The organism is Pseudomonas poae (genome assembly GCA_028869255.1).
Classification (GTDB): Bacteria; Pseudomonadota; Gammaproteobacteria; order Pseudomonadales; family Pseudomonadaceae; genus Aquipseudomonas; species Aquipseudomonas poae_C.
In genome coordinates this window covers 4,662,288-4,777,630 of sequence record CP110972.1, presented here as the reverse complement: position 1 = coordinate 4,777,630, position 115,343 = coordinate 4,662,288, and the positions used below count along the sequence as shown (strand labels likewise).

Sequence of the window (115,343 nt, the reverse complement as noted above, 5' to 3'; positions counted from 1 at the left end):
GCCAGACGATTCGAGTCGGCTATAGCCGCGAATTACCAACTGCGTGACTACAGTCTCTGTGTCAATTAGTGTGCCGCCGTGAACAACGAACTTTACAGGAACGTTTATGGATGCTGCAAAGCTCTTACTGATCCGCGAAACCTTCCCCGTCGGCCCGTTGCAGTGCAACTGCACCATCATCGGCGACCCCATCACCAAAAAAGCCATCGTGGTCGACCCGGGCGGCAACCATGAGCTGATCCTGGCCCGCCTCGATGCGCTGGGCCTGAAGGTGGTGAGCATCATCCACACCCACGCCCATCTTGATCATTTCCTGGCGTCTGGCCAGTTGAAAGAAAAAACCGGCGCCACCCTGCACCTGCACAAGGAAGATCAGTTCCTCTGGGACAATCTGGAAATGCAGTGCCAGATGTTTCGCGTGCCTTATACGCCGGTGCCGTCGCCGGATCGCTGGCTGGAACATGACGAGGAGTTGGCCTGCGGTTGCGGGGTGGCGTTGCACACGCCGGGCCATACGCCGGGCTCGATGAGCTTCTGGTTTGCCGATGCCAAGCTGCTGATCGCCGGGGATACGCTGTTTCGCCGTGGCGTGGGCCGTACGGATTTGTGGGGTGGGGATCAGGCGACCATCGTGCGTTCGATCAGGCAGCGGCTGTACACGCTGGACGAAGGCGCGACCGTGGTGGCAGGGCACGGGCCGGATACGCGGCTGGGGGATGAGATGCGCGAGAACCCGTTTGTCCGCGCATGATGGGGCGCCCGGCAACGGGTCTTGAAGGAGACGTGTTGTAGCAAAAAACACAGGTCGCATTCAGGATCTGTCTGCTACGGTTTGTGTAGCGGCGAAGCTGGCCAATGTTTTGTTACAGCTCACAACGCCGCCATGGAATTTTTGCCGTTTGTCGCGTTCCAAGCTCGGCACAGGTCCATTGCCAATGTCCTTTGCACCACAGAATGCAAATGTAGGAGCTACCCTAATGTTCACTTCGCGTCGTCTGCTTGTTGTCGCTACAGTCGTGGCCCTGTTATCCGGCTGCGCTTCACCTAATCCTTATGACGGCAGCAGCCAGGGGCAGGCGAGTAATGAATCCGGCGGGATGAGCAAGACCGCCAAGTACGGTGGCCTGGGTGCCCTGGCCGGTGCATTGGCAGGTGCGGCCATCGACCATAACAACCGTGGCAAAGGCGCGCTGATCGGTGCTGTGGTTGCCGGTGCAGGCGCAGCAGGTTACGGCTACTACGCCGACCAGCAGGAAAAGAAACTGCGCGAAAGCATGGCCAATACCGGGGTTGAAGTTCAGCGCCAGGGCGACCAGATCAAGCTGATCATGCCCGGCAACATCACCTTCGCGACCAACTCGGACGCGATCTCCAGCAGCTTCTACACGCCGCTGAACAACCTGGCCAACTCGCTCAAGCAATTCAACCAGAACACCATCCAGATCGTGGGTTACACCGACAGCACCGGCAGCCGCCAGCTGAACATGGACCTGTCCCAGCGTCGTGCACAGAGCGTGGCCAATTACCTGACCTCCCAGGGCGTCAGCGCTGCCAACCTGAGTGCTCGTGGTGCCGGCCCGGATAACCCGATCGCCAGCAACGCCGACGTCAACGGCCGCGCCCAGAACCGTCGCGTAGAAGTGAACCTCGGCCCGATCCCTGGCCAGCAGTACGGCCAGCCAGGCGCCCAGCAACAGGCGCCACAGCAGAACAACCAGTTCCAGGGCAACCCGTACTCGCAATACCAGTAATCGCTGGTAAATAAAAGGGCGCCGTGCAGTCAATGCACGGCGCCCTTTTTTGCGGCTCGGTGTTTTACAGGCGGAAACGACTGACAAGGGTGTTGAACGAGATCGCCAGCTTCGACAGCTCCTGGGTCGATGCATTGGTTTGATGTGCGCCGGCGGCTGTTTGTGTCGACAGGTCCTGGATATTCACCAGGTTGCGGTCGACCTCGCGTGCCACATGGGCCTGTTCTTCCGAAGCGGTGGCGATCACCAGATTGCGCTCGTTGATCTGGGAAATGCCGTCGGCGATCTGTTCCAGCGCCTTCGCCGGTGGCCTGGGCGAGGGTCTGAGTGTCATTGACCAGTGCCTGGCTCTTGCCCATGGCGCCCACGGCCTGGTCGGCGCTGGTTTGCACGCCGTTGATCATGCCTTCGATCTCCCCGGTCGACGCCTGGGTGCGGGCGGCGAGGGCGCGCACTTCGTCGGCAACCACGGCAAAACCGCGGCCCTGCTCACCGGCCCTCGCGGCCTCGATGGCGGCGTTGAGTGCCAGCAGGTTGGTCTGCTCGGCAATGCCGCGGATCACGTCGAGCACTTTGCCGATATCGCGTACCTGGCCGGCAAGGTCCTTGACCATGGTGGTCGATGAGTCGATTTCGCTGGTGGCATGGTTGATCGCCGTGACCGCCTTGCGCGCCTGGTCGCGGCCATTGGTGGCTTGCTGGCTGGTGGCGTGCGAAGCCTCGGAGGTGGACACCGCATTGCGCGCCACTTCCTCCACCGCTGATGTCATCTCGGTGACCGCCGTTGCGGCCTGTTGAATCTCATCGTTCTGGCGAACCAGGCTACGGCTGCCGTTCTCGGTGACCGCCGTCAGCTCTTCCGCCGCGGAGGCGAGTTGGTCTGATGCGCTGGCAATTTGCTGGATGGTTTGTTTCAAGCTCGACTGCATATCGCCCAAGGCGCTCAGCAGTTGGCCGGTTTCGTCGCGGCCGCTGCTCACGATGGCTTGGGTCAGATCGCCATCGGCAATGCGCCGTGCGCTGGTCATGGCGGTAGCGATCGGGCGACTGATCAGGCGGCTGATAAACAGGCCCAACAGAATCGCTGCAACAAACGCCAGGACGATGCCCGAGTACAGCGTGTTCTTGGCCGAAGCCTCCTGGGCGGTGGCGTCCTTGGCGCTTTCTGCAACCTGGCGGTCATTGGAGTCGACCATGATCGTCAGCTCATCCATCACCGTGCGGTAGCTTTTTTGCAGGTCGCCGAACAACAGTGCGCGGGCTTTTTCCAGGTCGTGGGCCTGCAACAGGGCAACGTATTGCTGGAGCATTGCCTGATACGCAGGCCAGTCGCGCTCCATTTTATCGCCGGCCACACGCTCGTCATCGGCAAGCGGTCTCTGGCGATAAAGGGCAAATGCCTGCTCACTGGCCAGCCGGTTGGCATTCATGGAGGCGATGAATTCGTCTTTGACGTTCTGCGGCGCGTCGCTGGCATACGCAGCGTAGAGCCGGTAGAGGTCGCGGCTCTGGCCTACGGCTTTGGTCTTGGTCTGGGCGGTGTTCGAGACGGCGACCAGGTTATTGGTGAACACCAGCCTCAGGCTTTCCGACAGCGCAGACACCCCCCGGCTTCCCAGCACGCCGACGCCCAAGGTGATCAGGGCACAGAGTGAGAAGGAGGTGATCAGTTTGGTCGAGAGTTTTGCGTCGTTAAGCCAGCTCATCGGTTCATCCTGGAAAGATGCTGATTGAATTCATCAACGAAGTGAGGGCCGACACCGGGGTGGATGGCGGCAGTTGTCGTACTTCTATCGACAGCTGCGTCCAGGACTGAAGGGTTACTGGATATTTCGAGTGGTTTAAACGCTCTAAAACGGGGGTTTTGGAGGGTTTTACGGGGTTTTAACGCATTGAATTCACTGCGCCCCTATGAACCGCCAATGAAGATTCGAGAGGATTTTTAATAACAAAAAACCTTATTTATCAAATAGATAATTGATATTTGTAGCCTTTTCAGTTTTTCCAGAAAACTGGAGATGACAGCACATGCGTCCAAGCATGCTGAAAATTTACCAAAATCCGCCCTGTTTCTGCAAAAAACTCATTAGTGTTGCCCTGGCCAATACTCATATCGCGCCGAGAAGGCTGATCTAGACGCTTCTCTCAAAAGCACAGATTGATGGCTAATGGCCTTTTAATCTGTTGCCAAATATTGCTTGGCATGAAATATTCGCGCCTTCTCGTCATATGACGTCTGATAACAACATGAATTATTCGATAAGCCGCTAGAGCTTACGAATCCGTGAAAGCCATGAGTGCAGTTGCGTAGGGTAAACAGACATGCCGCGTAAAACGGTTGGGCAAAAAGGCATCAGGCATGCCTTGGCGGGCGTCTTGACGCTTGTCGTATGGGGGGCCGGGAGTGCGTCTGGTCAAGCACTGGAGGCCACGGCGTCAGCCGGCAAGCGCCTGGCGGTTGCAGCGGATTGCGTGGCATGCCACACCGCGCCAGGCGGGCAGCCCTTTGCCGGTGGCTACCCGCTCAGCTCGCCGATGGGGGTGATTTATTCGACCAACATCACGCCCTCCAAAACAGCGGGTATCGGTGGCTACACCGCCGAGCAGTTTGCCCGTGCGGTCAGAGATGGGGTGACGCCGGACGGCACCCATCTCTACCCGGCCATGCCGTACACCTCCTACGCGAAGATGACCGACACCGATGTGGCGGACCTCTACCAGTACTTCATGCACGAAGTGCAGCCCGTCGACGCGACGGCTCCCAAGACCGACCTCGACTTCCCGTTCAATATCCGCGCCTCCATGCTCGGCTGGAACGCCTTGTTTCACAGCCAGAAACGCTTCACGCCGGACCCCGCAAAATCCGCTCAGGTGAACCGGGGCGACTACTCTGGTCAATGCCCTGGCCCACTGCGACACCTGCCACACCCCGCGCAATGTGCTGATGGCTGCCGATAACAGCAAGCCCCTCGCCGGCGGCGCGTTAGGCAGCTGGTATGCACCCAATATCACCGCTGACAAAACCAGTGGCATCGGCGCGTGGTCCAGCGATGAGCTGGTGGCGTACCTGCGTACTGGCCATGTTGAAGGCAAGGCGCAAGCCGCCGGGCCGATGGCCGAGGCGGTCGAACACAGCCTGCAACACCTGGACGATGTCGACCTTATGGCCATCGCTGCCTACCTGCTGCAGACCCAGCCGATCAACACCGGCGAGTCCAAGGCACGCCATGCGTTCGGCCAGGCTTCCAGTGATGAGCTGACCCTGCGTGGCGGCAAACCGGAAGATAATCCGGGCTGGCATATCTTCAGCGGCACCTGCGCCAACTGCCATCAGGCAAACGGCCAAGGCACGCGGGAGTACCCGTCGCTGTTCCACAACACGGCCACCAGCCGCAGCGACAACCTGATCGCGGCGATCGTCTACGGCGTACACCGCGAAGTCGACGGTGTCGCCATCGATATGCCGGCCTTCGGCCCGGATGCGCTGTTCACCGACCGCCTCAACGACCAGCAGATCGCCGATGTGAGCAACTATGTGCTTTCCCGATACGGCAATGACGCGCTGACGGTCACCGCAGCCGATGTGGCCCAGGTTCGCGAAGGTGGGCCCAAGGCGCCGTTGGCGGTGATGGCCACGTTCACGGTCCCGGCCATCGTCATCGCCTGCATCCTGATTGCCTTGGCGGCGATCGTTATTGTCCGTCGGCGACGTCGGGAGGTTTGAATCATGGACTCATCAATCAATGCACTGGCGCTTTCTCGTCGCAGCCTGCTGCGCGGTTCGGTCACCCTGGGGCTGACCGCCCTGGTCGGCGGTTTGATGCCATGGCAATCGGCCCTGGCTGCCGCCCAAACGGACGCGGATTTCGCGGCCTTGTCGCAGTTTCTGGTCAGCCGCCCGGTCAGCTCGGTTCTGGCCGCACGCTACTACGCAGCGCTGGACAAACGTGCGCCAAATTTCTCGACCAATGTGATCGCCCTCAAGCAACTGGTCGCCGAGCGTGGCCTCAAGCACGTCGATGACTACCTGGCGCTGGCCGACGCGGACCCCTCGTTGAAGGCGACGGCCACCAGCATCATTTCGGCCTGGTATTTGGGCATTGTCGGCGAGCCGGTCGACGCCGAGCTGATCAGCTACAGCGAAGCGCTGATGTACCGGCCGACCCACGGCACCCTCATCATCCCTACTTACGGTGGCGGCCCGGATTCATGGGGTCCCAAACCTAAAGCGCCACAGGATTTCAAACTATGAGCAACGCTGATTTCGATGCCGACGTAGTCATCATCGGTTCCGGTGTGATGGGCGGGCTGATTGCGACCGGACTGGCCAAGGCCAATAAATCGGTGATCGTTCTTGAGGCTGGCCCCCGGGTCAATCGCCGGGACGTCGTGGAAACCTTCCGCAATGCACCGGTCAAGCTGTCGCTGGCCAACGCCAAACTGCAGGGCGCGGGCTCGCCGTACCCGAGCCTGCCGCATGCGCCGTCGACCTATGGCGATTACTTGCAGCAGGTCGGGCCGGTCAAATACAACACGTCGTACCTGCGGGTGGTGGGCGGTACCACGTGGCACTTCGGTTCATCGTTGTGGCGTATGCTGCCGAACGATTTTCGCTTGAAGTCGTTGTATGGTCGCGGCCGTGACTGGCCGATCAGCTACGACGAGCTTGAGCCGTTCTATGCACGTGCCGAAACCGAATTGGGCGTCTCCGGCGTCGATGGCCAGGACGAAAGCGGGCAGGGCGGTGATGCTTTCCCGCCGCGTTCGATTCCGTACCCCATGGAAGGGCTCAAGCCCAGCTATATGTTCACCCGGCTTTCGGAGATGCTCGGCAAGGGCGGCTATAACCCGATCCTTGAGCCCAATGGTCGCGCCACCCGCCCTTACGGCAAGCGACCGCCGTGCGCCGGCAATAACAATTGCAACCCGGTGTGCCCGATTGCCGCCAAGTACGACGGCTCGATGCATATCGACGAGGCGGAGCGTCATGGCGCCAAGGTCCTGGAAAACTCGGTGGTGTACAAAATCGAGGCGGGGGACGACGGCAAGATCACCGCAATCTGGTACATGCGCCCTGACAAATCGACCCACAAGCTGACGGCGCGTTATTTTGTGCTGGCCGCCTACGGCATCGAGTCGCCCAAGCTGCTGCTGATGTCCACGTCCGACAAATACCCCAACGGCATTGCCAACTCGTCGGACCAGGTCGGTCGAAACCTGATGGACCACACCGGCATCAGCATGAACGTCATGACCAAGGAAGACATGTGGCCGGGCGAAGGCCCCACGCAACTGCTGGTGTACCTGAACAGCCGCGACGGCGCATTCCGCAAGGACTACCCGGGCTACAAGATCAAGGTGCGCAACACGGTCCCGACGTCGCAGATTACCTCCAACCTGATTGCCAAGGGGGTGCTGGGTTCCAAGCTGGATGAGCAGATCCGCTTGCAGTCGGCGCGCTCGCTGAACTGGGCGGTGGACTTCGAAACCCTGCCGCTGCCGGAAAACCGCGTAACGCCGAGCAAAACCAAGTTTGACGCGATTGGCCTGCCGGTGCCGGAGATCTACTACAGCGTTCCTGACTACTGGCATGCCGGTAAAGAGAAGGCGCTGGAGGACTTCAAGCGGTTCGCCACGCTGCTGGATGCGGACATCCTCAGCACCGATGTCGGATTCCAGAACCGTCAGCACATCATGGGCACGACCATCATGGGCGATGATCCCAAGGACTCGGTGGTGGACCGCGATTGCCGCAGCCATGACCACGCCAACCTGTTTATTGCGGGCACGAGCGTGATGCCGTCCTCGTCCTGCGTGAACCCGACGCTCACCGGTGCAGCCTTGAGTATTCGCATTGCCGATGTGTTGGTGAGCGAAGTCTGAGGCGTCAATCGACGCACAAAAAAAGCCCCCTGGCGCCTGAGGCGCAGGGGGCTTTTTCGTAGGGCTTTACATCAGTCGATGTACTCGAACACTTTTACAATTTTCTGCACGCCCGACACACCCTGTACCAGGTTGGCGGCGCGGGTGGCTTCGGCCTGGGTCAGCAGGCCCATCAGGTACACAATGCCGTTGTCGGTGACGACTTTGATGCGCGAGCCAGGGATCGCGTTGTCGGTCAGCATCTGCGCCTTGATCTTGGTGGTCAGCAGTGCGTCATTGCTGATGGCCAGCAATGTGATCGGGTCCATCACCTGCAATTCGTTATGCACTTTCTTGACCCGCTGCACGGCCGCGGCGGCTTGTTCGGCCTGGGCCTTGAGGTCGGCACGTGGGGTTTGGCCGGCGAGCAGCACTACGCCATTGAAGCTGGTCACGACGATGCGCGATGCGCCATTGCCCAGGTCCGTGGCGGCCTTGGCAACATTCACTTCTACTTTGGTTTCGATCAGCGAGTCATCAATCTTGCTGCCGAAGGTGCGGGTACCCTTGTCGTCCTGGATGGGGGTGTCACGTGTCGCGGTGATGGCCGTGCTGCAACCGCTGAGGCCGAGGCACAGCGCAATAGCCAATAGGCTGAGACGTTTAACGGTCATTCTTCACTCCCGAACAGTTGGCTGTCGATCAGATCGCACAGGCAGTGGATCGTCAGCAGGTGGACTTCCTGAATACGTGCGGTGACATTGGCCGGGACGCGAATTTCCACGTCCTCGGGCAGCAGCAGCGAGGCCATGCCGCCGCCATCGCGTCCGGTCAATGCTACGACAATCATTTCGCGATCATGTGCGGCCTGGATCGCTTGAATAATGTTCGCCGAGTTGCCGCTGGTGGAAATTGCCAGCAACACATCACCCGGTTGGCCCAGGGCGCGGATCTGTTTGGAAAAGATTTCGTTGTAGCTGTAGTCGTTGGCGATCGAGGTGATCGTCGACGAATCGGTGGTCAACGCGATGGCCGGCAGGCTCGGGCGCTCACGTTCGAAGCGGTTGAGCAGCTCGGACGAGAAATGCTGAGCATCGCCGGCCGAACCGCCGTTGCCGCACGAAAGCATTTTGCCCTCGTTGAGCAATGCGTTGACCATGACCTGACTGGCTTGCTCGATGTGCGGTGCAAGTACGTCCATCGCCTGTTGCTTGGTGTCGATGCTGGCCTGGAAAAGCTGGCGAATTCGGGATTGCATGTCCATCTGTGTGACCTTAAGTAGCGCGGCTGTTTGGCACAGGAATGTGCAGCCCGCAAAGCAAAGAGCAAAAGTGTGTGGTGAAAATGTCCGGTGAATCAGCTGTCGAAGGCATCTTTGAGCCAGTTCAGATCAGCCTGACCAGACGGTGTGCTTTCTATGGCAACCACATCGAAACGGCAGGGGGCGTCGGCCCAGCGATGCTCTTTTTGCAGGTAGTACTGCGCAGCGAGTATCAGCTTCTGACGCTTGCGCCCGTCGATACTGGCGAGCGCGCCACCCCATTGTGCGTGTTTTCTGTAGCGGACTTCGACGAATACTACTGTATCGCCGTCAAGCATGACCAGATCAAGCTCGCCGCGTTTACACAACCAGTTCTGCGCCAGAAGGCGCAGACCCTGTTGTTGCAGGTATTTCAAAGCTTGAAGTTCGGCATCCTTGCCGCTTTGTGCGCTGGACCGCTCGGGCATCAGCGCGGGGTGTCCGGCAGGCGCTGGATATCGCCGCCGACAAACTTGGCCCATGGCATCTGGCGATCAACGCGCTGGTTGGCGCTGATCCCCAGGCTGCCCGAAAGGCCGTCAACCCGTGTATCCGGCAGCGCCTTGAGTTGGCCCAGGCGGGGTGCCAGGCGGTAGGCGTCGACACCCATCGCGTACAGGCGGCCGAGGCTGCCATTGGCTTGCGGCCATTGTGCGGCAACCTGGTTGCGCAGCGGGTCGGTGGTGTTGAGCAGCCAAGGGGTTTCACAGAACATCACGTTGGTCATGTCCAGGTACTGGTTCTTGTCACCGCTGGCGCTGAACACGTGGGACGTCGCGTACACAGGCACATCACCGGCGTACTGGAAGTTCAGGGTCGGCTTGATCTGCTGGGCCAATTGCGGGGTCACGGCCAGGAAGATGAACTCGATGTCCTGGCGACGCGAAGGCTGCGCGGCGACGTCGGTACCGACGGTGCTTTGCAGGCTCTTGGCGCGGCCTTCGCTTTTACGCAGCTGGAACAGGTCGGCAATCTGCTGGGCGAGGGCAACCGGCTGGTCGACATACTCCACACCTACCACCGTGCCGCCATTGGCTTCCCAGTCCTGGCGGAACGCTTTGTAGACACGCTCACCCCATTCGCCACGCGGCACCATCGCTGCAGCACGATGCAGGCCATCGGCGCGGGCGCGGCGCGACACTTCGCGGGCTTCGTCTTCAGCGGCCAGGCCGAATTGGAACAACTGCGCCGGGCTACGATCAGTCTCGCTGTAGTTGAGCGCAAGGGTGGTAATCGGCAATTGCGGGCGGGCGCTGAGCTGTTTGACCAGCGGTTTTTCCAACGGGCCGACCACCAGTTGCACGCCGGCAGCCTGGGCCTTGGCGTAGAACTCGTCGATTGAGGTAAGGCGCGAGCTGTCATAGAACTCGATGACCGGCGGCTTCTGCCCGGCTTGTTCAGCCTGGTAGTGGGCGGCCATGAAACCTTCGCGCAGCGCCTTGCCGACGGAAGCCAGCGGGCCGTCCTGGGGCAGCAGCAGGGCGATCTTGTTCAGGGGCTGGCTGGCCAGTTCCTTGAGCTTGGTCAGCGGCGTCGGCAGTTGCACGGCCGCCGGGTGGCCGGGGTTCTGCGCACGCCAGGTGTCGATGGCAGCTTGCTGTTGCTCAAGCGTGCCGGCGCCCTTGACCGATTGGGCCAGGGTGATCCAGCCGTCCAGCACCGGGTTGCCGCTGGCTTGCAGCTGTTCGGCCGGCAGGGCGGCAATCAATGCCCAGATGGCTTCGTGGTTGCTGTTGGCGGCGTCGCCGGTCAGCAGGGGGGCCATGGCGACCCGCTCACGGGCGGCGGCCAGGGTCTGGCCATCGGCTTCGTAAGCACGGGCATGCACGGTGCCGGTCCGGATCTGCTGTTCAGGCGGCAGGTCCTTCAGGCTTTGCAGGCTTGGATGGTTCAAGACGGTCAGCGCGGCCTTGGGCTGGTTGCGCGCCATGGCCAGTTCGGCGGCCAGGGTGCTGGCGAACACTTGCGCCGCCGGCTTGAGCACGTCCAGGGGCACTTGCGCCAGGATCTGCGAGGAGCGACCAGGGTTGTTCTGTTTGTAGGCCAGGTCAGCCGCACTCAGGCGCAGTAGCGCGGCCTTTTCTGGCGTATTGGCGGTTGTGGCCTGTTCGAGCAGTTGCTCGATACTGGCGTCCGGGGTCCGTGGAAGGTCGCCAAGGCTGGACGAGGGCGAGCTGGCACACGCGGCCAGCAAGGCAGCGAGGCAGAGGGCGGAGAGCAGCCGCAGGCAAGCGATCATGTAAGTGTTCCTGATACCGATCAAATTAGCGTGGAATTGTACCCAAGCACTGGCCCAGGCGCGATGTTACTGGTGTGAAACCGTCGATTTAGGTCGTGCAAATGTTGCTATCCGCTATCAACGGCTGAAACGGCATCGGCCTTGATGGCATATTTTCGAAGCGCCTACGCGCTACAATGTGGCTTTTGCCAACCATCGAGGTGTGCGTTTTGACTGCTCCAGGTCCTTTGAATTCCACTGCAGGCTCGCTTTTTGTCGTGGCGACGCCCATTGGCAACCTGGACGACATCAGTGCCCGGGCGCTTAAAGTGTTGCGCGAGGTTAAATTGATCGCGGCCGAAGATACGCGGCACTCCCAGCGATTGATGCAGCATTTTGGTATCAGTACGCCACTGGCGGCCTGTCACGAGCACAACGAGCGCGAAGAAGGCAGCCGTTTTATCGTGCGTTTGCTGGCAGGCGACGATGTGGCGCTGATCTCCGATGCGGGCACACCGCTGATTTCCGACCCTGGCTATCACTTGGTTCGCCAGGCGCGGGCCGCTGGTATCAATGTAGTGCCTGTTCCGGGAGCGTGCGCGCTGATCGCTGCTTTGTCGGCGGCAGGCCTGCCGTCGGACCGGTTTATTTTTGAAGGTTTTCTGCCGGCCAAGGCCGTCGGGCGGCGTGCGCGCCTCCAGGCGTTAAAGGAGGAGCCGCGCACGCTGATCTTCTACGAGGCCCCGCACCGCATTCTTGAATGCCTGCAGGATATGGAGCTGGTCTTCGGTGGTGAGCGCCTGGCGTTGCTGGCCCGCGAGCTGACCAAGACCTTCGAAACCCTCAAGGGCCTGCCGTTGGAAGAGCTGCGCGCGTTCGTCGAAGGCGACAGCAATCAACAGCGTGGCGAGTGCGTGGTGCTGGTGGCAGGCTGGACTGCACCGGAGAGTGAAGACGCCGTGGGCAGCGAGGCGATGCGCATTCTGGACCTGCTGCTCAAGGAAATGCCCCTCAAGCGAGCCGCGGCCCTGGCAGCGGAAATTACCGGCGTGCGCAAGAACCTTTTGTATCAGGCGGCGCTGGATAAACAGAAAGACGAATAGTTCCGGGGTTAAATCTGTATTTCGTCCGAACGTGATGGCATTGCTGCACTTTTAATACTTGTCCTGAGGCCGCCGTGCCGTTAACCTGCGCGGCGGAGAGTCGATTGGACAGTCGCTGCCTTCTATGAAAATTAGGGGGGGAGGAAAGTCCGGGCTCCATAGGGCGAAGTGCCAGGTAATGCCTGGGAGGCGTGAGCCTACGGAAAGTGCCACAGAAAATAACCGCCTAAGCACTTCGGTGCCGGTAAGGGTGAAAAGGTGCGGTAAGAGCGCACCGCACGTCTGGCAACAGTTCGTGGCTAGGTAAACCCCACTTGGAGCAAGACCAAATAGGGTCCCAAGGCGTGGCCCGCGCTGGGACCGGGTAGGTTGCTAAAGATGTCCAGTGATGGCCATCGTAGACGAATGACTGTTCAAGACAGAACCCGGCTTACAGATCGACTCTCCACCTTTTTTCCTTTTGTCCGAATCTCGGGCAGAAACCCGGTAATAACGCAAGAATCCCTCCCTGCCGAATCATTGGCAGATGCATCTTCGTAATACCAAAAAAATCTTACTCTTAATAAATCACTTTAACTTTAAGCCATAGCTCTTTGAGCTATTTGTGCTTACTGGGTCAAAAACATCGCTGAACTCTGGTTTCTCCTCCTTTTACGCTCCTAAATCTCCGTTCTGTAAGGCTTTTCCTTGAATCCGTGCCTTGACGGTGTGGTGGGCGCATTCCTATAGTGTGCGCAAGTGGCGGAAAGTGGCACAAAGTGGGTTTTTTGAACGTAAAACGCTAAAATTTGGAGAAACGCATCTGTGTTTCGCGGAGCTAACGCTATCAGTCTCGATGCAAAAGGCCGTCTCGCTATGCCGAGCCGGTATCGTGACGAGCTGATTTCGCGAAGTTCCGGGCAGTTAATCATCACCATTGATGCCGTTGATCCTTGTTTGTGTGTTTACCCCCTCGATGAGTGGGAGTTGATTGAAACCAAGTTGCGCGCTCTGCCTTCATTGCGTGAAGAAAACCGCCGCCTCCAGCGTTTGCTGATTGGTAATGCCGTCGACCTCGAGCTCGATGGCAGTGGTCGTTTCCTGGTGCCGCCGCGTTTGCGCGAGTACGCCAAGCTGGACAAGCGCGCAATGCTGGTGGGCCAGCTGAACAAGTTCCAATTGTGGGACGAAGATGCCTGGGATGCTGTTTCTGCAGCTGACCTGGCTGCTATTCAACAACCGGGCGCCATGCCTGATGAACTGCGTGATTTGATCCTGTGACTATTGATAGCGGCTTTAACCACATCACCGTACTGCTTGACGAAGCCGTTGAGGCTCTCGCCGTACGCGCGGATGGCTGCTATTTGGATGGCACGTTCGGCAGGGGCGGGCATAGCCGGTTGATACTCAGCCAGCTCGGGTCCGACGGTAAGCTCCTCGGGTTCGACAAAGACCCTCAAGCGATTGCCACCGGGCAAGCGCTAGCGGCCGAAGACGGCCGCTTTGTCGTTGTACAGCGCAGCTTTGCCGAGCTGGGTGCCGAAGTGGCCGAGCGCGGTATGGCGGGCAAGGTGGCCGGGGTTTTGCTTGACCTGGGCGTGTCTTCGCCGCAGCTCGACGACCCGGAGCGTGGCTTCAGCTTCATGAACGACGGCCCGCTCGACATGCGCATGGACCCGACCCGTGGCGTGAGCGCCGCGCAGTTCATCGCCACCGCGCCGGTGGAAGAAATCGCCCGCGTGTTCAAGGAATACGGTGAAGAACGCTTCGCCGGCCGCATGGCGCGTGCCGTGGTCGAGCGCCGTGAAATCCAGCCGTTCGAACGCACCGCCGACCTGGCCGAAGTGCTGAAAGTCGCCAACCCCGCGTGGGAAAAAGGCAAGAACCCGGCTACCCGTGCGTTCCAGGGCCTGCGCATTCACGTCAACAACGAATTGGGCGACCTGGAGGCTGGCCTGGAGGCCGCCCTCGAGGCGCTGGAAGTGGGGGGTCGCCTGGTGGTGATCAGCTTCCACTCGCTGGAAGACCGCATCGTCAAACTGTTCATGCGTCGTCTGGTCAAGGGCGAGTCCGACAACCTGCCGCGCAACCTGCCGGTACGTTTCGAAGCCTTTGTGCCGAAAATCAAAATCCATGGCAAAGCGCAGTTCGCTTCCGAAGCCGAACTCAAGGCCAACCCACGTTCGCGCAGCGCCGTCATGCGCGTCGCGGAGAAGTTGCGGTGAGCAAGCTTTTCGCCAAGCCCCTCCCGGGCGGCAGCTTCTTTATGCTGCTGCTGTTTGTGGGCGTGCTGATTTCCGCGATTGCGGTGTCCTACAGCGCCCACTACAACCGCCAACTACTCAATACCCTGTACGGGGAACTGAGCGTGCGCGACAAAGCGCAGGCGGAGTGGGGCCGGCTAATTCTGGAACAAAGCACCTGGACGGCCCATAGCCGTATCGAAGTGCTGGCCACCGAACAGCTGAAAATGCACATCCCGGGCGCGGCCGAAGTTCGCATGGTGGCGCCATGATGAAACTCGAAGGCGCACTCTACCCATGGCGTTTCCGCCTGATGCTCGGCTTGCTGGCATTGATGGTGGGGGCGATCGCCTGGCGGATCATCGACCTGCAAGTGGTCGATCGTGACTTCCTGATCGGCCAGGGTGATGCCCGCAGCCTGCGTCATATCCCTATTCCTGCACACCGCGGCCTGATCACCGACCGTAACGGCGAGCCGCTGGCCGTGAGTACACCGGTGACCACCCTGTGGGCCAACGCCAAGGAATTGCAGGTCGCCAAGGACAAGTGGCCGGAGCTGGCCGCCGCCCTGGGCCAGGACCCGAAAGCCCTGGCTGAGCGCCTTGAAGCTCAGGCCAATAAAGAATTCATCTACCTGGTGCGCGGCCTGACCCCCGAGCAGGGCCAGCAGGTGCTCGACCTTAAAGTCCCCGGTGTCTACGGTATCGAGGAATTCCGCCGTTTCTACCCGGCGGGCGAAACGACCGCACATATGGTGGGCTTCACCGACATTGACGACCACGGCCGTGAAGGTGTGGAACTCGCCTACGATGAATGGCTCGCCGGGGTTCCCGGCAAACGACAAGTCATCAAGGATCGGCGCGGCAGACTGATCAAGGATGTCCAAGTCACCAAAAACGCCAAGGCCGGTAAGCCCTTGGCGTTGTCGATTGACCTGCGCCTGCAATACCTGGCCAACCGCGAGCTGCGTAACGCGATCATCGAGAACGGTGCCAAGGCCGGCAGCCTGGTGATCATGGACGTCAAGACCGGCGAGATCCTCGCCATGGTCAACCAGCCGACCTATAACCCGAACAACCGCCGCAACCTGCAGCCGGCGATGATGCGCAACCGCGCCATGATCGACGTGTTCGAGCCGGGTTCGACCATGAAAGCCATCTCCATGAGTGCTGCCCTGGAAACCGGGCGCTGGAAGCCGAGCGACAAGGTCGAGGTGTATCCGGGTACGTTGCAACTGGGCAAATACACCATTCGTGACGTGTCCCGCACCGAAGGTCCGGTGCTGGATTTGACAGGTATTCTGATCAACTCCAGTAACGTGGGCATGAGTAAGGTCGCCTTCGATATCGGCGGTGAAACCATCTACCACCTGGCGCAAAAGATCGGCCTGGGTCAACCCACCGGCCTGGATTTTCCGGGCGAGCGCGTAGGCAACCTGCCGAACTACCGCGACTGGAAAAAAGCCGAGACCGCCACGCTTTCCTATGGCTACGGCCTGTCGGTGACAGCGATCCAGCTTGCCCACGCTTTCTCTGTATTGGCCAATAATGGCCGGATGGTTCCGCTGAGCCTGATCCATGTCGACGAAGCGCCGAAAGCCACCCAGGTGATCCCGGAAAACGTCGCCAAGACCATGCAGGGCATGTTGCAACAAGTGATCGAAGCACCGCGGGGCGTGTTCCGCGCCCAGGTGCCGGCGTATCACGTGGCCGGCAAGTCCGGTACCGCACGTAAAACCTCGGTGGGCACCAAGGGTTATGCGGAAAATTCCTATCGCTCGCTGTTCGCCGGTTTCGGCCCGATGAGCGACCCGCGCTACGCAATCGTGGTGGTGATCGATGAGCCAAGCAAAGCCGGTTACTTCGGCGGCCTGGTATCGGCGCCGGTGTTCAGCAAAGTGATGTCCGGCACCCTGCGCCTGATGAACATCACGCCGGACAACCTGCCGCCGACTCAACAAGCGAACGCCGGACCACCGGCCGCTGCTGTAAAAGCCAATGGAGGGCGCGGCTGATGTCCCTTAGCCTGAACAAGATTTTTGCCCACGCCGGCCGCGATCTGCTGATTCGCGAGTTGACCCTGGACAGCCGTAATGTACGCGCCGGTGACCTGTTCCTGGCGGTACCGGGCGGCAAGTACGATGGCCGTGCGCACATCGCCGATGCCCTGCAACGCGGTGCGGCGGCCGTGGCCTATGAAGTGGAAGGCGCCACCGTGCTGCCGATCACCGATGTGCCATTGATTCCGGTCAAAGGCTTGGCCAAGCAACTGTCGGACATTGCCGGGCGCTTTTATGGCGACCCGAGCCGCCACCTCAACCTGGTAGGCGTGACCGGCACCAACGGCAAGACCAGCGTGACCCAGCTTGTCGCGCAAGCGCTTGACCTGTTGGGCCAGCACTGCGGCATCGTCGGCACCCTGGGTACCGGTTTTTATGGCGCGCTGCAAAGCGGCCTGCACACCACGCCGAACCCCATCGCCGTGCAAGCGACCCTGGCCGACCTGAAAAAGGCCGGTGCCAAGGCGGTTGCCATGGAAGTCTCGTCCCACGGCCTCGACCAGGGCCGCGTCACCGCCCTGGCCTTCGATGTGGCGGTGATGACCAACCTGTCCCGCGATCACCTCGATTACCACGGCACCATGGAGGCCTACGCTGCCGCCAAGGCCAAGCTGTTTGCCTGGAATGACTTGAAGTGCCGGGTGGTGAACCTGGACGATGCATTCGGCCGCCAACTGGCAGGCGAAGACAGCGAAGCGCGCCTGATCAGCTACAGCCTGCAAGATTCCAGCGCGTACCTGTACTGCCGCGATGCCCAATTCAATGACGAAGGCGTGCGCGCCACACTGGTCACGCCGCAGGGCGAACACCATTTGCGCAGCACCTTGCTCGGTCGCTTCAACCTGAGCAACGTGCTGGCCGCCATTGGCGCGCTGCTCGGCCTGGATTACGCCCTCGACGAAATCCTGCGTGTGCTGCCCAAATTGGAAGGCCCGGCCGGTCGCATGCAACGCCTGGGTGGCGGCACGCAGCCGCTGGTGGTGGTCGATTACGCCCACACCCCGGATGCCTTGGAAAAAGTCCTCGAAGCCCTGCGCCCTCACGCCAAGGGCAAGTTGCTGTGCCTGTTCGGCTGTGGCGGTGACCGCGATCGCGGCAAGCGCCCGCTGATGGCCGAGATTGTCGAGCGTCTGGCCGATGGCGTGCTCGTCACCGACGACAACCCACGCAGCGAAGACCCGAGTCAGATTTTCGACGATATCCGCGCAGGCTTTAAAGACGCGTCCAAGGCCACCTTCGTTGCCGGCCGCGGTGCCGCCATCGCGCAATTGATCGCCGGTGCGAGTGCGGACGACGTAGTGGTGCTGGCCGGTAAAGGTCACGAGGATTACCAGGAAATCAAAGGCGAACGCCATGCCTTCTCCGATCTGGTCGAGGCCGATCACGCCTTGACCGCCTGGGAGGTCGCTCATGCTTAAGGCGATGACGTTCAGCGAACTGGCCCAGGCCCTGTCGGCCCGCGTGCTGTCGAGTGATTGCAGCTTCGACGGCGTCAGTATCGACAGTCGCAACATCAAGCCGGGGCAACTCTTTGTTGCGCTGACCGGTCCGCGTTTCGACGGCCACGACTACCTGAATGACGTCGCTGCCAAAGGCGCCGTGGGTGCCTTGGTGCAACGTGAAGTGGCAGACTCCACCTTGCCACAGTTGCTGGTAGCCGATACCCGCCTGGCGCTGGGCCAGCTGGGGGCGCTGAACCGCGCCGCCTTCACCCAGCCGGTGGCGGCCATCACCGGTTCCAGCGGCAAAACCACGGTCAAGGAGCTGCTCGCCGGGGTCCTGCGCACACGCGGGCCGGTACTCGCCACCCGTGGCAACCTGAACAATGATTTCGGCGCTCCGCTGACCCTGCTTGAACTGGCCCCGGAGCACACGGCGGCGGTGATTGAACTGGGGGCTTCGCGCATCGGCGAAATCGCCTACACCGTGGCGCTGACCAAGCCCCACGTTGCGATTATCAACAACGCCGGTACCGCCCATGTCGGTGAATTCGGCGGCCCGGAGAAAATCGTCGAAGCCAAGGGTGAAATCCTTGAGGGCCTCGATGCCTCGGGCACAGCTGTATTGAATCTGGACGACAAAGCCTTCGAGACCTGGCGTGTACGGGCTGCCGGTCGCAAGGTGCTGACGTTTGCCGTGTTGAACGCGGCGGCCGATTTCCACGCCTCCAACATTTCGGTCGATGCCCGTGGCTGCCCGTCCTTCACCTTGCATACGCCGCAAGGCAGTGAGCACGTGCAACTGAACCTGCTGGGCAACCACAACGTCGCCAATGCCTTGGCCGCCGCTGCTGCCGCATACGCCCTGGGCGTGTCGCTGTTCGGTATCGCCACCGGTTTGGGTGCGGTGCAGCCGGTCAAGGGCCGCACGGTCGCGCAACTGGCCACCCACGGCATGCGCGTGATTGATGACACTTACAACGCCAACCCGTCCTCGATTAACGCGGCGGTTGACCTGCTGAAAACTTTTGCCGGGCGCAAGGTGCTGGTGCTGGGTGATATCGGCGAATTGGGCGACTGGGCTGAGCAAGGCCACCGTGAGGTTGGCGCCTACGCCGCCGGCAAAGTCGACGCGCTCTACGCCGTCGGCCCGAACATGGCCCACGCGGTCGCTGCGTTCGGCCCCGGTGCACGGCATTTCGCCAGCCAGGCCGAGCTGATCCAGGCGCTGGGCGTGGCAGAACACGACAAACACACAACCATTTTGATCAAGGGATCGCGCAGCGCGGTGATGGAAAACGTCGTCGCGGCCTTGTGTGGCTCAAGTACGGAGAAACATTAATGCTGCTGCTGCTGGCTGAGTATCTGCAACAGTTCCACAAAGGCTTCGCGGTCTTTCAGTACCTGACCCTGCGCGGGATTCTGGGTGTGCTGACCGCGCTGTCTCTGTCGCTGTTCCTGGGGCCGTGGATGATCCGCACCCTGCAGAACCTGCAAATTGGTCAATCGGTTCGTAATGACGGCCCGCAGTCGCACCTGTCCAAGTCCGGCACTCCGACCATGGGCGGCGCGCTGATCCTGTCGTCCATCGGCATCAGCACCTTGCTCTGGGCCGACCTGCATAACCGCTACGTCTGGACTGTGCTGCTGGTGACCCTGTTGTTTGGCGCCATCGGCTGGGTCGACGACTACCGCAAAGTGATCGAGAAGAACTCCAAGGGGCTGCCAAGCCGCTGGAAGTATTTCTGGCAGTCGGTGTTTGGTTTGGGCGCAGCGATTTTCCTGTTCATGACCGCGCCAAGTGCGGTGGAAACCACCTTGATCATCCCGATGCTCAAGGATGCGAGCATTCCGCTGGGCATCGGTTTTGTGGTGTTGACCTACTTCGTGATCGTCGGCTCCAGCAACGCGGTGAACCTCACCGACGGCCTCGACGGCCTGGCGATCATGCCGACGGTGATGGTGGGCGGCGCGCTCGGCATCTTCTGCTACCTGTCGGGTAACGTGAAATTCGCCGAATACCTGCTCATCCCTTATGTACCGGGCGCGGGTGAGCTGATTGTGTTCTGCGGCGCGTTGATCGGTGCCGGCCTGGGCTTCCTGTGGTTCAACACCTACCCGGCACAAGTCTTCATGGGCGACGTCGGCGCACTGGCGCTGGGCGCAGCCCTGGGCACCATCGCGGTGATCGTTCGTCAGGAAATCGTGTTGTTCATCATGGGCGGTGTGTTCGTGATGGAAACCCTGTCGGTGGTCATCCAGGTGGCTTCCTTCAAATTGACCGGGCGCCGCGTGTTTCGCATGGCGCCGATTCACCACCACTTTGAACTCAAGGGCTGGCCTGAGCCACGCGTGATCGTCCGTTTCTGGATCATCACCGTGATTCTGGTACTGGTCGGCCTTGCCACCCTGAAACTGAGGTAGAAACGAGTGTCCCTGATCGCTTCAGACCACTTCCGCATCGTTGTCGGCCTCGGCAAGAGCGGCATGTCCCTGGTTCGCTTCCTGGCGAACCGGGGCACGTCGTTTGCCGTGGCCGATACGCGGGAAAATCCACCGGAGCTGGTCACGCTGCGCCGTGACTACCCGCACGTGGAAGTGCGCTGTGGCGAGCTGGATGTCGAATTTCTGTGCCGCGCCGACGAGCTCTACGTGAGCCCGGGCCTGGCCCTGGCGACACCGGCCCTGCAAGCTGCAGCGGCGCGTGGCGTGAAGCTGTCCGGCGATATCGACCTGTTCGCGCGTAACGCGAAGGCGCCGATCATTGCGATCAGTGGTTCCAACGCGAAAAGCACCGTGACTACCCTGGTCGGCGAGATGGCGGCTGCGGCCGGCAAGCGCGTGGCCGTGGGCGGCAACCTTGGCACCCCGGCGCTGGACCTGCTTAGCGACGACGTCGAGCTGTACGTGATGGAGCTGTCGAGCTTCCAGCTGGAAACCACTCACGACCTGGGCGCCGAAGTGGCCACCGTGCTGAACGTCAGCGAAGACCACATGGACCGCTACAGCGGCCTGCCGGCCTACCACCTGGCCAAGCATCGGATCTTCCGTGGTGCCAAGCAATTTGTGGTCAACCGCCAGGATGCGCTGAGCCGTCCACTGATGGGCGAAGGCATGCCTTGCTGGACCTTCGGCCTGGGCAAACCTGATTTCAAGGCCTTCGGTATTCGTGAAGAGAACGGCGAGAAATACCTGGCCTTCGAATTCCAGAACCTGATGCCGGTGCGCGAACTGAAAATCCGTGGCGCGCATAACCAGTCCAATGCCCTGGCGGCGTTGGCGCTTGGGCATGCCGTGGGCTTGCCGTTCGACGCCATGCTGTCGAGCCTGCGCACCTTCGGCGGCCTTGAGCATCGCTGCCAATGGGTACGCGACCTGAATGGCGTCAGCTATTACAACGACTCCAAGGCCACCAACGTCGGTGCTGCGTTGGCTGCCATCGAAGGCCTGGGTGCCGATATCGACGGCAAGCTGGTGCTGATCGCCGGTGGCGACGGCAAAGGCGCCGACTTCAAGGACCTCAAAGGCCCGGTGGCTGCGCATTGCCGCGCCGTGGTGCTGATGGGCCGCGACGCCGATGTGATCGCCGCCGCCCTCGGTGACGCCGTGCCGCAAGTACGCGCCACCTCGCTGGACAACGCCATCGCCCAGTGCAAAGCCCTGGCCCAGCCGGGCGATGCGGTGCTGCTGTCGCCGGCGTGCGCCAGTTTCGACATGTTCAAGAACTACGAAGAGCGCGGCCAGCTGTTCGCCCGCGCCGTGGAGGGCTTGGCATGAACCTCAATTTCAGAAACATCATCAAGCCGTATCCGTCGCCGATTATCACCGGGCGCGGTATCGACCTTGATTTTCCGATGCTCGCCGGTTGCCTGGCACTGCTGGGCCTGGGCCTGGTGATGATCACGTCAGCGTCTTCCGAAGTGGCCGCCGTGCAGTCGGGCAACACGCTGTACATGATGATCCGCCACTTGGTCTACCTGGTGATCGGCCTGGGCGCCTGCATCGTGACCATGATGATCCCCATCGCCACCTGGCAACGCCTGGGCTGGCTGATGCTGATCGGGGCGTTCGGCTTGCTGATCATGGTGATCCTGCCCGGCATCGGCCGCGAGGTGAACGGTTCGATGCGCTGGATCGGCTTCGGCGCGTTCAACGTGCAGCCGTCGGAAATCGCCAAGGTGTTCGTGGTGATCTACCTCGCGGGCTACCTGGTGCGGCGCCAGAAAGAAGTGCGCGAGAGCTGGATGGGCTTCTTCAAGCCATTCATCGTATTGCTGCCGATGGCCGGCCTGCTGCTGATGGAACCGGACTTCGGTGCCACCGTGGTCATGATGGGCGCGGCGGCGGCGATGCTGTTCCTCGGCGGCGTCGGCCTGTTCCGCTTCACCCTGATGGTGGTGCTGGCGGTGGCCGCAGTGACCATCCTGGTGCAGGCGCAACCCTACCGGATGGCACGTCTGATTACCTTTACCGACCCCTGGTCCGATCAGTTCGGCTCCGGCTACCAGTTGACCCAGGCGTTGATCGCCTTTGGTCGCGGCGAGTGGCTGGGCGTGGGCCTGGGCAACAGCGTGCAGAAGCAATTCTACCTGCCGGAAGCGCACACCGACTTCGTGTTCTCGGTGCTTGCCGAAGAGCTGGGCGTGGTCGGTTCGTTGTGCACCGTCGCGCTGTTCGTGTTTGTGTGCGTGCGCGGCATGTACATCGGCTTGTGGGCCGAGAAGGCCAAACAGTATTTCGCCGCCTACGTGGCGTATGGCTTGTCGTTCCTGTGGATCGGCCAGTTCCTGATCAACATTGGTGTGAACGTCGGCCTGCTGCCGACCAAGGGCCTGACCTTGCCGTTCCTCAGTTACGGCGGCAGTTCGTTGGTGATTTGCTGCGCATGCCTGGGCTTGTTGCTGCGCATCGAGTGGGAGAGCCGAACCCACCTGGGCAGCGAAGAGATGGAGTTCAGCGAAAGCGACTTCGCCGAGGAGCCAGCCCATGGGCGCTAACGTGCTGATCATGGCGGGCGGCACCGGGGGCCACGTGTTCCCGGCCCTGGCCTGTGCGCGGGAATTCCAGAACCGTGGCTATACCGTGCACTGGCTGGGCACGCCGCGTGGGATCGAAAATGAATTGGTGCCGAATGCCGGCTTGCCGCTGCATTTGATCAACGTCAGCGGCCTGCGTGGCAAGGGCAAGCTGTCCCTGCTCAAGGCGCCGTTCGTGTTGCTTAAAGCGGTGTGGCAGGCGCGCAAGGTCATCCGTGAATTGAAGCCGGTGTGTGTGCTCGGTTTTGGCGGTTATGTGACCGGCCCCGGCGGCGTTGCCGCCAGGCTCGCCGGTGTGCCGGTGATCGTGCACGAGCAGAACGCCGTCGCCGGTACCGCCAACCGCCTGCTGGTGCCCTTGGCGGCGCGAGTGTGCGAGGCGTTCCCGAACACCTTCAGTGCCTCGGGCAAACGCCGCACTACCGGCAATCCGGTGCGCACCGAACTGTTTATGGGCATCGCACGTCAGGCCCTGGCCGGGCGCAAGGCACATCTGCTGATCCTGGGCGGAAGCCTGGGCGCCGAACCGCTGAATAAATTGCTGCCTGAAGCGCTGGCGCAACTGCCTGTGCAATTGCGCCCGGAGATCTTCCACCAGGCCGGCAAGAACCACGATGAAATCACCGCCACCCGCTATCGCGAGGCTGGTGTCGAGGCGAATGTACAGCCCTTCATCAAAGACATGGCCCATGCCTATGGCTGGGCCGACCTGGTGGTCTGTCGCGCTGGTGCGCTGACCGTCAGTGAACTGGCCGCCGCCGGTCTGCCGTCCTTGCTGGTGCCTTTGCCCCACGCCATCGACGATCACCAGACCCGCAACGCCGAATATTTGGCCGGGGAGGGCGCTGCCTTCCTGCTGCCGCAAAGAACGACTGGCGCCGCCGATTTGGCCGCACGCCTGACCGAGGTTTTGATGCAACCGGAACGACTCAACAGCATGGCGAGCACCGCAAGCCGCCTGGCCAAACCTGACGCAACCCGCACCGTGGTCGATATCTGCCTGGAGGTGGCCCATGGTTGAGAATCAGAAAGCCATGCCGCACCCGGAGATGCGCCGCATCCGTCGCATCCACTTCGTCGGTATCGGCGGCGTGGGCATGTGCGGTATTGCCGAAGTGTTGCTGAACCTGGGTTACCAAGTGTCCGGCTCCGACTTGAAAGAGTCGCCGGTCACCGAGCGCCTGAAGTCCTTTGGCGCGCAGATTTTTATCGGCCACCGCGCCGAGAACGCCGCCGAGGCCGACGTTCTGGTGGTGTCCAGCGCCGTGAACACCTCCAACCCGGAAGTGGCCACCGCCCTTGAGCGCCGCATTCCTGTGGTGCCACGTGCCGAGATGCTGGCCGAGCTGATGCGCTATCGCCACGGCATCGCCGTTGCCGGTACGCACGGCAAGACCACCACCACCAGCCTGATTGCCTCGGTGTTCGCCGCCGGTGGCCTGGACCCGACCTTCGTGATCGGTGGCCGCCTGAATGCAGCCGGCACCAATGCGCAACTCGGTACCAGCCGCTACCTGATCGCCGAAGCCGATGAAAGCGATGCGAGCTTCCTGCACCTGCAACCGCTGGTCGCCGTGGTCACCAACATCGACGAAGACCACATGGCGACCTACGACGGTGACTTCAACAAGTTGAAGAAAACCTTCGTCGAGTTCCTGCACAACCTGCCGTTCTACGGTTTGGCCGTGGTGTGCCTGGACGACCCGGTAGTGCGCGAAATTCTGCCGCTGGTCAAGCGTCCGACCGTGACCTATGGCTTCAGCGAAGACGCTGACGTGCGCGCCATCAATGTGCGCCAGGAAGGCATGCAAACCTTCTTCACCGTGCTGCGCCCCGACCGCGAGCCGCTGGACGTTTCGGTGAACATGCCGGGCAATCACAACGTGCTCAACTCCCTGGCGACCATCTGCATCGCATCCGATGAAGGCGTCAGCGATGAAGCCATCGTTGAAGGTCTGTCGCGTTTTGCCGGTGTCGGCCGTCGCTTCCAAGTCTACGGCCAACTGCCGGTAGACGGCGGCGATGTGATGCTGGTGGACGACTACGGCCACCACCCAACCGAAGTTGCAGCGGTGATCAAAGCCGTACGTGGAGGCTGGCCGGAGCGCCGCCTGGTGATGATCTACCAGCCGCACCGCTACAGCCGCACCCGCGACCTGTACGACGATTTCGTCAATGTATTGGCCGATGCCAACGTGCTGCTGCTGATGGAAGTTTACCCGGCCGGTGAAGAACCGATCCCGGGCGCCGACAGCCGCAAGCTGTGCAACAGCATCCGCCAGCGCGGCCAGTTGGACCCGATCTACATCGAGCGCGGTGTAGACCTGGCCCCTATCGTCAAGCCGCTGCTGCGCGCCGGTGACATCCTGCTGTGCCAGGGTGCCGGTGATATCGGTGGCCTTGCGCCTAAATTGCTGGCGAGCCCGCTGTTTGCAGCGGCCAAGGGGAAGTCGAAATGATCAACGACTACGGCTCCCTGTTCTCGACAATCGCACCTGCCGACTTCGGCCGCGTGGCGGTGCTGTTCGGCGGTAAAAGTGCCGAGCGCGAAGTGTCGCTCAAGTCCGGCAATGCCGTGCTCGAGGCGCTGCAAAGCGCCGGCGTGAATGCATTCGGTATCGACGTGGGCGATGACTTCCTCGCCCGTCTGCAGGCCGAGAAAATCGACCGTGCCTTCATCATTCTGCACGGCCGTGGCGGTGAAGACGGCAGCATGCAGGGCTTGCTGGAGTGCGCCGGCATCCCTTACACCGGCAGCGGCATCCTCGCTTCGGCGCTGGCCATGGACAAGTTGCGCACCAAGCAGGTGTGGCACAGCCTGGGTATTCCAACCCCGCGTCACAGCGTGTTGTGCAGTGAAGACGATTGTATTTCTGCAGCCAAGGAACTGGGCCTGCCTTTGATCGTCAAACCAGCCCATGAAGGCTCCAGTATCGGCATGGCTAAAGTGAACTCGGCCGCCGAATTGATCGACGCATGGAAAGCGGCAAGTACCTACGATTCGCAAGTGTTGGTGGAACAGTGGATTCAAGGCCCTGAGTACACCATCGCCACCCTGCGTGGCCAGGTATTGCCGCCTATCGCATTGGGCACGCCCCACACCTTTTACGACTACGACGCCAAGTACGTGGCTTCCGATACCCAGTACCGGATCCCGTGCGGCCTCGACGCAACCAAGGAACAGCAATTGATGGACCTCACGGCGAAAGCCTGTGAGGCGCTGGGTATCGCCGGGTGGGCACGGGCAGACGTGATGCAGGATGACCAAGGGAATTTCTGGTTCCTGGAAGTCAACACTGCACCGGGCATGACCGATCACAGCCTGGTACCTATGGCAGCCCGTGCTGCCGGCCTGGATTTCCAGCAGTTGGTGCTGGCGATCCTCGCCGAAAGCATTGAGCCAAGAGGCTAAGGACATGAAAGGCGCATCGCTTCGTCATCAGCCCCCACAAGCACCGAGCCGCAAGCCGGTGCCTCGGGGTGCCAGCCGAATGGTGGCTAAAGAGCCGATGTCGGCGCGCCTGCCGAAAGCCAACTTTGGTTTCCTCAAGGCGCTTTTCTGGCCGGTAATGCTGGTGGTGTTGGGCTTCGGCACTTACGAGGGCGCGCAGCGTCTATTGCCGTATGCCGACCGGCCGATCACCAAGATCAGCGTGCAAGGCGACCTGAGCTACATCAGCCAGCAAGCGGTGCAGCAGCGCATTGGCCCGTACCTGGCGGCGAGCTTCTTTACCATCGACCTGGCCGGTATGCGCTCGGAGCTGGAACAGATGCCGTGGATCGCCCACGCCGAAGTCCGCCGTGTATGGCCGGACCAGGTGACGATCCGCCTGGAAGAGCAACTGCCCGTGGCCCGCTGGGGTGACGAAGCGCTGTTGAACAACCAGGGCCAGGCGTTCACCCCGCGTGAGCTGGCCAACTACGAGCACCTGCCGCAGCTGTTCGGGCCGCAGCGGGCGCAACAGCAAGTGATGCAGCAGTACCAGGCCCTGAGCCAGATGCTGCGGCCACTGGGCTTCTCCATTGCACGCCTGGAACTGCGTGAACGGGGCAGCTGGTTTTTGACGACCGGGGCAGGCAGTTCCGGCCCGGGCATCCAGTTGTTGCTGGGACGCGACCGCTTGGTGGAAAAGATGCGCCGTTTTATTGCCATCTACGACAAGACCTTGAAAGAACAGATTACGAACATTGCGAGCGTCGACCTGCGTTACGCCAACGGCCTGGCCGTCGGCTGGCGTGAACCGGCTGCGCCCACGGCAGCGCAACCCGCTGTCGCGAAGAATTAAGAAGAGGCAGGACCCATGGCAAACGTGCAAAGCGGCAAAATGATCGTCGGTCTCGATATCGGCACCTCCAAGGTGGTGGCGCTGGTGGGCGAGGTCGGGGAAGACGGCACGATCGAAATCGTCGGTATTGGCACGCATCCGTCCCGGGGCCTGAAGAAGGGCGTGGTGGTGAACATCGAGTCCACCGTGCAATCGATCCAGCGCGCTATCGAAGAAGCGCAGCTGATGGCCGGTTGCCGGATTCACTCGGCGTTCGTTGGCGTTGCGGGTAACCATATCCGCAGCCTGAACTCCCACGGCATCGTGGCGATCCGCGACCGCGAAGTCAGCTCGGCCGACCTTGAGCGCGTCCTCGACGCTGCCCAAGCCGTGGCGATCCCGGCTGACCAGCGCGTGCTGCATACCCTGCCGCAGGACTACGTGATCGATAACCAGGAAGGCGTTCGCGAGCCTTTGGGCATGTCCGGCGTACGTCTGGAAGCCAAGGTTCACGTGGTGACCTGCGCCGTCAACGCCGCACAGAACATTGAAAAATGCGTGCGCCGCTGCGGCCTGGAAATCGACGACATTATTCTTGAGCAGTTGGCTTCGGCCTACTCGGTACTGACCGACGACGAGAAAGAGCTGGGCGTGTGCCTGGTCGACATCGGCGGCGGCACCACCGACATCGCGATCTTCACCGAAGGTGCGATCCGTCACACCGCCGTGATCCCGATTGCCGGCGACCAGGTCACCAACGACATCGCCATGGCGCTGCGTACACCGACCCAGTACGCCGAAGAAATCAAGATCCGCTACGCCTGTGCGCTGGCCAAACTGGCCGGTGCCGGTGAAACCATCAAAGTGCCAAGCGTCGGCGACCGTCCACCGCGTGAGCTGTCGCGCCAGGCCCTGGCCGAAGTGGTCGAGCCGCGTTATGACGAGCTGTTCACCCTGATCCAGGCTGAACTGCGTCGCAGCGGCTACGAAGATTTGATCCCGGCCGGCATCGTGCTGACCGGCGGCACCTCGAAGATGGAAGGCGCGGTCGAACTGGCCGAGGAAATCTTCCACATGCCGGTCCGCCTGGGCGTGCCCCATGGCGTCAAGGGCCTGGGCGACGTGGTGCGCAACCCGATTTATTCCACCGGTGTGGGCTTGCTGTTGTACGGGCTGCAAAAGCAGACCGACGGCATTTCCCTGTCGGGCCCGAGCAACCGTGACAGCTACCGCAGCGACGACGAGGCGAAAGCCCCGTTGTTCGAGCGGCTGCAGGCTTGGGTCAAGGGCAATTTCTAAAGATTTACCGCAACACCGCAGTAAGCAGTAGGCGAAAAAACTAGAGAAAACGAAAGGAGAGGGAACATGTTCGAACTCGTAGACAACATCCCCGCCAGCCCGGTCATCAAAGTGATTGGTGTTGGTGGTGGCGGCGGCAACGCTGTCAACCATATGGTCAAGAGCAACATTGAAGGCGTTGAATTCATCTGCGCCAACACTGATGCCCAGGCGCTGAAAAGCATCGGCGCGCGGACCATCCTGCAATTGGGCACAGCCGTGACCAAGGGCCTCGGCGCCGGCGCCAACCCGGAAGTCGGCCGTCAAGCCGCTCTGGAAGACCGCGAGCGTATCGCTGAAGTGCTGCAAGGCACCAACATGGTGTTCATCACCACCGGCATGGGCGGCGGTACCGGTACCGGTGCAGCACCAATCATTGCCGAAGTGGCCAAGGAAATGGGGATTCTGACGGTTGCCGTCGTGACCCGTCCGTTCCCGTTCGAAGGCCGCAAGCGTATGCAGATCGCCGACGAAGGTATCCGTCTGCTGTCTGAAAGCGTCGACTCGTTGATCACCATTCCCAACGAGAAGCTGCTGACCATCCTGGGCAAGGACGCGAGCCTGCTGTCCGCGTTCGCCAAGGCTGACGATGTACTGGCGGGTGCCGTTCGCGGTATTTCCGACATCATCAAGCGCCCAGGCATGATCAACGTCGACTTTGCCGACGTACGTACCGTGATGAGCGAAATGGGCATGGCGATGATGGGCACTGGCTGCGCCAGCGGTCCTAACCGTGCACGTGAAGCCACCGAAGCGGCCATCCGCAACCCGTTGCTGGAAGACGTGAACCTGCAAGGCGCACGCGGCATCCTGGTGAACATCACCGCCGGTCCTGACCTGTCCCTGGGTGAGTACTCCGACGTGGGTAGCATCATCGAAGCCTTCGCTTCCGAGCACGCCATGGTCAAAGTCGGTACCGTTATCGATCCGGACATGCGCGACGAGCTGCACGTGACCGTGGTTGCGACCGGCCTGGGCGCTAAAATCGAGAAGCCTGTGAAGGTTATCGACAACACCCTGCATAACAGCCAAGCCAGCCACGCCAGCCAATCGGCTGCCGCTCCAGCGCCTTCGCGCCAGGAACTGCCGTCGGTAAACTACCGTGACCTGGACCGTCCGACCGTGATGCGCAACCAGGCTCAGGCCGGTGCTGCGGCGTCCCGTAGCCCGAATCCGCAAGATGATCTGGACTACCTGGACATCCCGGCATTCCTGCGTCGTCAGGCCGATTAATGGAATGTATCAGGGCTATGAAGGTGATTGGTGTTCAGCAAAGGTCTGGTCTGCTATTATCGCCAGCCTTTGTTGATACCAGTTCGCAATTTGCGCTGAAGCGGTCCAAGCCATGATTAAACAACGCACCCTGAAGAATATTATTCGTGCCACAGGTGTAGGTCTGCACTCCGGGGAGAAGGTATACCTGACCCTCAAGCCTGCACCTGTCGACACCGGCATCGTGTTTGTGCGTGCCGACCTGGACCCTGTGGTGCAGATTCCTGCACGCGCGGAAAACGTTGGCGAAACCACGATGTCGACCACATTGGTCAACGGTGACGTCAAGGTGGACACGGTGGAGCACTTGCTCTCGGCCATGGCCGGTTTGGGCATCGATAACGCCTACGTCGAGCTCTCCGCGTCCGAAGTCCCGATCATGGATGGCAGCGCTGGACCCTTCGTATTCTTGATTCAATCTGCCGGCCTGGAAGAACAGGACGCAGCCAAGAAGTTCATTCGCATTCTGCGGGAAGTGACAGTAGAAGACGGCGACAAGCGCGCCACCTTCGTCCCGTTCGAAGGCTTTAAAGTGAGCTTTGAGATCGATTTCGATCACCCGGTATTCCGTGACCGCACCCAAAGTGCAAGCGTGGATTTTTCCAGCACTTCGTTCGTAAAAGAAGTCAGCCGCGCCCGTACCTTTGGTTTCATGAGTGACATCGAGTACCTGCGCAAGCACAACCTCGCACTCGGCGGCAGCGTTGAAAACGCCATTGTGGTCGACGCGGATGGTGTACTGAACGAAGACGGCCTTCGCTACGAAGACGAGTTCGTGAAGCACAAGATCCTCGATGCAATCGGTGACCTCTACCTGCTGGGCAATAGCCTGATAGGCGAGTTCAAAGGCTTCAAGTCGGGCCACGCCCTTAACAACCAGCTGCTGCGCAAGTTGATTGAGCAGACAGACGCTTGGGAAGTTGTGACCTTCGAAGATGCCAGCACCGCACCGATCTCTTACATGCGTCCCGTTGCGGCGGTGTAAGTAACAACTCTCTTTCTTTAGTTTTGAAAGGCCACCTTAGGGTGGCCTTTTTTTATGCGCGTAGCGATCCGGCCTAGTGTGGCAAGCGAGCTTGTTGTGGCAAGCCCGCTCGCCACAGGGGGAGGGCTGCGCTACTTAGAGTGTCGCAGCCTCCACAATTCGATTGCGCCCGGTGTGCTTGGCTTCATACAACGCTTGATCCGCACTGAGCAGCAACGCCTCCAGGGACATGCGCCGGCTTTTATCCCAGGTACTCATACCAATGCTCACCGTGATCGGCCGCTCGCTCTGTGCCACCCGAGGCAAGTGTTCGACGCTGCTGCGGATATGCTCGGCAATGACCATCGCGCCTTTGGCATCGGTCACTGGTAACACCACCGCAAACTCCTCACCGCCATAGCGTGCCGCCAGGTCGGCCGGGCGGCGGATGTTGCTGCCGATCACTTGCGCCACCGTACGCAGCGCCAAATCACCGCCTTGATGGCCGTGGCGGTCGTTGAAGGCCTTGAAGTGGTCCACGTCGATCATCAGCACCGTCAGTGGTTCGGTGGAGCGCTGAGCGCGGTCCCATTCCAGGCGCAGGCGTTCATCCAGCACGCGCCGATTGGCCAGGCCGGTCAGGGCGTCGGTGGCTGCCAGTTCTGACAGCACGCGTTCAGCACGATAACGACGGCGCAATTCCCGGCGCAGCATCCAGGTCAGCCACAGCAGGCCAACGCAGAGAATGCCGGTAGCGCCGCTGGTCAACAGCGCGGCGCGCTTCCAGGGGGCGAATACATCCTGGCTGGACAGCGCCACCACCACAATCAGCGGCAGTTTGCCGACATTGGTGAAGGTGTACAGGCGCTCCTGGCCACTGACCGCCGAGATGGCCTGGAAGCTGCCATTGCCTTCACGCAGCATGCGCTTGAAGTTCGGTCGCTCGCTCAGGTCCTTGTCGATCATGTCGCGTTCAAGCAGTGGCTGCTGGGCCAGCAGAATACCTTTGTTGTTGAGCAGGTTGACGCTGCTGCCGTTGCCGATGGTCAGGGTGCTGAACAGCTGATCGAAATACGCCAGGCGCATGGTCGCCACCGCCACGCCGGCGAATTCACCATGGGGGCCCGACACGCGACGGCTGAATGCCATCCGCCATACCTGGTCGCAGTTGCAATGGATCTTGAACGGACGGCTGATAAACAAACCGACCTGGGCGTCCTTTGCATGTGCCTGAAAATAATCGCGGTTGGCAAAATTGCGCGGCGTAGGCTGCAGGGTCGATGAGTCTGCAATGACATTGCCGCCGGCATCCAGCAACAGCACTTCGCCCTTGAACGGTGCGGCTGTGGACAAGTCGAACTGCACCAGATGCTGGATATTCGCGGCAACCGGGGACAGGTCTTCGCGTTGCGTGGCCGCAATCAGCCCTGTGAGGGCCAAGTCATATAGCTCGACGTTTCGCAGTACGTCGGCGTTGATCAGTTGGGCAATATTGGTGGTTGAGCGTTTGGCCGCCTGCAGAGTGCTGCTGTGTTCGCGGATCAGCAGTGCTGCGACGATGATCACAATCAGGGCGACAGTCAGGCCGCTGCCGAGAATCAGCAAACGCTCCGGGTGTGCAGGTGGGGTACGAACACGGTGTTGACTCATCGCGCAGACTTCAACCGGGAAGATACTGGCAGTTTAGTTCTACGCGATGAAAATTAAATCACTGGTTCAAAAGAAAGATTCGAGTCTCAGAACACGTTGATCGGGTAGTCGACGATCACCCGGTATTCATCCACATCGCGGTCTACCGCCGAGTAGCCATTGCCGCCCCGGTTGGTCGCCCACTGCAGGCGCACGGCCAAGTCCTTGGCCTTGCCGCCTTGCACCACGTATTTGAGGTCGATATCCCGTTCCCAGTGCTTGGCGTCCTTGCCGTCGGCGCTATACCAGGCGCTGTAGCCACGGCTTTGCGGGTCAACCTTGGTCAGGTCGGTCTTGCCGCTGATGTAGGACACCGCCGAGGTCAGACCGGGCATGCCGAGGCCCGCGAAGTCGTAGGCGTACTTGAGCTTCCACGAGCGCTCGTTGGGGCCGTTGAAGTCCGAGTATTGCTGGGAGTTGTCCAGGTACACACTGTCGCCTTGGGCGATGTAGTCAAACGGTGTGTTGCCATTGACCCGCTGGTACGCGGCAGTGACGCTGTGGTTGCCCACGCCCACGGTGAAATGCAGGCTGTAGGTGTTGTTGTCGATAGTGCCGAGCAACGACTGGCCGGTGTCCTGGGTGTGGTAGTAGTGCAGGCCCGGGTTGAGGCTGACCAGGTCATTGAGCGCGTAGGTGTAGTCCAGGTCGTAGTAGTACTGGTGCCACACGTCCTTGAGTTCGGAGGCGTACAGGTTGCTGGTCAGGCCATCAATACCGCTGAACGACACACCGGCCCAGTTCATGTGCTGGCTGTCGGTGTTGGTCGGCAGGGCGCCGTAGCTGGTGCCGATGCGCCGATGGCCGCTCTGGTTGTAGAGCTTGGTGAAGCTGGCATGGCCGCCTTCGAGCATCCAGCCGTCGACGCTGTGGTTGGTCAGGCTCACGCCACGGAAGGTCTGCGGCAGCATGCGGGTCATGCCGCCGGCGATCACCGGGTTGTTGAGGAACAGGTCGCCGGCCTTCAGCTCGGTGTCGAAGGCGCGCATTTTCAGGGTGCCACCCGCGGTGGAGAACGAGCCGGGCGCTTTGCCGTTGCCGCTGCCGTACGGAAGGATGCTGGAACCGTCGGTGCCGCCACCGCCGTCGAGCTTGAGCCCGAGCATGGCGTGGGCGTCGAGGCCGAAGCCGACGGGGCCCTGGGTGTAGCCGGATTCGAACGTGCCGAGAAAGCCCTGGCCCCATTCCTTGCTGTCGTCGGTGTGGATGTCGCGGCGGTCGCGGTTCATGTAGTAGTTGCGGGTGTTGATCGTGAGGTGTGAGCCTTCGACGAAACCGTCGGCGGGTGGGGGGGCTGCTGCGTGGGCAAGGGGGATGATCGTTGCTGCAATCGCGAGGAATAACGGGGTAAGCGTTAGCGAGTTCTTCACCGGTAAGGCTCCTTTGGTCAATCGAAAACGGCCAATGTCGTGGGGGTGTGCCTGGCCTTTTTTTACGGCAAAAAAAAGCCGCTGAAGTCAGCGGCTTTAAGACAGATTCCCAGTGTAGAGCCCTGGAAATCAGTCGAGGGAAATTTGGGGGCGCGGGGAGGCTGTCTTTGCCGTTGCGCTCGTCGATGCGTCAAATTAACGCAGGGGAGCGGTGGGGTACAGAGTGTAACAAGATAATGACTGTTGCCCAAATTGCAATAGTTATGGGGTGGGGTGTATATCCGTTGCTGCGGTAACGGCTGCTTATGGTTCCGCTCTTACAGCGGGTCACTTTTGGAAAAGAGCCCCAAAAGTAACCAAAGGGCTCTTGCCCCATCACTCGGCACCTCGCCTCCGGCTCGGTGTGCCCTCACTCCGGCTTTGGAGCGTGGGCCGCCGCGATGGGCCATCCATGGCCCAGCGCGGCTAACCCGGCGTCCTGCCGGGTTGCCCACGCTCCAAAGCCTGCGTTCGGCCAGCGTGATTGACGGGGCGCCTCAGATCACAATCAAAAGCCCTAGATCAAAAGATCGCTGACTTCGTCAGCGCAAAGGATGTAAGGGCCAGATCAAAAACAAAGCAAAGCACGGCGGCCTGGCAGCCGACCTCGGTCAAATGTGGGAGCTGGCTTGCCTGCGATAGCATCAACTGAATTTGCCTGATATACCGAGGTGTCTGCATCGCAGCGATGCGGCGACCCGACAAGCCAGCTCCCACAGAAAAGCCAATCCACTGCAAGCCCGCTCTTGATCTACACCACTCAGGTCGGCTACCAGGCCGCCGTGCTCTGCTTTTGATCTTGATCTTGATCTAGGCGCCCCGTTAACCACGCTGGCCGAACGCAGGCTTGAATCCGTGGGCAACCCGGCAGGACGCCGGGTTAGCCGCGCTGGGCCATGGATGGCCCATCGCGGCGGCCCACGGATTCAAGCCGGAGTGAGGGCACACCGAGCCAGAGCGAGGTGCCGAGTGATGGGGCGAGGACCTTTTGGTTACTTTTGGGTCCTTTGTATAGACCGGACACATGGTTGACGGGTGTGCGGGGACATGGTGGACACTTTTCGGCGAGCCAATTTCGCCGGAAAGCCATCATGCCCTGGGACACGAGAGATGCCATGAGCCTGAAAGAAGAGTTTGTTGCCTTAGCAGGGCAACCCGGCAGCAACAAACGAGAACTGTGCCGACGGTTCGGTATCAGTCCGCAGACGGCCTACAAGTGGCTTAACCGCTACGCGACGCTCGGCCATTCGGGGCTGCAAGATAAATCCCGAAAACCGGCTACCAGCCCCAAGCTGACCACGCCGGCCCTGGAAGCGCAGGTCATATCGCTCAGACAAGACCATCCAGCATGGGGTGGGCGCACGATCAGCAGCCTCTTGAAAAAGCAGATTGCTCCCAGCACCGTTACCAATGTCCTGCACCGGCACGGGCTGATTCAGCCGGCTACGAAGGAGCAAGAGGCAAAGCTGAGATTTGAACACGACGCGCCCAACAATCTTTGGCAGATGGATTTCAAAGGGCATTTCCCGACGCAAGAAGGCAGATGCCATCCCCTGACTTTGCTGGACGACCATTCACGTTTCAGTTTGGCTATTCACGCTTGTGATAATGAGCGTGGAGCCACGGTGAAGGAAAGGTTGACCGAGGTATTCCAGCGCTTCGGATTACCGGCTCGCATCAACGTTGATAACGGACCGCCTTGGGGCTCTCCACGTAACCCTGGTGAAATCACAGAGCTGAGTATCTGGTTGATTCGTCTGGGTATTCGGATCAGTTTCAGCCGTCCTTACCACCCACAAACCAATGGAAAGATTGAGCGTTTCCATCGCTCACTCAAGGCCGAAGTACTTGAAGGGCGTCAGTTTTCCACGCTCAAGGAAGCTCAAGCAGCATTTGATCGGTGGCGTGATGTTTATAACCTGCAACGGCCCCATCAGGCGCTGGACTACAAGGTGCCTATGGACCGGTATAGGGCCAGCCCATGGGCTTATCCGCAACAGTTACCAACCTTTGAGTACGGACCGGACGACGTATTAGCCAAGGCTTATCACAGCCGTTTTCGTTTTCAGAAACGCTACTTCAGCATCGCCAAAGGTTTGGCTGGGCATCACATCGCAATACGGCCCAACACTGAAGGTGATGGACTGTTTGACGTGTTTTTCTGCCATCACTTCCTACGAACGATCGACGTGAGCAAACCTGACTATGGTCCATAATGTGTCAACCATGTCCCCGCACATGTGTCCACCATGTGTCCGGTCTATACAGGCTCTTTCCAAAAGTGACCCGCTGTAAGAGCGGAACCAATACCAGCCGTTACCCAAAAACCGGATATGTACCCAGCCAAAGATCACCTACACCGGCAAAGTAATCCCAAACGTATTCCCCCCACCCACACTGCGCACAAACACATCCCCCCCATGCATCAAGGCAATCGCCTTGACAATCGCCAACCCCAACCCATGATTCGCCCCACTGTTACTGCGCGACGCATCCACCCGATAAAAACGCTCAAACAACCGCGGCAAATGCTCACTGGCAATCTCATCCCCCGGATTGGTCACGCCGATGGCCACCTGATGCCCATGCACCTCAATGTTCACCTCGATCACCTGCCCCGGCGCGGTATGTTGCACCGCATTACTCAGCAAGTTGATCAGCGCACGGCGCAAGTGCGCTTTTTCGATCTGCACCAAGGCATCCCCATGCACCAGCACGTTGACCTGGGCGTCTTCCAGAATGAAATCCAGGTAATCGAGCGTGGTGGCCACTTCATCGGCCAGCGAGCTTTCGATCAGCTTGGTGGCCTTGCTGCCCTGGTCGGCACTGGCGAGGAACAACATGTCATTGATGATCGAACGCAGGCGCTCCAATTCCTCAAGATTGGACTGCAGCACCTCGAAGTAATGCTCCGCCGAACGCCCCCGCGTCAGGGCCACCTGGGTCTGGCCAATCAGGTTGGTCAGCGGCGAGCGCAGCTCATGGGCCACATCGGCGTTGAACGATTCCAGGCGTGAATAGGCCTGCTCAACGCGGTCGAGGGTGGCGTTGAACGAGTTGACGAACTGGCTCAACTCCGGCGGCAGCGGCGACAGTTGCAGGCGCCCGGAGAGTTTGGGCGGGGCGAGTTTCTGCGCTTCGTCCGAGAGCTTTATCAGCGGCTTGAGGCCCAGGCGCGACACCCAGAAGCCCAGCAACGAGGCCATCACGACCCCCACAAAGGCCAGCCCGATCAAGGCCATCAGCAGCTGGTGCTGGGTGGCCCGGAAGTTCTCGGTGTCGATGGCGATCATGAAGCGCAGCGGCGGGCGTTGGTCTTTCGCCGCAAATTGGCTCACCAGCACCTTGAACGGGTATTCACGCCCCGGCAGGCGCAGGTCGCGCTTGCCCGTGGGCCCGGCGGCAAACTCACGGATCTGTGCGTCCGGGTTACCGTACTCATAGGTCGGGTCGCTGCTCACCACCCAAAAGCGGATGCGCTTGTCTTCCTCGCCCAACAGCTTGAGCTTGGCCTGGATCTTCACCCAATGGTCCGGCGTACCGAAGCGATTCACCGAGGATTCGAGCACGCTGTAACGCGCATCCAGCTCGGCCCCCGGCAACAAGCCCAGGCCCCGGTCAACCTGCTGGTACAACGCGCCGCCGATCAACAGAAAGATCAGCAGCGCCACCAGCGTGAACATGCCGCTCAGGCGCAGTGCAATGGAGTTAGCCGACACTGCGGCTCTCCAGCACATAACCCATGCCGCGGATGGTGTGCAGCAGCTTTTGCTCGAACGGCCCGTCCAGTTTGGCGCGCAGGCGTTTGATCGCGACTTCCACCACATTGGCGTCGCTGTCGAAATTGATGTCCCAGACCATTTCCGCGATGGCGGTCTTGGACAGGATTTCACCCTGGCGCCGCGCCAATACGCTGAGCAGCGAGAACTCCTTGGCGGTCAGGTCCAGGCGCAGGCCGTTGCGGCTGGCCTTGCGGCTGATCAGGTCGATCCACAGGTCGGCCACGGTCACCTGCACCGGCTCATGGCCGCCACTGCGGCGGGTCAATGCCTGCAGGCGTGCCACCAGCTCCAGGAACGAAAACGGCTTGCCCAGATAGTCATCGGCGCCTTCGCGCAGGCCGCGAATGCGGTCCTCCACGCGCTCGCGGGCGGTAAGCATGATCACCGGTGTCTGCTTGCGTGCACGCAAGGCGCGCAACACGCCAAAGCCGTCGAGGCCGGGCAGCATCACGTCGAGCACGATCACCGCGTAATCGTTCTCCAGCGCCAGGTGCAACCCCTCGACGCCTTCGCGGGCCACATCCACGGTATAGCCTTGTTCGGTCAGGCCGCGGTGCAGGTAGTCCGCGGTTTTCTCTTCATCTTCAATAATCAGGACGCGCATGACACCGCCTCAGTGCGTGGTCGCCGGCTCGGCAGCTGGTTTGGGCCGGTGGAAAAACTTCTCAAGGTACAAGTATATGACCGGTGTGGTGAACAGCGTCAGCGCCTGGCTCACCAACAGCCCGCCGACCACCGCGATGCCCAACGGCTGGCGCATTTCTGCGCCGGGGCCGGCGCCGAGCATCAGCGGCACCGCGCCGAGCAGGGCGGCGAGGGTGGTCATGATGATCGGCCGGAACCGCGTGACGCACGCTTCATAGATCGCATCCTCCGGTGACAATCCGCGAACACGTTGTGCGTCCAGCGCAAAGTCGATCATCAGGATGCCGTTTTTCTTCACGATCCCGATCAGCAGCACCAGCCCGATCAGCGCCATGATCGAGAAGTCCTGGCCCATCAGCGACAGCATGATCAGCGCGCCCAACCCCGCCGAGGGCAAGGTGGAAATGATCGTCAGCGGGTGCACGAAGCTCTCGTACAGCACGCCGAGAATGATGTAGACCGCCACCAGCGCCGCGAGGATCAGCCACGGCTGGCTGGCCAGCGAACTCTGGAACGCCTGCGCCGCCCCCTGGAAGTTGCCGATGATGGTGGTCGGCATGCCGATTTCATTTTTCGCCTGGTTGAGCATGATCACCGCATCGCCCAACGCCACGCCGGGCGCCAGGTTGAACGACAGGTTGGCGGCCGGGAACATGCCGTCATGGCTGATGGACAAGGGCCCGACGGTGGGTGGGTCGACCTTGGCCAGCGCTGACAGCGGCACCATCTCGTTGGTCAACGGCGAGCGCAGGTAGAAGTAGTTCAGGCTCTCGGCCTTGCCGCGTTGCTGGGTGTCCAGTTCCAGCACCACCTGGTACTGGTTGATCTCGGTCTGGAACTCGTTGATCTGGCGCTGGCCGAAGGCGTCATACAGTGCCTGGTCGACATCGGTGGCCGTCAGGCCGAAACGCGCGGCGGCCTGGCGGTCGATGCTGATGTGGGTGATGCTGCCGCCCAGTTGCAGGTCGTTGGACAGGTCACGAAAAGCCGGGTTGGCGCGCAGTTTTTCGGTGAGGCGCTGGGTCCAGGTGTTGAGCGTCGGGCCGTCGTTGCTCTTGAGCACGTATTGGTACTGGGCGCGACTGGGGCCGGAGCTTAGGTTGATGTCCTGGCCGGCGCGCAGGTACAGCACGATACCCGGCACCTTCGCCAGTTTCGGGCGGATGCGGTCGATGAACTGGCTGGCCGACACGTCGCGGTCACCGCGATCTTTCAACGCGATCCAGAAGCGGCCGTTGGCGATGGTCTGGTTGCTGCCGGTAACGCCCACCGAATGGGAAAACGCCTGCACCGCCGGGTCGTCCTTGACGATCTCGGCCAGCGCCTTGTGCTTGGCCACCATGTCGGGGTACGACACATCCGCCGCCGCTTCGCTGGTGCCGAGCACAAAACCGGTGTCCTGCACTGGGAAAAAGCCCTTGGGAATAAACACGTAACCGACCACGGCCAGCGCCAGCGTCACGATAAAGATCGCCGCCATGCTGCGTTGGTGCGCCAGGGCACGCCGCAGGTTGCGTGCATAAGCGGCCAGCAGGCGTTCGCTGAAGCCGGGTTTGTCGTGGGTGTGATGGGTGGGGGCGCGCATGAACAGTGCCGCCAGGGTCGGCGCCAGGGTCAGCGACACCACCACCGAAATCAGGATGGTCGAGGTGGCGGTCAAGGCAAATTCCTTGAACAGCCGCCCGACTACGCCGCCCATGAACAGCAGCGGGATAAACGCCGCCACCAGCGAGAAGCTGATGGACACCACGGTAAAGCCGATCTCGCCGGCACCCTTGATCGCCGCTTCGCGTTTGTCCAACCCGGCTTCGAGGTGACGGTGAATGTTCTCCACTACCACGATCGCATCGTCCACCACAAAGCCCACGGCGATCACGATGGCCACCAGGGTCAAGTTGTTCAGGCTGAAGCCCATCAGGTACATCAGCGCAAAACTGGCGACCAGCGACACGCCGAGCACGCTGGACACAATCAGCGTGGCCGACAGCTGGCGCAGGAACAGCGCCATCACCGCCACCACCAGCAGGATCGCGATCAGCAGGGTCACTTCCACTTCATGCAGGGAGGCGCGGATGGTCTTGGTGCGGTCGGTCAACACGCTGACCTGCACCGACGCCGGCAGCATGGCTTGCAGGCGCGGCAGCTCGGCCTGAATGCGGTCCACCGTCTCGACGATATTCGCGCCGGGCTGACGCGAAATCACCAGGTTGACCCCCGGTGTGTCACCGGACCAGGCCTGCACGTAGGCGTTTTCCGAGCCATTGATGACTTTGGCGACATCGCGCAGTTGAACCGGGGCACCGTTCTTGTAGGACACGATCAGCTGCGCGTAGTCCTGCGGGTGAAACAGCTGGTCGTTGGTCGACAGGGTCGACACGCTGTTTTCGCCGTAGATCGCGCCCTTGGCCAGGTTCAAACTTGATTGCTGGATGGCCAGGCGGATGTCGGCCAGGGTCAGGCCGATGGCCGCGAGTTTGTCCGGGGAGGCCTGCACGCGAATCGCCGGGCGTTGCTGGCCGGTAATGTTGATCTGGCCGACGCCGTCGATCTGGCTGATCTGGCGGGCCAGCAGGGTCTCCACATAGTCGCTCAGCTCGGTGCTGGGCATGCTGTCGGAGCTGACGCTGAGGATCAGTACCGGGCTGTCGGCCGGGTTGACCTTCTTCCAGGTCGGCAGGCTCGGCATATCGCTGGGCAGCTTGCCGGACGCGGTGTTGATCGCCGCCTGCACTTCTTGCGCGGCGGTGTCGATGCTCTTGTTCAGGGTGAACTGCAGGGTCAGCAGGCTTGAGCCCAAGGCGCTGCTGGAGGTCATCTGGGTCATGCCGGGGATGGCGCTGAATTGCACCTCCAGCGGAGTAGCCACCGATGACGCCATGGTGTCCGGGCTGGCGCCGGGCAGGGTGGCCGTGACCTGGATCGTAGGAAACTCCGCTTCCGGCAGTGGGGCGATGGCCAGGCGTGGGAAGGCAATCATCCCGAGCAGTACCAGAGCAAATGTCAGCAGCAGGGTGGCGACCGGGTGGTCGACGCACCAGGCTGACGGCGAACGGCTCATGGCTGCACCTTGGCGTCGACGGTCTGGATCACCTGCGGCGGCTCCTTGAGCACCTCAACCTGGGCCCCGGCCTTGAGCCGCGACTGGCCATCGCTGACCAGCACGTCGCCGGCCTGCACGCCCTTGATGATGTTCACGTCGCTGTCCTGGTAGGTCACCTGCACCGGCACCACGTCGACCTTGTTGCCGTTGACCCGGTACACAAAATGCGAATCCAGGCCGCGTTGCACCACGGTCAGCGGCACCACCAGGGCATTTTTGTCGAGGGCGGTCTGGATCTTGATTGTCACCAGTTGCCCCGGCCACAGGCGCTGCGAGGCGTTGCTGAACTCTGCCTTGGCGCGCAGGGTGCCGGTGGTGGAGCTGATCTGGTTGTCGATCAGGCTCAAATGGCCTTCACCGAGCAAGTCGCCGGTCTGGCCGTCGGTGTCGGCGCCCATGTAGGCGTCGACGCTGGCTTTGGTGGGCGCGGCGATCAAGCCTTGCAGGGTCGGCAGCATCTGTTGCGGCAGCGAAAATTCGACGGCAATCGGGTCGATTTGCGTCACGGAAAACAGGCCCTGGGTGTCGCTCATGCGCAGGAAGTTGCCTTCATCCACGGTACGAATGCCCACGCGACCTGTTACCGGAGAGCGAATCTGGGTGTAGGAAAGCTGCACTTGGGCCGAGTCAATCGCTGCCTGGTTGCCCTGGGCGGTGGCCTTGAGCTGGTTGACCAAGGCTTGTTGCTGGTCATAGGTCTGCTTGGATACGCCGTCGTCGACGCTTAGCTCCTTGTAGCGCTTGAGGTTGACCAGCGCCACCTGCAACTGCGCCTGGCTCTCGCCCAGTTGGGCCCTGGCCTGGTCGAGGCTGGCACGGATAGAGCGGTCATCGATGGTCGCCAGCAAGTCGCCGGCCTTGACCAGTTGCCCTTCCTTGACCAGCAATTTGGTGAGAATGCCGTCGACTTGCGGGCGAATCACCACGCTGTGCAACGACAGCACCGTACCAATCCCGCTGACAAAACGCGCAATATCCTGCTGCGCCACGCTCACCACCCGCACCGGGATCGCTGTGGGCGCCGCCAGTTTGGTCTTGGCCGGGCGGGTCAAGGCCCAGGCTGCAACGGCCAGCACCACAAGGACACCCACGATCAGGGCGGTTTTGCGTCGAATTTGCATGGGGTGAGGCGCCAGGGCAAAGGATGGGAAGAGTGAAGGCCTTTATAGCTCGCCAATCCGGTCAGCAAGGTGACTGCTAACTGACAGCGCTGTCAGTAAACGTCGACCATTCGTACAGGCGGTGGTTAAAGATCCGAGATGGGCAGGTATACTGCGCGCCAGCGTGGTCCGCAACCTGGCCCCGCGTCATTTTTTGCACGTTCCGGAGCTTTCATGACTTCCCCGACACAACCCCCTGTTGAAGCGGCCGACCTCGTCGATCCGGCCAGCGCCGAAGGCGTTGAAAAAACCGAGATCCCGGCGTTCAAGTTTCCCTTCAAACCGGGTGAGCTGGCCGGGGCCAAGAATGCCGCCCAGCCCTGGTACAAGAACGGCGCCAAGAACGGCCACACCAAATCTCCGGGCATGGCCCCACCGGGTACTCGTCGTTCCATGGGTAAACGTTAAGATTAAGTGACTTAAAATTTAGCGGAAGTTGCCTACGACTTTCGCGGATGTTTCTGCTTGTAGGCATGCGCCCGTTTCTTGAAAGCTTGCACAGCCTCTGCTCTGCCCCGCGTGTTTATCCCGGGGTTGGGTGTGGTGAGGCTGGTCTTTTCGGAAAAGGACGCTTCCCGTGACCCCGATACACTTTTGTGCAGCGCTGGCCCTGTTGTTCTCGGCGGATGCCGTTGCGGCGGATGAGCCTCCCCGACGCGAAATCCGCTTCGCGGTTGCCGCGCAATTCCCGCCGTTTCAGAGCCGCAACCCGCAAGGGCAATTGGTTGGCCTGAACATCGATTTGGGCAATGCCCTGTGCCAGCAACTGAATGTGCGCTGCACCTGGGTCGATCAGGTGCTGGTCGAAGATTTCCCTGCCCTGGAAGCCAGGCAATTCGATGCGATCATGGGCATGGCTCCCACGCCTCAACGGAAGCGCTGGGCGGGTTTTACTGAGAACCTCTACCCCTTCACCACGCGTCTGGTGGCCCGCAAGGCCTCAGGCCTGATGCCGAATGCAAGGTCGCTCAAGGGCAAGCGGGTTGGCGTCTTGCTGGGCAGCAACCGCGAAGCCTTTGCCCGCTCGCAGTGGGCGTCCGAGGGCGTGATTATCAAGCCTTTCTGGCTCAATGATGAGCTGGTCCGCAGCCTGGTGGCCGGCGATATCGATGCAACCTTGCAGGGCTCTGTGGAAATCCGCATGGCCTTGCTCGACACCGAGCAGGGTCTGAATTTCGACTTCCTGGGCCCCGCCGTTTCAGCCGAATTGCTGGGCGACGGCGTGGCGATCGCGGTGCGCAAACCCGATACCGCGCTGCGCAATGACCTCAACCGGGCCCTTGAAGAGCTGATGCAGAACGGCGAACACCAGCGGCTCCTGGCACCCTATCGTCTGGATGCCCGGTGATAGCTGATTAATTGCCCGCCAACCAAGACCTTATCGACATCGGCGGTTACAGCTGTGACGAATTGCTGGCCGCGCTGGCGCGAAGATTTGCGCCAGTTGGCACACGGTCTCTGGGGGCGGCGGCAGTAGGACGCAAAGCCAGCTAAGCTGACTTTGGGAGTAATCCTACGAAATAAACAGGCGAGTCGTAGTGAGAGACCGGTTAGTGCTTGTTAGAACGTCTGCTGCGTTCGGGCTGTGAGTCACCCAGCCCGCATGCTTCACACAACTCAGGCACAGGACAGGTTTATGACTACGGCAAAACGATTGTTGGCTTTGGCGACGTATTCACTCATTTTATTGGCCGGGACGGGATGTGCTGTTGCGCCCAGTCCCGAGAACCCTTGGCGCGAGATACGCTTCGGGGTCGAAGCGGATGTACCGCCGTTTGAATACCGCAATGCGCAAGGCGAACTCGCGGGGTTGGATATCGAGCTGGGCAACGCCTTGTGTGCTGAACTCAATGCGCGTTGCGTGTGGGTCGACCAGCCTTACGCGACCAATATCGCAGCGCTTCAGGCCGGGCGTTTTGACGCCATCATGCCCATGACCGCGACCCCGGCGCGCCGTGAAATCGTCGACTTCACCCACGACCTCTATGCCCTTGAAAGCCGGTTGGTGGTGCGCAGGGGCGCCAACCTGCTGCCAAACCCGCAATCGCTCAAGGGCAAACGGATTGGCGTACTGGCGGGCACCAGCCGTGAAGCCTTTGCCAAGACGCGCTGGGCGCCGCAAGGGGTGGTGGTGCGCAGTTTTGGCCCGAATGCCGAACTGATCAAGAGCCTGCTGGCCGGTGAAATCGACGCCACGTTGCAGAACACCCTGGAAATCAACGAAGCCTTGTTGAACACCCCTCAGGGCGCGTTGTTTGCCTTTGCCGGGCCGGCGGTGGTCGATGAAATGTTGGGCGGCGGCGTCGCCATTGCGACGCGCAAGGCCAACCCTGATTTGACCGCAGCGCTGAACCGGGCACTGAAACGCTTGAAAGACAATGGCAAGTACGTTGCCATTACCGAGCCCTACCTGGGCGCGGCACCGCTTAAGCCGGTCAAGATGATTTACACGCCGTCGGAGGGTGGTTTGCCGTTCTCGGAAACCGTGCAAGTCGGGCAAACCCTGTATATCTCGGGGTTGCTGGGGCTGGATGCCAACGGCGATCTGGTGCCCGGCGGCATTCGCGCAGAAACCGCGCAGATCTTCACGACCTTGCGCGGGATTCTCAAGGCGCGCGGCATCGGGATGGACCGGGTTGCCAAATGCATGGTGATTCTTGCCGACATCAAAGACTTTGCGGCGATGAACCAAGTCTATGCCAGCAGTTTTCCGGCGGGCCGCCTGCCGACCCGCACCACCGTCGCGGCCGGGCTGTCGGCGGGTGCGCGGATCGAGATCGAGTGCATGGCCAGCCTCTGACCCTGCGCACACTGCACGCCTAGGCAGCGCGCAGTGAAATGAACGCGTAGTTGGCCGGCACCTCGGTGGCGATCTGCGCGCCGGCGTCCAACAGCTGTTCGGCGATGTCCATGCCGGACACATGGAACACCCACTCATTGGCCACGGCTGGCTGTTCCGCCGCCAGCTCGATCGCCTGGGCAAAGGCGCCCATATCCGGCAAATAGGCGGTAAACCCATCGCCCTTGAGCGCTGTGGTGCGAATCCCGAGCAAGGCGCACACCGCTTCTTTGGTCTGCACATCGTCACGGTCGGCCTGGCGTGAGCGACGGATCAGCTCGGCCAGCCCTGCATCCACCAGATCACCCCCGACGATCAGTGCCGGCCCCTGTTCCCAGGACTCCGGCGGGCAGTCCTTGGCGACGGGGTTGAGCGGGATATGCGGGTTGATCTCCATCGGATAGATCCGGCACACCAACGGGCGGCGTTCATAAATGCGGCACAGGTTGTCTTCGTCAAGATTCCGGCAGCGCCCGGCGTTGTAGGCGGCAAAGGTAATTGCCACAAACGCCTCGGTATTGCCGCTGGGCACCACCACCGAACGCCGCTCGGCGTGCTCGCGTTGTTGTTGCGGCAGGCCCAGGCCGTTGCCCAGGAAACCCTCCACCAGAACGATGACATTACCGCCGTCGGCCGCCCACATACGGGCTTCGGCGAGGGTCAAGGGGACGTGATGGTCAGTGCAGCATTTGCCGCAGCCAACGCAGGAAAAATGGGTGTTCATGGGCGGATCTGTCACCAGGCAAGGTCAGAGGGCACGCAGGAAGGGTGACGGGTTTTTACCTCTTTCCACCCCTTCAGAGACTCTGGAAGCAAGTTATGCGCCAGCGCCTGTCAGTCCTCGGCGACCACATCGCGCAGCACAAACACCATGCCCGCGCTTTCATACAATTGCCGAGCGCGCAGGTTGCTTTCCAGCACCTTGAGGTCCACATAGGGTTCACCGCGTTGCTTGAACACCCCAAACGCGTGCAGCAACAAGGCGCGGCCCAGCCCCTGGCCCTGGGCGCAGGGGTGTACGCAGAGGTTCTTGATAAAGGCGCTGGTCCAGCACTGAGCCACGCCGAGAATGCCCTCGTGGTTGCTCGCCACCAGGCACAGTGCGGGGTCGAACTCGGCATCGGTGATGAACTGGTGTCGCCAGGTTTCCAGATTGGGTACGCGGCCGCCACCCTGCTCCTGGGTCATGCGCAATACGGCGTGGATCGCCGGGGCCAAGTCGTCGCGGTAGTGATCCAGCACAGTGCCTGCCGGCCATTGCGGGGCGGGCAGGCTGCGGGTGAGGTCGCGGCGCAGCAGCTGGTAATACGCTGTCACCGATTACAGGCCCTTTTGCGCCACGGTCTGTGCGGCCACCACCAGGCACTTGGTCAGTTCTGGCGAAGAGAACTTGGTCAGCACCGCGTCGGCACCCGCCAGGCGGGCTTTTTCGCTGTTCATCGCGCTGTCCAGGGAGGTGTGCAGCAGCACGTATAGCTGCTGGAAGTCCGGGGTTTCGCGCAGGGTGCGGGTGAGGGCATAGCCGTCCATTTCCGACATTTCGATGTCGGACACCACCACGTTGATCTGCTCGACCGTGCCTTGCAGCTCCAGCAGCACATCGATGGCTTCCTTGGCACTGCGTGCGGTGTGGCAGGTCAGGCCGAGGTTGCGCAAGGTGTGTACCGACTGTTGCAGGGCCACCTGGCTGTCGTCGACCACCAGGATACGCGCGTTGCCCAGCACTTCGGCCTCTTCCATGGTCAAGTCGGTAGGCGCCGCTTCAATCGGCGCCGGCGCGATGCCGTGGATGACTTTTTCGATGTCCAGCACCTGCACCAGGCCGCCTTCCACCTGGGTGACCCCGGTGATAAACGCACGGTTACCGCCGGAGCCGTAAGGCGGCGGGCGGATGTCGGTGGTCAGGCAGTGCACGATCTTGCTCACCGCCTGCACATGCAGGCCCTGCTTGGAACGGCTGACATCGGTGACGATCAGGCAGCCACCGTCCGGGTCCGCCAGGGGCATTTCGCCCAGGGCACGGCTCAGGTCGATCACCGCCAGCGAGTTACCGCGCAGGGTGGCGATGCCTTTGACGTGGGGGTGCGACTCCGGCAGTTTGGTCAGTGGCGGGCAGGGGATGATTTCACTGACTTTCAGCAGGTTGATGGCCATCAGCTTGCCGCTACGCAAGGTAAAGAGCAGAAGCGAGAGTGAGTCTGCGCGGGCTTTGGTGGTGGACATAAAAACCTTCTGTGAATCAGGGATGACGATCTATAGAGGGTTATCGACTTGGAGCAGCCAGGCTTTAACCGCATTTTGTGTCGGGATGCGTGTGGGCGAGCCAGCTCCCACACAAGCCCATTCCACAAGGGGTATGGGTCAGCCCTTCCACACCTGCGGGTTCACCAGATCCTGCGGACGCTGGCCCAGCAAGGCGCTGCGCAGGTTCTCCAGGGCGCGGTTGGCCATGGCTTCGCGGGTTTCATGGGTGGCCGAGCCGATATGCGGCAGGGTCACGGCGTTGCTCAGTTGGAACAACGGCGACTCGGCCAGCGGCTCCTGTTCATACACATCCAGCCCGGCGCCGCGAATTTTCCCGGTTTGCAGGGCTTCGATCAGGGCGGGTTCGTCGACCACCGGGCCACGGGAAATATTGATCAGGATCGCGCCGGGCTTCATCAGCCCCAGTTCGCGGGTGCTGATCAGGTGGCGGGTCTTGTCGCTTAACGGCACCACCAGGCACACGAAGTCCGCCTCGGCGAGCAACTGGTCCAGGCTGCGGAACTGCGCGCCCAGTTCCTGCTCCAGCTGAGTCTTGCGGCTGTTGCCGCTGTACAGAATCGGCATATTGAAACCCAGCCGCCCACGCCGGGCCACGGCCGCGCCGATGTTGCCCATGCCGACGATACCCAGGGTCTTGCCATGCACATCGCAACCGAACAATGGTGCGCCGACGCTGGCTTTCCACTGGCCGGCCTTGGTCCAGGCGTCCAGCTCGGCCACGCGGCGTGCACTGCTCATCAGCAGGGCGAAGGCCAGGTCGGCGGTGCTTTCGGTGAGTACGTCGGGGGTGTTGGTGAGCATGATTCCGCGCTCGTTGAAGTACGGCACGTCATAGTTGTCGTAACCCACCGAGACGCTGGACACCACCTCCAGCCGGGTCGCGCCTTCGAGCTGTGCGCGGCCCAGCTTGCGACCTACGCCGATCAGGCCATGGGCATGGGGGAGGGCTTCGTTGAATTGCGCGTTGATGTCACCCAGCTTGGGGGTGGGCGCGATTACTTCGAAATCCTGTTGCAGGCGTTCGATCATTTCCGGGGTGACGCGGCTGAAGGCGAGGACGGTCTTTTTCATTGCAGGCGGGCTCATCGACTACGGAAGAATGGTAAGCACGCTAACATTCTTGACGGGGGGTTGTCAGGTTGGGGGGAATATCCGTTGCTGCGGTAACGGCCGCCTATGGTTCCGCCCTTACGGCGGGTCACTTTTGGAAAGAGCCCAAAAGTAACCAAAAGGCTCTTGCCCCACCACTCGGCACCTCGCCTCCGGCTCGGTGTGCCCGCACGCAGACTTGAATCCGTGGGCCGCCGCGATGGGCCATCCTTGGCCCAGCGCGGCTAACCCGGCGTCCTGCCGGGTTACCCACGGATTCAAGCCTGCGTGCGGCCAGCGTGGTTAATGGGGCGCCTAGATCAAAATCAAAATCAAAAGCAGAGCACGGCGGCCTAGTAGCCGACCTGAGTGGTGTAGATCAAGAGCGGGATCCCAGTGGATTGGCTTTTCTGTGGGAGCTGGCTTGCCTGCGATGCAGACACCTCGGTGCATCAGGCAAACCAAGTCGATGCCATCGCAGGCAAGCCAGCTCCCACATTTGAACCTAGGAAAGCTTCAATGCTCAGGTCGGCTGTCAGGCCGCCTCGCTTTGCTTTGTTTTTGCTGTGGCCCTTACATCCTTACCGCTGACGAAGTCAGCGATCTTTTGATCTAGGGCTTTTGATTGTGATCTGAGACGCCCCGTCAATCACGATGGCCGAACGCAGGCTTGAATCCGTGGGTAACCCGGCAGGACGCCGGGTTAGCCGCGCTGGGCCAAGGATGGCCCATCGCGGCGGCCCACGGATTCAAGCCGGAGTGAGGGCACACCGAGCCGGAGGCGAGGTGCCGAGTGATGGGGCAAAGCGTTTTTGGTTACTTTTGGCGCTCTTCCAAAAGTGACCCGCTGTAAGAGCGGAACCATAAGCCGCCGTCACACAAACAACGGATATACACCCAAAACCAAAGCCCCCAGCTCAATTAGCCAACCGCGCCCCACTCAGGCTACCACTCAACTCATAAGCCACCAGCTCCGCCTGATGCGCCGCCAGAATCTCCGGCAACGACCCCCTCAAGTACTCCACCCAAGTCTTGATCTTCGCATCCAGATACTGCCGCGACGGATAGATGGCATACAGGTTCAGCTCCTGCGAACGATAGTTGGGCATCACCCGCACCAGCGTTCCATTACGCAACCCCTCGATCGCCGCATACACCGGCAACAGCCCCACCCCCATCCCACTGGTAATCGCAGTCTTCATCGCATCCGCCGAATTCACCAGAAACGGCGACGTATTGATCGCCACACTTTCCTGGCCCTCAGGGCCGTTGAACGTCCATTTATCCAACTGAATCACCGGGCTCACCAACCGCAAGCACGCATGGTTAAGCAAATCCTGAGGCCGCTGCGCGCACCCCTTGGCCTTGACGTAATCCGGTGAGGCACACGCAATGCTGTAGGTGATGCCCAGCCGCTGCGAGACGAACCCCGAATCCGGCAGTTCACTGGCCAGCACAATGGACACGTCGTAGCCCTCGTCCAACAGGTCCGGCACGCGGTTGGCCAGGGTCAGGTCGAAGGTCACATCGGGGTGGGTGCGGCGGTAACGGGCGATGGCGTCGATCACGAAATGCTGGCCGATACCGGTCATGGTGTGCACTTTCAACTGCCCGGCAGGGCGGGCATGCGCGTCGCTGGCTTCGGCCTCGGCTTCCTCGACATAAGCGAGGATCTGCTCACAGCGCAGCAAATAGCGTTTGCCGGCCTCGGTCAGCGCGATGCGGCGGGTCGTGCGGTTGAGCAAGCGGGTTTGCAGATGGGCCTCAAGGTTGGAGACCGCGCGCGAGACGTTGGCAGTGGTGGTGTCCAGTTGCACGGCGGCGGCGGTGAAGCTGCCGGCTTCGGCCACGCAACTGAAGGCGCGCATGTTTTGCAAAGTGTCCATGGAGTGTTCTCAGGGGAGATAACAAATTGTGACAGAAAGTTACGCCGTCCAGTGATCCCTACCAACGGATTATCGCTTGAACGGTAACAAAGATTCACAGGAATGCCAGCTTATCGTCCTCCATGCCGCCGCCTAGAATTGCGCCACCTTCGCGCAATACCACCTCAGGAATTCGTTTGCCGTGCCGCGTCGCATCAGCAGAGAGCTAAAGACTCTCAGTGTTTGGGCCTTATCTCTAGCAATCAGCGGCTGCATCGGAACCGGAGGAATCGCCCCACAAGGCCAGTCCCTCAACGCCAATAACCTGGCTACCGACGAAGCGATCCAGCGCGCCACCCAGGACGCCCACTGGCCCGCCGCGCAGTGGTGGCAGGCCTATGGCGACCCGCAACTGACCCGCTGGGTCGACCTCGCTACCCAAAACAGCCCGAGCCTGGCCATGGCTGCCGCGCGGGTGCGTGAAGCGCGAGCGATGGCCGGGATCGCCGAGTCGGCCGAGTCGCTGCAGGTCAACAGTGACACCACGCTCAAGCGCCATAACTGGCCGAAGGATCAGTTCTACGGGCCGGGCGAGCTGAGCGGTGCCACCACCTGGGACAACAATTCGTCCCTGGGGTTGAGCTACGCCCTCGACCTGTGGGGCCGCGAAAGCAATGCCAGCGAGCGTGCCGTCGACCTGGCGCACATGAGTGCTGCTGAAGCGCGACAGGCCCAGCTTGAGCTGCAAAACAACGTGGTGCGCGCCTATATCCAACTGTCGTTGCACTACGCCAACCGCGATATCGTCGCGGCCACATTGGCCCAGCAACAACAGATTCTCGACCTGGCGAATAAACGCCTGAACGCGGGGATCGGCACCCATTTCGATGTGAGTCAGGCCGAAACCCCGCTGCCGGAAACCCATCGCCAACTGGATGCCCTGGACGAAGCAATCGCCCTGAGCCGTAACCAGTTGGCGGCGCTTGCCGGTAAGGGGCCGGGGAGGGCGCGCAGTTGCAGCGCCCCACGTTGTCCCTCGCTGCGCCGCTGAAACTGCCGTCCGCCTTGCCTGCGCAATTGCTTGGCCAGCGCCCGGACGTAGTCGCCGGCCGCTGGCAGGTGGCGGCCCAGGCCCGTGGCATCGACGTTGCGCATGCCGGCTTCTACCCCAACGTCGACCTGGTCGGCAGCCTCGGCTACATGGCCACCGGCGGCGGCATGCTGGAGTTTCTCGCCGGCAAGAAATTCAACTACACCGTTGGCCCGGCGATCACCTTGCCGATTTTCGACGGCGGCCGTTTGCGCGGGCAATTGGGCGAAGCCAGCGCCGGTTATGACATTGCGGTGGCCAGGTACAACCAGACCCTGGTCAATGCGCTCAAGGGCATCAGCGACCAGTTAATCCGCCGCGAGTCCATGGAAAAACAGGCGTCCTTCGCCGCGCAGTCGGTGGCCTCGGCGCAGAAAACCTATGACATCGCGATGATCGCCTACCAGCGCGGCCTTACGGACTACCTCAATGTGTTGAACGCCCAGACCTTGTTGTTTCGCCAGCAGCAGGTCGAGCAACAGGTGCAGGCTGCGCGCCTGAGTGCCCATGCTGAACTGGTCACCGCCCTGGGCGGCGGGCTCGGCGCAGGTAACGATGTGCCGCAACCGGCCAGGACCCTCCCGAGCAAAACCCCGGCGGCGCTTGCCGTGTTTGATCACTGAGTAGGATTTCATGACGCCCTTGCCTGCACCGCTGCGCTGGCTGCACGCCCTTGAGTGGCGCCGCGGTTTTTTCGACTGGGCACGCAGCGACGGCGTGACCTGGGTGTATATCTTCAAGGTGCTGATTGCGGCGTTCCTCACGCTGTGGCTGGCCATGCGCCTGGAGCTGCCGCAGCCGCGCACGGCGATGATCACCGTGTTTATCGTGATGCAACCGCAGAGCGGCCAGGTGTTCGCCAAGAGTTTCTATCGCTTCCTCGGCACCCTGGCGGGGTCGGCGGTGATGGTCTTCTTGATTGCCCTGTTTGCCCAGAACACTGAATTGTTCCTCGGCGCGCTGGCGATCTGGGTCGGCATCTGCACCGCCGGCGCGACGCGTAATCGTAACTTTCGCGCCTATGGGTTTGTGTTGGCCGGCTATACGGCGGCGATGGTCGGCCTGCCCGCGCTGGCCCACCCGGATGGCGCGTTTATGGCGGCCGTGTGGCGTGTGCTGGAAATCTCCCTGGGGATTCTTTGCTCGACCCTGGTCAGCGCCGCGATCCTGCCGCAAACCAGCAGCGCCGCGATGCGCAACGCGCTGTATCAGCGGTTCGGCGTGTTTGCGCTGTTCGTCACCGACGGCCTGCGGGGGCGCAGCCAGCGCGAAGGCTTCGAGGCCAGCAACGTGCGCTTTATCGCCGAAGCCGTGGGCCTGGAAGGGTTGCGCAGCATCACGGTGTTTGAAGACCCGCACATGCGTCGGCGCAATGGTCGGCTCAGCCGCCTCAACAGCGAGTTCATGAGCCTCACCACGCGCTTCAATGCCCTGCACCAGTTGCTCGAACGCCTGCGCACCGACGCGGCTGATCACGTGGTCGCGGCGATCAAACCCGGCCTGCAGGATCTGGCCGAAGTGCTCGACGGTTTCTCCGGCCGCGCGCTTACCAGCCCCGACGCGGCACGCCTGGTCAACTCGCTCAGCGCCTACAAGGACGGCCTGCCCGACAAGGTGCGCAGCCTGCGTGCGAGCTTCCAGGAAGGCAGCCCGAGCGAGGCCGAGCAGCTGGATTTTCACACCGCCTACGAGTTGCTCTACCGTTTTGTCGACGACCTGCACAACTACGCGTTGACCCACGCGTCCCTGGCCGATCACAGCCACGCGCGCGAACAGTGGGACGAAACCTTCACCCCCAAAACCAACTGGCTGGCCTGTGCTGCCTCAGGGATTCGCGCTTCGTTCATCCTGATTGTGCTCGGCAGTTACTGGGTGGCCACCGCCTGGCCGAGCGGCGCGACCATGACCCTGATCGCAGCCGCAACCGTCGGCCTGTCCGCCGCCACGCCCAACCCCAAGCGCATGGCGTTCCAGATGGCCTGCGGCACCTTGATCGGTGCGCTGGTGGGATTTGTCGAAATGTTTTTCGTGTTCCCCTGGATCGACGGCTTCCCGCTGCTGTGCGTGATGCTCGCCCCGGTGATCATCTTCGGCGCCTTCCTCGCCTCACGCCCGCACTACGCCGGAGTGGGGGTGGGCCTGCTGATCTTCTTCAGCACCGGCTCGGTGCCGGACAACCTCACGGTCTACAACCCCTACGCCTTTATTAATGACTACATCGCCATGGTCATCGGCATGCTGGTGTGCGCGGCGGCGGGGGCGATCATCCTGCCGCCCAACAGTCGCTGGCTGTGGCGCCGCCTGGAGCAGGACCTGCGCGAGCAAGTGGTGTACGCGATCAGCGGCAAGCTCAAGGGCCTGGCGTCGAGTTTTGAAAGCCGCACCCGTGACCTGCTGCACCAGGCCTACGGCCTCGCCGTCGGCCAGCCGCAAGTGCAGCGTGATTTGCTGCGCTGGATGTTTGTGGTGCTGCAGGTCGGCCACGCGATTATTGAACTGCGCAAGGAACAGGCGATTTTGCCGGTGCACCCGGCGTATGCCGAGTCCCAGCCATGGCGCCAAGCGATCCGGGTGATGGGGCGCTCGCTGGTGCGGCTGTTCCTGCAACCCAGCGCGAGCAACCTGGAGCGCGGCCTGATCGCGGTCGACCATGCGATCAGTCGCGTGCAGGCCACCGATGAACCCTTCGCCCCGCACTTCGACACCTCGGCGCTGCGCCGGGTGAAGAGCTACCTGCACTTTATCCGCACCTCGTTGCTGGACCCGCAATCGCCACTGGCGGCCCTCAAAGGAGCCCCGCATGCCTCGTGAAATCGCGTTCCACGGCCTCTACATGCCGACCATGACCCTGATGTTTTTGATCGCGGCGGGGCTGGCCTGGGCGCTTGATCGCTTTTTGGCCGGGTTCGACCTGTACCGTTTTTTCTGGCACCCGGCGTTGCTGCGCCTGAGCCTGTTCGTTTGCCTGTTCGGCGCTCTGGCGCTGACCGTCTACCGTTGAGAATGCACCGATGAAAAAGTTTTTCAGCCTGCTCGCGACCCTGCTGGTACTGGCTTTGGCGATCTGGATAGGCCGCACGCTGTGGGTGCATTACATGCAAACCCCCTGGACCCGCGACGGCCGCGTGCGTGCCGACATCATCAACGTGGCGGCCGACGTCACCGGTGAAGTGGTCGAGGTGCCGGTGCGTGACAACCAGTTGGTGAAGAAGGGCGACTTGCTGATGCAGATCGACCCCGAGCACTACCGCATCGCGGTCAAGCAGGCGCAATCGTTGGTCGCCTCGCGCAAAGCCACCTGGGAAATGCGCAAGCTCAACGCCCACCGCCGCGCCGACCTCGACGCGCTGGTGATCTCCAGGGAAAACCGCGACGACGCCAGCAACATCGCCGACTCGGCCCTGGCCGACTACCAACATGCGCTGGCGCAGCTGGAAGCCGCCGAACTCAACCTCAAACGCACCCAGGTCGTGGCGGCGGTGGACGGTTATGTCACCAACCTCAACGTGCACCGTGGTGACTACGCACGCATCGGCGAAGCCAAAATGGCCGTAGTCGATATGAACTCGTTCTGGGTCTATGGCTTCTTCGAAGAAACCAAACTGCCTCACGTCAAGGTCGGTGATAAGGCGGATATGCAGTTGATGAGCGGCGAGACGCTCAAAGGCCATGTGGAAAGCATCTCCCGTGGCATCTACGACCGCGATAACCCCGAAAGCCGCGAGCTGATCGCCGATGTGAACCCGACGTTCAACTGGGTGCGCCTGGCCCAGCGCGTGCCGGTGCGGATTCACATTGATGAAGTGCCGGAGGGCGTTTTGTTAGCGGCGGGGATCACTTGCACCGTGATCGTGAACCCAACACAAAACTAACTGTGGGAGCTGGCTTGCCTGCGATGGCGGACTGTCAGCTGACCTGTTTTCAGCTGACCCACCGCCATCGCAGGCAAGCCAGCTCCCACAGGTTTGATCGCGTCAGGCTTTGATAAAGGTTTCATGCAGGTGGCGCCACAACAACGCGCCGCTGGCTTGCTTCTCGAATACTACAGTGGCCCGTCGATCGGTCTGCGTGCCGCTGTCATCAACCTGATGTTCGCGATACGTCACGGTGGCACCCCGCGCATGTCGGTCAATCCCGGCCATTTCACTCAAGGTGATCTTCAACCCCGGACGCATGCCGCCCAGGCGCGTAAACAGCGCATTCACCCCAGCCGCATTGACCCGCGTGCCGGTGGCAGGGGCGACCATGCTGAAGTCGGGGGAGAAGCGCGCCAGCAGGTTTTGCAGTGTGCCCTCAGGGGCAACGCCGGCAAACCACTGTTCAATCTCGACATGGGTCTGGATCACTTCTTCGAAGAAGTCGCTGTAGTCGATCATTTATAAACTCCCGTTCAAACCAAAGCGTTTCTTCAACACTTTTTCCAATAATCCCTTGGGCAACCAGGCGGCCATTAACGGCAACGCTCGACTGCCATTGCCTGCGCGCAATAACCGTGGCGGGGTCGGGTGCTGCACGGCGTGCAGCACCCGGGCGGCAAATTGGCTGGCGGGTGTGGGGTTGTCCTGCGAGGCCTGAGCGCGCGCACGAATGCTTTCGCGCAGCGGCCACCACGGCGACTGTTCGTTGATCAGCAATTCGGCCTGGGTTCCGGCGTTTTTTGCAAAGCGCGTATCGATAGCCCCCGGTTGCACTTCCATCACCCGCACGCCAAACGGCGCCAGCTCCATGCGCAAGGCATCGCTCAAGGCGTGCACGGCGGCTTTGGACGCGCAGTACGCGCCGGCAAACGGCGTAACCAATACGCCGGACACACTGCCGATATTCACCACCAGCCCTCTGCCGCGCCGTAACGCGGGGAACAGCGCCTGAGTGACGCCGACGATGGAAAATACATTGGTTTCGAATTGCCGCTGCATGGCCTCGGTGCCACCGTCAAGCAATGGGCCAATGGCGCCGTAGCCGGCGTTGTTGATCAGCACATCCAGTTCGCCCCATTGTTCGGCGAGGTGTTGCAACGCGGCGCCGTCATTTACATCAAGTTGTACGGCGTTGAAGCCTGCCGCCGTGAGGGCAGTGACGTCGGCTTCACTGCGGGCGCTGGCCCACACCTCATAGCCTGCCGCTTTGAAGGCATCGGCCAAGGCGCGGCCGATGCCGCTGGAGCAACCGGTGATCAGTACGTTGGGCATGGATCATTCCTTTGTCAGTCCGAGAAACTGCCTTGCAGGTGCTCGGCGCGAAATTCCAGGGTCTGCGGGCGGTAGCCGGGGCGCAGCGGTGGGGTCGGCAGGCAATCGTCCCAGGTGGCGCCGGCCTGCAATTCGCCGGGGCCACGATAGCGCGGGGCGGCGTAGACGTTGTCGGCCAGGTTGACCGTGTCGCCCGGCGCATAGGCGGCGACGCGCCAGCGCAGTTCCATGAGGGGCACGTCGTTGCCGTTGCTCAATGTGAGTTTCAGCGGTCGGTCGGCCGGGCACTCCTGGGGCGCATAGCTGATGCGCAATTCCAGGCGTGACAACTGCGCCGCTTCGCGGTTATCCAACCACACCACCCACACGGCCACCAGGCCCAGGCCGACGGCGGCTGCGAGTGATACCGGCAAGGCCTTGGCCGGGTAGCGCAGTAACAGGATCAGCCAGGTGATGATCAGTAGAACGCCGAAGAACATCGTTACAACCTCGCGAAGGGGTGAACCATCCTACCTGTGGGCGGGCTGGGTTGACTATCTGAGTATGGCCGGTGGCGGATGGCTGTGGTTGTGGACACGTCTGCTCATAAAGCCCTTCCGCGTTTTTTGTTTGAGATGACACTCATTGGTGCCGGAATTCAGCCGGCCGAATGCCTGCTTTTGTCCTGTCGCCCTGTATGAGATTGAACCCATGATTCTGAACCCAATGAGCCCTGTCCATCAGCAACCGCTTACGCTTATTGCGCCGCCGCCGGTGCTGATTGAGCCGACAGCCAACGACACACAGGCACCCGCGGCACGTTCCGTTGCACGGGTGCCGCGCAATGTAAGCCCATTAGCCCAAGTCAGCGAGCAGCCACTGGGTACGGCGCAAGAGCGCGCCGGTAATTCGCATAACCTTGCGGCGTTGAAGATAGCCTTGGGTGAAATTCTCCGTACGGGGGCGCAGGACCCTGAGGCGGACATTCCCGCACTGTTGGAAATCGCACGATTTCGTGTTCATTCCTTGTCCACCTTTGGCAAGGCCAACCAAACCCAACCCAACGAGATGCTACCGATTGCCTGGTTTCTGCGGGAGCATTCCTTGTATGTCCCGCAAGACGTAGAGCAACTCTCCAACCTTATCGACGTGTTGGATAACCCGTTGCCTCAGCCACCCGTGCAGGGGAGTGACCGGGCTGTGTCGGCCCAACCGGCCGCTGAACAGCTTCCCAGCCCGCGTGGTGTAGTGGCCGGTTATGACCTCAATCAACCGGCCAATTGGGGGGTCAGCCCTTCGGTGGTGGTGGCGCATCTGGCGCGGCACCTGGAGGAGCAGGGTAAAGCGAGTGCCGACACGGCGCCGGCCGCTGCTCGCGCTTTGCTGGCGGGCGCTGCGCCGGCTTTTATCGTTGCGGGTATGCCCGACAACCTGGTCGTTGGGTCAGCCGCTTGGGCAAGGCTGTCGACGGCGGTCGAGGTGGGCGAGTTCTGGGAACCGGGGATGGCGGGTCGTACCGATTTCGAAGCGTTCATGCGGCGGGCCAATCAAAGCCCGATTTCGGATGCCCAGGCGATCGTCGAGGGCAAGGCTCAGTCCAATGCGCTGATTGACTGGGGTGTGGCCCAGGGCAGAATTTCCCGAAAGAGCGATGAGAACTACTCGTTGGCAGAGGTGGCGGTATTACGTGAAGCTTTTAACGAAGAACTGAGCGCGCTTAAAAAGGCGCAAGACCAACTCAGCGCACCCATGCCGAACCGCAGGGACATGGCGCTGGATGAGCTGAAAAAAGCGTACGGCGACACTGATCCGTTTGATGTGCCCAACATCAGCATTGCCAATATCGATGCCAGCGAGAGCGAGTACCACTCGTTACTTGAGATTTATATGGCTGGCAAAATGGAGCGTATTCCAAAGGGCGAGCGATACGACTTTCAGTTGGGCAACCGTTTTGTCGGCGTCAAGCCGCTACCCGATATCAATCAACAGTTCAGCAGCGAGTTTGATAGTTACCTGCGTAACCTCAAGGAGGGGGTGACAACCACAGTCGAACATCAGCTCTCGAAGCTGCCCTTGGAAGACCGGCAAACGATCGCCTCGGGCAAGGTCGAGTTTTTTTCCTTGCGCAAAGCCAGTGCGGCGCAAGCGCAGGGGGAGGAGTCGGCGGCTGAAGAGCAGGCGGCCAAGGCGCGTTATGGGCTGTTGATGCGCGTGGAAACCAAGGTCGACAAAAATGGCAGCGACCGCGACCCTAAAAATATCCGCCATGTGTATTACGAGGTTTTCCCCCTGCAAGGGGTTATCCGCCGGCGTGATGACCTGCCCAGGTATCTGCCCAACCCGGCGCCCCGGGTTGCCGACCCTGAAACCTACGTCGAACGCCAGGCACAAGGCAAAAGCCTGTGGGTCGATTACGAGGCCTATGAAAAGGGCACCCCGGCGCAGCAAGAAATATACTCTGGCGGGCTTCTGAACGAACAGCTCAGCACGCCTTACTTGCCTGAGCTGCGGCCAGGCCAGGAAGCCAATAGTGCTGTTCATGCCAACCCTCGATTCAAGACGATTGCCGGCATCGTGGCTGGCCATCTATTGCATGATCCCGATGTGATGAAGGCAGGAGCCAGAGGCAGCACCCGGGTGGAGGAAGAAGAGGCGGGTATCAAGGCTGGGCATGATTTTGTGACGGGGCTGATTCCCTTCAAGAATGCAATCGAAAACGCAGTTAACGGCAACACCGGCGCGGCGATCAGGGATTTCACGCTGGATATTTTCGGCTTTGTGCTGCCCTTCGCCAAAGGTGCAGGCCAGGCGGCGAAGGTGCTGGGCAAGGTGGGTGAAAAACTCGGTACGCGCGCCTTCAAGGCCAGCGATGCACTGCTGCGTTCTGCCTTCAACGGCCTCAACCCTGTCGATGGGCTGGGCGACCTGACACAGGCATTTGCAAAGGGCACGAAAAACGTTCTTCAGCGTACTTACCGGGAGCTGAAAGCACTCCTGCCGACGCAGAGCCTGAACCTGGCAGCCTATGGCCGGGCCGCAGGCAATCTCGAAAAATACGCCGTCAGCGGTCAAACCCTGGCGGGTCTCAGTGCAGACAGCCAGGGTATATACAGGGCGGCTGATAACCAGTTGTATGTGCGCAACGTCGATGACGCTGGTGAGGCGCGTGTTTTCCGGGTCAGGGAAGTCACAAATAATCAGGGGGCTGTGCAAGCACGGGTTGTCGACCCCAAGACCAATCGCCAGACCGAATTCCTGCTGGAGAATAATGGCACTGATCAGTGGAGCCGGCTGGGATTGCAGGGTGGGGGGAACAAACGCCCCTATGATCAAGGCGGTTCGGGTACGCAGTCATCCACTGCTCACAGGGCATCAGGCGCACAGCCTGCGTTCAAGCGGGCGAAGGTGCCTGAAGCGTTTCCTGGCGAAAAGGCCGATCTGGCCCCGCCGGTCAAAGGCGAGAATGTGTTTTATCACTACACCGGTGCCCGCAATCATGCGGGGATCGCTGCCAGCCGCAACCTCGACCCTTCGAGCTCCACCTTGAGTGGTGAAAAACTCCCTCGCGGCAAGGGACGGCATTACTTCACGGACCTGGCGCCGGGGGATAAGCCTGCCAAAGAGATTTCCGAGACTATTTTTGGTCGACGTAAATATGGCAATGCGCTGGATAAGATGACGCACTATTACGAGGTCAATACCACGGGGTTGAACGTGGTGCGCAGCACGGATAATCCGCATATCTTTTATGTGGAAACGCCTTTTTCGATTCCCTTGAAATACCGCAACGGTGGCCCTGATCTTGTCGATCGCGTCATCCGCCACGGGCCTGTTCCTGTCTAGTCAGGCAAACATGCAAAAAGCCCCTCACTCACCGCGGATAGGGGACGCGGTGAGTGAGGGGCTTCTGTTTTTTGCCGAGTTACTGCGCGATGGTTTTCACCGACACGCCACGCTCAACCGGCGTCGAGCGACCGTAGATATCTTCGAACCGCTCGATATCGTCTTCGCCCAGGTAGCTGCCCGATTGCACTTCGATGATCTCCAACGGGATCTTGCCCGGGTTGCGCAGGCGGTGCACCGACGCAATCGGGATGTAGGTGGACTGGTTTTCGCAGAGCAGGAACACGTTTTCGTCACAGGTGACTTCGGCGGTGCCGCTGACCACGATCCAGTGTTCGGCGCGGTGGTGGTGCATCTGCAGCGACAGGCACGCGCCCGGCTTGACCGAGATGTGCTTGACCTGGAAGCGCCCGCCCATGTCCACCGAGTCGTAGGAGCCCCACGGGCGATAGACTTCGCAGTGGTTCTGGGTTTCGCTGCGGCCCTGGTCGTTAAGGGTGCTGACCATTTGCTTGACGCCCTGGACCTTGTCCTTGTGGGCAATCATCATCGCGTCCTTGGTTTCCACGACCACGATGTTGTCCAGGCCGATCACCGAGACCAGCTTGCCGTTGCCGTGGATCATGCAGTTGCGGCTGTCCTGGATCACCACGTCGCCTTTGCTGACGTTACCGTTGACGTCTTTATCGTTGACCGCCCACAGCGACGCCCAGCAACCCACGTCGCTCCAACCGGCACTCAGCGGCACTACACAGGCGCGCTGGGTTTTTTCCATCACGGCGTAGTCGATGGAGTTGTCCGGGCAGCAGGCGAAGGTGGCTTCGTCGAAGGTCACGGTGTCGTTGGTCTGTTCGCTGCGTTCCAGGGTCAGCAGGCAGGTGTCGTAGATGTCCGGATCGTGCTTTTTCAGCTCTTCGAGGAAGCGGCTGGCGCGGAACAGGAACATCCCGCTGTTCCAGAAATAACCGCCGCTTTTGACGAACTCGACGGCGCGTTTTTCGTTGGGTTTTTCCACGAACTGCTCAACGCGGCTCACGCCTTCCGGCAGCAGCGAATCGTTGGTGGACTTGATGTAGCCGTAGCCGGTTTCCGGGCGGGTGGCCGGTACGCCGAACAGCACCATCTCGCCACGCTCGGCGGCCACGGTGGCCAGGGCCAGCGCACGTTGCAGGGCTTTCTGGTCGTCGATCACGTGGTCGGCGGGCAGCACCAGCATCAGGTCGTCGCGGCCTTCGTTGACCAGCATCATCGCGGTCAGGGCCACGGCCGGCGCGGTGTTGCGGCCGAACGGTTCCATCAGGATGCGTTGGCATTCGAGCTTACGGGTGCTCAGTTGCTCGTTGACGATAAAGCGGTGGTCCTTGTTGCAGACCACGATCGGGGCGTCCATGCCTTCAAACACCAGGCGTTCCAGGGTTTGCTGGAACAGCGTGTGTTCGCCGGTCAGGGCCAGGAATTGTTTCGGGAACTGTTTACGGGAAAGCGGCCAAAGACGTGAGCCGCTACCACCGGAAAGGATTACTGGGATCATGTGTTTCTCCTTGAATCAATTTGGGTCAGAGCTACGAAGGTTTGTCGTTTCACTCTTGTTTTTGTCTCGGTCCGACCAGGCTCCTCGGTCCCTGTGGGAGCCGGGCTTGCCCGCGATGCAGACGACTCGGTGTGTCTGTTACACCGAGGTGATGCCATCGCAGGCAAGCCAGCTCCCACAGGGGAATGGAGCCAGGTCGAAAATTTAATCAGCGGGTCGACACTGGGCGTTTCACCCAGACTGGCGAGATGCTCGAGCCGGAACCGGTGACGTACAGCACCGCTGCCTCACCGCGTTCCAACGCAACCGGCTTCACATCGCCGACTTTCTTGTCACCGTCATACAACGCCAGGCTCACCTTCACCGGGTTGATTTCACGTTCGCCACGGCCTTTGGCGGCCACCGACTTGACCACGTCGGTCTTGCCGTCAGCAGTTTTCAGGGTCAGGGCCTTGTCGCTGAGGTTCTGCACGCGCACCAGGGATTTCTGCTTGTTCTTGAACGGTGGTTCTTCGATCAGTTGCGGCTGGCCGCTGCTGTTGTTGACCAGGGTGTAGTAGTGGTCGGCGGCAAGTTTGACCGGCACGGTCTGGCTGCCGATCTTGGCGCTGTAGTCGCCGCCTGGCATGAAGCTGAAATCACTGCTGGCCAATGGCGCCACTTCGCTTAAGTTGGTGCTGCCGACGGTGGCGCTGACTTCCTGGTTGGAGGCGTTGTAGACACGCACGAAGCTTGAGCCTTTCGGTGCGACAGGGCCGTACAAGGCAGCGTCACCGGCGAAGGCAGACATGGATACCAAGCTCATACCGGCAGCCAGGGCCAGAGTCTTAGCGAGACGACGCGGAGTAGTAGTGAAAGTCATGTGAGTTACCTCTCTTTCAGTTTTGCGCCCGGTCGGGCGTCTCGGATTTTTGAGTTTTAACTGGAGTGTTGATTGCCATGTTTTGTTGGCGCGAACCGGCTTGTTTAAGCTGCGCAACCCACTTAGGGTCGGCGTCACCGATTTCGTTGTTTACGGGCAGATAACGTTCAGGAAACTCCCAGATCAGCACTTGTGGCGGGCTGTTCTTGAAGTCGTCACTTTTCAGGTAGCTGAGCATCGGCAGGATCGGGCCGTGGCCATCCTCGGAGTAGTTGATGACGTCGCTGCCCAGGGCTTGCTTGAGTGCACCCACGAAGTTCCAGTTGGGGTTGGCGCTGTAGCTGGTGCCCACCAGTGCTACCGGGGTTTCGCTGTCGGTGAATAGCGCGTCGTCACCACCGGCTTCGGCCAGGTGCGTAACGCGTTTTTCCAACGGCTCTTTAGGCGGCATCAGGTTTTCGAACAGCGGGTCCAGCGGCAGGAACAGACGCAGGTCGCCTTTGTGCGGCTCGGTCTTCTCAGCCTCGGTGATAAAGCGTTGCGGCTCACCGTGGAGTGGGGTCTTGGCGGCAATGGTCTTGGCCAACTGCTTGGCGGCAATTTCGGCGCCATCCGGGGTCCAGTGGGTGTCGGTGCGCAGGAACACTTGCTTGCCGCCCAGCTTGGCCTGTTGCAGCGGGCCAAGCAGGTCGGGGGCGATGATCTTGTCGGCCGCCACACGAGCGTGGAAGTCCTGGTACAGGTTGGCGTGGATGCTCGCCGGTTTCACGTCACCCAGGTGTTCCGGGTACAGGCGCACCTTGGCCGGCACAATCGCCATCACCAGTTGGATACCCTGGGCCTTGAGTTTCTGGCGCACGCCTTCGACCAGCGCGTAGTTGCCTTCAAGGTTCTGGTCTTCGTTGACGGCGGGGTTGAACTCCTCGTCGCTGTACAACCAGTGATCGCGGCCCAGCACCACGCCAGGGCGGCCTTCATTGAACAGCTTGTAGTCCAGCGCGGCCCACAGGTTGGTACCGATGCGCTTGATCGGGAATTGGTCGTCGTAATGGGTCTCGACGGCTTTGGTCCAGCGGCCGTTAAGCACGGTCGCATCAGCATTGGTGCTGAAACCGAAGAAACTGCGCATCGACCAGGCGCCCAGGGCCAGCAGCACCAGCAGGAACAGAGCGATATAGAGGACGCGGAATGAACGGGTCATGGTCGGCTCCCTCAGAATTGGAAGTAAAGGAACGGCGAGAAACTCTGCGCCGACAGTTTGAGAATCGACGCCACGAACAGCAGCAGCACCGCAGCGCGCATGGCGTAGCGTGGCCAGTCAGCGGTCCAGTAGGCCGGTTGCACGGCAGCGTCCTGGCCGACGGTGAAGCCTGGCTGATGGATGCTGCCCGGGTTGTCGCCCGGTACGGCCTTGATCAGGCTCGGGTCGGCCGGCTTGGTTTTGTCGGCAGGGCGGTTGCTGTAGAAGTCGCGCAGGCCGAAGAACGCCAGCGTTGCGTACGCCACCACCAGGGTTGCCACTTGCAGGCCGGTGAGGTTGGCGCGGTTGAGTTCCGACAGCGACCACTCACCAAAGCTGAACATCGCACCGTACATACGGCCGGCGACGTGCAGGTTTTCGGCGCGGAAGATCACCCAGCCCATCACTACCAGCAGGAAGGTGAAGGCCCAACGCACCGGGTTGAAGCTGCGCGGCGAGGTATTGAGGCCGATGGCTTTTTCAATCGCCAGCCACATGCCGTGCCAGGCGCCCCACACGATGTAGGTGATGTTCGCACCGTGCCACAGGCCACCGAGCAGCATGGTCAGGAACAGGTTGCGGTAGGTGGTCAGCGTGCCTTTACGGTTGCCGCCCAGGGTGATGTACAGGTAGTCCCGCAGCCAGGTGGACAGGCTGATGTGCCAGCGCCGCCAGAATTCGGTGATCGACTGGCTGATGTACGGCTGCTTGAAGTTTTCCATGAAGCGGAAACCCATCATCAAGCCCAGGCCGATGGCCATGTCGCTGTAGCCGGAGAAGTCGAAGTACAGCTGTGCGGTGTAAGCCAGGGCGCCCAACCAGGCATCGCCGGTGGTGGGGTTTTGCAGGGCGAAGCAATGGTCGGCCACCACCGCGAGGGTGTCGGCAATAAAGACCTTTTTGATGAAACCCTGCATGAACCGCGTGCAGCCCTCGGAGAACTTGTCGAGGGTGTGGGTGCGGTTGTTGAACTGGTCGGCCAGGTCGCGAAAACGCAACACCGGGCCGGCAATCAGGTGCGGGAAGATCGCCACGAACGCCGCAAAGTCGATCAGGTTGCGGGTGGCCGGGGTATCACCGCGGTACACGTCGATGATGTAGCTGATGGACTCGAAGATGTAGAACGAGATACCGATCGGCAACAGCACGTGGGTGAGGATAAAGGGCTCCAGGCCGGCCGACTTCATCATGACGTTGATGCTGTCGACGCCGAAGTTGGCGTACTTGAAGTAGCCGAGGATGCACAGGTCGACCGCCACGCCCAGCAGCAGCCAGCGTTGGGCCGGCTTGGTGCGTACGCCGGCTGCACCAACCTTGAGGCCGATCCAGTAGTTCCACAGCGTCACAGCGGCGAACAGCGCCAGGAAGTCCACTCGCCACCAGGCGTAGAACACGTAGCTGGCAATCAGCAGCAGCAGATTGCGATAGCGTTGCCCGCTCAAGTAGTACAAGCCGAGAAAGATCGGCAAGAACAGAAACAGGAACACATTGGACGAGAAAACCATCCCGATCTCTCCATGTTTAACAGACAGTCAAGGGCCAGAGCCCCCCCAAACCCCCCATCAAATCCGGGAGGGTGTACGCGTTTCAGTGTGGGAGCTGGCTTGTGTGGGAGCCGGGCTTGCCCGCGATTGGATCAACTCGGTGTGTATGAAGCTCCGAGGTGTCTGCATCGCAGGCAAGCCAGCTCCCACATAAAGCCAGTTCACACAGTTGGATCAGCTGCCTTTGTTGCCCTTTTCATGCGTCGGGTCGTAGACCTTGGTCAGGTCACCCCCGAGCCGGAAGGTCTTGAAAGGCTGCATCCCGTGCTTGCGCTCGATCACATCCGGGGCGCAGGTGTAGAGGCTGCAGAAGGGTTCGAGCCAGGCGAATTTCATGTCCTGCTTCAAGTCCTTCATGTCCTGCTCTTTGCCGTTCTTCTGTTCGAAGATCTCCGGGTCTTTGACCCCGGCGAGCACTTTGTCGCCCAGGCGTTTGAGCGCGCCGTTGTTTTCCTGGCGCAGGTCCACACCGTTGACCAGTGCAAAACTGGCGATCATCGACAGCGGCGGCAGGGCGTAGTTGTGGTACGACAGGGCACGCTGCTGACGCTTCAATTCGTTCGGCAAGAAGCCTTGGTCGTCGACCTGGTTGGCGCCGACCTTGTATTCCTTCACCGCCCAGTCAAACAGGTCGCGACGGTTGGTGGCGACGGACGTCGCCATCACCGACCAGGCGGCCCAGTAGGAGTGGTTGTTGGTTTTTTCCAGCGGCAGGTTGTCCCAGTCGCTCACCACCTGATCCGCCAGTTTGTTGAACCAGGCTTCGATCAGCTGCGATTCCTGCTGGTGGTTGGCCAGCGGGTGCGAGTCGGAGAACTTCAGGCGCACATAGGCCGACGCCATGCTGCCCAGCGCCCATTTGCGCATGGACTTGCCGGTGTGGTTGAAGTCCTTGGACATCAACGCATCCGCCTTGGCCCAGCTGGTCAGCCAGTTGAGGGTGCATTCCAGTTGCTCGGGCCTGCCGTCGCGCATGAACTGCATCACACGTTTGCTGGTGTCTTTTTCCAGCTTGGTGATGTCGGCGGTGCTGTCGCGAAAGGCTTTTTCGGATTGCACATTCAGCGTGGAACGGGCCTTGTCCGAACCTTCGTACTTGCTGCGAAACTGCAGCGAGCCGGTGTACGGCGCCGGCATGGCGTCGCAGTCATTCTTGAAGTCGCCGGTCTTGAACGCTTCCACCGGGGCGAAATAGCCCTGGGGTGGGCGCAGTGGCGCGGCGGCGTTGACTGAACCGGCGAACATCGCCAGGCCCAGCAGCGTTGGAATCAATAACTTCTGCATAAGTAACCTCATTGCCCCGTTGAAGCAGTCTGTTGACCGCCGGCAGGGAATACGTTGCGTGTGCAAATTTTCGCTTCGACTTTCTGCGCGGCAGCGCCCGCTTCGGGGCCCTGCACTTCAACGGCCAGCAAGTTCTGCGAGGCCCAGTCTTCATCGGTGCGCAGTTCAAAGGCGAAACGCCCGTCTGTATCGGATGTTTCGGGTTTCTCGATCTTGATGTCCTCGTGGCGCCCGTTCATGTACCAGAGGGTGGCTTGCAGGGTTTTCACCGACGGGTCGGCGAAGCGGATATCAACCTGGTGGTTGGCGTTGCGCAGGTCTTTGTTCGAACTGTTAACCAGCAATTCGTTCTTGCCGGGCTTCAATGTAGTGCTCGCGGTCATCTGCGCAGTCTTGCCTTCGCAGCCGTTGTCGAGCAGCGACATCATCTGGCGGTAGATGGTCTCCTAGTCGAGGCGGTACAGCGGCGAGAATTCCCAGATGAGGATTTTCGGCGGGGATTTCTGGAATTCATCGCTGCCCAGGTACTGGATCATCGAACCTTCCAGACCACCGCCAGGGAAGGCGACGTTGAGGATGTCGGCACCGATTTCCTGTTCCAGGAAGCCGGCGAAGTTGTAGTTCTTGCCGCTGTGGCTGGTACCCACCAGGGTGATCTGCGGGTTGCCCGAATCGCTGAACAGGTCGCCGTCGCCCGCTTCGCCCTTGGGCTCGGTGGTGAACTGGTCCATGTACTGGATCGCGTAGCTGGTGCCGCAGAGCTGCCCGGCCATGTTGTGCAGGGTACCGGTCTTGCCCATGCGCCCGGAGCGCTTGGTCTCGAATTCGCGCTTGGGAATATCCGCAAACTCAGGCATGGCACGCACTTTGGCACCGACGATTTTCGCGGTGCGCTGGGCGCCGTACGGGGTCCAGTGCTGGTCGCCGCGGAAGTAGAAATCGTGGGCCGGCAGTTCATCCGGAAGCTGCTCATTGGTCAACGGCGACAGGTCCGGCACTACGTAGCCCATCTTGGCGAAGCGGCCGAGCATGGTCTTGTAGTTGCCCAGCGCCGTGTCGAAATCGAACTTGGCTTTTTCCTCCGGGTTGAGCTTGTTGCGGTTCACCAGGCCACGGGTCGGCTGGTAGACCACCACCAGCTCAACGCCCTTGGCCTTGAACGCATCGTGCAGCTGTTGCATGCGTTTGTAGCCGGCCGGGGTGGTGTCGAATTCGGTGCGCAGGTCTTCCTGGGTCCGGAACAGCCAGTCACCCTGGGCTTGCACCAGGGTGGTGAAGTTCTGCTGGTAGCGCGTGGTGTAGTTCTTCGCGTCGTGGGCGGCCGGGCACAGGCTGCAGCACGGCTCGGCGGTAAAGCTTGGGGCCTTGATTTCGTCGGCGCGCACGCCCTGGCTGGCCGCCAGCAGGCCGAGGGCCAGACCCGAAAGGCTCAACAGTTTGATCATGTGTGGGTGCATAAGGGTCATCCTCAGTCCTGCATTTCGGTCTGGCGTTCGACAGGGTCGATCAGCACGGCTTTCTGCTGGCGCACCAGCAGGTCGAGAATTTCTTCCTGACGATCGCCCAGCACGCCGTTGAAGCTGATGCCGCTGGATTTGGTCGGCGCCAGCATCGACACGCGGTACAGTTCGACACTCAATGGCGAGTCGATGGACAGCGGCCCGCTGCCGTTACCCGCCAGCTCACCACCCACCACGATCAGCGAGACCTTCGCGTCGAACGGGTCGAGGGCGATGTCACGGTCGGTGTCGGTCAAATCCTTGATGTGGCCGTACACGCCGGTCAGGCCGTTGGCCATCGAAGTGTTTTCGTACAGGCGAATGTTCACGCTGTTACGCACCCGGATGCCGTGGCGACGGTTGGCGATCACCTTGTTGCCCCACAGCAGGTTGTCGCCGCTCTCGTAGAGGGTGATGCCGTCGGTGTGGTTGCGGTAGATCTCGTTGTCGGCGATCAGGTTGTTCACGCTGTTACGGTCGATCACCAGGCCCGAGAGCTTGTTGTCGTAGCTGCGGTTGTTGAAGATGAAGCTGTCGTTCACTTCACGGGAAATAATGATGCCGTGCTTCTTCTTGGTGCCGTACACGGTGTTGTCCGCGATGATCAGGCCGTGGGAACGGTCGTGCGGGTCAATGCCGTAGACGATGTTGTCTTTGTAGGTGTTGCCCTTGACCACAAAACCGGTGGTTTCGTAGCAGTAGAAGCCGTACCACATGTCCGAGAACTCGGAATCGATGATCCAGCCTGTCGGCTCAGAGCGCTTGAGCACCTTGGCCATGTTCGGCGTGTACTGGGAAATACTCACCCCGTACGACTTACTGTTGGCATAGCCGAAACTCGCCATCTTGGTGTTGGAGATGTAGGTTTCGGTGCCGCCCCAGGCCAGCAGGAACGGGCGAAATTCCTTCGGCGATTTGAACAGCGCCGGGCCGTTGGCCTTTTCGCTCCAGCCGGTAACCTTGGTATCACGCACAAACAGCTGGCCATCGTTGATCAGGAACGAACCGGCTTCCTGGGACAAACGCAGTTCCTGGGTTTTCTTGTCGATTTCCAGGATGCCCTTGCGCCCGACCACGATCGGCAGCTTGGCCAGGAATACCCCCGGCGAAGTTTCGCTGAGGTACTGCTTGGGCACTTTGCTCAGCAGGTCCTTGAGGTTCATGTAGCCGTCGTCGACAAAGATTGCCTGGGGAATGCCGTGCTGGCGCACCACCCATTCGGCCATCTTGTTGTCGCCGCCGATAAAGTCCTTCAACGCGTCTTCCTGCATCATGCGGCGGATGCTGATTTTGCCCGGCTTGGTTCGTACGATTTTCTTTTCCATCGCGGCGCCGGTGTAGCCCGACAAGTCCGGAAGGGCAGGCTTGGCCATTTCCAGCGGCGCAGTTGGCGGGCTGGAAATGGTGTAGGTCTTGGCCTGTTGCAGCTCTTTGGCGATGGTCGGCGCTTTTGCCTGCGGCGCGACATCGGCCATGGCAGCGCCGCTTGCCAGCAGCATCGCTGCCGCCAGCAGGGCCGAGCCTTTGAGGGCTTGAGGATTCATTGCGCAGGCTCCCATCAGAACTTCCAGATCACGTCGACAAAGGCGCGATGCATGTACGAGTCGACCTGGCTGCCATAGGCATCACCCGGCTTGAACACGCCTGCACGAAAGCGCACGAGTGCCGACGGTTCGTCGATCGACTGGCTGAGCGCGGCCGGCAGCAGGCCTTTCTTGAAGTACTTGGTGACCACCAGGTCCATCTCCTGGCCCAGATCCTTCTTGCCGTCTTCAAGTGGCAGGGAGGTGCTGGACAGGATCGCGCCAGTCACGTCATCGGTGTTGTTCTGCACGGCATCGATGCCGTTGCTGCCGACCGGCTTGTTGCCGTCGACGCGCCAGAACTTGTGGTACACCAGGCTGGCGTCGTAGTCCTCGCGCAGCTGCCAGGAACCGAACAGGCTCATGGACTGCATGTTGTTCATCTCGCCACGAAACGCTTCACCGAAGCGGTGTACGCGGGACTGGGTGCCGGTCCAGTTCGAACGGTTGCTTTGCAGGCCGTTCTGTTCGTACTCGGCGCTGGCGCGCGAGTAGGCCGCACCCACTTGCCACTGCGGGTCGAGACGCAGGCGGATACCCAGGTCGGTGGCCCAGCCACTGACGTCGTCGCTGCGCTTGGCGTTGGTTGGGCGTGTGCCGTCAGCGTTCAGGGCGTTGACTGAATCACGGTCGCCGCGCATGCCGGTGACGCTGGCCCAGTAATTGACGGTGTTGGTGTTGCGCCAGTTGTAGGCGTCGCTGTTGGCTTCGATGCCGAGCCAGGTCAGGTCGCCGTTCTCACGCTTGTCCAGCGAGTCGGTGGCGACGCCCGGTTGCGGGTAGTCGAGCTTGCCGTTGTCATGGGTGTGGTGAGCGCGCAGGCCGATCCACTGGCCCGGCGTCCACTGGTAGGCGGCGTCGGCGTAGAGGTGCTGGCGGTCCTTGTCCTTGGGCGACAGTTCCTTGAGGTCGGTGCGGTATTCGCTGAAGCGTTCGGCGACGCCGACGTTGGCCTTGAGCAGCGTGGTGTCGAAGGTCCAGTTCAGCGCTTCGATATTGGTGTCGCGCCATTGGCCGTCGTCATTGCGCAGGCGTTGGCGGCCGAGCTTGAGGATCTCGCCGGGGTAGGGCGTGAAGCCGCTGTAGCCAACCCAGAACTCGCGCATGGCCAGGTAGTTTTTCTTGGTCTTGCGGTCGTTGTTGGTGGTCTGCTGGTTTTCGTCATCCGCCGACTGTTGCAGGGTGTCGGTCTCGATGATGTCGCTGGACACCACCGCCTGGCCCATGGCGTAGGCGCTCCACGCGCCGCTTTCGCCGTAGATCCATGGGCGCAGGTCGAGGCCGATACCGTTGACGTCGCCGCCTTTCTGCGTACCCAGGTCGCGGTCATCTTCGGACTGTGCGGTGGCTTTGACTTCCAGGCCGAAGTTCTTGGCTTCGGTCAGCGCGGCCAGGGTCGGGCACGACCACAGCAGGGCGAAGGTCAGGCCGATACCGGCCTTGACGAATGGATTGAGCTTCATAGGGATTCCTCGCCGTCTTCTTCTTGCAGGGCGTGCAGTTGCAGCGTGCTCTGGGCCAGGGTGCCGCGGGCGGCCAGTTCCTGTTGCACCAGGCGTTGGCCTTCGGCGCGTTGCTCTGGCGTCAGTGGGGCTTCGAGCTGCGTGGCCAAGTCATTGGCCTCTGGCGTGTCCTGCGCTTTAGCCAACTGGCTGAAGACATAGGCGTTCAATGGGTCGGGCTTGGTGCCCTTGCCTTGGGAAAACAACTGGGCGATGGCGAAGTCGGCGCTGTTCTGGCCGTTGCGCGCAGCGGTCAGCAGATGGTCCAGGGCTTTTTGCGAATAGACCTTGCCCAGGTAGCCACGGCGGTAGATCTGGCCGAGGTAGTAATCGGCGGCGACTTCCTTGCCCACGGCTTTTTCGAAATGCGCCTCGGCTGCCTTGGCGTCCGCCGGCACCCACTTGCCTTCGTAGTAGAGCTTGCCCAGCAACAGCTCGGCGCGCGGCTGGTCGGCGGCGCGGCCGTTGTCCAGAGTACTTCATCATCTGGTCGACGTCGCCCAGCTCGGGGAAGTCGTAGAGCAGTTGCGCCAGGCTGACCCAGGAAGCGGGGTAGCCCGGGGCGATTTTTTCCAGCAGGGCCTGGGCGGTTTTTTCGTCAGGCTTGCCCAGGGTCGCATCGCCCAATACGCGGGCTACGCTGTCGACACGTTGCGCGGTGACGGTGCCACGGCTGTAGCCGGCTTCCATCTGCTTGAGCAGTTCGGCCTGTTTTTCCGGCTCGGCTTTTTTCTGGTAGACCGTGGCCAGTTCGACGTAGCAGATATCGGTGGTGTTCAGCGCCGCTTTACAGATGCGCTCCACGTCATCCAGATGCTGGTCGTAGGTGTCCTGGGTGCGATACAGCAGCACCTGGGCCAGGCCGGCTTCGGGGTAGCCCGCCGCCTGCCACTGGCTGATCTGCTGCTGGGCGTTCACGTTCGGGAAACTGTGCGGGTATTGCAGGTACAGCATGGCCAGCGGGATCAGGGTGTTGCCTTCGCCATTGGCAAAGGCTTTTTTCAGCAGGCCCTCGGCTTCATGGTGTTCGGCTTCGGTGCTGCCCGGCTTGGCAACCAGCAGACGACCGAGGCGGGCCTGGGCGCGTGGCGAGGTGTCCGCCGCCGCACGGTAGGTGGCTTCAGCCTGTTTGATTTGCGCCGGATCGCGGGTGCCTACCTGGATGTCGGCCAAGCCCACTTGGGCCTCGCTGTAACCCAGGTCGGCCAGTTGCTGGTAATTCTGCTGGGCGGTGACGGTGTCACCCCGCTTGAGTGCTTCATTGGCCAGGCGTTGGTCGGGCAGGCCGGCGCAACCGGCGAGGGAAATCGCCAGGGCCAATGTGCACAGAGATCCAATGTGGGAGCGGGCTTGCTCGCGAAGCAGGCGACGCGGTCCATCAGGCATACCGCGCTGATCCCTTCGCGAGCAAGCCCGCTCCCACAGGGATTGCGATGTATTTGGAGTAGGAGTCATCACAGGCATGTCCTCGCTTACAGACCGTGAGCCATGGCTTTATCGATCAGCCAGTTCAGGGACGGGCCACGGTCGCTGGTGACTTCCACCGGGCGGCCTGCGTAGGTGCTGTCCAGCGGTGCATCCGGCTTGATCTGCACGCGGATGTCGGAGGACAGGTCGGCGCTGTTCAGGCTGGTGCTGCTGACGATGGTGCCGGTGCGGATCTGTTCTTCGTCGGCCACCTGGAAGCTCACCGGGGTGCCTGGGCGAACGTCGCCGAACTGGCGGTAGGTGAAGCGTGCTTCGACGTTGGCCTGGCTGCCGCGTGGCACCAGTTGGAAGATCACATCGCCTTTGCTGGCATACTGGCCGTCGGCGACCAGTTGTTGGGCGACGACGCAATCGCAAGGCGAGGTCAGGGTGCCGGTCATTTGCTTGCCGAACAGCTCTTCGACCTTGGCCGGTTGCAGTTGGTCTTCGTCCAGGTGGCCCTTGAGCACATCGAGCATGCTGGTGCTGAAAGTCGCCAGCGGTGCGCCTTTGGCGGCAACCGCATCACCTTTGAGCAGGCTTTGCACGGTGCCGTCACGCGGCATGGTCACGTTCATGCCAGGTACGCTGACCAGGCCGGCCTGGGCGTGGCTGACGAAGTACATGCCGTATACCGACTTGAACACAAACCCGAACGCGGCGAGGCCGACCAAAAAGATCGCCAGGCTGAACGTCACGGCGCGCAGGCGGCCGAAGGCGCTCATGTTGCTGCCGCCGTCCTTGACCTTGCGCGCCTTGGTGAAGTTGTCGCGTTGCAGGGTCGCCAGCACGTCGCCCATGGTCACGATATCGCCGGACAAGTGCGAGGTGATCAGGTGGCGCAGGGTGGAAATATCCTGTTGTTCCAGGTTCTGGAACTGGCAACCGGTGCGGCCGCTCTGGCGGTCGTAGGAACGGATCTGCAGCTCCACGTCCATCGCCAGGCCGAGGTTATCGATGACGAATTGCAGGCGGCCCTTGTGCACTTCACCCACAGTCAGCGGCTGGGTGGCGGTGAACGCCAGGCCGCCGGCGGACAAGTCGATCACCCGTGCTTCGGTCTGGGTGCGGTCGGTGTTGAAGAAGCGCAGCTTGGCCGGGATTTTGACCCGGGCATGTTGGCGCTGGGCTTCGGACTCGTGGACAACGTTGGCGTTTACTTGGCTGTTCATCAGGGCAATTCCTTAAGTTAATTCAGGCTTGGCAGGGTCAGACCATCATCAGCAACACGGCAACGAAGATGCTGCCGGCGGAGAAGGTCATGGTCCGAGACGACCAGGTGTTGAACCAACGTTGAAAGCTGGCCAAATCGCGGGTCAGTTTGGTGTCCTGGCGGGTCCAGGACTGTTGATCAAGGCGGAAGAACACGTAGATCTTCACCAACGCGCCCATGATCTGGTTGTAATAGAGGATCACCGGGTACGCCGGGCCGATCTTGTGGCCGGAGCACGACAGCAGCAGGGTCAGAATCAGGCGGGTGATGCCGATCCACAGCAGGTACGCGAGGATGAACGCGCCGCCGTACTTGAAGGTGGCGATGATTGCCACGGTCAGGCCGAGCAGGGAGGTCCACATCGACACGCGCTGGTCGAACAACACGATGCTGGTGAACAGGCCCAACCGACGCATCCCCAGGCCCAGGGCACGGGAGTTCTGGCGCAGGTTGTTGCCGTACCAGCGGAACATCAGCTTGCGGCTGGCCTTGATAAAGCTTTTTCCGGCGGGTGTTCCACGGTGTGGATCGCCGCGTCCGGCACGTAGAAGGTGTCGTAGCCCAGGCGCATCAGGCTGAACCAGCTGGACTTGTCATCCCCGGTGAGGAACTTGAAGCGGCCCAGGCGCCAGTGTTGCAGCGAGTCGCTTTCCACGTCGGCGATAAAGCCCGGGTCGGTCACCACATTGGCACGGAACACCGACATCCGACCGGTCATGGTCAGCACGCGCTTGGACAGGGCCATGGAGCACATGTTGATGTGGCGTTGGGCGAAGCGCAGCTTGTGCCATTCGCTCATGATGTAGCCGCCGCGCACTTCGCAGAACTCGTTGGTGGTGAGGCCGCCGACATTGCCGAACAGCTGGAACCAGGGAACGGTCTTGCGCACTACGCCTTCAGCGAGCACGGTGTCGCCATCAATCACCGCGACCACTGCACGGTCATCCGGCAGGTGGCGGGAGATGGCGCGGAAACCGAAGGCCAGGCCGTCGCGCTTGCCGGTGCCGGCGATGCGCACGAAGTCGAGCTTGACGTGGTCCGGCGGGTTCATGCGTTCCCACAGGCTCTTCACCAGCAGCTCATCGGACATTTCTACCAGCGAGCAGACCACGGTGGTCGGGAAGCCACACTCGATGGCCTCGCGGATCACCGAGCTGTAGACCTGGGCGGTGGTCAGCGCGTCGATACGAAAGCTGGTGACCATCAGAAACACATGGGAGGGGTCCGCAGCCTTGCCCAGCTTGCGCACTTTGCGGCGCAGGTGCGGGTAGACCACGTACAGGAACAGCATGCCGCGAAAGAAATGCGTAGCACCCATCGAGTAGCGCCAGATACCCACGGCGCCAATCAGGAAAATAAAATTCTTCGACTCCGAGTCGAACGTACTCGCCGGCAACAGCATCGCGAGTCCCATCAGCAGGCTGAGGAAGAACAGCCAGCCGGCAGATTGCAGTAGTACATGTTTTAACTTGGACATAAGCGTCATCCGGAGGGGAAGGAGGTTCCGGGCTGCACGTGCTGGGGATGAAGACACGTGCAGCCTGAAACTTGCCGTTGCTGTTACCAGCAAATACCTTCGGTGCGGCCAGTCGTACAGGTGGCCTTGGACATGAAGCCCACCAGGTCGATGACTTGCTTGCCGTGCGGTGCGTTCTGCGCCAGGGCACGGAATTTCTCATCGCGGTTGCCCAGGATGATGACGTCGGAGTTGTTGATCACTTCGTCGAAGTCGGAGTTGAGCAGGGACGACACGTGCGGGATTTTCCCTTCGATGTAGTCCTTGTTCGCGCCGTGCACACGGGCGTATTCGACGTTGCTGTCGTAGATGCTCAGGTCGTAGCCCTTGCCGATCAGCATTTCCGCCAGTTCCACCAGTGGGCTTTCGCGCAGGTCATCAGTACCCGCCTTGAAGCTCAGGCCCAACAGGGCGACTTTGCGTTTGTCGTGGCTGGAAACGATGTCGAAGGCGTTCTGCACCTGGGACTCGTTGCTGCGCATCAGCGAGTTGAGCAGCGGCGCCTCCACGTCCAGCGAACTGGCGCGGTAGGTCAGGGCGCGCACGTCTTTGGGCAGGCAAGAGCCGCCGAACGCGAAGCCTGGGCGCATGTAGTACTGCGACAGGTTGAGGGTTTTGTCCTGGCAGACCACTTCCATCACTTCACGACCATCGACGCCGACCGCCTTGGCGATGTTGCCGATCTCGTTGGCGAAGGTCACCTTGGTGGCGTGCCACACGTTGCAGGTGTACTTGATCATCTCGGCCACGGCGATGTCCTTGCGGATGATCGGGGCGTCGAGTTCTTCGTACAGCGATTGCAGGACATCGCCGGAGGCTGTGTCGAACTCGCCGATGACGGTCATCGGTGGCAGGTCGTAGTCAGCGATCGCGGTGGATTCACGCAGGAATTCCGGGTTGACCGCGACGCCGAAGTCGACGCCGGCTTTCTTGCCGGAGCAGTCTTCGAGAATCGGGATGACAACGTTTGCGACAGTGCCCGGCAATACGGTGCTGCGCACTACGACGGTGTGGCGGGTAGTTTTGTCTCGCAGGACAAAACCGATTTCGCGGCACACCGCTTCGATGTAGTCGAGTTCCAGGTCGCCGTTTTTCTTGCTTGGCGTGCCGACGCAAATCATCGACAGGTCGGTATCGCGGATGGCGTCGGCGAAGTTGGTAGTGCCGCGCAGTCGACCGTTTGCGATGCCTTGGCTCAACAGCTCGCCCAGGCCTGGTTCAACGATTGGCGATTTGCCGGCATTGATCAGGTCAATTTTGTCCTTGGAGATGTCTACGCCGACCACTTCGTGGCCACGGGCAGACAGGCAACCGGCACAGACTGCGCCAACGTAACCCAAACCAAATATGCTGATGCGCATCGCATTTACCTCTTTGTCACTGAAGACGTTGTATTAATCACGCCATTAAATGGCCGGAGTTCATGTTTGCAAGCGTCACTGATGCCACGGAAGTTAGGCGAATAGACGCCGACTTACCGCGTACAGGCATGTTAAATAGTGAGTGACTAACTATTGCACTCAAGTTGTGCGCAACTTGGCCTTGTTATTGGGGCTTGCCCTCAAATGCAGCCAGCCTTCCGGGGGGAAGGGCCTGACGCCGGTGCCTTAGAGCCTTGATTGAGGCGGTTAGCCCTTTAATATCAATCTCTTGAGCGTTGGCACCGACACATTTGGGTAAGCGCTGCCTTGGCCTATAGGGGATAGCAATTGATCCTTATCGCCGCCCTCAACTCATATCAGTTGATGATGTTACCCGTGAGTCAAAGTTGATGGGGCAACTTTGCTACTTCCTTGGGTCGTTATGTAAGTCATCTCTTACAGGAGCAGAGAATTTCGTTACCGGTGGTATGAGCGGCGCTTTAGGGTGAAGTTCCTGGCCGCTCATCCTGTTTCCGGAAATTTCTTGAAATATTAGGAAAGATGGCACTGGTATTATTCTGATAGCACTTGCTATTTGGGCCAGTAGTTATAGGGAGTTGGTGCGCAGGTATAGTTTTGTGCCACTAGTGTTTTAAAAAAGTGGTGCCACTACGAAAAAAAATCGGAAATGTCGAGTGAAAGAATTGTTAGAAATGCGCGAGGGTATTTTTTGACGCCAAAATAATGACGATTCTAGGATTGGAATGCAGGCAAAAGTGTGGGAGCGGGCTTGCTCGCGAAAGCTATCTATCAGTAACGGATGCGCTGACTGATACGCCGCTTTCGCGAGCAAGCCCGCTCTCACAATTGATCTTTAGCGTCTGTGAAGGCGGAGCAGGGCCTTATTCCGGTGCGTGATCGCGCAAGAACACCAGGTTGTCCGGTTTGGACTGCTCCGCATTGAAGCGGTAACCCTGCACGTCGAACTGCTTGAGCTTGGCCGGATCGTTGATGCGTTCTTCAATCACGAAGCGGCTCATCATGCCCCGCGCCTTCTTGGCGTAGAAGCTGATGATCTTGTATTGGCCGTTTTTCAGGTCCTTGAATTCGGTGTTGATGATCCGCGCGTTCAGGGCTGTGCGCTTGACCGCCGAGAAGTATTCGTTGGATGCCAGGTTGAGCAATACGTCGTCACCTTGTTCGGCCAGGGCTTCGTTCAGCCACTCGCTGATGCGGGTGCCCCAGAAGGCGTACAGGTCCTTGCCACGGGCGTTGGCCAGTTTGGTGCCCATCTCCAGGCGGTACGGCATCATCAGGTCCAGGGGCGCAGCAGGCCGTACAGGCCCGAGAGCATGCGCAGGTGGTCCTGGGCGTAGCTGAAATCGGCGTCGCTGAAGGTTTCGGCGTTGAGGCCGGTGTAGACGTCGCCCTTGAATGCCAGGAGTGCCTGTTTGGCATTGGCCGGGGTGAAGGCTGGGGTCCAGCTGCCGAAGCGGGCGGCATTGAGGCCGCCGATCTTGTCGGAGACGTGCATTAAATCGCTGATTTGCGCTGGGCTTAGTTCGCGTAATTGTTCGATCAGCTCTTGGGAGTGGTCGAGGTATTGCGGCTGGGTGAAGCGCGGGGTGACCGGGTTTGACTCGAAATCGAGGGTTTTGGCGGGGGAAATCACCATCAGCATGAGGTTGGCTCCTGTAATCGTGGGGGGATTCTAGGGGGTTGGGCGGTTTGACTCCACCTATGATGGTGATAGGGGTTGGTACATATCCGTTTTTTTGGTGATGGCTGATATTGGTTCCGCTCTTACAGCGGGTCACTTTTGGAAGGACCCAAAAGTAACCAAAAGGTCCTCGCCCCATCACTCGGCACCTCGCTCTGGCTCGGTGTGCCCTCACTCCGGCTTGAATCCGTGGGCCGCCGCGATGGGCCATCCATGGCCCAGCGCGGCTAACCCGGCGTCCTGCCGGGTTGCCCACGGATTCAAGCCTGCGTTCGGCCATCGTGATTGACGGGGCGTCTCAGATCACAATCAAAAGCCCTAGATCAAAAGATCGCTGACTTCGTCAGCGGTAAGGATGTAAGGGCCAGATCAAAAACAAAGCAAAGCAAAGCGAGGCGGCCTGGCAGCCGACCTGAGCATTGAAGCTTTCCTCGGTTCAAATGTGGGAGCTGGCTTGCCTGCGATGGCATCAACCCGGTTTGCCTGAGAGACCGAGTTGTCTGCATCGCAGGCAAGCCTGCTCCCACAGAAAAGCCAATCCACTGTGTTCCCGCTCTTGATCTACACCACTCAGGTCGGCTACCAGGCCGCCGTGCTCTGCTTTTGACTTTGATCTGAGGCGCCCCATTAACCACGCTGGCCGCACGCGGGCTTGAATCCGTGGGTAACCCGGCAGGACGCCGGGTTAGCCGCGCTGGGCCAAGGATGGCCCATCGCGGCGGCCCACGGATTCAAGTCTGCGTGCGGGCACACCGAGCCGGAGGCGAGGTGCCGAGTGGTGGGGCAAGAGCCTTTTGGTTACTTTTGGGCTCTTTTCAAAAGTGACCCGCCGTAAGGGCGGAACCATAGGCGGCCGTTACCGCAGTAACGGATATCCCCCGATCTATCAGCTATAGTGCCCGACGAATGGAAACGGAGACCCCGCGTGCGAATTGCGCTTTTATTATCAGCCTGCCTGCTATGCCTGAACACCCACGCAGCCCCCGTGGACATAGCCAGCCTGGACCGCGGCACTTGGCCCGAAAAACTCAGCAGCCCCGCGCTGTTCGACGTCGCCTCACGCGCAGAAATCCTGATGTTCGCCCACAGCCTGCTGGCCAGCGAAAACCAGGACGAGGCCGCACTCAAACAGCGCCTGGGCTTGAAAATCATCAATCAGGCGTCCATCGACGACCTGCGCCGCCAGCTCTGGCAACGCCTGTTGGAGAACTACACCTTCGCCCAGCAAAGCTGTGAGGAGGACGCCTCCTTCTGCTACCTGGTGGAAAACATGGACGACCTGCGCGAGCAGGCCGGCAAGTTCGAGGTCAGCGACGACTCTTTCTATATAGGCTGGGCCGGCCCGAGCCACAGTTTCCACGAACGCTACCTGGACGAGTTGCTGCGCAAAGCCGCGCTGTTCCCGCAAATCAGCAGCGAAGTCGCACGGTTTGGCGACCACGAACGCAATGGCGACGAGCTCAATGACCGCCTGTTCCTGCTGACCTTCGACGGCGGCCCTGCACCGGTCAGCGGCAATACCGACTGGCTCACTGACTACCTGCGCAAGCAGAAGATGAACGCAACGTTCTTTGCCCTCGGCAGCAGCTTGCAAACCCGCGTGGAGCGCAGTTCGGTTGCGGATGTGCAGGCGCTCTACCAGGGCCAGTGCGTGGGCACCCAAGGTTGGCAGTATCGCTCCCACAGCCATTGGGTGGACTGGCAAAGCTCGATTACCCGCAGCGCCTCGCTCGCGCAAAACCTGATGCCGGAAAACTATGTACCGCTGTTCCGGCCGCCCTACGGCCAGCGTCGCGCAGACAGCCAGGGGTTTTTCCAGTCCCAGGGCTTGCAGGTGGCGTTATGGGACATCGACTCCCAGGACGAACCGGGCCAACTCAAGGCCGACGAGTCGGCGCAGCGGGTGCTGACGCTGATGCTGCTGTGGCGCAAAGGGGTGATTGTGTTTCACGACACCCAGGACAAGGCGCGGGTGGCATTACCGCTGTTGTTACAGGCAACGGCGCAGAGCGGCTTGGGTTGGCAGGACTGTCGGGAGGCATTTCGCTGAAGTGCCCGGCCCTGTTGGGGATGCGGCATTTTTGGGGTGGTTTTTTGCGATATTTCGATGCAGGCGGACTTCCGACTTTAACGGGGTACCTGGCACTCGGCTAGTGCTATTCGTCATCCTGAAAAATAAACTTCAAAAAAGCGTCAAAGTGCTTTTTCCTGTCATGGGTTTTGCGGTATTACGAAGTCAGATCGCCGAAACCTGCAACACAGGTGGCGTCTTCCAAGACTCCTCATGTGGGCAATGCACTTGACGTCACTCAGGTGCATTCGGTGGTCGAATCGAGGCGCAGCACTGTTGTGGTATTGCGTCGACTGGCTCCCACAAAGGTGACCGAGTATGGATGATCATGGACGTAACCCTTCTTCCGACCAGCCAATCCTTTATGTGCTTGATACCAATGTACTGATCCACGATCCGAACGCCCTGCTTAACTTCGAAGAACACCACGTCGCCATCCCGATGATCGTGCTTGAGGAGCTCGACAAACTCAAAAGCGGGCACCACAGCGTTGCCGCCGAATGCCGTCAGGCCATCCGTCTGATCGACAAGACCCTGGGTGAAGCCTCACCCGAGGACGTTGAAGTCGGTGTGCCGATCCAGCGTGGCAAAAGCGGGCCCAAGGGCTTGCTGTCGATTCTGATGAGCAAGCGCAGCGAGCCCAACAGCCTGCTGCCGGAGAATCTGAACGACAACAAAATCATCAACCAATTGATCGACCTGCACGCACGCGACAAGGACCTGCGCCTGGTGCTGGTGACCAAAGACATCAATATGCGCCTCAAGGCACGAGCGTGTGGGATCGCTGCCGAGGACTACAGTACCGACCAACTGGTCGACGACGTGTCGATGCTGTCGCGTGGTTATCACACGGTAACCGGCTCGTTCTGGGGACCTGGTCAGCAAGGTTGAAACCCGTCAGGACCACGGCCGCACCTGGCACCAGGTACAGCTGATCGACAACCTGCCGGCTGTGCACATCAACGAGTTCATCATCGACGAACAAGGGTTTGTGGGCTGGATCAAAGAGATCCAGGTCGACAAGCTGCTGATCCTCGACCTGCATCAGGAGCCCCTGTTGCACCAGGAAGCCTGGGGCCTGAAACCGCGTGATATCTACCAGAGCCTGGCGCTGTATGCGCTGCTCGACCCGGACATCCACCTGGTCAACCTGACCGGTGCTGCAGGCTCGGGTAAAACCATCCTCGCCCTGGCTGCCGCCATCGAGCAGACCATGGTGACCAAGCGCTATCGCCGTATCATCGCGACCCGCAGCGTGCAGGGCCTTGACCAGGAAATCGGCTTCCTGCCCGGCACTGAAGCGGAAAAAATGGAGCCGTGGCTGGGGGCGATCACCGACAACCTCGAAGCCTTGCACATGGATGACGAAAACACCCATGGCAGCGTCGATTACATCCTCAGCAAAGTGCCGTTGCAGTTCAAATCCCTCAACTACATCCGAGGTCGCAGCTTCCAGCAAAGCCTGATTTTGATCGATGAATGCCAGAACCTCACGCCGCACCAGATGAAAACCATCATCACCCGTGCCGGCGCCGGTTCCAAAGTGGTGTGCCTGGGCAACCTGGCACAGATCGACACCCCTTACCTGTCCGCGACCAGCTCCGGGCTGACTTACCTGACGGAACGCTTCAAGGATTTCCCGAACGGCGTGCATATCGCGCTGCAAGGGTTCCTCGCTCGATTCTGGCTGAATACGCCGAATCTCACCTGTAAACGCGGTCAATGTGGGAGCTGGCTTGCCTGCGATAGCATCACCTCGGTCTACCTGAACCACCGAGGTGCCTGCATCGCAGGCAAGCCAGCTCCCACATTTGTTTGGCGTTGGGTTTACAATCGATGCTCCTGATCAGGAGTATCCCTGTGCTGACTCATCTCGATTCCCAAGGTCGCGCCCATATGGTCGACGTCACCGACAAAGCCGTGACGTTCCGTGAGGCGGTGGCCGAAGCGCGGGTGCGCATGCTGCCCGAGACCTTGAAAATGATTGTCGACGGCGCCCATCCCAAGGGCGACGTGTTTGCCGTGGCCCGCATTGCCGGGATCCAGGCCGCCAAAAAAACCAGTGATTTGATCCCCCTTTGCCACCCGTTGATGCTTACCGGGGTCAAGGTCGAACTGCGCGCCGATGGCGTAGACGCGGTGCATATCCTGGCGCGTTGCAAACTCAGTGGCCAGACCGGCGTCGAGATGGAAGCGCTGACGGCGGCCAGTGTTGCCGCGCTGACGATTTATGACATGTGCAAGGCCGTGGACCGTGGCATGACCATCGAAAGTATTCGCCTGCTGGAGAAGCTCGGCGGCAAAAGCGGGCATTTCAAGGCGGATGAACAATGAGCATCAACGTACTGTTTTTTGCGCGCTACGCCGAAGCGACAGGCTTCGATTCGCTGGAGATGGAAGGTGATTTCGCCACGGTCGATGCCGTGCGCCTGGCGCTGGCCGGTGACCCGGAGTTTGCAGTGCTCAACGAAAGCAGCCTGATGTGCGCGCGCAATGAGGAACTATGCGGCCTTGATGAGCCTGTGCAGGCGGGTGATGAAGTGGCGTTTTTTCCACCTGTGACCGGAGGCTGAGCATGGCCATTCGCGTACAGGCCGAGGCGTTTGACCCAGGCTTTGAAGTCAACGCGATGCACGCGGCGAATGTCGGCGTGGGTGCGGTGGTGAGTTTTGTCGGCTACGTGCGCGATTTCAATGATGGCCTGGACGTGTCGGGGATGTTCCTGGAGCACTACCCCGGCATGACCGAAAAGGCCTTGGCCAAGATTGCCGTGGAAGCCGAACAGCGCTGGCCGCTGCTAAAGCTGGAAGTGCTGCACCGTATCGGCGCGCTGGAGCCGGGTGAGCCGATCGTGTTTGTGGCCGCCGCCAGCGCCCATCGCCAGGCCGCGTTCGATGCCTGTGCGTTTGTGATGGACTACCTGAAAACCCGCGCGCCGTTCTGGAAGAAAGAAAACACCCCTGAGGGTGCACGCTGGGTGGAAGGGCGGCACAGCGACCAAGCCGCCGCCGACCGCTGGAAGTAAACAGCCGAACGCAAATACACATGTGGGAGCTGGCTTGCCTGCGCTAGCCTCACCACGGTGTGACTGATTCACCGAGGTGTCTGCATCGCAGGCAAGCCAGCTCCCACATTTTTTAGCGCGTTTCAGGCTTGAGGGCGTTTACGCTCTACCGCTCGCAGCAAGTGCGTCGGCGGCGTCTCGCAGCTGATCTTGCGCCCCAGCAGCGTCTCGATCGACGGCAGCTGATACGAGTCATCCTCGCCCGCGAAGCTGATCGACACACCGGCCGCGCCCGCACGACCGGTACGGCCGATCCGGTGCACGTAGTCGTCCGGCACTTCCGGGAGGGTGAAGTTGATCACGTGGCTGATGCCATCAATGTGAATCCCGCGCCCGGCCACGTCGGTGGCCACCAGCACGCGAATCTTGCCTTCGCGGAAGCCTTCCAGGGTCTTGATGCGCTTGTGCTGCGGCACATCACCCGACAGTTGCGCGGCGTTGACGCCATCACGTACCAGGCGTTCTTCGATGCGGCGCACTTCGTCCTTGCGGTTGGCGAACACCATCACCCGCTCCCAACCGTTGTCGTTGACCAGGTTGTAGAGCAACTTGTACTTGTCGGCACCGGCCACCGCGTAGATGTGTTGTTCGACGTTTTCGCTGGCGACGTTCAGCGCCTCGATCTCGACGATGGACGGGTCGGTGGTCCACTGCTTGGCGAGGTTCATCACGTCTTCGGTGAAGGTCGCGGAGAACAGCAGGGTCTGGCGCTCGGCTTTCGGCGGAGTCTGGCGAATGATCTGGCGCACTTGCGGGATAAAACCCATGTCGAGCATGCGGTCGGCTTCATCCAGCACCATCACTTCGACCATGTCCAGGTGCACGTCGCCGCGCTGGTTGAAGTCGAGCAGGCGGCCCGGGGTGGCAACCAGGATGTCGCAGTGGCGCGCTTCGAGGTGCTTGAGCTGCTTGTCGAAGTCCATGCCGCCCACGAACGTCATGACGTTGAGGCCGGTGTACTTGGTCAGGTCGGCGGCGTCCTTGGCGATCTGCACCACCAGCTCGCGGGTCGGCGCGATGATCAGCGCGCGCGGTTCACCCATGTAGCGCTCTTTGGGCGGCGGCGTCTGCAGCAGTTGGGTGATGATCGAGATCAGGAACGCGGCGGTCTTGCCGGTGCCGGTCTGGGCACGGCCAATGGCGTCTTTGCCCGCCAGGGTAAAGCCCAGCACCTGCGCCTGGATCGGCGTGCAATACGGGAAACCCAGGTCCTGGATGGCGTGCATCAGTTCCGGGGCGAGTTTGAAATCGTGGAAGCGGGTCTTGCCTTCCTGGGGTTCGACGACGAAATCTTCGAGTTTCCAGGGGATCACGGGCGGTTTTGGCGCACGTTCGCGGCGTGGGGCTTTCGGCGCAGGAGCAGGCACGGCCTCAGCGGGTTTTGCCGGTTCTGGCGCTGTCACCGTTGGCTTCTTCGGCTGGGCGACAGGTGCGGTCCGGCCGGGCTGTTTACCGTCGTTGCGGCTGCCGGCAGTCGGGACAGGAGCACTGGGAACAGGCGCGAGCGGCTCAGCCTCGCTTTTGCCGAACATCTTCTTAAGTGCTTTGAGCACGGTGATCTCATTAATTGGTTAAGGAATGTACGCCGGCCAGTGTAATGCAAGAAACGGGCGCGGCGTAGTGCGTCTGTCATACGGCTACATAAACGCCGGTTTTCAGCCCAGTCGAGCCGTCAGCCAGGCGCCTATATCGTGTATCTCCTGGGGTAACACTTCGTGGCCCATTGGGTATTCCTGCCATGTCACGGTGACACCACGGCTCTTCAGATGCTCATAGGCGCTGCGGCCCATGGCGTTCTGCACCACGTCGTCGTACTGACCGTGCAAGCACAGGGTCGGAATGCGCTGCTGGCTGGCCGACAATTCCAGTTCGTCACTGAAGGTGGGCGCGTAGGTCGAGAGGGCAATCACCCCCCCAACGGGCCTTGCCAGTTAAGGAACGCAGTGTGGAAGACCACGGCGCCGCCCTGGGAAAAACCGGCCAGGAAAATCCGCGAGGCGTCTATTCCGGTCCTTTTTTGCGCTTCGATCAAATCCGTGACCATCTTGGCCGACACTTCCAGCTCTTCCAGGCTGATCGAGCGGGCCGGGCTCATGGCCTTGATGTCGTACCAACTGGGCATCTCGTAACCGCCATTGACGGTCACCGGGCGGGTCGGCGCCTGGGGCAACACAAAGCGGGTGGACAGCAAGGTTTCCTGCAGTGCTTCGGCCACCGGCAAAAAGTCGTAGCGATCGGCACCCAGGCCATGCAACCAGATTACGCAGGCGTCTGCGGGCTTGGCGGGCTGAAGAATCAAGGGTTCGGTCATGTCTGCTCCATAAATGTGCGTGCGCTCCGATTGGGTGCGTCGGAACGGTGCGCGACAGGTTGATCTGTTAAGAGAATGTCGCAAGGTTGAATCTTTTTCTATTGACCATGGGCTGAAACGACTCAGCGACCACTCTGGTACGGGGCTTGCTATGTGTAGGTCGATGTCAGAACTATCTTAGGACGGTAACACTATCAGTGACTGCCGTTTGTGGGATAGCAACTGGAATTACTGCGACAGTCTCATGCTGCTTGACCCCAAAAAAAGCCAACACGGGTCAATATCGCCTCATAAGGGTGCGCTGAGGTTCGAGCTCCGACACAACAAGAGCAACTGGAGGTTTGAATGAAGGTATTGAAATCCACCCTGGCCATCGTTTGCGCGGCGGCAGTACTGGGTGTCAGCGGTTTCGCCCAAGCCGGCGCCACCCTGGATGCCGTACAGAAGAAAGGCTTTGTGCAATGTGGCGTGAGTGACGGTCTGCCGGGTTTCTCGGTGCCGGATGCCAGCGGCAAGATCCTGGGGATCGATGCTGACGTTTGCCGCGCCGTGGCCGCTGCCGTTTTCGGCGACGCAACCAAGGTCAAATTCAGCCAGTTGAACGCCAAGGAGCGTTTCACCGCGCTGCAGTCCGGCGAAGTCGATATCCTCTCGCGTAACACCACCATGACCAGCTCCCGCGATGCGGGCATGGGCCTGAAATTCCCAGGCTTCATCACTTACTACGATGGCATCGGCTTCCTGGTAAACAACAAGCTGGGCGTTAAAAGTGCCAAGGAACTGGACGGTGCAACCATCTGCATCCAGGCCGGTACCACCACTGAGCTGAACGTTTCCGACTACTTCCGTGGCAACAACCTGAAGTACACCCCGATCACTTTCGACACCTCCGATGAAAGCGCCAAGTCGCTGGAGTCCGGGCGTTGCGACGTGCTGACCTCCGACAAGTCGCAACTGTTCGCCCAGCGCAGCAAGCTGGCCGCGCCGAAGGACTACGTGGTTCTGCCGGAAACCATTTCCAAAGAACCGTTGGGCCCGGTCGTGCGTAATGGCGACGACGAGTGGCTGGCGATCGTGCGCTGGGTTGGCTACGCCATGCTCAACGCTGAAGAAGCCGGTATCACCTCCAAAAACGTCGAAGCTGAAGCCAAGTCCACCAAAAACCCGGACGTAGCCCGTCTGCTGGGTGCTGATGGCGAATACGGCAAAGACCTGAAAGTGAAGAAAGATTGGGTCGTACAAATCGTCAAGCAAGTCGGTAACTACGGTGAAGTGTTCGAGCGCAACCTGGGCAAGAGCACCCCGCTGGAAATCGACCGTGGCCTGAACGCGCTGTGGAACGCCGGCGGCATTCAATACGCACCACCTGTGCGCTGATCGCTGATGGTTCTGTCACCCGGTGGGCCAACCGCCGGGTGATGTTCTGTTCCATTATTTCCGGGGCACTTCATGCAAAATCAAATCGGCGCACCAAAGCAGAAGCTCAGCTTCAGCGATCCCAAAGTGCGTGCGTGGCTCTTCCAGATCATCACGATTGTGGCGGTGATCTCGCTGGGCTGGTACCTCTTCAACAATACCCAGACCAACCTTCAACACCGGGGCATTACCTCGGGTTTCGACTTTCTTGAGCGCAGTGCCGGCTTCGGCATCGCGCAGCACCTGATCGACTACACCGAATCGGACAGCTATGCCCGGGTGTTTGTGATCGGCTTGCTCAACACCTTGCTGGTGACGTTTATCGGCGTGATCCTGGCGACGCTGCTCGGGTTCATCATTGGCGTGGCGCGGCTGTCGCCGAACTGGATGATCAGCAAGCTGGCGACCGTGTATGTGGAAGTGTTCCGCAACATTCCGCCGTTGCTGCAGATCCTGTTCTGGTATTTCGCGGTGTTCCTGACCATGCCCGGGCCGCGTAACAGCCATAACTTCGGCGATACCTTCTTTGTCAGCAGCCGTGGCCTGAACATGCCGGCAGCGCTTGCCGCTGACGGTTTCTGGCCGTTTGTGGTCAGCGTGGTCGTCGCTATCGTGGCAATCGTGCTGATGGCCCGTTGGGCCAACAAGCGCTTTGAAGCCACCGGTGTTCCGTTCCATAAGTTCTGGGCGGGCCTGGCGCTGTTCATTCTGATCCCGGCGTTGTGCGCCTTGATCTTTGGCGCGCCGCTGCACTGGGAAATGCCCAAGCTGCAAGGCTTCAACTTTGTTGGCGGCTGGGTATTGATCCCTGAACTGCTGGCGTTGACGCTGGCGCTTACCGTGTACACGGCCGCGTTTATCGCCGAGATCGTGCGTTCGGGCATCAAGTCCGTGAGCCACGGCCAGACCGAGGCTGCGCGCTCCTGGGCCTGCGCCCCGGGCCGACGCTGCGCAAGGTCATCATCCCGCAAGCCCTGCGGGTGATCATTCCGCCGTTGACCAGCCAATACCTGAACCTGGCGAAAAACTCGTCGTTGGCCGCCGGTATCGGTTACCCGGAAATGGTTTCGCTGTTTGCCGGCACGGTGCTCAACCAGACCGGCCAGGCCATCGAAGTCATTGCCATCACCATGAGCGTGTACCTGGCGATCAGCATCAGCATTTCCCTGCTGATGAACTGGTACAACAAGCGCATTGCGCTGATCGAGCGGTGAGGAAACGCCCATGAGTTCTCATACTTTCAAACCTGACATGCCGCCGCCGAACAAAGTGTTCGGGCCGATGGCATGGATGCGTGCCAACCTGTTTTCCAGTTGGCTCAACACGTTGCTGACGTTGCTGGCGTTCTACCTGGTCTACCTGGTGGTGCCGCCGATCCTGCACTGGGCCATCCTCGATGCGAACTGGGTCGGCACGACTCGCGCCGATTGCACCAAAGAGGGCGCCTGCTGGGTGTTTATCCAACAGCGCTTCGGGCAGTTCATGTACGGCTACTACCCCGGCGACCTGCGCTGGCGCGTGGACCTGACCGTGTGGCTGGCCATCGTTGGCGTGGCGCCGTTGTTCATCTCGCGCTTCAAGCGCAAGGCGATCTACGGCCTGAGCTTCCTGGTGCTGTACCCGATCATTGCGTTCTGCCTGCTGCACGGCGGCGTGTTCGGCCTGACCAACGTGGCGACCAGCCAATGGGGCGGCCTGATGCTGACCCTGGTGATCGCCACCGTCGGCATCGCCGGCGCCTTGCCGTTGGGCATCCTGCTGGCCTTGGGGCGGCGTTCGAACATGCCGGCGATTCGAGTGGTCTGCGTGACCTTTATCGAGTTCTGGCGCGGCGTGCCGTTGATCACCGTACTGTTCATGTCGTCGGTGATGTTGCCGTTGTTCCTGCCTGAAGGCATGGGCATCGACAAGCTGCTGCGCGCATTGATCGGCGTGATCCTGTTCCAGTCGGCCTACGTGGCGGAAGTGGTGCGCGGTGGTCTGCAGGCGATTCCCAAAGGTCAGTACGAAGCGGCTGCAGCGATGGGCCTGGGTTACTGGCGCAGCATGGGCCTGGTGATTCTGCCGCAAGCGCTGAAGCTGGTGATCCCGGGCATCGTCAACACGTTTATTGCGCTGTTCAAGGACACCAGCCTGGTGATCATCATTGGTTTGTTCGACCTGCTCAACAGCGTCAAGCAAGCCGCCGCCGACCCTAAATGGTTGGGCATGGCCACCGAAGGCTACGTGTTCGCCGCCCTGGTGTTCTGGATTTTCTGTTTTGGTATGTCGCGCTACTCCATTCATTTGGAACGCAAGCTCGACACAGGCCACAAGCGTTAGGAGTTGATGTTATGAGCGAAGCGATCAAACAGCCTGTGAGCCCTGAAGGCATTATCCAGATGCAGGGCGTCAACAAGTGGTACGGCCAGTTCCACGTGTTGAAAGACATCAACCTCAACGTCAAGCAGGGCGAGCGTATCGTGCTGTGCGGCCCGTCGGGTTCGGGCAAGTCCACCACTATCCGCTGCCTCAACCGTCTGGAAGAGCACCAGCAGGGCCGCATCGTGGTCGATGGTGTTGAGCTGACCAACGACCTCAAGCAGATCGAAGCGATCCGCCGTGAAGTCGGCATGGTGTTCCAGCACTTCAACCTGTTCCCGCACCTGACCATCCTGCAAAACTGCACGCTGGCGCCGATGTGGGTACGCAAGATGCCCAAGCGCAAGGCCGAAGAAATCGCCATGCATTATCTTGAGCGTGTGCGTATTCCGGAGCAGGCCCACAAGTTTCCGGGGCAACTGTCCGGCGGCCAGCAACAGCGCGTGGCGATTGCCCGTGCGCTGTGCATGAAACCGAAAATCATGCTGTTCGACGAGCCGACCTCGGCGCTGGACCCGGAAATGGTCAAGGAAGTACTCGACACCATGATCGGCCTGGCCGAAGACGGCATGACCATGTTGTGCGTGACCCACGAAATGGGCTTTGCGCGCACCGTGGCCAACCGCGTGATCTTCATGGACAAGGGCGAAATCGTGGAGCAGGCAGCGCCGAATGACTTCTTCGACAACCCGCAAAATGACCGGACCAAGTTGTTCTTGAGCCAGATTCTGCATTGATCGATGTTTGAAACGATAAACCCGGCCTGGTGCCGGGTTTATTTTTGCCTGTCTACGAGGCTTTCAGGGCTTCTTGCGTTTCATTGTGGGTGGTGTAGGTGAAGGCGTTACGCAGGTCTGCACCTTCGGCCAGTTCTTTGGCGTCGGTGAGCAAGTGGGGGTGACGATCCAGTAGACGCAGCAACACCATCAACGGTTTGGGCGGCGTTATTTCGCCGCGTTCGTAGCGTGAGAATGCGTTGTGCCCGCCACCGGAGAGCAATTGCACGGTTTCTTTTTGCGTGAGGTGCAGCTTGCGGCGGATACGCTTGAGTTCGGCACCCATCATCCCTCGGGCGGCGTGGAGCAGATCATCACTTGCCTTGGCATGGCGCTCGCAGCTGTCGGGGTCATACATGGCGTCCTCGCACACCTGGCATTCCCATCCCGAAAGATCATCAACGCGCCGCTCCATACCTTTTATACGCAGGGTTTCGCTGCGGCCTTCAAAGCGTGTCATGGCGTCGGGGGCGCCACAGATACAGCACTGTTGCGTTTTCATAGGTTCATCCCTTTGAAGGAGATCACCGGTGGGTTACTACCTGAGCAGTAAGTGACCTTGATGTAAATCTCCAGACCGTGTGAATGGATGTGGTAGACGTCATGCCAGACCCGGTGATCGGCATGAGTGGTCATCGACTTGTACAACATCCTTTTTTGCAGCTTGAAAACGACCGCTTGCATTTCAGCGAGATCAAGGTCGAGAGCCTCTGCGGTTTTCTTCGCCGCCCGTGTGAAAGCCCGCGCACCAAGCCGTCGCACATCCGCCTTTATCACCGCCAAATCGTAATGAGGTGTGTACTTTTCCATAAGACACCTGAGTCCAATAATTACCCTCTAAGGGTAATTTTACCAATCGAAAATTCAGTTCCTTTGCCTGCCTAAGAACCCTAGTGCCTTGCCCTTGTAGGCAACTCCGAATAGCCTGTGGGAAAATTCATCCTATGATTGGACGAAAGTGGAAAATCCATGACAGACATCGCCCCCCTGATCAAACGCTCTCTGGTCGATCAGGCCCTGGAGCAGTTGCGCTGGCGTATTACCGAAGGCAAATGGGCCGTTGGTGAGCGCCTGCCCACCGAGCCCGAGCTGTGCGCTGAGCTGGGCATCAGCCGCAATACCGTGCGCGAGGCCATGCGGGTGCTGGCGTTCTCGGGGTTGATCGAAATCCGCCAGGGCGACGGCAGCTACCTGCGCTCCATGACCGACCCGCTGGGGGCGATGCGCGCGTTGTCGCATTGCTCCCTGGAGCAGGCGCAGGAAACCCGGCAGATCCTCGAAGTGGAGGCGATCGGCCTGGCAGCGCTGCGCCGTACCGAGGAAGACCTCAAAGGTTTGCACGAAGCCCTCAACGCCAGCGCCGAGCTTTACCACGGTGACCTGGAGGCCTATATCAGCGCCGACCTGGTGTTCCACAAACGCCTGGTGGATGCCGCACGCAACCCGGCATTGAGCGAGCTGTATCAATATTTCTCAGCCATCGTCGCCGCCCAGTTGCGTCAGACCCTGAACCTCTCACCACGCCGACAAGCCGTGTTCGACCTGCATGTCTCCCTGCTCGACGCCGTGGAACACCAGGACCCGGAACGCGCCAAATCCCTCTGCCGGCAATTGATCAATGAACCTTGAAGCCAAACGCACCACCGAACTCGAAGAACTGCTGATCGACGCCGAAGCCGACGACGACGTGGTGCAACACAGCCATCCGGTGGTAAACCGCCCCTGGCTGTTGCTGCTGGGCCTGATCCTGGTGGCGTTGAACCTGCGCCCGGCGCTGTCGAGCATGTCGCCGTTGTTGGCCGACGTTTCCAGCAGCCTGGGGTTGTCGGCGGCCAAGGCCGGTTTGCTGACCACGTTGCCGGTGCTGTGCCTGGGCCTGTTCGCCCCCACGGCGCCGCTCCTGGCCCGACGTTTCGGCGCCGAGCGGGTGGTGCTGGGGATTCTGCTGACCCTGGCCGCCGGCATCATCCTGCGCAGCTCGTTCGGTGAAGTGGGCTTGTTCGCCGGCAGCCTGGTCGCCGGCGCGAGTATCGGCATCATCGGCGTATTGCTGCCGGGCATCGTCAAGCGCGACTTCGCCAAACAGGCGGGCGCCATGACCGGCGTGTACACCATGGCCCTGTGCCTGGGCGCGGCGCTGGCGGCAGGGGCTACGGTGCCGTTGAGTCATCACTTTGGTGACAGCTGGGCCATCGGCCTGGGCTTCTGGATCCTGCCGGCGCTGCTCGCGGCATTGTTCTGGTTACCGCAAGTCGGTCAGAAGCACGGCGCGCACCAGGTGGCTTACCGGGTTAGGGGCTTGTTGCGTGACCCGTTGGCCTGGCAGGTCACCTTGTACATGGGCCTGCAATCGTCCCTGGCGTATATCGTGTTCGGCTGGCTGCCGTCGATCCTGATCGGGCGTGGCCTGAGTGCCACCGAAGCCGGATTGGCGCTGTCCGGTTCGATCATCGTGCAGTTGTTCAGTTCGTTGGCCGCGCCGTGGCTGGCCACCCGTGGCAAAGACCAGCGCCTGGCGATTGTGGTGGTGATGGTGCTGACCCTCGGCGGCCTGTTCGGTTGCCTGTACGCGCCGCTGGACGGGTTGTGGGGCTGGGCCATTCTGCTCGGCCTGGGGCAGGGCGGTACCTTCAGCCTGGCGCTGACCTTGATTGTGCTGCGCTCGCGCGATTCCCATGTGGCAGCCAACCTGTCGAGCATGGCCCAGGGCATCGGCTACACGCTGGCGTCCATGGGCCCGTTCGCGGTCGGCCTGGTGCATGACTGGACCGGCGGTTGGGGCGCAATCGGCTGGATCTTCGCGGTGATCGGCCTGGGCGCGATCATCGCGGGGTTGGGCGCGGGGCGTGCGCGGTATGTGGCCGTAACCAGCGAGAAGGTTTAGAGATACAACACTTCCATGGTGCTGGAACCATCGATATGCACATCGCTGCGCAGGTCCAGGTTCTTGGTCGCCACGATGATTGTGTCGACTCTGATCGTGCTGCTCAGGCTCTGGATCGCCGTTGGCCCGCTGGTGCTGCCGGCGGTGTCGGTGAAGCCCAGAAAGCTGCGTGAGCCGATGTCGATAGGGTTGCTGTTGGCGGTGCGCCAGGCGATGCCGCCGGAGGTGGACTCGGTGCCGTAGACCTGCGGCAAGGCATCGATCACTGTCTGTTTGGGGTCGAAGGTCAGTGAAAACAGGCCGATCTTGTTGCCGCTCGGGTCCAGCCCCAGCCCGTAGTAGATTTCGCTGTTGACGTTGGCAGTCCCGTCGCGGTTGTCACCCATGCGCAGGGCGTACCGGCTCGGGGCCTCGCAGTTGATGGTCACGCTGAGGTAGCGCACCGGCAGGCGTGTGCCGCGATCGGCGTTCAAGTCCTGTTGGGATATCTTTCCGTAGTCGATCAGCCCGCTGCTCGACAGCGTAGGGGTGCAGGCGCTGGGGGTGAGCAGGCCGGTGAGGGTGAGGTCGGTGCTGGACGCCGCCATGGCGCCGGCGCTGAGGCCCAGCAGGGTAAACGTTGCGAGGGAAAGCTTTCGTAGGTTCATGACCATACTCCTTGATCAGAGGTAGATGATTTCAATCGTGCCCGAACCATCGAGCACGACGTCCGTGCGCAGATCCAGGCTGTTCATGGGGGACAGAACCGCGCGTACGCTGATCTGCCCGCTCAGGTTCTGGATCGCCGTGGGGCCAGCATGGCTGCCGGGTGTTGCGGTGAAGCCCAGCAGGCTGTTGCTGCCGATGGGAATGGGGTAGGCGCTGGAACTGCTCCAGGCCACGCCGCCGGTGGTGGAGTCGGTGCGATACACCTGGGGCAGGGCGTCGGCGCGCAGGTCGAAGGGGTCGAAATACAGGAAGTAGCGGCCGATTTTATTGCGGCTGTCGTCCACTCCCAGGCCGTAGGCGGTCTCGTCGATGCCGCCGGTGGTCGAGCCTTTGCGGTTGTCTTGCATGCGCAAGGCAAAGTGGGTCGGGCCGTCGCAGCCGATGTTCAGCCTCAGGTTGCGCGAAGCGAGGCCGGTTTCCTTGTCGGCGTTCAGGCTCTTGGCCCACATGCGGCCAAAATCGACAATCCCGCCGTTGGACAGGGTCGCCTCGCAGGCCGCCGGGGCGAAGCCGGCCTGCAACGACAACTCGCGGGCGCGGCCGGTGGCGACGGCGTCGATCAGCCCGGTGGCCTCCCAGGTCACCGCGTCGCGCACTTGCGTGGCGTCGGCCTGGGCCCAGGCGTTCACGAGCAACTGCGCGGAAAAGCTGCTGCCGGTGGTTGGCAGGCCGTCGCGCAAGGGCACGATGGCGTGGTCGGCGCGCCAGTCGAGCGTCTTGCCGCGTGCAGTGGGTGCCTGGCCTGGCCCGGTGATCAGGCCCAGCTCCACGGCCTGGCCGTCGAGTACCGCGTCGCTGATTTGCACGCGGTAACTGCCTCGCTCGGTAAAACGGTAACGCTCAGTGGCGGCGGCCAAGGCCCGATAGAACATATGCAGGTCGGTGGGCGTCGGGCAGTTCAGGTTCAGGCTCAGGCGGCGCTCCCCCCAGGAGGATTTCAGCGCTGGGGTTGCGTTGCACGGCGCGGTTCATCACGCCGAAATCCAGGCGCGCCTGGCTCAGGTTGAGCTGGCAGTCATCGGCGTGCGCCTGGCCTTGGGCGGTGGCGGCCAGGGCCAATCCCAACAGCAATAATCGTTTCATCAGAGGGGTCCTCATGGCTTCACACAGCGCGCCGGGGCGGTTTCGAAATACACCTGCGGGTCGGCTTTTTCTGCGAGGTCGACCTGCAGTTCACAGCGGCTCATGCCCTCTGCCTTGACCCACAGGCGGCGTGGGTCCAGCACATTCGGCAGGAACACCTGGCTGCCTTCCTGCACCAGGGTCACGAACTCGCCCTCGGCGGTGCTGACGGTGGCGCCACGGGGCAGCGGCGTGCCGTGGTCGGTGGTCACCGTGAGCAAGGCGCGACGGGTCAGGGCCACGCCGAATTCCACGCGGTCTACCGCACCACGCCCGGCAGTGATCACCGCCAGGCCGTTGCTGATATCGGCATTGCGCGGCAGCGACTGGGTTTGCACCTCGACTGCACTGCGCCCGTAGGCGGACACCTGCGGCACGACGGCCTGGCCCTGGCCATCGGTCCACACCGGGCCGCTTGGCGTGGTGAGCTTGACCCCGGGCATATCGCCCACGGACACCAGGGCGAAGGTGTCGCGCACCGGGTAGGGTGAGAACGTCACCCCACTGCTGTGCGCCACCACCGCCCCGCGTGCGCCGCCCTGGTAGCTGGAGCGCTCGGCGTCCGAGCGGCTGTAGTTGAGGTCCAGTTGTGCGTAACGCGGCAAGTAGGACACCCCCAGCGTGGACTCCACTTGCTGGTCGCGGCTGTCGTGCTCGGCGCTGACCCGGTAACTGAGTTGATCATTGACCTGTTCGTTTATGCCCACGCCGATACGGTGCTCGCCACCGGAATTACGCACCCAGGCCCGGCCGCGGCGGTTTTCGCCGAGCGGGACGCTGAGGTTCAGGTACACCGCGTTCTCGTCATTTTGGCGGCCGCTGACCTGCCACTCGGCGCTGGCCGACAGCGACACGCCGCGCACGCTGGTGCCCCATGACGCCAGGGCGCGGCTGCTGTTTTCGCCGTTGAACGTGGTGGTGCGCGACAGCCCGGCGTTGAACGCGCCAAGCCACGGATGGGCCCAGCCCAGCGACAGGCTCTGCTGGTCGCGGTAGCGGGTGCGCCGGCCATCGTCGTCGCGCGAATCGTAGTAGGCGGCGTCTTCCAGCTCCCGGTAGCCCAGGGTGCGGTGCGACGCGCCGGCTGTGATCGACCATTGCTGTCCCAGGCGTTGCGACAGTGTCAGGTCGGTTTGCACCCCGCGCTCCCGCTGGCGCTGGGCATCGGCAATCTGGGTCGACAGTTGCACCTGGCCGTCGGGCCACGGCAGCAGGCCCAGGCTGGCGCCCGTGGCGCGGTAATCCTCAGCGAGCAGCCCACCGGCCCCCACGCTCAGGCGAGGGTTCAACGCACCGCTCCAGCCGGCACTGACCACCCACGGGTCGTCACCGCGGGTATTGCCGATATTGCGCACCCGCCCGGCCCCCACCGAGTAACCCGCTGCCGGCAGGCCAATGCCGAGCATGGCGGCCGGCACGGTGAAACGCCGTTCTTCGCCGCTGCTTTCCTTGACGATGACTTCGACGTCGGCGCGGGTGTTCAGGCGCCGCACGTCGGTCAGCGAGAACGGCCCGGCAGGCACCACGGTGGAGTGAATCAGCGCGCCGTTCTGGCGCACTTCAACCTGGGCCGGGCTGTTGGCGATGCCGTTGATAGTCGAGCCTTGTTCCTGATCCTGCAGCGCCTGTTCAGTGAACACCTGCATGCCGGTGATCTGGGCCGATGCCAGCACCGGGTTGTAGAGGCTGATCTGCCCGGCCTGCAACACCGCTTGCTGCTCGGCGAACGTGCGCTGGGCATAGGCTTCCAGGTGCGTGGTGCGCGAGCGGGAATCCTGCCAGGTCTGCACCTGGCGGCTGCGTACGATCCAGTCGCCGGCGTTGAAGCCCACCTCGGTATTGGCCGAGCCGAAGCGGCTGGAGTCGTCGCCATAACGGTTATACAAACCGGTCACGTCGTAGTTGAGCAGGCCGGCGAAGCCACCGGTTTCATAGCCGGACAGCTCGCGTTGACGCGGGCGCAACGCATCGGTGGGCACCACCAGTCTGATGCTCAGGCTGGCGGGGTCTTGCTCCACCACGGTTTGTGGGTATTCGCCGAGGAAGTCATGGCAGCCGCCGCCACCCAGCGATGGCGGTATCACCAGGTCGGCGGCGTCCAGCAGCGGCCGGTCGAAGCACAGCGCGCCCTGGCTGTCGAACTGTGCATCAATGCGGCCACGGCGCTGGCCGTTGACCGTCAGGCTCACGGCATGGCGCCCGTTGGTATAGCGCGGTGCGTCGAGCAACAGGTAGGCCAGCTCCGGGTCGATTCCGCGCTGGTGCAGGGTTTGCGCGTCGAAGGCGTCGGCCCAGGACTCGGCCGACAGCAGGGCCATGGTCAGTGGCAGCACGGCCTTGAGCAGGACGGGGCGCGCAGGGTAGTCGGGCACGGCTTCGCCGGCCGGGTCAGTGGTTACTGTGTTCACGTAAGGCACTCAAGTTATGGAAGTCAGCAACGGTTGGCTGGCTTCCCGGTGACAGTCACAGGGCTGTCACTTCGTTATTCAGCGTTTGCTGCGGTTATCGGTGCTTCGTAGGCGGCGACGGCGAAGCCGTAGACGGTGGCCGGTTGCAGACGTACGGCCGTGCCGGTGTGGGGGGTGCTGAGCCGCAAGGTTTCACCGGGAAGCACGTAGGTACGCGGCAGCACCAGGCCATGCTTGCCGGGCAGCAGTTGCAGCTCCTGAGCCAGACGCACCACGTAAGGCGTGGGGTTGGCGATGTTCAGATGGCCGTCGTTGAGCGACCAGGTGAGCCCGGTCCAGGGCGTGCGATTCGGTGCCAGGCCCTTGGGGTGAATAATCACGGGCAGGTTCTGTCGCACGGTCACGCCGACCCGTGCGTGACCGGCCTGCTGGGCATCGCGGTCCTTGGGCATGCCTTCGAAGATCACCCGCTTCAGGCGCTGGGTTTGCAGGGGCGTACGGTTCTGCAGAATGAACCGCACCAGTTGGCTTTTGTCTGCCTCGACCCGGGCCAGGGGCGGGGTGACAAACAGCAAGGACTCGCTGTCCTCCGGGATGTTTTCGAGGGTGACGTGCAGCAGCGCCAGCTTGCCGTCGGTGTTGGTGACCGACACCGAGGCTTCGCCATCGGCCTCGTTGACGATCACCACCGAGGTGTCGGGCACCATGCCGTCGGCGTACACCTGGGTGCTCAGCAGCCAGCCCAGGGCCAGCAAGGTTGGATAGGTCTTCATGACGCAGCTCCTAAAATGATCACAGGGCTTAGAGGTAACGCAGGTCCAGCACCAATGAACCGTCGAGGGGCACGTCCTGCTTGAGAGTCAGGCGGTTCGCCGGGTTGATGATGGTCTGCGCGCGAATCCGGGTGGTCAGGGTAACGATGGGTTCGGGCAGTGGTCGGCCGGGGCGGGCAAAGCCCATCAGGGTCCTGGGGTGGATGGCCGGTTGCGGTGACCAGAAGCCGCCCTGGGTTTTTGACGCCAGTGACTGCATGGTCTGGCCGTCCCCTTGCGTCGCTTCAAACGCCAGCCCGACATAGCCAAGGTATTCCGTGGGCGCGTTGGGGTTTTTCCCTAAACCATAGGTAGTGTCCGGTGCTGCGGACGAATCCTCCCGACTGTCCACGCCGATCAGTGCAAACAGCATCGGGCCGCTGCAGATGACTTCCACCTCAAGCCATTGGCTGGGCAATGGGGTGGGCGCTTCCTAGTTCAGGGTATGGGCGGGGATGGTGCCGTGGTCGATCACTCCGCTGCCGGACAATGCGATGGTGCAAGAGCTGGGGGTGACCAGGCCCGAAAGGGTCATGTCAGTCGCGCTGCGGGCAAACACGTTAGAGCCGGTGTTGAGCAATAACAGCGCCGCGCACAGGCGTAGGGTTCTGTTCATCATTCGGTCTTCAATGTGTTTGGTGCAAATAAGGCGCCTCGCCGCGAACGGCGAGGCTACGGTTTTACAGGTACTTCACTTCGAACGTGGCCGAGCCGTCGATGGGGTGTTCGTCGCTCAGGTCCAGGCTGTCGGCGCGGGCGATACGCCCGTAGACCAGCATATCGGTGGTCATTTGTTGAATGGGTACTGGCGACCAGATACCTGCGGATCGAGTGCCGAATGCCCCCAGTGAGCTGGGCGCCAGTGCCGCATCGCCCGAGTCGAACCAGGTCGCGCCGTTATCCATCGACTCCAGCACGGTGACGGCCACGGAGTCGGCAACCGCGTTCATCAGGGCTACGTCATAGCTACCAAGTTTTTGCCCGCCATTGATCAGTCCCAGCCCGTAGGTGCCTGAAGCGTTAGACCCCGCGCGGTTATCACTGCCTTTGACCGCGAACAGCGTGCTCCCCCTCGCAACTGATGCTCAATTGCAACGTCGCGAGCGGTAGAGGTGTGGGGGTGGTGAGGTTCAAATCCTTGGCGGAAATCTTGCCGTAGTCGACCACTCCGGCGCCGGACAGGCTAGGGGTGCAGGCATTCGGGGTGATGATGCCTTTGACAGTCAGGTCGACGGTTGACGCCGCCAGGGCAGAGGCGCTGCTGCTGAGCAGCAGCGCGGTGGCCAGGGCATTGAGCGTAAGTTTCATGGGGCACACGTTTCCTTTCGAGTGGGGCCGGTTGAAATAGGGCTTACAGGTACTTCATTTGTACGGTGGCGTAGCCGTCCAGCGGCACCTCTTCCAGTACGGTCAGCCGGTCGGAGGCATCGATCATGGTGTAAAGGCGTAGATCGGCAGTGAAGTGCGTTACCGCGATGGGCGAGCTGCCGCTGGTCGCAGGGATAATCGCTGTCAGCAGGTTGTGGCCGAGGAACACTGACGGTATCCAGGTGGCCCCGCCATCGCTGGAAGTGGCGGTGCGTACGGCAACGCCGTCGGCCATCTTGTTGTAGAGGCCAAATCCCACGCTGCCGAGTTTCTCGTTGCCGGGGGTCAAGCCCAGGCCGTGCCAGTTCGAGTTGACCGCTGCAGTACCGGCCCGGTTATCAATGGTGCTCAGCGCCAGGAAGGTGGGCGCTTCACACAGGATTTCCAGCTGCAGGGTCTGCGGTGTCAGCGAGGTCGGCCGGTCTGCACTGAGCTCCTTGGCCGTCATCTTTCCGTAATCCACCACACCTCCGCCGGAGATTGAAGGGGCACAGGCATTGGGCGTGATGGTGCCGATAACGGCGAAGTCGGCGCTGCTGTCGGCCAGCACGGAGGGGGCCAGCAGTACAGCGGCGAGAAAAACAGCGGGTGAGGAATTCATGGGTGAACGGCACCTTTGGTTGCAGAGTCGATGGCGTATGAGCGGTTACAGGTAGAGCACTTCGAGCGTGGCGGAACCGTCGATAGTGACTTCGTTGCTCAGGTCCAGGCCGTCGGTGCGGTTGATGAAGCCGCTGTAATTGACCTCGGTGACCAGCTCCTGGGTGGGGCGAGGCGAGCTGACATCTGCCAGGGTGGCTACGGAGAGCATGAGGCCGTGTTCGAAGGAGCTGTATCTCTCCCAGGTAGTGCCGTTGTCGAAGGAGGCGATCGACTGCACGACTTCGCCATCGGCCACTGGAGGGTTAGTGGCTGAGCCCAGGTCCAAGGTGTAGAAACCGAGTTTCTGCGTGCCATTGATAAACCCCAGGCCGAAGCTGCTGCCTGACCCCGAGCCCAGACGGTTATCCGTCGCTTTGATAGCGAAGAGTACGGGCGCATCGCAGGTCACGGTCATTTGCAGGCTGACGGCCGGCAATGGCGTAATCCGGTCGGTGTTGAGGTCCTTGGCCGACATCTTGCCGTGGTCGATGACCCCGCCGCTGGACAGGCCAGGGGTGCAGGCATTCGGGGTGATGATGCCCTTGACGGTCAGGTCCACGGTGCTGGCGGCAAACGCAGGGGCGGTGCCTGTGATCAGCAGGGCGCTGGCGAGGGCGATAAGGTGCTTGTTCATGGTGTCTCTTCTCAGTGTTGGGGATGACTGCCGGGTGCGCGTCACCGCAGCGCAAGTAAGGCGCGGTCAGGCGTTGGGACAGTTCGGATAGTTGGCCGCCAGGTGAGTTGGCGGGTTGCCCTTTTGGGTAGGGCGCAATTTAGCGGCGGGGCAGGGGTGGGGAAATACAAAAAATACGACAAACCGTCGGTGTCGGAATCAGGTTTTTTCTGTGTAGGAAAACTTGTATTTTCGTAGTTGTTGTATCGATATAGGTGCATTCGTATGGGTAGCTTCTGACGCTATCGAGTTCTTTTTGAGTTGGTTGAATGTGGCCGTCAAAAGAACCCCCATCGTCTGTATCGATATCGAGGTGGCCATGAGCCCAAGGGGTCCTGCTGGTCATGGTCCGGCGTCGCACGCATCGCCTTGGGGCAGCCCGCCTGCCCACTGGTGCAACCTGAGCGTACTGGTCGCCGATGACCACGCTACCTATGGCGCATTGATGGGCTGGTTCCTGCACAAGTTCGGTCTGGACCACGAGGTGGTCAGCGACGGGCAGAGGGCAGTGATCGCCAGTGAGCTGCGGCATTTCGACCTGGTGATCAGCGATTGCCGGATGCCGGTGATGGATGGTTATGCCATGGCTCGGCAGATGCGCCTTCGTGAGCAAGTCGAGGACCGCCGGCGCGTCCCGATCATCGCCTTGACCGCCCACTTGACGCCCGATGACCTGCAGCGTGGCCTTGAGGCCGGCATGGACGCCTGGCTGCTCAAGCCTTTGTCGGCCCAACGCCTGCGTGAAGTACTGGAGCATTGGCTGCCTGGCCCGTCAGGCCGCGCCGCTGGCCCGTCTGCACTGGTGGTGCAGGCACGTTGGCCTACCCGTGCTCAACTGATCGAGACCTTCGGCGATGAGCAGGTAGTGAACCTGATGCTGCATAGCCTCCTGCATGAGGCCAATAAAGACTATGCCGGCCTGCTTCATGCCTATAGCTCCCTGGACCGACAAGCCACCCTCGACCACCTGCACCGTTTGTTGGGCAGCCTGGCGTTCCTCGCGGGTACAGAGCCAGAGCCGCGCACGGGGCGCTTGATCGAGGGCGTGCGTAAACATGGCATCGTCCTCAACCAGCGGGCGCTGCAACAATTCGAGCAGCAAGTGATTATCTATCTGCGGTATTTGACGGATCTATGACACTTCCCCGGGATTTGTAGGACGCAATACCTTGATTTGAGATTTTGCTTTGTAAGTTATTTCTTTTTATTTTGTAGGTATAAATTCAAACACTTAAAAACATGGGGCTCAGTGAAAATCAGTCTCGGTGGCTCGGTTGTTGGTCACGATGGATGGCGCTATTTTTCTTGAACAATTTGCCATCATTCGTGGTTTTCTATGCTTCGCGTAATTATTGCTGACGATCACCCCATTGTTCGTATCGGACAGCGGGTGGTGATCGAGGCGAGCGGCAAGTGCAAGGTGGTGGGGGAGGCCGATGGGCCTGATGCGTTGCTCGAGGTGTTGGGCAGCACGCCCTGCGATTTACTGGTGACGGATTTCACCATGCCCGGTGGGCAGCAGGCCGACGGCTACGTACTGCTGGGGTTGCTGCGGCGCCAGTACCCTGATTTGCCGGTGATTCTGGTGACGATGTTCGCCAATATCGCCACGTTGCGCGCCTCCTTTGCCTTGGGCGCACGGGCGATCATAGCCAAGAGCGCCTCGTCCAAGGAATTGCCGTTGGCCATCAAGGCGGTCAGCCAGGGCAAGACGTTTGTCAGTGAGGTTTTGCGCGTGCAGATGGTCGAGGCGGGGACCGGCGATCAGTCCCAGCAGCCGCAATTGTCGGGCAAGGAGCGCGAAGTGGTGCGCATGCTTGCCAGCGGCATGACCGTGAGCGAGATTGCGGCCCAGCTCAATCGCAGCATTTCCACCATCAGCAAGCAGAAAAGCACGGCCATGAGCCGGCTGTGCATTTCCACGGATGTGGACTTGTTCGCCTATGCTCGCAGTTGCGGGATGGTGCCTTAGGTATTCCTGTGATTAATCCCGATAGTGTTCCGGCGCACTGAGGATTATCGTATCCGGCCTCCCACCCCTTTTGCGGAAACCTCCCATGAGCGACGCCCATAACGCCCTGATCACCGAGTTCTACAGTGCTTTCCAGCGCCTGGACGCCGAAGCCATGGCGGCCTGCTACACCGAGGATGTGCTGTTCAGTGACCCGGCGTTCGGCGAACTGCGTGGGCGTGACGCCGGTGATATGTGGCGCATGTTGACCACCCGGGCCAAGGATTTTTCCCTGACCTTCGACCATGTGCGCAGCGATGACACCACCGGCAGTGCGCATTGGGTGGCGACCTACCTGTTCAGCGCGACCGGCAATACGGTGGTCAACGATATCGGCGCACGGTTTGTGTTTCGCGACGGCAAAATCTGCGAACACCACGATCACTTCGACCTGTGGCGCTGGTCCCGCCAGGCGTTGGGCCTCAAGGGGCTGTTGCTGGGCTGGTCGCCGGCGCTGAAAAACGCCGTACGCGCCCAGGCGCGCAAAGGCTTGAAGGCATTCCAGGCGAGTCGTTGATAAGCTTGACACTCCTCTGGTGTATTGAATCTGCCCGTGACTAATCCCGCTGAACCCAAACCCTGGTTCGTCTACCTGGTACGCGCCGCCAACGGCGCATTGTATTGCGGCATCAGCAATGACCCGGTGCGCCGTTTTGCCGCTCACCAGAGCGGCAAGGGCGCGCGGTTTTTCCTGTCCAGCCCGGCGGTGGCGCTGGTGTACACCGAGCAATGCGCGAGCAAAGGCGAGGCGCTGCGCCAGGAGCGCCTGATCAAAAAACTGAAGAAAAGCGCCAAGGAATGCCTGGCGGCGAGCGGCTCATTGATTTGACTGATGGGTTCCCATCGCTCCCCTTTACGTGGTTGCAGGCTAAGCTAGCGGCTCACCTATCGAGCGGAGCCTGGCATGTCTGAGTTGATCCTCCACCACTACCCGCAGTCCCCCTTCGCTGAAAAAGCCCGCCTGCTGCTGGGCTTCAAGGGCTTGTCCTGGAACTCGGTGCATATCTCGCCGGTGATGCCCAAGCCTGATCTCACCGCCCTCACCGGTGGCTATCGCAAGACGCCGGTGCTGCAAGTCGGCGCCGATATCTATTGCGACACCGCGTTGATCGCCCGCCGTCTGGAGCAGGAAAAGTCCGCACCGGCGCTGTTTCCCCAGGGCTTGGAACTGGTCACCCAAGGCTTCGCCGCGTGGGCCGATTCTGTGGTGTTTTCGCATGCCGTGGCGCTGGTGTTCCAGCCTGAATCCCTGGCCGTCAAATTCGCCAAGGTACCGCCGCAGATGATTGAGGTGCTGGTGGCCGACCGCAGCAAGCTGTTCAGCGGTGGCACCGCGGCCCGCGTGCAATTGGATCAGGCCAAGCATCAATGGCCGGCGATTGTCGGGCGTATCGAGCAGCAACTGCAGCACGCGCCGGGGGATTTCCTGTTCGGCGCGCCGTCGATTGCCGACTTTGCCCTGGCGCATCCCCTGTGGTTTCTCAAAGGCTCGTCCGTGACGGCACCATTGGTCGACGCCCATTCGGCCGTCGCCGCCTGGCTGGACCGAGTGCTCAGTTTCGGCCATGGCACTGCCACCCAAATGAGTGCCGAGCAAGCGCTGGACGTAGCGCGTAACGCGACCCCCGCTGTGCTGCCGGAGGAGGTATTCGAGGATTTGAACGGCTTCAAGGCCGGCCAGCCCGTCACCATTTGCGCAACTGACTACGGCACCGACCCGGTGGCCGGTGAGTTGCTGTTTGCCGGGCGTGAGGAACTGATCCTACGGCGTACCGACGAACGTGCCGGCACCGTACACGTGCATTTCCCACGCATGGGGTTTCGCATTCAGGCGCAATAAATAAAAAATAATTGCAAACAAAGGTGAGGTAAATCGTCAGCCCATCCGTGTAGTGCATGAAACTGCGATCTATTCGCATTAACAGCGTTTTCTACACGGGTTCTCACAGCATGAAGTCGATGGCGGGCGGTTTGGTTAAACAGTGGCTGGGAGCCTCGGTATTGGTGGTGTCGGGGCTGGCGTTGCTGCCCCTTTGCGTCGCGCAGGCGCAGGAGCAGCAAAGCGCCCAGTTCACCTTTGCCCTGGCAGCCAAACCGCTGCCCCAGGCATTGAGCGATTTCAGTCGGGTTACCGGGATCAGCGTGATCTACACCGACGAAGCGCCCTACGGCCTCAGCGCCCCGGCAGTCAGCGGGCAAATGAGCGCGACTCAGGCATTGCAACGCCTGCTGGGCAACTCCGGCTTCACCTTCCGCCAGATCGACGCCCGCACCCTGGCCCTGGAGCCCGTGCCCACCGAAGGCGCGCTGAACCTTGGCGCCACCACCATCAGCGGCGCCAGCCAGGCCCAGGACAGCACCAGCTACCAGCCGCCGCCCACCAGTTCGGTAATGCGTTCCCACGGCCTGCTGCTGGAAACCCCGCAGACCGTCAACGTGGTGCCGGCCCAGGTGCTGCGCGACCAGACCCCGCGCAATCTGGATGACGCCCTGGCCAATATCAGCGGCATCACCCAGGCCAATACCTTGGCCAGTACCCAGGACGCGGTGATGCTGCGCGGCTTTGGCGACAACCGTAACGGCTCGATCATGCAGGACGGCATGCCGCTGGTTCAGGGCCGTGCGCTGAACTCCACCGCCGAGCGCGTTGAAGTGCTCAAGGGCCCGTCGTCGTTGCTGTATGGCATTCAGGACCCGGGCGGCGTGGTGAACATCGTCAGCAAAAAGCCGCAACTGACCCAGGCCACTTCCCTGACCGTGCGCGGCTCGACCTTCGGCGATGGTAAGAACGGCAGCGGCGGCAACCTCGACACCACCGGCCCCATTGGGGATTCGGGCCTGGCCTATCGCTTGATCGTCGACCACGAAGACGAAGACTACTGGCGTAATTTCGGCACCCACCGCGAGACGCTGGTGGCACCGTCGCTGGCCTGGTTTGGCGATACCACCAAGCTGTTGTTTGCCTACGAGCACCGCGAGTTTCTCTCGCCGTTCGACCGTGGCACGGCCATCGACCCCAAGACCAACCACCCGTTGGATATCCCGGCGACCCGACGCCTGGACGAGCCATTCAACAACATGGAAGGCCGTTCCGACCTGTACCGCTTTGAAGCCGACCATGACCTGAACGACGACTGGAAAGCCCATTTCGGCTACAGCTGGAACCGCGAAACCTACGACGCCAGCCAGGTGCGTGTCAGCGCGGTGAATAGCAACGGCACCTTGACGCGCAAGATGGACGGCACCAAGGGCGCGATCACCACCGACCGCTTCACCACCGCCAGCCTGGAAGGCAAGGTCAACGTGCTGGGCATGCAGCATGACCTGGTGTTCGGTCTGGATGACGAATACCGCAAGATCTACCGCGCCGACCTGATTCGTCAGAATTCACGCGGCACTTTCAATTACCTGAACCCGGTGTATGGCAACGAAGTCGCAGGCACCACCGTCAGCGCCGCCGACAGCGCCCAGACCGACCTGCTGCGCAGCGACTCGCTGTTCTTCCAGGACGCCATCCACCTGACCGACCAGTGGATCTTCGTGGCCGGTGCGCGCTACCAGATGTATGACCAATACGCGGGCAAAGGCGTGCCATTCAAGGCCAACACCGACGGCAACGGCCAGGCGTGGGTGCCGCGTGCCGGGCTGGTGTACCGCTACACCGATGAATTGTCGTTCTACGGCAGCTACACCGAGTCGTTCAAGCCCAACTCCACCATTGCCGCGTTGGCCGATGGCAGCACGTTGACCGGCGACCTCACGCCTGAGAAATCCAAATCCTGGGAACTGGGCGCCAAGCTCGATATCCCTGGGCGCATCACCGCCAGCGCCGCGTTGTTCAATATCGACAAGCGCAATGTGCTGGTGTCGGTGGGGTCCGGTGCGAACACCATCTACAGCATTGCCGGGCAAGTGCGTTCGCGTGGCCTGGAACTGGATGCCACCGGCCAGTTGACCGACCAGTGGAGTGTGATCGGCAGCTACGCCTACACCGATGCCCTGGATGTGAAAGACAAAGACCCGACGCTGGAAGGCAACCGCCTGCAGAACGTGGCCAAGCATACCGGCTCGCTGTCGGTGGCCTACGACTTCGGCAACATCTTCGGCGGCGACCAGTTGCGCGTGGGCACCGGTGCGCGGTATGTGGGTGAGCGCGCTGGCGATGCCGCCAACGACTTCACCCTGCCGGGCTACACCGTGGCGGATGCATTCGCCACCTACGACACCAAAATCGACGGGCAGAAGGTCAAGTTCCAGCTCAACGTGAAGAACATGTTCGACCGCGTTTACTACACTTCGGCGGCCAGCCGGTTGTTTGTGTCCATGGGCGACGCACGGCAGGTGTCGGTGTCGAGCACGCTGGAGTTCTAGGATCACTGCGATAACCTGTGGCGAGCATTGCTCTTGTGGCGAGCGGGCTTGCCCGCGTTGGAGTGCGAAGCACTCCCAATCCGAGCACCTTGGTGTACCAGGAAGACAGCGTTAGCGGGTTTTTGGGCCGCTGCGCAGCCCAACGCGGGCAAGCCCGCTCGCCACAATTAGAGGGAGCTGTTAGCGTTGCCGCCATTGACGGCTTTACGGAACACAACGCTGATGCACTTTGGAAGACCGTTACACGCCGGCATGCTGCTGGCCGGCTTGATTTTTTTGCTGGGCGGTTGCGCGAGCGTTTCGCCGACTGCCACCTCGTCAACCCTGGACCACCTGTTGGCCGACCCGGCGCTGCACGGCGCCACCGTCTCGCTGATGGTGCGCGACGCCCGCAGCGGCACCACCCTCTATCAGCACAACCCGCGCACGCGGCTGATCCCGGCCTCCAACCTCAAGCTGCTCACCACCGCTGCGGCGATGGATGTGCTGGGGCCGCAGTACCGGTTTTCTACCCAACTGTTAAGCAATGGCACCCGGCAGGGCGAGCGCCTCAGTGGCAACCTGTATCTGCGCGGCCTGGGCGACCCCACCACGCAGTTTGCCGATTACCAGGCATTGGCCGCCCAACTGGCCAGCCAGGGCGTGCGGCAGGTGCAGGGTGATCTGGTGTTCGACGACAGCTGGTTCGACGCCGAACGGTTGGGGGTGGACTGGGCCCAGGACGACGAAAGCACCTACTACGGCGCGCAGATTTCGGCGCTGACCGTGTCACCCAATTCCGATTTTGATGCGGGCACTTTACTGGTCACTGCCCGGGCGCCAGCGGCGGTCGGCCATCCGGTAAGTGTGGCGATCAGCCCGGCGACCGACTATGTGCAACTGAGCAATCGCGCCGTCAGCGGCCCCGGCAACAGCTACGCCATCACCCGCCAGCACGGCACCAACCTGCTGCAACTCACGGGCGCACTGGCGCCGGGCAGCCAAAGCCGACAATGGGTCAGTGTGTGGGAGCCGACGCAGTTGGTGGCCAACCTGTTTGAGCAGGCGTTGGCGCAGCAGGGCATTCAGGTGCTGGGCCGGCGGGTGATGGGTGGCGCAAGCCCCGCGACCGCCACGCTATTGGCCGAGCATCAATCGGCGCCGTTGCAGGACTTGATCACCCCGTTGCTCAAACTCTCGAACAACAACATGTCCGAAGCGTTGCTAAAGGCCATGGGGCGCAAGACCGCGAATGCCGGCACTGCGCAGGCGGGGATTGCAGCGGTGGCGGCGTTCATGACGCGACAGCGCATGGACCCGATGACATTGAGCCAGGTCGACGGCTCGGGCTTGTCGCGACGCAACCTGGTGTCGTCGCAGACCCTGACCGACCTGCTGCTGGCGACGGCCAAACAACCCTGGTTCGGCGCCTGGTACGCGGCGTTGCCGATTGCCGGGAATGCCGACCGCATGACCGGTGGCAGCCTGCGTTATCGCCTGCGTGGCACCGCTGCGGAAAATAACCTGCACGGCAAGACCGGGTCGATGGCCGGCGTGTCGTCATTGAGCGGCTACATCACCGACGCCGAGGGGCGGCGCCTGGTGTTCTCGATGATCAGCAATAACTACGTGAGCGATGCGGCGCCCATCCGCGCACTGGAGAACCGCGTAGCGCTGGCCCTGACCCAGTGGCACGACTAGCTCAGGGCTGATAGCCCATGCGCCAGCTGACGGCCCGGGTCGCGGCCAGCAGGCGCTGGGCCGCCGGGCCATCTTCGTCGGCGTGGAACAGCGAGGTGGGCCCCACCACCGTCATCACCGCCGCCACTTGCCCTACCGCGTTGAACACCGGTGCCGACAAGGCATCCACCCCGGGCATCAGCAAGCCATGCACAAAGTGCAGGCCGCGCTGGCGGATCTGTTCACAGGCGCTGGCGTAGGCATCGTCGTCCGCCAGGGCGTGGGCGATACCGGCCTGGATCTCACGCGCACGCAGTTCGACGGTTTCCCGTGATGGCAGGAACGCACTGAACACCAGCCCGGTGGACGAGCTGAGCAACGGCAGCACCGAACCCAACTGCGTGACCACGGTAACAGCGCGCACCGCCGGCTCGATCTGCACCACGGTCGCGCCCTGGTTGCCCCACACCGCCAGAAAGCAGGTTTCATTCAATTCGTCGCGCAACTCGGCCAGCGGCATCGCGCCGACTTTCAGCACATCCATGCTGCCCAGCGCCGCCAAGCCCACGCGCAACGCCTCGCGGCCCAGGCCGTAATGGTTGGTGGCGGTGTTCTGTTCGGCAAACCCCGAGGCAATCAACGCCTGCAAATAACGGTGCACCTTGCTCGCTGGCATCTGCACATGCTCGGCCAGGCGCGACAGCGAAGTCGCGGGCGACAGTTCGGCCAGGGCCTTGAGGATATCGGTGCCCACTTCAGCCGAGCGGACTTTCTGTTTACCGGTGTCGCGGGGCTTTTCCATGGAGGGGCGAGAATCCGAGAGATGAATGGGCGTCTTTATAGCTTGACGGTCGATAGTGATCAAATTACGTTATGCGTAACTGGATTACGATAAAAACAACTTCCGCACAGAGGATGATCCATGGACCTCGAATACCTGTCGGGCTTTGGCAATGAATTTGCCAGCGAAGCCCTGCCTGGCGCGCTGCCCGTCGGCCAGAACTCGCCGCAAAAAGCCCCGTACGGCCTGTACACCGAGCTGTTCTCCGGCACCGCTTTCACCATGGCGCGCAGCGAAGCCCGTCGCACCTGGCTGTACCGCATCCAGCCGTCGGCCAATCACCCGGCGTTCGAAAAGCTTGCGCGGCAACTGGCCGGTGGGCCACTGGGCGCAGTTACGCCGAACCGGTTGCGCTGGAACCCGCTGGATATCCCGAGCGAGCCGACGGACTTTATTGATGGTCTTGTAGGGATGGTCGCCAACTCCGGGTCGGAAAAACCCTCAGCTATCAGCATCTACAACTACCGCGCCAACCGCTCGATGGAGCGCGTGTTCTTCAATGCCGACGGCGAACTGTTGATCGTTCCAGAGCAGGGCCGCCTGCGCATCGCCACCGAATTGGGCGTGCTGGAGGTCGAACCGCTGGAAATCGTGGTGCTGCCGCGTGGCCTCAAATTCCGTGTCGAACTGCTGGATGCGCAAGCACGCGGCTATGTCGCGGAAAACCACGGCGCGCCGCTGCGCCTGCCGGACCTGGGCCCGATCGGCAGCAACGGCCTGGCCAACCCGCGTGATTTCCTCACCCCGGTTGCCCACTACGAAGACCTGAAGCGCCCTACACCGCTGGTACAGAAATTCCTCGGTGAGCTGTGGGCCTGCGAATTGGACCATTCGCCGCTGAACGTGGTGGCCTGGCACGGAAACAACGTGCCGTACAAATACGACCTGCGCCGCTTCAACACCATCGGCACCGTGAGCTTCGATCACCCCGACCCGTCGATCTTCACCGTCCTGACCTCGCCCACCAGCGTGCACGGCCTGGCCAACCTCGACTTCGTGATCTTCCCGCCGCGCTGGATGGTGGCCGAGAACACCTTCCGGCCGCCGTGGTTCCACCGCAACCTGATGAACGAATACATGGGGCTGATCCAGGGCGCCTACGACGCCAAGGCCGAAGGCTTCCTGCCCGGCGGCGCGTCGCTGCACAGCTGCATGAGTGCCCACGGCCCGGACGGCGAGACCTGCACCAAAGCCATCAACGGGGAACTGGCGCCGCACAAGATCGATAACACCATGGCCTTTATGTTCGAGACCAGCCAAGTGCTGCGGCCCACCCAGTTCGCGCTGGAGTGCCCGCAATTGCAACCCACCTACGACGCGTGCTGGGCCTCGCTGCCCGCCACCTTCAACCCGAACCGGAGATAACCCATGACGCAGCCAACACTTACCCGCAGCTGGGTGGCCTCCGCCAACGGTCACCCCGACTTCCCGCTGCAGAACCTGCCGCTGGGTGTGTTCAGCATCAACGGCTCGGCACCGCGCAGCGGCGTGGCGATTGGCGAGGCGATCCTCGACCTGCATGCCGCACTGGACGAGTTTGACGGTGAAGCGCGGCGCGCCGTTGAAGCCACCGTCGACGGCCGACTGAACGCGTTCTTCGAACTGGGCCGTGGCCCGCGTGTAGCCTTGCGCGAACGCCTGCTGGAACTGCTGGCCGAAGGCAGCAAGCTGCAAACCCGTGAGGCGCAGGTGCTGCACCGCGCCGCCGAGTGCCAGATGCACCTGCCGGCCAGCATCAGCGACTACACCGACTTCTATGTCGGCATCGAGCATGCGCAAAACGTCGGCAAATTGTTCCGCCCCGACAACCCCTTGCTGCCGAACTACAAATACGTGCCGATCGGCTATCACGGTCGTGCCTCGACCATTCGCCCGTCGGGCACCGAGGTCCGTCGCCCCAAAGGCCAGACCCTGCCGGCGGGCCAGACTGAGCCGAGCTTCGGCCCCTGCGCACGGCTGGACTACGAACTGGAGTTGGGCATTTGGATCGGCCAGGGCAATGCCATGGGCGACTCGATTGCGATTGGCGATGCGGCTGAGCATATCGCCGGTTTCTGCCTGCTTAACGACTGGTCGGCGCGGGATATCCAGGCGTGGGAGTACCAGCCGCTCGGGCCGTTTTTGTCGAAAAGCTTTATCACCACGATCTCGCCGTGGGTGGTCACCGCCGAAGCGCTGGAGCCGTTCCGTAAAGCCCAGCCGGCGCGCCCCGCTGGCGACCCGCAACCGCTACCGTACCTGCTGGATCCACGGGATCAGGCGGCCGGCGCGCTGGATATCGAACTCGAAGTGCTGCTGAGCACCGCGTCGATGCGCGAGCAAAACCTGCCAGCCCATCGCCTGGCCCTGAGCAACAGCCTGCATATGTACTGGACTGTCGCGCAATTGGTGGCGCACCACAGCGTCAATGGCTGCCAGCTGCAGGCTGGCGACCTGTTTGGCTCGGGCACTTTGTCGGGGCCGCAGCCGGGGCAATTCGGCAGCCTGCTGGAGATGACTGAAGGCGGTAAAAAGCCGGTCGAATTGCCTTCCGGCGAGGTACGTAAATTCCTCGAAGACGGCGACGAAATCATCCTGCGCGCGCGTTGCAGCCGCGAAGGCTTTGCCTCCATCGGCTTCGGCGAATGCCGTGGCACCGTGGTCGCGGCGCGCTGAGAGGGCAGGGCGATGCAACTCTATACCTACTACCGTTCCACCTCGTCATACCGGGTGCGAATTGCCCTGGCACTCAAGGGGTTGGACTTCACCGCGGTGCCGGTGAACCTGCTGGTTCCGGCCGGTGGCGCCAATCGTCAGCCGGAGTATCTGGCGATCAACCCGCAGGGCCGCGTGCCGGCCTTGCGTACCGAGGAGGGCGAGCTGCTGATTCAGTCCCCGGCGATCATCGAATACCTGGACGAACGTTATCCACAGGTGGCGCTGCGTTCCACGGATTTGGCAACCCGCGCCCATGAGCGTGCGGTGGCCTCGATCATCGGTTGCGATATTCACCCGCTGCACAACTCCAGCACCCAGAACCTGCTGCGCCAGTGGGGGCACGATGAGGCTCAGCTGCTGGAGTGGATCGGGCATTGGATCAACCAGGGGCTGGGGGCTGTGGAGCAGTTGATTGGCGACAAGGGCTTTTGCTTTGGCGAGCAGCCGGGCCTGGCGGACGCGTTTCTGATACCGCAGTTGTATGCGGCGGAGCGCTTCAAGGTGCCATTGGCGGAGTACCCACGCATCGGAAGGGTGGCGGCGCTGGCGGCGCAGCATCCGGCGTTTATCCAGGCCCACCCGGCGAACCAGCCTGACACCCCATGAATCCCCGGGCTTGCGCCGCTTAGGTGTGAGCGGGCATGCCCGCTGGCCACAATAAGAAGTCAGGTGCCAAAAAAGTAGTGGTTTTTAATGCACTACTGAATTGGGCGGCAGATGCCCCAGCCGCTCGGTCAGGCGCAGGCGCTGGATCGGATCTTCGCTGAGCATCAAGGCGTGTTCCAGGTCGAAGCGTTCGGCGTTCGGGCAATCGAGGCGTTGATACAGGCTGGCCCGGGCGAGGTAATCGGCGGCACTGGCATTGCCCAGTTCCAGCACGCGTTCGGCGTCGACCAGGGCGGCTAACGGGTTGTCATTGGCCAGGTGCAACTGGCGCAGGTTGCGCGACAAGCGTTGCAGGATCGAACGCGGCGCGGCGGTGTGCAGGTGGTCGGCCTGCAACGTGAGGTTGGGGCCGTACTGGCGCTGCAGCAACTCGCGGCAATCGTTGGGGTACAGGCGTCGACCGCCGCAGGGGTCCAGCAGATGATCGGCGCCGGGTACCCGCAACAGGAAGTGGCCGGGGAAGTTGACGCCGACCATGGGGATATCCAGGCGGCGCGCCAGTTCCATGGCAATCAGGCCCATGGCCAGGGGTTGCCCGCGTTTGCGTTGCAAGACCTTGTCCAGCAGGGCAGCGGCGGGGCGCAGGGGCGTGAAGTCATCCTGGGCAAACCCCAGGTCATTCATGCGCCGCAGCAGCGGTTGGCCCAGTTCATCCGCCGGCAGCATGGGCATGCTCACGCTGACCTGTTGCTGCAGCACGCTCAGCTCCTGCAGGATCAGCAACGGCTGCACCGCCGGGTCATGCTCGGCAGCAATCCACAGCGCGGCTTCAAACAGCGCAGGGGGGAACGTTCCAGGCAGGCGAAAAAGGCTTTGCGGGGATTCATTGCATTCTCCGGCGGATGCCCCCGTTTTAGCCTTGCTGGGAATTTTCGTCCAGTGGCTTAAGAGATATCCCATCGGCTTATGTCGCAGAGCCAGCAAAACCGGGCGGCTTATTCCAGCGTACTTCGGCAGTTTTCTGCCGCCAGCCTATACTTGGCGACTACAAACAGTGATCCGGGAGCTCGACGATGTTTGCTCTCATGCACAGCACCCGCCTTGAATCGCTGCACCTGAGCATCGACCCGGTGACGGGGTTGAAGGCGGTCATAGCCATCCACAGCGGCCGCCTTGGTCCCGCCTTGGGCGGCTGTCGTTACCTCTCATACCCCGACGACGAAAGTGCCGTGGCGGATGCCGCGCGCCTGGCCCAGGGCATGAGCTACAAGGCGGCGCTGGCCGGCTTGCCGGTGGGCGGCGCTACGGCGGTGATCCTGCGCCCCGCCCATGTGGAAAACCGGGCGGCGCTGTTTGAAGCGTTCGGCCGTTGCATCGAGCAACTGGACGGGCGCTACATTACCGCCACCGACAGCGGCACTTCGGTGGCCGACATGGACTGCATCGC

89 protein-coding genes, 1 other RNA gene and 12 pseudogenes (1 of these 102 only partly in view) are annotated in these 115,343 nt (G+C 61.2%); 55 read left to right on the top strand and 47 right to left on the bottom strand.

Annotated elements, in window-relative coordinates; translation table 11 throughout:
• Window positions 1-106: 106 nt before the first annotated feature.
• Both LRS56_21675 and LRS56_21670 read left to right on the top strand, forming a co-directional pair.
• Complete coding sequence (locus tag LRS56_21675; GenBank protein ID WDU61413.1) at window positions 107-751, top strand: MBL fold metallo-hydrolase; 645 nt, start codon at window positions 107-109, stop codon at window positions 749-751.
• 226 nt (window positions 752-977) lie between these two features.
• On the top strand, window positions 978-1,751 hold the full coding sequence (locus LRS56_21670) for an OmpA family protein (protein WDU61412.1): 774 nt from the start codon (window positions 978-980) through the stop codon (window positions 1,749-1,751).
• A gap of 64 nt (window positions 1,752-1,815) precedes the next feature.
• On the opposite strand, the pseudogene LRS56_21665 reads toward LRS56_21670, so the two are convergent.
• Window positions 1,816-3,457, bottom strand: a pseudogene (locus LRS56_21665) (methyl-accepting chemotaxis protein).
• A 670-nt stretch (window positions 3,458-4,127) separates the two neighbouring features.
• Here LRS56_21665 and LRS56_21660 point away from each other — a divergent pair.
• The 4 genes from LRS56_21660 to LRS56_21645 are packed head-to-tail and all read left to right on the top strand — an operon-like array spanning window position 4,128 to window position 7,634.
• Window positions 4,128-4,709, top strand: coding sequence for a cytochrome c (locus LRS56_21660; protein ID WDU61411.1), 582 nt, complete (start codon window positions 4,128-4,130; stop codon window positions 4,707-4,709).
• Window positions 4,696-5,475, top strand: coding sequence for a cytochrome c (locus LRS56_21655; protein WDU61410.1), 780 nt, complete (start codon window positions 4,696-4,698; stop codon window positions 5,473-5,475). The genes LRS56_21660 and LRS56_21655 overlap by 14 nt, the downstream gene beginning before the upstream one ends.
• Window positions 5,476-5,478: 3 nt before the next feature.
• The gene (locus LRS56_21650; GenBank protein WDU61409.1) at window positions 5,479-6,003 is read left to right on the top strand and encodes a sugar dehydrogenase complex small subunit; all 525 of its coding nucleotides are present in this window, start codon (window positions 5,479-5,481) and stop codon (window positions 6,001-6,003) included.
• Window positions 6,000-7,634, top strand: coding sequence for a GMC family oxidoreductase (locus LRS56_21645; GenBank protein WDU61408.1), 1,635 nt, complete (start codon window positions 6,000-6,002; stop codon window positions 7,632-7,634). The genes LRS56_21650 and LRS56_21645 overlap by 4 nt, the downstream gene beginning before the upstream one ends.
• A gap of 71 nt (window positions 7,635-7,705) precedes the next feature.
• Here LRS56_21645 and LRS56_21640 read toward each other — a convergent pair whose 3' ends face one another.
• The 4 genes from LRS56_21640 to LRS56_21625 all read right to left on the bottom strand — a co-directional run bounded on the left by LRS56_21640 (window position 7,706) and on the right by LRS56_21625 (window position 11,152).
• The gene (locus LRS56_21640) at window positions 7,706-8,287 is read right to left on the bottom strand and encodes a BON domain-containing protein (GenBank protein WDU61407.1); all 582 of its coding nucleotides are present in this window, start codon (window positions 8,285-8,287) and stop codon (window positions 7,706-7,708) included.
• A complete protein-coding gene (locus LRS56_21635; GenBank protein WDU61406.1) occupies window positions 8,284-8,877 on the bottom strand; it encodes a phosphoheptose isomerase in 594 nt (197 codons plus the stop codon). The genes LRS56_21640 and LRS56_21635 overlap by 4 nt, the downstream gene beginning before the upstream one ends.
• A 92-nt stretch (window positions 8,878-8,969) precedes the next feature.
• A complete protein-coding gene (locus LRS56_21630) occupies window positions 8,970-9,341 on the bottom strand; it encodes a YraN family protein (GenBank protein WDU61405.1) in 372 nt (123 codons plus the stop codon).
• On the bottom strand, window positions 9,341-11,152 hold the full coding sequence (locus LRS56_21625) for a penicillin-binding protein activator (GenBank protein ID WDU61404.1): 1,812 nt from the start codon (window positions 11,150-11,152) through the stop codon (window positions 9,341-9,343). Before LRS56_21625 ends, LRS56_21630 begins: the two co-directional genes overlap by 1 nt.
• A gap of 176 nt (window positions 11,153-11,328) precedes the next feature.
• Between LRS56_21625 and rsmI the strand changes: the two genes are divergently transcribed.
• The 18 genes from rsmI to lpxC all read left to right on the top strand — a co-directional run bounded on the left by rsmI (window position 11,329) and on the right by lpxC (window position 30,850).
• Window positions 11,329-12,234, top strand: coding sequence for a 16S rRNA (cytidine(1402)-2'-O)-methyltransferase (gene rsmI, locus LRS56_21620; GenBank protein WDU61403.1), 906 nt, complete (start codon window positions 11,329-11,331; stop codon window positions 12,232-12,234).
• Between the two features lie 96 nt (window positions 12,235-12,330).
• Window positions 12,331-12,683, top strand: an RNA gene (gene rnpB / locus LRS56_21615) — RNase P RNA component class A.
• Window positions 12,684-13,038: 355 nt separating this feature from the next.
• Window positions 13,039-13,494: a division/cell wall cluster transcriptional repressor MraZ gene (gene mraZ / locus LRS56_21610; GenBank protein ID WDU61402.1), complete on the top strand. Its 456-nt coding sequence runs from the start codon at window positions 13,039-13,041 to the stop codon at window positions 13,492-13,494.
• Window positions 13,495-13,496: 2 nt separating this feature from the next.
• The gene (gene rsmH / locus LRS56_21605; protein WDU65793.1) at window positions 13,497-14,438 is read left to right on the top strand and encodes a 16S rRNA (cytosine(1402)-N(4))-methyltransferase RsmH; all 942 of its coding nucleotides are present in this window, start codon (window positions 13,497-13,499) and stop codon (window positions 14,436-14,438) included.
• Complete coding sequence (ftsL, locus tag LRS56_21600; protein ID WDU61401.1) at window positions 14,435-14,728, top strand: cell division protein FtsL; 294 nt, start codon at window positions 14,435-14,437, stop codon at window positions 14,726-14,728. The genes rsmH and ftsL overlap by 4 nt, the downstream gene beginning before the upstream one ends.
• Window positions 14,728-16,470 carry a penicillin-binding protein 2 gene (locus tag LRS56_21595; GenBank protein WDU65792.1) on the top strand — a complete coding sequence of 581 codons (1,743 nt, stop codon included), beginning with the start codon at window positions 14,728-14,730 and terminating at the stop codon, window positions 16,468-16,470. The genes ftsL and LRS56_21595 overlap by 1 nt, the downstream gene beginning before the upstream one ends.
• Entirely contained in the window at window positions 16,470-17,933 is a 1,464-nt protein-coding gene (locus LRS56_21590) for a UDP-N-acetylmuramoyl-L-alanyl-D-glutamate--2,6-diaminopimelate ligase (protein ID WDU61400.1), read from the top strand. The genes LRS56_21595 and LRS56_21590 overlap by 1 nt, the downstream gene beginning before the upstream one ends.
• A complete protein-coding gene (locus LRS56_21585; GenBank protein ID WDU61399.1) occupies window positions 17,926-19,296 on the top strand; it encodes a UDP-N-acetylmuramoyl-tripeptide--D-alanyl-D-alanine ligase in 1,371 nt (456 codons plus the stop codon). Before LRS56_21590 ends, LRS56_21585 begins: the two co-directional genes overlap by 8 nt.
• Window positions 19,296-20,378, top strand: coding sequence for a phospho-N-acetylmuramoyl-pentapeptide-transferase (gene mraY, locus LRS56_21580; GenBank protein WDU61398.1), 1,083 nt, complete (start codon window positions 19,296-19,298; stop codon window positions 20,376-20,378). The genes LRS56_21585 and mraY overlap by 1 nt, the downstream gene beginning before the upstream one ends.
• A 6-nt stretch (window positions 20,379-20,384) precedes the next feature.
• Window positions 20,385-21,731 (top strand): UDP-N-acetylmuramoyl-L-alanine--D-glutamate ligase, encoded by a 1,347-nt coding sequence (gene murD / locus LRS56_21575; GenBank protein ID WDU61397.1) that lies wholly within the window; start codon window positions 20,385-20,387, stop codon window positions 21,729-21,731.
• Window positions 21,728-22,951 (top strand): putative lipid II flippase FtsW, encoded by a 1,224-nt coding sequence (ftsW, locus tag LRS56_21570; GenBank protein WDU61396.1) that lies wholly within the window; start codon window positions 21,728-21,730, stop codon window positions 22,949-22,951. Before murD ends, ftsW begins: the two co-directional genes overlap by 4 nt.
• Entirely contained in the window at window positions 22,941-24,011 is a 1,071-nt protein-coding gene (gene murG, locus LRS56_21565; GenBank protein ID WDU61395.1) for an undecaprenyldiphospho-muramoylpentapeptide beta-N-acetylglucosaminyltransferase, read from the top strand. Before ftsW ends, murG begins: the two co-directional genes overlap by 11 nt.
• Window positions 24,004-25,449: a UDP-N-acetylmuramate--L-alanine ligase gene (murC, locus tag LRS56_21560; protein WDU61394.1), complete on the top strand. Its 1,446-nt coding sequence runs from the start codon at window positions 24,004-24,006 to the stop codon at window positions 25,447-25,449. Before murG ends, murC begins: the two co-directional genes overlap by 8 nt.
• A complete protein-coding gene (locus LRS56_21555) occupies window positions 25,446-26,402 on the top strand; it encodes a D-alanine--D-alanine ligase (GenBank protein WDU61393.1) in 957 nt (318 codons plus the stop codon). Before murC ends, LRS56_21555 begins: the two co-directional genes overlap by 4 nt.
• Before the next feature lie 4 nt (window positions 26,403-26,406).
• The gene (locus LRS56_21550) at window positions 26,407-27,276 is read left to right on the top strand and encodes a cell division protein FtsQ/DivIB (protein ID WDU61392.1); all 870 of its coding nucleotides are present in this window, start codon (window positions 26,407-26,409) and stop codon (window positions 27,274-27,276) included.
• A 15-nt stretch (window positions 27,277-27,291) separates the two neighbouring features.
• Window positions 27,292-28,554: a cell division protein FtsA gene (gene ftsA, locus LRS56_21545; protein ID WDU61391.1), complete on the top strand. Its 1,263-nt coding sequence runs from the start codon at window positions 27,292-27,294 to the stop codon at window positions 28,552-28,554.
• Window positions 28,555-28,620: 66 nt separating this feature from the next.
• Window positions 28,621-29,826, top strand: coding sequence for a cell division protein FtsZ (gene ftsZ, locus LRS56_21540; protein WDU61390.1), 1,206 nt, complete (start codon window positions 28,621-28,623; stop codon window positions 29,824-29,826).
• A gap of 112 nt (window positions 29,827-29,938) precedes the next feature.
• Window positions 29,939-30,850, top strand: a complete 912-nt coding sequence (gene lpxC / locus LRS56_21535) for a UDP-3-O-acyl-N-acetylglucosamine deacetylase (GenBank protein ID WDU61389.1) — start codon at window positions 29,939-29,941, stop codon at window positions 30,848-30,850.
• 135 nt (window positions 30,851-30,985) lie between these two features.
• On the opposite strand, the gene LRS56_21530 is transcribed toward lpxC, so the two are convergent.
• Together LRS56_21530 and LRS56_21525 are read right to left on the bottom strand one after the other, a co-directional pair.
• On the bottom strand, window positions 30,986-32,479 hold the full coding sequence (locus LRS56_21530) for a sensor domain-containing diguanylate cyclase (GenBank protein WDU61388.1): 1,494 nt from the start codon (window positions 32,477-32,479) through the stop codon (window positions 30,986-30,988).
• An 86-nt stretch (window positions 32,480-32,565) separates the two neighbouring features.
• Window positions 32,566-33,888 carry an OprD family porin gene (locus LRS56_21525; protein WDU61387.1) on the bottom strand — a complete coding sequence of 441 codons (1,323 nt, stop codon included), beginning with the start codon at window positions 33,886-33,888 and terminating at the stop codon, window positions 32,566-32,568.
• A gap of 1,130 nt (window positions 33,889-35,018) precedes the next feature.
• Between LRS56_21525 and LRS56_21520 the strand changes: the two genes are divergently transcribed.
• On the top strand, window positions 35,019-36,143 hold the full coding sequence (locus LRS56_21520; GenBank protein ID WDU61386.1) for an IS481 family transposase: 1,125 nt from the start codon (window positions 35,019-35,021) through the stop codon (window positions 36,141-36,143).
• A 138-nt stretch (window positions 36,144-36,281) separates the two neighbouring features.
• On the opposite strand, the gene LRS56_21515 is transcribed toward LRS56_21520, so the two are convergent.
• The 4 genes from LRS56_21515 to LRS56_21500 are packed head-to-tail and all read right to left on the bottom strand — an operon-like array spanning window position 36,282 to window position 42,575.
• Window positions 36,282-37,646: a heavy metal sensor histidine kinase gene (locus LRS56_21515; GenBank protein WDU61385.1), complete on the bottom strand. Its 1,365-nt coding sequence runs from the start codon at window positions 37,644-37,646 to the stop codon at window positions 36,282-36,284.
• A complete protein-coding gene (locus LRS56_21510) occupies window positions 37,636-38,313 on the bottom strand; it encodes a heavy metal response regulator transcription factor (GenBank protein WDU61384.1) in 678 nt (225 codons plus the stop codon). Before LRS56_21510 ends, LRS56_21515 begins: the two co-directional genes overlap by 11 nt.
• A gap of 9 nt (window positions 38,314-38,322) precedes the next feature.
• Window positions 38,323-41,412: a multidrug efflux RND transporter permease subunit gene (locus LRS56_21505; GenBank protein WDU61383.1), complete on the bottom strand. Its 3,090-nt coding sequence runs from the start codon at window positions 41,410-41,412 to the stop codon at window positions 38,323-38,325.
• Window positions 41,409-42,575, bottom strand: coding sequence for an efflux RND transporter periplasmic adaptor subunit (locus LRS56_21500; protein ID WDU61382.1), 1,167 nt, complete (start codon window positions 42,573-42,575; stop codon window positions 41,409-41,411). Before LRS56_21500 ends, LRS56_21505 begins: the two co-directional genes overlap by 4 nt.
• A 213-nt stretch (window positions 42,576-42,788) precedes the next feature.
• Between LRS56_21500 and LRS56_21495 the strand changes: the two genes are divergently transcribed.
• From LRS56_21495 to LRS56_21485, 3 genes are all read left to right on the top strand, one after another.
• Window positions 42,789-43,022, top strand: a complete 234-nt coding sequence (locus tag LRS56_21495) for a hypothetical protein (GenBank protein ID WDU61381.1) — start codon at window positions 42,789-42,791, stop codon at window positions 43,020-43,022.
• 169 nt (window positions 43,023-43,191) lie between these two features.
• On the top strand, window positions 43,192-43,962 hold the full coding sequence (locus LRS56_21490) for a transporter substrate-binding domain-containing protein (protein ID WDU61380.1): 771 nt from the start codon (window positions 43,192-43,194) through the stop codon (window positions 43,960-43,962).
• A 288-nt stretch (window positions 43,963-44,250) separates the two neighbouring features.
• Window positions 44,251-45,414, top strand: a complete 1,164-nt coding sequence (locus LRS56_21485) for a transporter substrate-binding domain-containing protein (protein ID WDU61379.1) — start codon at window positions 44,251-44,253, stop codon at window positions 45,412-45,414.
• 19 nt (window positions 45,415-45,433) lie between these two features.
• Here LRS56_21485 and LRS56_21480 read toward each other — a convergent pair whose 3' ends face one another.
• From LRS56_21480 to LRS56_21460, 5 genes are all read right to left on the bottom strand, one after another.
• Entirely contained in the window at window positions 45,434-46,177 is a 744-nt protein-coding gene (locus LRS56_21480; GenBank protein WDU61378.1) for a YkgJ family cysteine cluster protein, read from the bottom strand.
• Window positions 46,178-46,287: 110 nt separating this feature from the next.
• Complete coding sequence (locus tag LRS56_21475; protein WDU61377.1) at window positions 46,288-46,770, bottom strand: GNAT family N-acetyltransferase; 483 nt, start codon at window positions 46,768-46,770, stop codon at window positions 46,288-46,290.
• 3 nt (window positions 46,771-46,773) lie between these two features.
• The gene (locus LRS56_21470) at window positions 46,774-47,676 is read right to left on the bottom strand and encodes a chemotaxis protein (GenBank protein ID WDU61376.1); all 903 of its coding nucleotides are present in this window, start codon (window positions 47,674-47,676) and stop codon (window positions 46,774-46,776) included.
• Window positions 47,677-47,814: 138 nt separating this feature from the next.
• On the bottom strand, window positions 47,815-48,789 hold the full coding sequence (locus tag LRS56_21465) for a D-glycerate dehydrogenase (GenBank protein ID WDU61375.1): 975 nt from the start codon (window positions 48,787-48,789) through the stop codon (window positions 47,815-47,817).
• Window positions 48,790-49,724: 935 nt separating this feature from the next.
• Complete coding sequence (locus LRS56_21460) at window positions 49,725-50,693, bottom strand: LysR family transcriptional regulator (GenBank protein ID WDU61374.1); 969 nt, start codon at window positions 50,691-50,693, stop codon at window positions 49,725-49,727.
• Window positions 50,694-50,874: 181 nt separating this feature from the next.
• Here LRS56_21460 and LRS56_21455 point away from each other — a divergent pair.
• The 4 genes and pseudogenes from LRS56_21455 (at window position 50,875) to LRS56_21440 (ending at window position 55,634) form a co-directional block, all read left to right on the top strand.
• Window positions 50,875-52,385 (top strand): annotated as a pseudogene (locus LRS56_21455) (efflux transporter outer membrane subunit).
• A 10-nt stretch (window positions 52,386-52,395) separates the two neighbouring features.
• Complete coding sequence (locus LRS56_21450) at window positions 52,396-54,573, top strand: FUSC family protein (protein ID WDU61373.1); 2,178 nt, start codon at window positions 52,396-52,398, stop codon at window positions 54,571-54,573.
• A complete protein-coding gene (locus tag LRS56_21445; protein WDU61372.1) occupies window positions 54,563-54,763 on the top strand; it encodes a DUF1656 domain-containing protein in 201 nt (66 codons plus the stop codon). The genes LRS56_21450 and LRS56_21445 overlap by 11 nt, the downstream gene beginning before the upstream one ends.
• A 10-nt stretch (window positions 54,764-54,773) precedes the next feature.
• A complete protein-coding gene (locus LRS56_21440) occupies window positions 54,774-55,634 on the top strand; it encodes an HlyD family secretion protein (GenBank protein WDU61371.1) in 861 nt (286 codons plus the stop codon).
• Window positions 55,635-55,736: 102 nt separating this feature from the next.
• On the opposite strand, the gene LRS56_21435 is transcribed toward LRS56_21440, so the two are convergent.
• The 3 genes from LRS56_21435 to LRS56_21425 are packed head-to-tail and all read right to left on the bottom strand — an operon-like array spanning window position 55,737 to window position 57,430.
• Window positions 55,737-56,138, bottom strand: coding sequence for a DUF4440 domain-containing protein (locus tag LRS56_21435; protein WDU61370.1), 402 nt, complete (start codon window positions 56,136-56,138; stop codon window positions 55,737-55,739).
• Window positions 56,139-56,951, bottom strand: a complete 813-nt coding sequence (locus LRS56_21430) for an SDR family oxidoreductase (protein WDU61369.1) — start codon at window positions 56,949-56,951, stop codon at window positions 56,139-56,141.
• A 14-nt stretch (window positions 56,952-56,965) separates the two neighbouring features.
• Complete coding sequence (locus LRS56_21425; GenBank protein WDU61368.1) at window positions 56,966-57,430, bottom strand: multidrug transporter; 465 nt, start codon at window positions 57,428-57,430, stop codon at window positions 56,966-56,968.
• A gap of 211 nt (window positions 57,431-57,641) precedes the next feature.
• On the opposite strand from LRS56_21425, the gene LRS56_21420 reads away from it, so the two are divergent.
• Window positions 57,642-60,773 carry a hypothetical protein gene (locus tag LRS56_21420; GenBank protein WDU61367.1) on the top strand — a complete coding sequence of 1,044 codons (3,132 nt, stop codon included), beginning with the start codon at window positions 57,642-57,644 and terminating at the stop codon, window positions 60,771-60,773.
• A gap of 79 nt (window positions 60,774-60,852) precedes the next feature.
• On the opposite strand, the gene LRS56_21415 is transcribed toward LRS56_21420, so the two are convergent.
• The 13 genes and pseudogenes from LRS56_21415 to yaaA all read right to left on the bottom strand — a co-directional run bounded on the left by LRS56_21415 (window position 60,853) and on the right by yaaA (window position 79,056).
• Complete coding sequence (locus tag LRS56_21415) at window positions 60,853-62,304, bottom strand: mannose-1-phosphate guanylyltransferase/mannose-6-phosphate isomerase (protein ID WDU61366.1); 1,452 nt, start codon at window positions 62,302-62,304, stop codon at window positions 60,853-60,855.
• 208 nt (window positions 62,305-62,512) lie between these two features.
• A complete protein-coding gene (locus LRS56_21410; protein WDU61365.1) occupies window positions 62,513-63,166 on the bottom strand; it encodes an alginate O-acetyltransferase AlgF in 654 nt (217 codons plus the stop codon).
• 16 nt (window positions 63,167-63,182) lie between these two features.
• Complete coding sequence (locus LRS56_21405) at window positions 63,183-64,367, bottom strand: alginate O-acetyltransferase (GenBank protein ID WDU61364.1); 1,185 nt, start codon at window positions 64,365-64,367, stop codon at window positions 63,183-63,185.
• An 11-nt stretch (window positions 64,368-64,378) separates the two neighbouring features.
• Entirely contained in the window at window positions 64,379-65,911 is a 1,533-nt protein-coding gene (locus LRS56_21400; protein ID WDU61363.1) for an MBOAT family protein, read from the bottom strand.
• Window positions 65,912-66,124: 213 nt separating this feature from the next.
• Complete coding sequence (locus LRS56_21395) at window positions 66,125-67,234, bottom strand: mannuronate-specific alginate lyase (GenBank protein WDU61362.1); 1,110 nt, start codon at window positions 67,232-67,234, stop codon at window positions 66,125-66,127.
• Between the two features lie 8 nt (window positions 67,235-67,242).
• Window positions 67,243-68,691, bottom strand: a pseudogene (locus tag LRS56_21390) (alginate O-acetyltransferase).
• Between the two features lie 11 nt (window positions 68,692-68,702).
• Entirely contained in the window at window positions 68,703-70,292 is a 1,590-nt protein-coding gene (gene algG / locus LRS56_21385; GenBank protein WDU61361.1) for a mannuronan 5-epimerase AlgG, read from the bottom strand.
• Window positions 70,292-71,779 (bottom strand): alginate export family protein, encoded by a 1,488-nt coding sequence (locus LRS56_21380; GenBank protein ID WDU61360.1) that lies wholly within the window; start codon window positions 71,777-71,779, stop codon window positions 70,292-70,294. Before LRS56_21380 ends, algG begins: the two co-directional genes overlap by 1 nt.
• Window positions 71,776-73,273 (bottom strand): annotated as a pseudogene (gene algK, locus LRS56_21375) (alginate biosynthesis TPR repeat lipoprotein AlgK). The gene LRS56_21380 and the pseudogene algK overlap by 4 nt, the downstream one beginning before the upstream one ends.
• Window positions 73,274-73,290: 17 nt before the next feature.
• Window positions 73,291-74,457, bottom strand: a complete 1,167-nt coding sequence (locus tag LRS56_21370; GenBank protein WDU61359.1) for an alginate biosynthesis protein Alg44 — start codon at window positions 74,455-74,457, stop codon at window positions 73,291-73,293.
• Window positions 74,458-74,494: 37 nt separating this feature from the next.
• Window positions 74,495-75,975 (bottom strand): annotated as a pseudogene (gene alg8 / locus LRS56_21365) (mannuronan synthase).
• Window positions 75,976-76,058: 83 nt separating this feature from the next.
• A complete protein-coding gene (locus LRS56_21360) occupies window positions 76,059-77,375 on the bottom strand; it encodes a nucleotide sugar dehydrogenase (protein WDU61358.1) in 1,317 nt (438 codons plus the stop codon).
• 902 nt (window positions 77,376-78,277) lie between these two features.
• Window positions 78,278-79,056, bottom strand: a pseudogene (gene yaaA, locus LRS56_21355) (peroxide stress protein YaaA).
• Between the two features lie 964 nt (window positions 79,057-80,020).
• Here yaaA and LRS56_21350 point away from each other — a divergent pair.
• The 5 genes and pseudogenes from LRS56_21350 to moaE all read left to right on the top strand — a co-directional run bounded on the left by LRS56_21350 (window position 80,021) and on the right by moaE (window position 84,191).
• Window positions 80,021-81,145 (top strand): polysaccharide deacetylase family protein, encoded by a 1,125-nt coding sequence (locus LRS56_21350; protein WDU61357.1) that lies wholly within the window; start codon window positions 80,021-80,023, stop codon window positions 81,143-81,145.
• A gap of 339 nt (window positions 81,146-81,484) precedes the next feature.
• Window positions 81,485-82,879, top strand: a pseudogene (locus LRS56_21345) (PhoH family protein).
• A gap of 147 nt (window positions 82,880-83,026) precedes the next feature.
• Complete coding sequence (gene moaC / locus LRS56_21340; GenBank protein WDU61356.1) at window positions 83,027-83,500, top strand: cyclic pyranopterin monophosphate synthase MoaC; 474 nt, start codon at window positions 83,027-83,029, stop codon at window positions 83,498-83,500.
• Window positions 83,497-83,739 (top strand): molybdopterin converting factor subunit 1, encoded by a 243-nt coding sequence (moaD, locus tag LRS56_21335; GenBank protein ID WDU61355.1) that lies wholly within the window; start codon window positions 83,497-83,499, stop codon window positions 83,737-83,739. The genes moaC and moaD overlap by 4 nt, the downstream gene beginning before the upstream one ends.
• Window positions 83,740-83,741: 2 nt before the next feature.
• Window positions 83,742-84,191 carry a molybdopterin synthase catalytic subunit MoaE gene (gene moaE / locus LRS56_21330; protein WDU61354.1) on the top strand — a complete coding sequence of 150 codons (450 nt, stop codon included), beginning with the start codon at window positions 83,742-83,744 and terminating at the stop codon, window positions 84,189-84,191.
• A gap of 122 nt (window positions 84,192-84,313) precedes the next feature.
• On the opposite strand, the gene rhlB is transcribed toward moaE, so the two are convergent.
• Together rhlB and LRS56_21320 are read right to left on the bottom strand one after the other, a co-directional pair.
• The gene (rhlB, locus tag LRS56_21325) at window positions 84,314-85,789 is read right to left on the bottom strand and encodes an ATP-dependent RNA helicase RhlB (GenBank protein ID WDU65791.1); all 1,476 of its coding nucleotides are present in this window, start codon (window positions 85,787-85,789) and stop codon (window positions 84,314-84,316) included.
• A 96-nt stretch (window positions 85,790-85,885) separates the two neighbouring features.
• Window positions 85,886-86,541, bottom strand: a pseudogene (locus LRS56_21320) (alpha/beta hydrolase).
• A 345-nt stretch (window positions 86,542-86,886) separates the two neighbouring features.
• On the opposite strand from LRS56_21320, the gene LRS56_21315 reads away from it, so the two are divergent.
• From LRS56_21315 to LRS56_21300, 4 genes and pseudogenes are all read left to right on the top strand, one after another.
• The gene (locus tag LRS56_21315) at window positions 86,887-87,918 is read left to right on the top strand and encodes an amino acid ABC transporter substrate-binding protein (protein ID WDU61353.1); all 1,032 of its coding nucleotides are present in this window, start codon (window positions 86,887-86,889) and stop codon (window positions 87,916-87,918) included.
• 72 nt (window positions 87,919-87,990) lie between these two features.
• Window positions 87,991-89,171: pseudogene (locus tag LRS56_21310) on the top strand (amino acid ABC transporter permease).
• A 10-nt stretch (window positions 89,172-89,181) separates the two neighbouring features.
• Window positions 89,182-90,279, top strand: coding sequence for an amino acid ABC transporter permease (locus LRS56_21305; protein ID WDU61352.1), 1,098 nt, complete (start codon window positions 89,182-89,184; stop codon window positions 90,277-90,279).
• 11 nt (window positions 90,280-90,290) lie between these two features.
• The gene (locus LRS56_21300) at window positions 90,291-91,055 is read left to right on the top strand and encodes an amino acid ABC transporter ATP-binding protein (protein ID WDU61351.1); all 765 of its coding nucleotides are present in this window, start codon (window positions 90,291-90,293) and stop codon (window positions 91,053-91,055) included.
• Window positions 91,056-91,107: 52 nt separating this feature from the next.
• Here LRS56_21300 and LRS56_21295 read toward each other — a convergent pair whose 3' ends face one another.
• Window positions 91,108-91,596, bottom strand: coding sequence for a type II toxin-antitoxin system MqsA family antitoxin (locus LRS56_21295; protein ID WDU61350.1), 489 nt, complete (start codon window positions 91,594-91,596; stop codon window positions 91,108-91,110).
• The gene (locus LRS56_21290; protein ID WDU61349.1) at window positions 91,593-91,904 is read right to left on the bottom strand and encodes a type II toxin-antitoxin system MqsR family toxin; all 312 of its coding nucleotides are present in this window, start codon (window positions 91,902-91,904) and stop codon (window positions 91,593-91,595) included. The genes LRS56_21295 and LRS56_21290 overlap by 4 nt, the downstream gene beginning before the upstream one ends.
• Window positions 91,905-92,063: 159 nt before the next feature.
• Between LRS56_21290 and LRS56_21285 the strand changes: the two genes are divergently transcribed.
• A complete protein-coding gene (locus LRS56_21285; GenBank protein WDU61348.1) occupies window positions 92,064-92,723 on the top strand; it encodes a FadR/GntR family transcriptional regulator in 660 nt (219 codons plus the stop codon).
• Window positions 92,713-93,978 carry a CynX/NimT family MFS transporter gene (locus LRS56_21280; protein ID WDU61347.1) on the top strand — a complete coding sequence of 422 codons (1,266 nt, stop codon included), beginning with the start codon at window positions 92,713-92,715 and terminating at the stop codon, window positions 93,976-93,978. The genes LRS56_21285 and LRS56_21280 overlap by 11 nt, the downstream gene beginning before the upstream one ends.
• Here LRS56_21280 and LRS56_21275 read toward each other — a convergent pair.
• From LRS56_21275 to LRS56_21235, 9 genes and pseudogenes are all read right to left on the bottom strand, one after another.
• Window positions 93,975-94,625 carry a DUF1120 domain-containing protein gene (locus LRS56_21275; protein WDU61346.1) on the bottom strand — a complete coding sequence of 217 codons (651 nt, stop codon included), beginning with the start codon at window positions 94,623-94,625 and terminating at the stop codon, window positions 93,975-93,977. The two genes, LRS56_21280 and LRS56_21275, sit on opposite strands and share 4 nt — an antisense overlap.
• Window positions 94,626-94,640: 15 nt before the next feature.
• Window positions 94,641-95,769: pseudogene (locus LRS56_21270) on the bottom strand (DUF1120 domain-containing protein).
• Window positions 95,770-95,780: 11 nt separating this feature from the next.
• Window positions 95,781-98,126: a fimbria/pilus outer membrane usher protein gene (locus LRS56_21265; GenBank protein ID WDU65790.1), complete on the bottom strand. Its 2,346-nt coding sequence runs from the start codon at window positions 98,124-98,126 to the stop codon at window positions 95,781-95,783.
• Between the two features lie 164 nt (window positions 98,127-98,290).
• Window positions 98,291-98,989, bottom strand: a complete 699-nt coding sequence (locus LRS56_21260) for a fimbria/pilus chaperone family protein (protein ID WDU61345.1) — start codon at window positions 98,987-98,989, stop codon at window positions 98,291-98,293.
• Window positions 98,990-99,017: 28 nt separating this feature from the next.
• The gene (locus LRS56_21255) at window positions 99,018-99,446 is read right to left on the bottom strand and encodes a hypothetical protein (GenBank protein WDU61344.1); all 429 of its coding nucleotides are present in this window, start codon (window positions 99,444-99,446) and stop codon (window positions 99,018-99,020) included.
• A gap of 15 nt (window positions 99,447-99,461) precedes the next feature.
• The gene (locus tag LRS56_21250; protein ID WDU61343.1) at window positions 99,462-99,644 is read right to left on the bottom strand and encodes a hypothetical protein; all 183 of its coding nucleotides are present in this window, start codon (window positions 99,642-99,644) and stop codon (window positions 99,462-99,464) included.
• A 64-nt stretch (window positions 99,645-99,708) separates the two neighbouring features.
• A pseudogene (locus LRS56_21245) lies at window positions 99,709-100,336 on the bottom strand (DUF1120 domain-containing protein).
• Between the two features lie 43 nt (window positions 100,337-100,379).
• The gene (locus tag LRS56_21240) at window positions 100,380-100,997 is read right to left on the bottom strand and encodes a DUF1120 domain-containing protein (GenBank protein ID WDU61342.1); all 618 of its coding nucleotides are present in this window, start codon (window positions 100,995-100,997) and stop codon (window positions 100,380-100,382) included.
• A gap of 45 nt (window positions 100,998-101,042) precedes the next feature.
• Window positions 101,043-101,672 (bottom strand): DUF1120 domain-containing protein, encoded by a 630-nt coding sequence (locus LRS56_21235; GenBank protein ID WDU61341.1) that lies wholly within the window; start codon window positions 101,670-101,672, stop codon window positions 101,043-101,045.
• A gap of 358 nt (window positions 101,673-102,030) precedes the next feature.
• Between LRS56_21235 and LRS56_21230 the strand changes: the two genes are divergently transcribed.
• The 7 genes from LRS56_21230 to dacB all read left to right on the top strand — a co-directional run bounded on the left by LRS56_21230 (window position 102,031) and on the right by dacB (window position 109,773).
• Window positions 102,031-102,849 carry a response regulator gene (locus LRS56_21230; protein ID WDU61340.1) on the top strand — a complete coding sequence of 273 codons (819 nt, stop codon included), beginning with the start codon at window positions 102,031-102,033 and terminating at the stop codon, window positions 102,847-102,849.
• Between the two features lie 198 nt (window positions 102,850-103,047).
• Complete coding sequence (locus LRS56_21225) at window positions 103,048-103,683, top strand: response regulator transcription factor (GenBank protein WDU61339.1); 636 nt, start codon at window positions 103,048-103,050, stop codon at window positions 103,681-103,683.
• Between the two features lie 85 nt (window positions 103,684-103,768).
• Window positions 103,769-104,239 (top strand): nuclear transport factor 2 family protein, encoded by a 471-nt coding sequence (locus LRS56_21220; protein WDU61338.1) that lies wholly within the window; start codon window positions 103,769-103,771, stop codon window positions 104,237-104,239.
• 36 nt (window positions 104,240-104,275) lie between these two features.
• Window positions 104,276-104,551, top strand: coding sequence for a GIY-YIG nuclease family protein (locus LRS56_21215; GenBank protein WDU61337.1), 276 nt, complete (start codon window positions 104,276-104,278; stop codon window positions 104,549-104,551).
• A 75-nt stretch (window positions 104,552-104,626) separates the two neighbouring features.
• Complete coding sequence (locus LRS56_21210; protein ID WDU61336.1) at window positions 104,627-105,562, top strand: glutathione S-transferase family protein; 936 nt, start codon at window positions 104,627-104,629, stop codon at window positions 105,560-105,562.
• Between the two features lie 110 nt (window positions 105,563-105,672).
• Window positions 105,673-108,093, top strand: coding sequence for a TonB-dependent receptor (locus tag LRS56_21205; protein ID WDU61335.1), 2,421 nt, complete (start codon window positions 105,673-105,675; stop codon window positions 108,091-108,093).
• Window positions 108,094-108,315: 222 nt separating this feature from the next.
• A complete protein-coding gene (dacB, locus tag LRS56_21200) occupies window positions 108,316-109,773 on the top strand; it encodes a D-alanyl-D-alanine carboxypeptidase/D-alanyl-D-alanine-endopeptidase (protein WDU61334.1) in 1,458 nt (485 codons plus the stop codon).
• Window position 109,774: 1 nt separating this feature from the next.
• Here dacB and LRS56_21195 read toward each other — a convergent pair whose 3' ends face one another.
• Complete coding sequence (locus LRS56_21195) at window positions 109,775-110,554, bottom strand: IclR family transcriptional regulator (protein WDU61333.1); 780 nt, start codon at window positions 110,552-110,554, stop codon at window positions 109,775-109,777.
• Window positions 110,555-110,674: 120 nt separating this feature from the next.
• On the opposite strand from LRS56_21195, the gene hmgA reads away from it, so the two are divergent.
• The 3 genes from hmgA to maiA are packed head-to-tail and all read left to right on the top strand — an operon-like array spanning window position 110,675 to window position 113,896.
• Entirely contained in the window at window positions 110,675-111,958 is a 1,284-nt protein-coding gene (gene hmgA, locus LRS56_21190) for a homogentisate 1,2-dioxygenase (protein ID WDU61332.1), read from the top strand.
• A gap of 3 nt (window positions 111,959-111,961) precedes the next feature.
• Window positions 111,962-113,248, top strand: coding sequence for a fumarylacetoacetase (fahA, locus tag LRS56_21185; GenBank protein ID WDU61331.1), 1,287 nt, complete (start codon window positions 111,962-111,964; stop codon window positions 113,246-113,248).
• A gap of 12 nt (window positions 113,249-113,260) precedes the next feature.
• On the top strand, window positions 113,261-113,896 hold the full coding sequence (gene maiA / locus LRS56_21180; protein ID WDU61330.1) for a maleylacetoacetate isomerase: 636 nt from the start codon (window positions 113,261-113,263) through the stop codon (window positions 113,894-113,896).
• Window positions 113,897-113,980: 84 nt separating this feature from the next.
• On the opposite strand, the pseudogene LRS56_21175 reads toward maiA, so the two are convergent.
• Window positions 113,981-114,783, bottom strand: a pseudogene (locus LRS56_21175) (hypothetical protein).
• Window positions 114,784-114,969: 186 nt separating this feature from the next.
• Between LRS56_21175 and LRS56_21170 the strand changes: the two are divergent.
• On the top strand, window positions 114,970-115,343 hold the start of the coding sequence (locus LRS56_21170) for an amino acid dehydrogenase (protein ID WDU61329.1). Its footprint extends 646 nt past the window's final position; the window shows 374 of its 1,020 coding nt (coding positions 1-374); the start codon lies at window positions 114,970-114,972; the stop codon falls past the right edge of the window.

Bases quoted from the DNA above. Each gene is read 5' to 3' on its own strand.
- LRS56_21675 (WDU61413.1), top strand. From the start codon at position 107: ATGGATGCTGCAAAGCTCTTACTGATCCGCGAAACCTTCCCCGTCGGC.
- LRS56_21670 (WDU61412.1), top strand. From the start codon at position 978: ATGTTCACTTCGCGTCGTCTGCTTGTTGTCGCTACAGTCGTGGCCCTG.
- LRS56_21655 (WDU61410.1), top strand. From the start codon at position 4,696: ATGGCTGCCGATAACAGCAAGCCCCTCGCCGGCGGCGCGTTAGGCAGC.
- LRS56_21650 (WDU61409.1), top strand. From the start codon at position 5,479: ATGGACTCATCAATCAATGCACTGGCGCTTTCTCGTCGCAGCCTGCTG.
- LRS56_21645 (WDU61408.1), top strand. From the start codon at position 6,000: ATGAGCAACGCTGATTTCGATGCCGACGTAGTCATCATCGGTTCCGGT.
- LRS56_21640 (WDU61407.1), bottom strand. From the start codon at position 8,287: ATGACCGTTAAACGTCTCAGCCTATTGGCTATTGCGCTGTGCCTCGGC.
- LRS56_21635 (WDU61406.1), bottom strand. From the start codon at position 8,877: ATGGACATGCAATCCCGAATTCGCCAGCTTTTCCAGGCCAGCATCGAC.
- LRS56_21630 (WDU61405.1), bottom strand. From the start codon at position 9,341: ATGCCCGAGCGGTCCAGCGCACAAAGCGGCAAGGATGCCGAACTTCAA.
- LRS56_21625 (WDU61404.1), bottom strand. From the start codon at position 11,152: ATGATCGCTTGCCTGCGGCTGCTCTCCGCCCTCTGCCTCGCTGCCTTG.
- rsmI (WDU61403.1), top strand. From the start codon at position 11,329: ATGTGGCTTTTGCCAACCATCGAGGTGTGCGTTTTGACTGCTCCAGGT.
- LRS56_21595 (WDU65792.1), top strand. From the start codon at position 14,728: ATGAAACTCGAAGGCGCACTCTACCCATGGCGTTTCCGCCTGATGCTC.
- LRS56_21590 (WDU61400.1), top strand. From the start codon at position 16,470: ATGTCCCTTAGCCTGAACAAGATTTTTGCCCACGCCGGCCGCGATCTG.
- LRS56_21585 (WDU61399.1), top strand. From the start codon at position 17,926: ATGCTTAAGGCGATGACGTTCAGCGAACTGGCCCAGGCCCTGTCGGCC.
- mraY (WDU61398.1), top strand. From the start codon at position 19,296: ATGCTGCTGCTGCTGGCTGAGTATCTGCAACAGTTCCACAAAGGCTTC.
- ftsW (WDU61396.1), top strand. From the start codon at position 21,728: ATGAACCTCAATTTCAGAAACATCATCAAGCCGTATCCGTCGCCGATT.
- murG (WDU61395.1), top strand. From the start codon at position 22,941: ATGGGCGCTAACGTGCTGATCATGGCGGGCGGCACCGGGGGCCACGTG.
- murC (WDU61394.1), top strand. From the start codon at position 24,004: ATGGTTGAGAATCAGAAAGCCATGCCGCACCCGGAGATGCGCCGCATC.
- LRS56_21555 (WDU61393.1), top strand. From the start codon at position 25,446: ATGATCAACGACTACGGCTCCCTGTTCTCGACAATCGCACCTGCCGAC.
- LRS56_21550 (WDU61392.1), top strand. From the start codon at position 26,407: ATGAAAGGCGCATCGCTTCGTCATCAGCCCCCACAAGCACCGAGCCGC.
- ftsA (WDU61391.1), top strand. From the start codon at position 27,292: ATGGCAAACGTGCAAAGCGGCAAAATGATCGTCGGTCTCGATATCGGC.
- ftsZ (WDU61390.1), top strand. From the start codon at position 28,621: ATGTTCGAACTCGTAGACAACATCCCCGCCAGCCCGGTCATCAAAGTG.
- lpxC (WDU61389.1), top strand. From the start codon at position 29,939: ATGATTAAACAACGCACCCTGAAGAATATTATTCGTGCCACAGGTGTA.
- LRS56_21530 (WDU61388.1), bottom strand. From the start codon at position 32,479: ATGAGTCAACACCGTGTTCGTACCCCACCTGCACACCCGGAGCGTTTG.
- LRS56_21520 (WDU61386.1), top strand. From the start codon at position 35,019: ATGCCCTGGGACACGAGAGATGCCATGAGCCTGAAAGAAGAGTTTGTT.
- LRS56_21510 (WDU61384.1), bottom strand. From the start codon at position 38,313: ATGCGCGTCCTGATTATTGAAGATGAAGAGAAAACCGCGGACTACCTG.
- LRS56_21505 (WDU61383.1), bottom strand. From the start codon at position 41,412: ATGAGCCGTTCGCCGTCAGCCTGGTGCGTCGACCACCCGGTCGCCACC.
- LRS56_21500 (WDU61382.1), bottom strand. From the start codon at position 42,575: ATGCAAATTCGACGCAAAACCGCCCTGATCGTGGGTGTCCTTGTGGTG.
- LRS56_21495 (WDU61381.1), top strand. From the start codon at position 42,789: ATGACTTCCCCGACACAACCCCCTGTTGAAGCGGCCGACCTCGTCGAT.
- LRS56_21485 (WDU61379.1), top strand. From the start codon at position 44,251: ATGACTACGGCAAAACGATTGTTGGCTTTGGCGACGTATTCACTCATT.
- LRS56_21480 (WDU61378.1), bottom strand. From the start codon at position 46,177: ATGAACACCCATTTTTCCTGCGTTGGCTGCGGCAAATGCTGCACTGAC.
- LRS56_21470 (WDU61376.1), bottom strand. From the start codon at position 47,676: ATGTCCACCACCAAAGCCCGCGCAGACTCACTCTCGCTTCTGCTCTTT.
- LRS56_21465 (WDU61375.1), bottom strand. From the start codon at position 48,789: ATGAAAAAGACCGTCCTCGCCTTCAGCCGCGTCACCCCGGAAATGATC.
- LRS56_21460 (WDU61374.1), bottom strand. From the start codon at position 50,693: ATGGACACTTTGCAAAACATGCGCGCCTTCAGTTGCGTGGCCGAAGCC.
- LRS56_21450 (WDU61373.1), top strand. From the start codon at position 52,396: ATGACGCCCTTGCCTGCACCGCTGCGCTGGCTGCACGCCCTTGAGTGG.
- LRS56_21445 (WDU61372.1), top strand. From the start codon at position 54,563: ATGCCTCGTGAAATCGCGTTCCACGGCCTCTACATGCCGACCATGACC.
- LRS56_21440 (WDU61371.1), top strand. From the start codon at position 54,774: ATGAAAAAGTTTTTCAGCCTGCTCGCGACCCTGCTGGTACTGGCTTTG.
- LRS56_21435 (WDU61370.1), bottom strand. From the start codon at position 56,138: ATGATCGACTACAGCGACTTCTTCGAAGAAGTGATCCAGACCCATGTC.
- LRS56_21430 (WDU61369.1), bottom strand. From the start codon at position 56,951: ATGCCCAACGTACTGATCACCGGTTGCTCCAGCGGCATCGGCCGCGCC.
- LRS56_21425 (WDU61368.1), bottom strand. From the start codon at position 57,430: ATGTTCTTCGGCGTTCTACTGATCATCACCTGGCTGATCCTGTTACTG.
- LRS56_21420 (WDU61367.1), top strand. From the start codon at position 57,642: ATGATTCTGAACCCAATGAGCCCTGTCCATCAGCAACCGCTTACGCTT.
- LRS56_21415 (WDU61366.1), bottom strand. From the start codon at position 62,304: ATGATCCCAGTAATCCTTTCCGGTGGTAGCGGCTCACGTCTTTGGCCG.
- LRS56_21410 (WDU61365.1), bottom strand. From the start codon at position 63,166: ATGACTTTCACTACTACTCCGCGTCGTCTCGCTAAGACTCTGGCCCTG.
- LRS56_21405 (WDU61364.1), bottom strand. From the start codon at position 64,367: ATGACCCGTTCATTCCGCGTCCTCTATATCGCTCTGTTCCTGCTGGTG.
- LRS56_21400 (WDU61363.1), bottom strand. From the start codon at position 65,911: ATGGTTTTCTCGTCCAATGTGTTCCTGTTTCTGTTCTTGCCGATCTTT.
- LRS56_21395 (WDU61362.1), bottom strand. From the start codon at position 67,234: ATGCAGAAGTTATTGATTCCAACGCTGCTGGGCCTGGCGATGTTCGCC.
- algG (WDU61361.1), bottom strand. From the start codon at position 70,292: ATGGGAGCCTGCGCAATGAATCCTCAAGCCCTCAAAGGCTCGGCCCTG.
- LRS56_21380 (WDU61360.1), bottom strand. From the start codon at position 71,779: ATGAAGCTCAATCCATTCGTCAAGGCCGGTATCGGCCTGACCTTCGCC.
- LRS56_21370 (WDU61359.1), bottom strand. From the start codon at position 74,457: ATGAACAGCCAAGTAAACGCCAACGTTGTCCACGAGTCCGAAGCCCAG.
- LRS56_21360 (WDU61358.1), bottom strand. From the start codon at position 77,375: ATGCGCATCAGCATATTTGGTTTGGGTTACGTTGGCGCAGTCTGTGCC.
- moaD (WDU61355.1), top strand. From the start codon at position 83,497: ATGAGCATCAACGTACTGTTTTTTGCGCGCTACGCCGAAGCGACAGGC.
- moaE (WDU61354.1), top strand. From the start codon at position 83,742: ATGGCCATTCGCGTACAGGCCGAGGCGTTTGACCCAGGCTTTGAAGTC.
- LRS56_21315 (WDU61353.1), top strand. From the start codon at position 86,887: ATGAAGGTATTGAAATCCACCCTGGCCATCGTTTGCGCGGCGGCAGTA.
- LRS56_21305 (WDU61352.1), top strand. From the start codon at position 89,182: ATGAGTTCTCATACTTTCAAACCTGACATGCCGCCGCCGAACAAAGTG.
- LRS56_21300 (WDU61351.1), top strand. From the start codon at position 90,291: ATGAGCGAAGCGATCAAACAGCCTGTGAGCCCTGAAGGCATTATCCAG.
- LRS56_21295 (WDU61350.1), bottom strand. From the start codon at position 91,596: ATGAAAACGCAACAGTGCTGTATCTGTGGCGCCCCCGACGCCATGACA.
- LRS56_21290 (WDU61349.1), bottom strand. From the start codon at position 91,904: ATGGAAAAGTACACACCTCATTACGATTTGGCGGTGATAAAGGCGGAT.
- LRS56_21285 (WDU61348.1), top strand. From the start codon at position 92,064: ATGACAGACATCGCCCCCCTGATCAAACGCTCTCTGGTCGATCAGGCC.
- LRS56_21280 (WDU61347.1), top strand. From the start codon at position 92,713: ATGAACCTTGAAGCCAAACGCACCACCGAACTCGAAGAACTGCTGATC.
- LRS56_21275 (WDU61346.1), bottom strand. From the start codon at position 94,625: ATGAACCTACGAAAGCTTTCCCTCGCAACGTTTACCCTGCTGGGCCTC.
- LRS56_21265 (WDU65790.1), bottom strand. From the start codon at position 98,126: ATGGCCCTGCTGTCGGCCGAGTCCTGGGCCGACGCCTTCGACGCGCAA.
- LRS56_21260 (WDU61345.1), bottom strand. From the start codon at position 98,989: ATGAAGACCTATCCAACCTTGCTGGCCCTGGGCTGGCTGCTGAGCACC.
- LRS56_21250 (WDU61343.1), bottom strand. From the start codon at position 99,644: ATGAACAGAACCCTACGCCTGTGCGCGGCGCTGTTATTGCTCAACACC.
- LRS56_21240 (WDU61342.1), bottom strand. From the start codon at position 100,997: ATGAATTCCTCACCCGCTGTTTTTCTCGCCGCTGTACTGCTGGCCCCC.
- LRS56_21235 (WDU61341.1), bottom strand. From the start codon at position 101,672: ATGAACAAGCACCTTATCGCCCTCGCCAGCGCCCTGCTGATCACAGGC.
- LRS56_21230 (WDU61340.1), top strand. From the start codon at position 102,031: ATGAGCCCAAGGGGTCCTGCTGGTCATGGTCCGGCGTCGCACGCATCG.
- LRS56_21225 (WDU61339.1), top strand. From the start codon at position 103,048: ATGCTTCGCGTAATTATTGCTGACGATCACCCCATTGTTCGTATCGGA.
- LRS56_21220 (WDU61338.1), top strand. From the start codon at position 103,769: ATGAGCGACGCCCATAACGCCCTGATCACCGAGTTCTACAGTGCTTTC.
- LRS56_21210 (WDU61336.1), top strand. From the start codon at position 104,627: ATGTCTGAGTTGATCCTCCACCACTACCCGCAGTCCCCCTTCGCTGAA.
- LRS56_21205 (WDU61335.1), top strand. From the start codon at position 105,673: ATGAAGTCGATGGCGGGCGGTTTGGTTAAACAGTGGCTGGGAGCCTCG.
- dacB (WDU61334.1), top strand. From the start codon at position 108,316: ATGCACTTTGGAAGACCGTTACACGCCGGCATGCTGCTGGCCGGCTTG.
- LRS56_21195 (WDU61333.1), bottom strand. From the start codon at position 110,554: ATGGAAAAGCCCCGCGACACCGGTAAACAGAAAGTCCGCTCGGCTGAA.
- hmgA (WDU61332.1), top strand. From the start codon at position 110,675: ATGGACCTCGAATACCTGTCGGGCTTTGGCAATGAATTTGCCAGCGAA.
- fahA (WDU61331.1), top strand. From the start codon at position 111,962: ATGACGCAGCCAACACTTACCCGCAGCTGGGTGGCCTCCGCCAACGGT.
- maiA (WDU61330.1), top strand. From the start codon at position 113,261: ATGCAACTCTATACCTACTACCGTTCCACCTCGTCATACCGGGTGCGA.